This is a genomic window from Scandinavium sp. (assembly GCF_032012665.1).
In the GTDB taxonomy this organism is placed as follows: domain Bacteria; phylum Pseudomonadota; class Gammaproteobacteria; order Enterobacterales; family Enterobacteriaceae; genus Scandinavium.
The window spans coordinates 1-82,670 of the sequence record NZ_DALZVG010000024.1; the positions used below are offsets into that span (position 1 = coordinate 1).

General features: G+C 53.2%; 82 protein-coding genes and 1 tRNA gene. 39 read left to right on the forward strand and 44 right to left on the reverse strand.

Annotation, left to right across the window (positions count from 1 at the left end):
• Positions 1–256: 256 nt before the first annotated feature.
• On the reverse strand, positions 257–802 hold the full coding sequence (orn, locus tag RTU33_RS17085) for an oligoribonuclease (RefSeq protein ID WP_312628963.1): 546 nt from the start codon (positions 800–802) through the stop codon (positions 257–259).
• A 106-nt stretch (positions 803–908) separates the two neighbouring features.
• Here orn and rsgA point away from each other — a divergent pair, with 106 nt between their 5' ends.
• The 3 genes from rsgA to mscM all read left to right on the forward strand — a co-directional run bounded on the left by rsgA (position 909) and on the right by mscM (position 6,401).
• Positions 909–1,967 carry a small ribosomal subunit biogenesis GTPase RsgA gene (gene rsgA, locus RTU33_RS17090; protein WP_312628964.1) on the forward strand — a complete coding sequence of 353 codons (1,059 nt, stop codon included), beginning with the start codon at positions 909–911 and terminating at the stop codon, positions 1,965–1,967.
• Positions 1,968–2,056: 89 nt separating this feature from the next.
• On the forward strand, positions 2,057–3,061 hold the full coding sequence (gene asd, locus RTU33_RS17095) for an archaetidylserine decarboxylase (protein ID WP_312628965.1): 1,005 nt from the start codon (positions 2,057–2,059) through the stop codon (positions 3,059–3,061).
• Between the two features lie 31 nt (positions 3,062–3,092).
• Complete coding sequence (gene mscM / locus RTU33_RS17100; RefSeq protein WP_312628966.1) at positions 3,093–6,401, forward strand: miniconductance mechanosensitive channel MscM; 3,309 nt, start codon at positions 3,093–3,095, stop codon at positions 6,399–6,401.
• 129 nt (positions 6,402–6,530) lie between these two features.
• Here the strand turns inward: mscM and epmA are convergent, their stop codons facing one another.
• Entirely contained in the window at positions 6,531–7,508 is a 978-nt protein-coding gene (gene epmA / locus RTU33_RS17105; protein ID WP_312628967.1) for an elongation factor P--(R)-beta-lysine ligase, read from the reverse strand.
• A gap of 314 nt (positions 7,509–7,822) precedes the next feature.
• Here epmA and frdA point away from each other — a divergent pair, with 314 nt between their 5' ends.
• The 5 genes from frdA to blc all read left to right on the forward strand — a co-directional run bounded on the left by frdA (position 7,823) and on the right by blc (position 11,748).
• The gene (frdA, locus tag RTU33_RS17110; RefSeq protein ID WP_312628968.1) at positions 7,823–9,613 is read left to right on the forward strand and encodes a fumarate reductase (quinol) flavoprotein subunit; all 1,791 of its coding nucleotides are present in this window, start codon (positions 7,823–7,825) and stop codon (positions 9,611–9,613) included.
• The gene (locus RTU33_RS17115) at positions 9,606–10,340 is read left to right on the forward strand and encodes a succinate dehydrogenase/fumarate reductase iron-sulfur subunit (RefSeq protein ID WP_312628969.1); all 735 of its coding nucleotides are present in this window, start codon (positions 9,606–9,608) and stop codon (positions 10,338–10,340) included. The genes frdA and RTU33_RS17115 overlap by 8 nt, the downstream gene beginning before the upstream one ends.
• Before the next feature lie 10 nt (positions 10,341–10,350).
• Positions 10,351–10,746 carry a fumarate reductase subunit FrdC gene (gene frdC / locus RTU33_RS17120; RefSeq protein ID WP_312628970.1) on the forward strand — a complete coding sequence of 132 codons (396 nt, stop codon included), beginning with the start codon at positions 10,351–10,353 and terminating at the stop codon, positions 10,744–10,746.
• 10 nt (positions 10,747–10,756) lie between these two features.
• Positions 10,757–11,116 carry a fumarate reductase subunit FrdD gene (gene frdD, locus RTU33_RS17125; protein ID WP_312628971.1) on the forward strand — a complete coding sequence of 120 codons (360 nt, stop codon included), beginning with the start codon at positions 10,757–10,759 and terminating at the stop codon, positions 11,114–11,116.
• A 101-nt stretch (positions 11,117–11,217) separates the two neighbouring features.
• Positions 11,218–11,748 carry an outer membrane lipoprotein Blc gene (gene blc, locus RTU33_RS17130; protein WP_312628972.1) on the forward strand — a complete coding sequence of 177 codons (531 nt, stop codon included), beginning with the start codon at positions 11,218–11,220 and terminating at the stop codon, positions 11,746–11,748.
• Here blc and sugE read toward each other — a convergent pair.
• Entirely contained in the window at positions 11,745–12,062 is a 318-nt protein-coding gene (gene sugE, locus RTU33_RS17135; RefSeq protein ID WP_312628973.1) for a quaternary ammonium compound efflux SMR transporter SugE, read from the reverse strand. The genes blc and sugE overlap by 4 nt on opposite strands.
• Before the next feature lie 254 nt (positions 12,063–12,316).
• On the opposite strand from sugE, the gene RTU33_RS17140 reads away from it, so the two are divergent.
• Entirely contained in the window at positions 12,317–12,898 is a 582-nt protein-coding gene (locus RTU33_RS17140) for a LuxR C-terminal-related transcriptional regulator (protein WP_312628974.1), read from the forward strand.
• A gap of 30 nt (positions 12,899–12,928) precedes the next feature.
• On the opposite strand, the gene ecnB is transcribed toward RTU33_RS17140, so the two are convergent.
• The 3 genes from ecnB to efp all read right to left on the reverse strand — a co-directional run bounded on the left by ecnB (position 12,929) and on the right by efp (position 13,946).
• Positions 12,929–13,075, reverse strand: coding sequence for a lipoprotein toxin entericidin B (gene ecnB / locus RTU33_RS17145; protein ID WP_312628976.1), 147 nt, complete (start codon positions 13,073–13,075; stop codon positions 12,929–12,931).
• A gap of 107 nt (positions 13,076–13,182) precedes the next feature.
• The gene (locus tag RTU33_RS17150; RefSeq protein WP_312628977.1) at positions 13,183–13,320 is read right to left on the reverse strand and encodes an entericidin A/B family lipoprotein; all 138 of its coding nucleotides are present in this window, start codon (positions 13,318–13,320) and stop codon (positions 13,183–13,185) included.
• A gap of 59 nt (positions 13,321–13,379) precedes the next feature.
• Positions 13,380–13,946: an elongation factor P gene (efp, locus tag RTU33_RS17155; protein ID WP_312628978.1), complete on the reverse strand. Its 567-nt coding sequence runs from the start codon at positions 13,944–13,946 to the stop codon at positions 13,380–13,382.
• Between the two features lie 40 nt (positions 13,947–13,986).
• On the opposite strand from efp, the gene epmB reads away from it, so the two are divergent.
• On the forward strand, positions 13,987–15,015 hold the full coding sequence (epmB, locus tag RTU33_RS17160) for an EF-P beta-lysylation protein EpmB (RefSeq protein WP_312628980.1): 1,029 nt from the start codon (positions 13,987–13,989) through the stop codon (positions 15,013–15,015).
• A gap of 65 nt (positions 15,016–15,080) precedes the next feature.
• On the opposite strand, the gene RTU33_RS17165 is transcribed toward epmB, so the two are convergent.
• The 4 genes from RTU33_RS17165 to RTU33_RS17180 all read right to left on the reverse strand — a co-directional run bounded on the left by RTU33_RS17165 (position 15,081) and on the right by RTU33_RS17180 (position 18,340).
• The gene (locus tag RTU33_RS17165) at positions 15,081–15,434 is read right to left on the reverse strand and encodes a DUF4156 domain-containing protein (RefSeq protein WP_312628981.1); all 354 of its coding nucleotides are present in this window, start codon (positions 15,432–15,434) and stop codon (positions 15,081–15,083) included.
• Between the two features lie 255 nt (positions 15,435–15,689).
• A complete protein-coding gene (groL, locus tag RTU33_RS17170) occupies positions 15,690–17,333 on the reverse strand; it encodes a chaperonin GroEL (RefSeq protein ID WP_312628982.1) in 1,644 nt (547 codons plus the stop codon).
• A gap of 40 nt (positions 17,334–17,373) precedes the next feature.
• A complete protein-coding gene (locus tag RTU33_RS17175; protein WP_005120976.1) occupies positions 17,374–17,667 on the reverse strand; it encodes a co-chaperone GroES in 294 nt (97 codons plus the stop codon).
• Positions 17,668–17,869: 202 nt separating this feature from the next.
• Positions 17,870–18,340, reverse strand: a complete 471-nt coding sequence (locus RTU33_RS17180; RefSeq protein ID WP_312628984.1) for an FxsA family protein — start codon at positions 18,338–18,340, stop codon at positions 17,870–17,872.
• 334 nt (positions 18,341–18,674) lie between these two features.
• Between RTU33_RS17180 and aspA the strand changes: the two genes are divergently transcribed.
• The 7 genes from aspA (at position 18,675) to RTU33_RS17215 (ending at position 25,860) form a co-directional block, all read left to right on the forward strand.
• A complete protein-coding gene (gene aspA / locus RTU33_RS17185) occupies positions 18,675–20,111 on the forward strand; it encodes an aspartate ammonia-lyase (protein ID WP_312628986.1) in 1,437 nt (478 codons plus the stop codon).
• Positions 20,112–20,225: 114 nt separating this feature from the next.
• The gene (locus RTU33_RS17190; protein WP_312628988.1) at positions 20,226–21,527 is read left to right on the forward strand and encodes an anaerobic C4-dicarboxylate transporter; all 1,302 of its coding nucleotides are present in this window, start codon (positions 20,226–20,228) and stop codon (positions 21,525–21,527) included.
• 113 nt (positions 21,528–21,640) lie between these two features.
• Positions 21,641–21,964: a divalent cation tolerance protein CutA gene (gene cutA / locus RTU33_RS17195; protein ID WP_312628989.1), complete on the forward strand. Its 324-nt coding sequence runs from the start codon at positions 21,641–21,643 to the stop codon at positions 21,962–21,964.
• Entirely contained in the window at positions 21,940–23,697 is a 1,758-nt protein-coding gene (locus RTU33_RS17200) for a protein-disulfide reductase DsbD (RefSeq protein WP_312628990.1), read from the forward strand. Before cutA ends, RTU33_RS17200 begins: the two co-directional genes overlap by 25 nt.
• Positions 23,698–23,733: 36 nt before the next feature.
• Complete coding sequence (locus RTU33_RS17205; protein WP_312628991.1) at positions 23,734–24,309, forward strand: transcriptional regulator; 576 nt, start codon at positions 23,734–23,736, stop codon at positions 24,307–24,309.
• Between the two features lie 124 nt (positions 24,310–24,433).
• Positions 24,434–24,509 (forward strand) — tRNA-Phe (locus RTU33_RS17210).
• Between the two features lie 175 nt (positions 24,510–24,684).
• Positions 24,685–25,860 carry a phage integrase central domain-containing protein gene (locus tag RTU33_RS17215; RefSeq protein ID WP_312628992.1) on the forward strand — a complete coding sequence of 392 codons (1,176 nt, stop codon included), beginning with the start codon at positions 24,685–24,687 and terminating at the stop codon, positions 25,858–25,860.
• Positions 25,861–25,978: 118 nt separating this feature from the next.
• Here the strand turns inward: RTU33_RS17215 and RTU33_RS17220 are convergent, their stop codons facing one another.
• From RTU33_RS17220 to tssB, 32 genes are all read right to left on the reverse strand, one after another.
• Positions 25,979–26,896 (reverse strand): Kiwa anti-phage protein KwaB-like domain-containing protein, encoded by a 918-nt coding sequence (locus RTU33_RS17220; protein WP_312628993.1) that lies wholly within the window; start codon positions 26,894–26,896, stop codon positions 25,979–25,981.
• Positions 26,883–27,485, reverse strand: a complete 603-nt coding sequence (locus tag RTU33_RS17225; protein ID WP_212563037.1) for a hypothetical protein — start codon at positions 27,483–27,485, stop codon at positions 26,883–26,885. The genes RTU33_RS17220 and RTU33_RS17225 overlap by 14 nt, the downstream gene beginning before the upstream one ends.
• Positions 27,482–27,712 (reverse strand): hypothetical protein, encoded by a 231-nt coding sequence (locus RTU33_RS17230; RefSeq protein WP_312628995.1) that lies wholly within the window; start codon positions 27,710–27,712, stop codon positions 27,482–27,484. Before RTU33_RS17230 ends, RTU33_RS17225 begins: the two co-directional genes overlap by 4 nt.
• A gap of 424 nt (positions 27,713–28,136) precedes the next feature.
• Positions 28,137–29,522 carry a VasL domain-containing protein gene (locus RTU33_RS17235; RefSeq protein WP_312628996.1) on the reverse strand — a complete coding sequence of 462 codons (1,386 nt, stop codon included), beginning with the start codon at positions 29,520–29,522 and terminating at the stop codon, positions 28,137–28,139.
• Between the two features lie 46 nt (positions 29,523–29,568).
• Positions 29,569–30,813 carry a GIY-YIG nuclease family protein gene (locus RTU33_RS17240; RefSeq protein WP_312628997.1) on the reverse strand — a complete coding sequence of 415 codons (1,245 nt, stop codon included), beginning with the start codon at positions 30,811–30,813 and terminating at the stop codon, positions 29,569–29,571.
• Positions 30,814–30,891: 78 nt separating this feature from the next.
• On the reverse strand, positions 30,892–31,290 hold the full coding sequence (locus tag RTU33_RS21900; protein ID WP_409438258.1) for a hypothetical protein: 399 nt from the start codon (positions 31,288–31,290) through the stop codon (positions 30,892–30,894).
• A 521-nt stretch (positions 31,291–31,811) separates the two neighbouring features.
• Positions 31,812–32,219 (reverse strand): hypothetical protein, encoded by a 408-nt coding sequence (locus tag RTU33_RS17245; RefSeq protein ID WP_312628998.1) that lies wholly within the window; start codon positions 32,217–32,219, stop codon positions 31,812–31,814.
• Between the two features lie 66 nt (positions 32,220–32,285).
• Positions 32,286–32,756: a hypothetical protein gene (locus tag RTU33_RS17250; RefSeq protein WP_312628999.1), complete on the reverse strand. Its 471-nt coding sequence runs from the start codon at positions 32,754–32,756 to the stop codon at positions 32,286–32,288.
• A 36-nt stretch (positions 32,757–32,792) separates the two neighbouring features.
• Positions 32,793–33,245, reverse strand: a complete 453-nt coding sequence (tssE, locus tag RTU33_RS17255; RefSeq protein WP_312629000.1) for a type VI secretion system baseplate subunit TssE — start codon at positions 33,243–33,245, stop codon at positions 32,793–32,795.
• Positions 33,245–34,309, reverse strand: a complete 1,065-nt coding sequence (locus tag RTU33_RS17260) for a type VI secretion protein ImpA (RefSeq protein WP_312629001.1) — start codon at positions 34,307–34,309, stop codon at positions 33,245–33,247. Before RTU33_RS17260 ends, tssE begins: the two co-directional genes overlap by 1 nt.
• Positions 34,309–35,766, reverse strand: a complete 1,458-nt coding sequence (locus tag RTU33_RS17265; protein ID WP_312629002.1) for a hypothetical protein — start codon at positions 35,764–35,766, stop codon at positions 34,309–34,311. The genes RTU33_RS17260 and RTU33_RS17265 overlap by 1 nt, the downstream gene beginning before the upstream one ends.
• Position 35,767: 1 nt before the next feature.
• Positions 35,768–38,281 carry a type VI secretion system tip protein VgrG gene (locus tag RTU33_RS17270; protein ID WP_312629003.1) on the reverse strand — a complete coding sequence of 838 codons (2,514 nt, stop codon included), beginning with the start codon at positions 38,279–38,281 and terminating at the stop codon, positions 35,768–35,770.
• Between the two features lie 4 nt (positions 38,282–38,285).
• Complete coding sequence (gene tssJ / locus RTU33_RS17275) at positions 38,286–38,813, reverse strand: type VI secretion system lipoprotein TssJ (protein WP_312629004.1); 528 nt, start codon at positions 38,811–38,813, stop codon at positions 38,286–38,288.
• A 76-nt stretch (positions 38,814–38,889) separates the two neighbouring features.
• Positions 38,890–39,969, reverse strand: a complete 1,080-nt coding sequence (gene tssG / locus RTU33_RS17280) for a type VI secretion system baseplate subunit TssG (protein WP_312629005.1) — start codon at positions 39,967–39,969, stop codon at positions 38,890–38,892.
• On the reverse strand, positions 39,933–41,702 hold the full coding sequence (tssF, locus tag RTU33_RS17285) for a type VI secretion system baseplate subunit TssF (protein WP_312629006.1): 1,770 nt from the start codon (positions 41,700–41,702) through the stop codon (positions 39,933–39,935). The genes tssG and tssF overlap by 37 nt, the downstream gene beginning before the upstream one ends.
• A gap of 84 nt (positions 41,703–41,786) precedes the next feature.
• Positions 41,787–43,406: a type VI secretion system protein TssA gene (gene tssA, locus RTU33_RS17290; RefSeq protein WP_312629007.1), complete on the reverse strand. Its 1,620-nt coding sequence runs from the start codon at positions 43,404–43,406 to the stop codon at positions 41,787–41,789.
• A complete protein-coding gene (locus tag RTU33_RS17295; protein ID WP_312629008.1) occupies positions 43,407–46,778 on the reverse strand; it encodes an ImcF-related family protein in 3,372 nt (1,123 codons plus the stop codon).
• A 26-nt stretch (positions 46,779–46,804) separates the two neighbouring features.
• The gene (locus RTU33_RS17300; RefSeq protein ID WP_312629009.1) at positions 46,805–47,965 is read right to left on the reverse strand and encodes a hypothetical protein; all 1,161 of its coding nucleotides are present in this window, start codon (positions 47,963–47,965) and stop codon (positions 46,805–46,807) included.
• Between the two features lie 2 nt (positions 47,966–47,967).
• On the reverse strand, positions 47,968–48,225 hold the full coding sequence (locus tag RTU33_RS17305) for a PAAR domain-containing protein (protein WP_312629010.1): 258 nt from the start codon (positions 48,223–48,225) through the stop codon (positions 47,968–47,970).
• A gap of 25 nt (positions 48,226–48,250) precedes the next feature.
• The gene (locus RTU33_RS17310; protein WP_312629011.1) at positions 48,251–49,072 is read right to left on the reverse strand and encodes an XAC2610-related protein; all 822 of its coding nucleotides are present in this window, start codon (positions 49,070–49,072) and stop codon (positions 48,251–48,253) included.
• Positions 49,073–49,077: 5 nt separating this feature from the next.
• Positions 49,078–51,306, reverse strand: coding sequence for a hypothetical protein (locus tag RTU33_RS17315; protein WP_312629012.1), 2,229 nt, complete (start codon positions 51,304–51,306; stop codon positions 49,078–49,080).
• A gap of 71 nt (positions 51,307–51,377) precedes the next feature.
• A complete protein-coding gene (locus RTU33_RS17320) occupies positions 51,378–51,635 on the reverse strand; it encodes a PAAR domain-containing protein (RefSeq protein WP_312629014.1) in 258 nt (85 codons plus the stop codon).
• 184 nt (positions 51,636–51,819) lie between these two features.
• Positions 51,820–52,572: a hypothetical protein gene (locus RTU33_RS17325; RefSeq protein ID WP_312629016.1), complete on the reverse strand. Its 753-nt coding sequence runs from the start codon at positions 52,570–52,572 to the stop codon at positions 51,820–51,822.
• Between the two features lie 21 nt (positions 52,573–52,593).
• Positions 52,594–54,921, reverse strand: coding sequence for a hypothetical protein (locus tag RTU33_RS17330; RefSeq protein ID WP_312629017.1), 2,328 nt, complete (start codon positions 54,919–54,921; stop codon positions 52,594–52,596).
• 11 nt (positions 54,922–54,932) lie between these two features.
• Complete coding sequence (locus RTU33_RS17335) at positions 54,933–57,284, reverse strand: type VI secretion system tip protein VgrG (RefSeq protein WP_312629018.1); 2,352 nt, start codon at positions 57,282–57,284, stop codon at positions 54,933–54,935.
• Positions 57,277–59,946, reverse strand: a complete 2,670-nt coding sequence (gene tssH, locus RTU33_RS17340; protein WP_312629020.1) for a type VI secretion system ATPase TssH — start codon at positions 59,944–59,946, stop codon at positions 57,277–57,279. Before tssH ends, RTU33_RS17335 begins: the two co-directional genes overlap by 8 nt.
• A gap of 171 nt (positions 59,947–60,117) precedes the next feature.
• On the reverse strand, positions 60,118–60,609 hold the full coding sequence (gene hcp, locus RTU33_RS17345) for a type VI secretion system effector Hcp (RefSeq protein WP_312629021.1): 492 nt from the start codon (positions 60,607–60,609) through the stop codon (positions 60,118–60,120).
• Between the two features lie 4 nt (positions 60,610–60,613).
• The gene (locus RTU33_RS17350; protein ID WP_312629023.1) at positions 60,614–62,296 is read right to left on the reverse strand and encodes an OmpA family protein; all 1,683 of its coding nucleotides are present in this window, start codon (positions 62,294–62,296) and stop codon (positions 60,614–60,616) included.
• Complete coding sequence (tssL, locus tag RTU33_RS17355) at positions 62,296–63,024, reverse strand: type VI secretion system protein TssL, short form (protein ID WP_312629024.1); 729 nt, start codon at positions 63,022–63,024, stop codon at positions 62,296–62,298. The genes RTU33_RS17350 and tssL overlap by 1 nt, the downstream gene beginning before the upstream one ends.
• The gene (gene tssK / locus RTU33_RS17360) at positions 63,021–64,370 is read right to left on the reverse strand and encodes a type VI secretion system baseplate subunit TssK (RefSeq protein ID WP_312629025.1); all 1,350 of its coding nucleotides are present in this window, start codon (positions 64,368–64,370) and stop codon (positions 63,021–63,023) included. Before tssK ends, tssL begins: the two co-directional genes overlap by 4 nt.
• A gap of 18 nt (positions 64,371–64,388) precedes the next feature.
• Positions 64,389–65,939 carry a type VI secretion system contractile sheath large subunit gene (gene tssC / locus RTU33_RS17365; RefSeq protein WP_409438257.1) on the reverse strand — a complete coding sequence of 517 codons (1,551 nt, stop codon included), beginning with the start codon at positions 65,937–65,939 and terminating at the stop codon, positions 64,389–64,391.
• Between the two features lie 39 nt (positions 65,940–65,978).
• Entirely contained in the window at positions 65,979–66,476 is a 498-nt protein-coding gene (tssB, locus tag RTU33_RS17370; RefSeq protein WP_312629027.1) for a type VI secretion system contractile sheath small subunit, read from the reverse strand.
• A gap of 514 nt (positions 66,477–66,990) precedes the next feature.
• Between tssB and RTU33_RS17375 the strand changes: the two genes are divergently transcribed.
• On the forward strand, positions 66,991–67,806 hold the full coding sequence (locus tag RTU33_RS17375) for a hypothetical protein (RefSeq protein ID WP_312629028.1): 816 nt from the start codon (positions 66,991–66,993) through the stop codon (positions 67,804–67,806).
• Positions 67,807–67,888: 82 nt separating this feature from the next.
• Here the strand turns inward: RTU33_RS17375 and RTU33_RS17380 are convergent, their stop codons facing one another.
• Together RTU33_RS17380 and RTU33_RS17385 are read right to left on the reverse strand one after the other, a co-directional pair.
• A complete protein-coding gene (locus tag RTU33_RS17380; protein ID WP_312629029.1) occupies positions 67,889–68,491 on the reverse strand; it encodes a DUF2913 family protein in 603 nt (200 codons plus the stop codon).
• 198 nt (positions 68,492–68,689) lie between these two features.
• A complete protein-coding gene (locus tag RTU33_RS17385) occupies positions 68,690–69,922 on the reverse strand; it encodes a TIGR02391 family protein (RefSeq protein ID WP_312629031.1) in 1,233 nt (410 codons plus the stop codon).
• 227 nt (positions 69,923–70,149) lie between these two features.
• Between RTU33_RS17385 and RTU33_RS17390 the strand changes: the two genes are divergently transcribed.
• From RTU33_RS17390 to RTU33_RS17490, 21 genes are all read left to right on the forward strand, one after another.
• Positions 70,150–70,314 (forward strand): helix-turn-helix transcriptional regulator, encoded by a 165-nt coding sequence (locus RTU33_RS17390; RefSeq protein ID WP_409438259.1) that lies wholly within the window; start codon positions 70,150–70,152, stop codon positions 70,312–70,314.
• Positions 70,298–71,455, forward strand: a complete 1,158-nt coding sequence (locus RTU33_RS17395) for a hypothetical protein (RefSeq protein ID WP_312629033.1) — start codon at positions 70,298–70,300, stop codon at positions 71,453–71,455. Before RTU33_RS17390 ends, RTU33_RS17395 begins: the two co-directional genes overlap by 17 nt.
• A 593-nt stretch (positions 71,456–72,048) precedes the next feature.
• Positions 72,049–72,609, forward strand: coding sequence for a hypothetical protein (locus RTU33_RS17400; protein WP_312629035.1), 561 nt, complete (start codon positions 72,049–72,051; stop codon positions 72,607–72,609).
• Between the two features lie 8 nt (positions 72,610–72,617).
• Positions 72,618–74,129: a YfjI family protein gene (locus tag RTU33_RS17405; RefSeq protein ID WP_312629036.1), complete on the forward strand. Its 1,512-nt coding sequence runs from the start codon at positions 72,618–72,620 to the stop codon at positions 74,127–74,129.
• Between the two features lie 354 nt (positions 74,130–74,483).
• Positions 74,484–74,636 (forward strand): hypothetical protein, encoded by a 153-nt coding sequence (locus RTU33_RS17410; RefSeq protein ID WP_312629037.1) that lies wholly within the window; start codon positions 74,484–74,486, stop codon positions 74,634–74,636.
• Complete coding sequence (locus RTU33_RS17415) at positions 74,608–74,871, forward strand: hypothetical protein (RefSeq protein WP_312629038.1); 264 nt, start codon at positions 74,608–74,610, stop codon at positions 74,869–74,871. The genes RTU33_RS17410 and RTU33_RS17415 overlap by 29 nt, the downstream gene beginning before the upstream one ends.
• Positions 74,872–74,954: 83 nt before the next feature.
• Positions 74,955–75,509, forward strand: a complete 555-nt coding sequence (locus tag RTU33_RS17420) for a hypothetical protein (RefSeq protein WP_312629039.1) — start codon at positions 74,955–74,957, stop codon at positions 75,507–75,509.
• A gap of 12 nt (positions 75,510–75,521) precedes the next feature.
• Positions 75,522–75,722, forward strand: coding sequence for a hypothetical protein (locus tag RTU33_RS17425; RefSeq protein WP_312629040.1), 201 nt, complete (start codon positions 75,522–75,524; stop codon positions 75,720–75,722).
• Positions 75,706–76,392 carry a hypothetical protein gene (locus RTU33_RS17430; RefSeq protein WP_312629041.1) on the forward strand — a complete coding sequence of 229 codons (687 nt, stop codon included), beginning with the start codon at positions 75,706–75,708 and terminating at the stop codon, positions 76,390–76,392. Before RTU33_RS17425 ends, RTU33_RS17430 begins: the two co-directional genes overlap by 17 nt.
• The gene (locus RTU33_RS17435; protein ID WP_312629042.1) at positions 76,376–76,969 is read left to right on the forward strand and encodes a hypothetical protein; all 594 of its coding nucleotides are present in this window, start codon (positions 76,376–76,378) and stop codon (positions 76,967–76,969) included. Before RTU33_RS17430 ends, RTU33_RS17435 begins: the two co-directional genes overlap by 17 nt.
• A gap of 85 nt (positions 76,970–77,054) precedes the next feature.
• Entirely contained in the window at positions 77,055–77,873 is an 819-nt protein-coding gene (locus RTU33_RS17440) for a DUF932 domain-containing protein (protein ID WP_312629043.1), read from the forward strand.
• Between the two features lie 18 nt (positions 77,874–77,891).
• On the forward strand, positions 77,892–78,032 hold the full coding sequence (locus RTU33_RS17445; protein WP_312629044.1) for a hypothetical protein: 141 nt from the start codon (positions 77,892–77,894) through the stop codon (positions 78,030–78,032).
• A gap of 197 nt (positions 78,033–78,229) precedes the next feature.
• Entirely contained in the window at positions 78,230–78,694 is a 465-nt protein-coding gene (locus RTU33_RS17450) for an antirestriction protein (RefSeq protein WP_004856826.1), read from the forward strand.
• 10 nt (positions 78,695–78,704) lie between these two features.
• Complete coding sequence (radC, locus tag RTU33_RS17455; protein ID WP_021314683.1) at positions 78,705–79,184, forward strand: RadC family protein; 480 nt, start codon at positions 78,705–78,707, stop codon at positions 79,182–79,184.
• A gap of 11 nt (positions 79,185–79,195) precedes the next feature.
• Positions 79,196–79,417 carry a DUF987 domain-containing protein gene (locus RTU33_RS17460; RefSeq protein ID WP_070801389.1) on the forward strand — a complete coding sequence of 74 codons (222 nt, stop codon included), beginning with the start codon at positions 79,196–79,198 and terminating at the stop codon, positions 79,415–79,417.
• 13 nt (positions 79,418–79,430) lie between these two features.
• Positions 79,431–80,075 carry an antitoxin of toxin-antitoxin stability system gene (locus RTU33_RS17465; RefSeq protein ID WP_312629047.1) on the forward strand — a complete coding sequence of 215 codons (645 nt, stop codon included), beginning with the start codon at positions 79,431–79,433 and terminating at the stop codon, positions 80,073–80,075.
• Between the two features lie 49 nt (positions 80,076–80,124).
• Entirely contained in the window at positions 80,125–80,484 is a 360-nt protein-coding gene (locus RTU33_RS17470; RefSeq protein ID WP_312629048.1) for a type IV toxin-antitoxin system YeeU family antitoxin, read from the forward strand.
• 68 nt (positions 80,485–80,552) lie between these two features.
• Positions 80,553–80,930, forward strand: coding sequence for a TA system toxin CbtA family protein (locus tag RTU33_RS17475; RefSeq protein ID WP_312629049.1), 378 nt, complete (start codon positions 80,553–80,555; stop codon positions 80,928–80,930).
• Positions 80,927–81,418: a DUF5983 family protein gene (locus RTU33_RS17480; RefSeq protein WP_312629050.1), complete on the forward strand. Its 492-nt coding sequence runs from the start codon at positions 80,927–80,929 to the stop codon at positions 81,416–81,418. The genes RTU33_RS17475 and RTU33_RS17480 overlap by 4 nt, the downstream gene beginning before the upstream one ends.
• Before the next feature lie 128 nt (positions 81,419–81,546).
• Positions 81,547–82,392: a DUF4942 domain-containing protein gene (locus RTU33_RS17485; RefSeq protein ID WP_312629051.1), complete on the forward strand. Its 846-nt coding sequence runs from the start codon at positions 81,547–81,549 to the stop codon at positions 82,390–82,392.
• Between the two features lie 11 nt (positions 82,393–82,403).
• Positions 82,404–82,640 carry a hypothetical protein gene (locus RTU33_RS17490; protein WP_312629052.1) on the forward strand — a complete coding sequence of 79 codons (237 nt, stop codon included), beginning with the start codon at positions 82,404–82,406 and terminating at the stop codon, positions 82,638–82,640.
• The last annotated feature ends 30 nt before the right edge of the window (positions 82,641–82,670 follow it).

Consider the following 82,670-nt stretch of genomic DNA (forward strand, 5'->3'; position numbering starts at 1 on the left):
ACTCGCGACCCCGACCTTGGCAAGGTCGTGCTCTACCAACTGAGCTATTCCCGCAAATTTGTTGCTGACGTAACGCGTAATTCTCTGTCGTTACGGGAGGCGCATTATACGAGAAATCCTTGTTGCTGCAACCCCCCTTCACGCGATTTTTTTTGATTTTTGCTCAAGTGCTGCATTAATCGCCAGATAGATTGTTTTTACGGCGAATGCCCGGCGGCTCTGCGTTTGCCGGGCCTGTGCAAGCCATCCTTCACCGTTACAGCTTAATAAAGTTCTCGCGATAGTACGCCAGCTCCGCCACGGACTCACGAATGTCGTCCATCGCCTGATGCGTGCCCTGCTTCTTAAAACCGTCGAGAATTTCTGGCTTCCAACGACGCGCCAGCTCCTTCAGCGTGCTGACGTCGAGATAGCGGTAGTGGAAGTACGCCTCCAGCTCCGGCATGTATTTAAACAGGAAGCGACGGTCCTGGCCGATGCTGTTACCGCAGATGGGCGATTTGCCCGCTGGAACCCACTCTTTAAGAAACTCAATAGTTGCCAGTTCTGCTGCGCGATCGTCCTGGGTGCTCGCCTTCACGCGATCCACCAGACCGCTGCCGGTGTGCGTACGCACGTTCCAGTCATCCATCAGCGCCAGCTGAGCATCGGACTGATGTACCGCAATGGTCGGCCCTTCCGCCAGAATGTTGAGGTTTGCATCGGTCACGAGCGTGGCGATTTCGATAATGCGATCGCGCTCAGGATCGAGCCCTGTCATTTCCAGATCGATCCAAATGAGGTTGTTTTCATTTGCACTCATGCTATTTTCCACCCTTCTCGCGTCACAACGACAGTGACTATATTCATCTAAAATAGCGTGTATCATAGAGGTTTTGCCCCCCTGGGGCGACCAGGAGTCAGCACGATTGAGTAAAAATAAACTCTCCAAAGGGCAGCAGCGCCGGGTAAAAGCCAACCATCAGCGCCGTCTCAAAACCACTGCGGAGAAGCCCGATTTCGATGACAACCTGTTTGGCGAAACGGCTGAAGGCATTGTTATCAGCCGCTTTGGCATGCATGCCGATGTGGAATCCGCCGAAGGCAGCATCCACCGCTGCAATATTCGTCGCACCATTCGTTCTCTGGTAACGGGCGACCGCGTGGTCTGGCGTCCGGGTAAAACCGCGGCGGAAGGCGTCAACGTTAAAGGCATCGTTGAGGCAGTTCATGAACGCACCTCCGTGCTGACGCGCCCGGACTTCTACGACGGCGTCAAACCAATCGCCGCAAATATCGATCAGATAGTGATCGTCTCCGCCATTCTGCCCGAGCTGTCGCTGAATATTATCGACAGATATCTGGTCGCCTGCGAAACGCTGAGCGTTGAACCCATCATCGTGCTGAACAAAATCGATCTGCTGGACGACGACGGACTGGCTTTCGTCAACGAGCAGATGGATATCTACCGCAAGATTGGCTATCGCGTACTGATGGTCTCCAGCCGCACTCAGGACGGGCTCAAGCCGCTGGAAGAAGCGCTCACCGGGCGCATCAGCATCTTTGCGGGCCAGTCCGGCGTGGGCAAATCCAGCCTGCTGAACGCCCTGCTCGGCCTGCAGGAAGAAATTCTCACTAATGACGTGTCCGATAACTCGGGCCTCGGCCAGCACACGACGACCGCTGCGCGTCTGTATCACTTCCCGCACGGCGGCGATGTGATTGACTCTCCTGGCGTGCGTGAATTCGGCCTTTGGCACCTTGAACCGGAACAAATCTTCAACGGCTTTGTCGAATTCCACGACTATCTGGGCGCCTGCAAATACCGCGACTGCAAGCACGATAACGATCCGGGATGCGCCATCCGTGAGGCGGTGGAAAAAGGTGAGATTGCCGAAACGCGCTTTGAAAACTATCACCATATTCTCGAAAGCATGAAACAGGTACAGGTAAAAACGCGTAAAAGCTTTTCTGAAACCGACGACTGACATTTAAGCTGAACGTCGCTAGAATCAGCCCCTTTTTTGAAAAGGCTCCGCCGAGAGCCTGAAACAATGAATATGGCCTGGAGGCTATCTTGTTAAATTCATTCAAACTTTCGCTTCAATACATTCTGCCGAAACTGTGGCTTACGCGCCTCGCAGGCTGGGGCGCAAGCAAACGAGCGGGCTGGCTGACGAAGCTGGTGATCGACCTGTTCGTGAAGTACTACAAGGTTGATATGAAAGAGGCGCAGAAGCCGGACACCGCCAGCTACCGCACCTTCAACGAATTCTTTGTACGTCCGCTGCGCGATGACGTGCGCCCGCTGGACACCGATCCGAACGTGCTGGTAATGCCAGCCGACGGTGTGATCAGCCAGCTGGGCAAAATTGAAGACGACAAAATTTTGCAGGCCAAAGGCCATAACTACAGTCTGGAAGCACTGCTGGCGGGCAACTATCTGATGGCGGATCTGTTCCGCAACGGTTCTTTTGCTACCACTTACCTTTCGCCGCGCGACTACCATCGCGTACACATGCCGTGTAACGGCGTTCTGCGTGAAATGATTTACGTGCCGGGCGATCTGTTCTCCGTCAACCATCTGACCGCGCAGAACGTACCGAACCTGTTTGCCCGCAACGAACGCGTCATCAGCCTGTTTGATACCGAATTTGGCCCAATGGCGCAAATTCTGGTCGGTGCGACCATAGTTGGCAGCATTGAAACCGTCTGGGCTGGTCCCCTCACGCCACTTCGTGAAGGCATCGTTGGCAACATTGAAACCGTCTGGTCTGGCACCATCACGCCACCTCGTGAAGGCGTTATTAAGCGCTGGACGTGGCCAGCAGGCGAAAGCGAAGGCTCCGTTGCGCTGCTGAAAGGTCAGGAGATGGGCCGCTTCAAGCTGGGCTCCACCGTGATCAATTTGTTTGCGCCGGGCAAAGTTCAGTTGGTCGAAAAACTGGCCAGCCTGTCAGTCGCCAAACTGGGCCAGCCGCTGGCCGTTTCAACTGAGACCTCCGCCACTCCGGCAACGCCGCTGGCAGAAGAAGAGATCAACGCTGAGCACGACGCCAGCCCGCGGGTTGACGATAAATAAGACGAAGGCTAATTGCAGAAGGATCGCTGACGTGCACCTGATTATCACTTTTCTGATGGCCTGGTGCCTCAGCATGGGGGCATACGCAGCAAGCGCCCCCGACGCCAAACAGATCGCCCAGGAGCTGGAACAGGCAAAAGCGGCGAAGCCCGCCCAGCCGGAAGCCGTTGAGGCGCTTCAGTCTGCGCTGAACGCGCTTGAGGAACGAAAAGGTTCTCTTGAGCGCGCCGCACAATATCAACAATCCATTGATAACTTCTCTAAGCTCTCGCAAACCCTGCGCGCGCAGCTTTCCCGCCTGAGCGATGAACCACGCCAGGTGCCGACGGCACTGACCACGGATGCCCTGAATCAGGAGATCCTTCAGGTCAGCAGCCAGCTGCTGGAAAAAAGCCGTCAGGCGCAGCAGGAACAGGAGCGCGCACGCGAGATCGCCGACTCCCTCAATCAGCTGCCGCAACAGCAAACCGATGCTCGCCGTCAGCTCAATGAGGTCGAACGCCGCGTCGGCACGGCGACGGGCAATACGGCCCAGGCGCAAAATCTGAGTTTGCAGGCAGAATCGGCCAAATTAAAGGCGCTGGTGAACGAACTTGAGCTGGCCCAGCTTTCGGCAAACAATCGCCAGGAGCTGGCGCGTATACGCTCTGAGCTTGCGCAAAAGCAGAGCGAGCAGTTGGATACTTATCTGCAAGGCCTGCGCAATCAGCTTAACAGCCAGCGCCAGCGCGAAGCTGAAAAAGCGCTGGAAAGCACCGAATTATTAGCCGAAAACAGCGCAAACCTGCCGCCGCACATCGTAAAGCAGTTCGCCGTCAACCGTGAGCTCTCCCAGGCGTTAAACCAGCAGGCTCAGCGGATGGATTTGGTGGCCTCCCAGCAGCGTCAGGCTACCAATCAGACGTTGCAGGTGCGTCAGGCGCTCAATACTTTGCGTGAACAGTCGCAGTGGCTCGGCTCCTCCAATCTGTTAGGCGAAGCCCTGCGCGCGCAGGTGGCCCGACTGCCGGAAATGCCCAAGCCGCAGCAGCTTGATACCGAAATGGCGCAGCTGCGCGTACATCGCCTGCGCTATGAAGATTTACTCAGCAAACAGCCGCAGCTGCGACAGGCCAACGGGCAGCCGCTTTCGGCAGAAGAAACCCGTATTCTGGATGCCCAGCTTCGCACCCAGCGAGAATTACTCAATTCCCTGCTGCAGGGCGGCGATACGCTGATCCTCGAACTGACCAAGCTGAAAGTCGCCAACGGGCAGCTGGAAGATGCGCTGAAAGAAATTAACGAAGCAACCCACCGCTATCTGTTCTGGACCTCAGACGTCAGCCCCATCACCTTCGCCTGGCCGCTGGAAATTGTGCAGGATCTGCGCCGCCTGATTTCGCTGGATACCTTCAGCCAACTCGGCAAAGCCTCAGTGATGATGCTGACCAGCAAAGAGACGCTGGTCCCGCTGTTTGCGGCGCTGATCCTGGTCGGTTTCAGCATCAGCTCCCGCAAGCACTTTACCCGCTTCCTGGAACGTTCCAGCAACCGGGTGGGCAAAGTCACCCAGGATCACTTCTGGCTGACGCTGCGCACGCTCTTCTGGTCGATTCTGGTGGCCTCACCGCTGCCGGTGCTCTGGATGACACTGGGCTATGGGTTGCAGGAGGCCTGGCCCTGGCCGCTGGCGGTGGCCATCGGGGACGGCGTCACCGCCACGGTGCCGCTGCTGTGGGTGGTCATGATCTGCGCCGCCTTTGCTCGCCCTAACGGTCTGTTCGTGGCGCACTTCGGCTGGCCACGGAACCGCGTTGCCCGCGCGATGCGCTACTACCTGATGAGCGTTGGCCTCATCGTGCCGCTGATTATGGCGCTGATCATGTTCGATAATCTCAGCGATCGCGAATTCTCAGCATCGCTTGGCAGGCTCTGCTTTATGCTGATCTGCGGCGCGCTGGGCGTGGTCACGCTCAGCCTCAAACGCGCAGGGATCCCGCTGTATCTCGATAAAGAAGGCTCCGGCGATAACGCAATCAACCGCATGTTGTGGAATTTGCTGATGGGCGCGCCCCTGGCGGCAATCCTTGCGGCCGCCGTCGGTTATCTGGCTACGGCCCAGGCGCTGCTTGCCCGTCTTGAGACCTCCGTCGCCATCTGGTTCCTGCTGCTGGTGGTCTATCACGTCATCCGCCGCTGGATGCTGATTCAGCGCCGCCGTATCGCTTTCGATCGCGCTAAGCACCGTCGTGCCGAGATGCTCGCTCAGCGTGCGCGCGGTGAGGACGATCCCTACCACACCACCAGCCTGGAAGGAGCGACGGAAGTGGACATCGCCGAAGTGGATCTCGACACGTTAAGCGCCCAGTCGCTACGGCTGGTACGATCGATTCTGATGCTGATCGCGCTGGTGTCGGTGATCGTGCTGTGGTCGGAAATCCACTCGGCGTTTGGCTTCCTTGAAAACATCTCGCTGTGGGATGTGACTTCAACGGTGCAGGGCGTCGAGAGTCTCGAGCCAATCACCCTCGGCGCCGTGCTGATTGCGATTCTGGTATTTATCATTACGACGCAGCTGGTACGCAACCTCCCGGCGCTGCTGGAGCTGGCGGTGTTGCAACACCTGAGCCTGACGCCCGGCACCGGCTACGCCATCACCACCATCACCAAATACCTGCTGATGCTGATCGGCGGCCTGGTCGGCTTCTCGATGATTGGTATCGAATGGGCAAAACTGCAGTGGCTGGTGGCGGCACTCGGCGTCGGGCTCGGCTTTGGCCTGCAGGAGATCTTCGCTAACTTTATCTCCGGCCTGATCATCCTGTTTGAAAAACCGATCCGCATCGGCGACACAGTGACGATCCGCGATTTGACCGGCAGCGTCACGAAGATCAACACCCGAGCGACGACGATCAGCGACTGGGATCGCAAAGAGATCATCGTGCCGAACAAGGCGTTTATCACGGAACAGTTTATCAACTGGTCGCTGTCGGATTCCGTCACGCGCGTGGTGCTGACCGTTCCGGCCCCGTCCGACGCCAACAGCGAAGAGGTGACGCAGCTCCTGATGACCGCCGCCGAACGCTGCTCGCTGGTCATCGATAACCCGGCGCCGGAAGTGTTCCTCGTCGATTTGCAGCAGGGTATTCAGATTTTTGAACTGCGTATCTATGCCGCCGAGATGGGCCATCGTATGCCGCTTCGCCATGAGATCCACCAGCTGATCCTCGCCGGTTTCCGCGAGCACGGAATCGACATGCCGTTCCCGCCTTTCCAGATGCGACTGGAAACGCTGGACGGGCGTAAGACGGGCAGAATGATGACGTCGGCAGGGCGCAGACGTACGGCGGGAAGTTTGTAATTTTCAGGGGAGTGCGGCCTGATGCCCTCTCCCCCGGCCCCTCTCCCACAGGGCGAGGGGTGCAAACACTAAAAAACCCTCTTGATGAGGGTTTTTGCTTTTTACCTTGCTGCCGGGCAATGCCTGAAATCAGGCACGATCTACCGTAAAAGCGATAACATCACTGATTTGTTCTGCGCCAAGCGCCAGCATCACCAGACGATCCACGCCCAGCGCCACGCCGGAGCAATCCGGCAGGCCTGCCTTCAATGCTTCCAGAAGGTTCACATCTATCGGCTGCTGCGGTAAATCACGCGCAGCACGCTTTCGGTTATCCTGCTCAAAGCGCTGCTGCTGCTCACGGGCATCGGTCAGCTCATGGAAACCATTCGCCAGCTCCATGCCTTTGTAATAGACCTCAAAGCGCTCCGCCACGCGGTGATCTTCGGTGCTGATTTGCGCCAGAGAAGCCTGACTGGCCGGGAAGTGGTAGATAAAGGTCGGGCGATCTTTGCCAATATGCGGCTCAACGCCGAAGGTAAAGAGCATCTGCAACAGCGTGTCGCGGTCTTCTTCCGTATCGGCAATATTGCTGAGATCGAGCTTCGCCGCTGCTTCGCGCAGCAGCGCTTTATCCGCCGACAGCGGATCGATTTCCAGATGACGCTGGAACGCCTGCTGATAGGAGAGGCTTTCCGCCGGCTGGCACTCCAGCACCTGCTGCATTAGATCGTCCACTTCGTTAATCAGACGATACATGTCGTAATGCGGACGATACCACTCCAGCATGGTGAATTCCGGGTTGTGGTGGCGCCCCATCTCTTCATTGCGGAAGCTTCTGCACAGCTGGAATACCGGGCCACAGCCCGCAGCGAGCAGCCGCTTCATGTGGTATTCGGGGCTGGTCATCATGTAGAGATTGATACCCTGAGAGTGGCCCGGGCCGACAAAACGCGTCTCAAACGGCACCAGATGAATATCGGTCACCGTCGCCTGACTCATGCACGGCGTTTCCACCTCCAGCACGCCGCGGTCGGTAAAGAAGCGGCGGATCTCCGCCATAATAGCCGCGCGTTTTAACAGATTGGGGATGGAGGCGCTCGGCTGCCAGGTGGCCGTTTCGCTCATGGTAACTCTCTCCGAATGCAAACAAAGGCCCGAAGTCTACCCGCAAGCGGGACACGAGACAAATTTTGCCCGGTGAAATTCGGGGTTTCCGCCGCAAAGCGCATTTCGTGATGCAGTCCATCAATTTCGATGATAAATGCGCAGGCGGATCAGCAAAAAAATCGAACGCGTCAAATTTCCCTCCAGATCATAAGGCTATACTACGATACCCATAAAGGAGCAGTGGAAACGCTTTCGTCATCTCCCGGGTTCGACCCGGTGAACTACCTTTAGTCAGGCGGGTGACGAAATAACAACAATTCTGGAGGAATGTCGTGCAAACCTTTCATGCCGATCTGGCCGTTATAGGCGCTGGCGGGGCGGGATTACGCGCTGCAATTGCCGCAGCGCAGGCCAATCCCAACGCTAAAATCGCACTGATTTCAAAAGTCTATCCAATGCGTAGCCATACCGTTGCCGCAGAAGGCGGTTCGGCAGCTGTCGCACAGGATCATGACAGCTTCGAATACCATTTTCACGATACCGTCGCCGGTGGCGACTGGCTTTGCGAGCAGGACGTGGTGGATTACTTCGTCCACCACTGCCCGACCGAGATGACCCAGCTTGAGCAGTGGGGTTGTCCGTGGAGCCGCCGCGAAGATGGATCCGTTAACGTGCGCCGCTTCGGCGGGATGAAAATCGAGCGTACCTGGTTTGCCGCGGATAAAACCGGCTTCCATATGCTCCACACCCTCTTCCAGACTTCCCTGCAGTTCCCGCAAATCCAGCGCTTTGACGAGCATTTCGTCCTCGATATTCTGGTCGACGACGGCCAGGCTCGCGGCCTGGTAGCGATGAACATGATGGAGGGCGAACTAATCCAGATCCGCGCCAACGCGGTGGTGATGGCGACCGGCGGCGCGGGCCGCGTGTATCGCTACAACACCAACGGCGGTATCGTCACCGGCGACGGCATGGGTATGGCGCTGAGTCACGGCGTACCGCTGCGCGATATGGAATTCGTCCAGTATCACCCGACTGGCCTGCCGGGCTCCGGCATTCTGATGACCGAAGGCTGCCGCGGTGAAGGCGGTATTCTGGTCAACAAAGACGGCTACCGCTATTTGCAGGACTACGGCATGGGCCCGGAAACGCCGCTTGGCGAGCCGAAAAACAAATATATGGAGCTTGGCCCGCGCGACAAAGTTTCGCAGGCGTTCTGGCACGAATGGCGCAAAGGCAACACCATCTCCACCCCGCGCGGTGACGTGGTGTACCTCGACCTGCGTCATCTGGGCGAGAAAAAACTGCTCGAACGTTTGCCGTTCATCTGCGAACTGGCGAAGGCCTACGTCGGCGTGGACCCGGTTAAAGAACCGATTCCGGTTCGTCCGACCGCGCACTACACCATGGGCGGGATTGAAACCGATCAGCAGTGTGAGAGCCGCATTAAAGGCCTGTTCGCCGTCGGCGAATGTTCTTCTGTCGGCCTGCACGGCGCTAACCGTCTGGGCTCCAACTCGCTGGCTGAGCTGGTGGTCTTCGGCCGAATGGCGGGTGAACGCGCCATGGAACGCGCCTCAACGGCGGGTGAAGCCAACGGCGCGGCGCTGGATGCACAGGTCGCCGATGTCGAAAAACGCCTGAAAGCGCTGGTCAATCAGGAAGGCAACGAGAGCTGGGCGAAAATCCGCGACGAAATGGGTCTGTCGATGGAAGAAGGCTGCGGCATTTACCGTACGCCGGAGCTGATGCAAAAAACCATTGATAAGCTTGCAGAGCTGCAGGAACGCTTCAAACGCGTGCGCATTACCGATACCTCCAGCGTCTTCAACACCGACTTGCTGTACACCATCGAACTGGGCCATGGACTGAACGTTGCCGAATGTATGGCGCACTCTGCCCTGGCGCGTAAAGAGTCTCGCGGCGCCCACCAGCGCCTTGACGAAGGTTGCACCGAACGCGACGACGTTAACTTCCTCAAACACACGCTGGCGTTCCGCGATGCAGACGGCACCACGCGTCTGGACTACAGCGACGTGAAAATCACTACGCTGCCGCCGGCAAAACGCGTGTACGGTGCGGAAGCGGAAGCCGCTGAGAAGAAGGAGACGACCAATGGCTGAGATGAAAAACCTGAAAGTCGAGATCGTGCGCTACAACCCGGAAGTGGACACGGCCCCGCACAGCGCGTTTTACGAAGTGCCTTACGATGAACAAACGTCGCTGCTGGACGCGCTCGGCTACATCAAAGATAACCTGGCGCCCGACCTGAGCTACCGCTGGTCATGCCGAATGGCGATTTGTGGCTCCTGCGGCATGATGGTCAACAAAGTGCCGAAGCTCGCCTGTAAAACCTTCCTGCGTGATTACGAGAAAGGCCTGAAGGTCGAGGCGCTGGCTAACTTCCCGATTGAGCGCGATCTGGTGGTCGACATGACTCACTTTATCGAAAGTCTGGAAGCCATTAAGCCGTACATCATCGGCAATCCGCGCACGCCGGAACAGGGACCGAACAAGCAAACCCCTGCGCAGATGGCGAAATACCATCAGTTCTCCGGCTGCATCAACTGCGGCCTGTGCTATGCCGCCTGTCCGCAGTTCGGGCTCAATAAAGAATTTATTGGCCCTGCGGCCATTACGCTTGCACATCGTTATAACGAAGACAGCCGCGACCACGGCAAAAAGGAGCGCATGGCGCAACTGAACGGCAAAAATGGCGTCTGGAGCTGTACATTTGTCGGCTACTGCTCGGAAGTGTGTCCGAAGCACGTCGACCCGGCCGCCGCCATTCAGCAGGGTAAAGTGGAAAGCTCGAAAGACTTTCTTATTGCGACCCTGAAACCACGCTAAGGAGTGCATCATGACGACAAAACGCAAACCCTACGTGCAGCCAATGACCTCCACGTGGTGGAAAAAACTGCCCTTCTACCGGTTCTATATGATTCGTGAAGGCACCGCAGTGCCGACGGTCTGGTTCAGTATCGTATTAATTTACGGCCTGTTCGCGCTGAAGCACGGTGCGGAATCCTGGGCAGGGTACGTGGGCTTTCTGCAAAATCCAATTGTGGTGATCCTTAACCTGATTACCCTCGCCGCCGCCCTTTTGCATACCAAAACCTGGTTCGAATTGGCGCCAAAAGCTGCAAACGTGATTGTAAAAGGCGAAAAAATGGGGCCAGAGCCGGTGATTAAGGCGCTGTGGGGGGTGACGATCGTGGTCACCGTGGTTGTCCTGTTTGTCGCACTGTTCTGGTAAGGAGACCAAGATGATCAATCCAAACCCAAAACGTTCTGACGAGCCCGTGTTCTGGGGCCTGTTTGGTGCGGGTGGCATGTGGGGCGCGATAGTCGCGCCGGTGATGGTGCTGCTGGTCGGTATACTGCTGCCGCTCGGCCTGGCACCGCATGACGCCTTCAGCTACGAGCGCGTGCTGGCCTTCGCTCAGAGCTTCATCGGCCGCGTGTTCCTGTTCCTGATGATCGTTCTGCCGCTGTGGTGTGGTCTGCACCGCATTCATCACGCCATGCATGACCTGAAGATTCATGTGCCTAACGGCAAATGGGTATTCTACGGTCTGGCGGCGATCCTGACGGTGATCACGCTTGTTGGTGTTATTTTCATCTAAAGCTGAGATGCCCGGCACGCGCCGGGCATATTTCTGTTCGCCTGCCGCACGTTTTCCCCGCACGGTTCTACACTTACAAAAAAGCCTGTAAGGACATTGCCATGCGTCTGCTGCCCATCATTGCGACTGTTGCTGCTGCGTTTTTGGTTGTTGCCTGTAGTAACCCTGTGCCACCGCCCGGCGTCACCGTTGTTTCCCCTTTCGATACTAACCGCTACCTCGGTACCTGGTACGAAATCGCCCGTCTGGACCACAATTTTGAAAGCGGTCTGGAGAAAGTCACCGTCACCTACACTTTGCGCAGCGATAGCAGCATTAACGTGGTGAACAAAGGCTGGAACCCGGATCGCGGCATGTGGCAATCCACTGACGGTGTAGCCTATTTCACCGGGTCACCAGACAGGGCCGCGCTGAAAGTCTCCTTCTTTGGCCCGTTCTACGGCGGATACAACGTGATCGCGCTGGATAAAGAGTACCGGCACGCGCTGGTCTGCGGACCGGATCGCGATTATCTGTGGATCCTCGCCCGCACGCCGACCATCACTCCCGAAATGAAGCAGCAGATGCTGGACATTGCGACCCGGCAGGGCTTCCCCGTGCAGAAGCTGATTTGGGTAAAACAGACCTATTAGTGCGTGCTGAGCTTCAGGCCGATAATGCCGCAGACGATCAGCACGAGGCTGAAAATACGCGCCAGGCTTGCCGATTCACCGAGCAACAGAATACCGGTAATGGCGGCACCGACCGCGCCGATACCAGTCCAGATGGCATAAGCCGTACCGACCGGCAGGGTTTTCATCGCCCATGAAAGCAGCGCGATGCTGGCAATCATTGCCGTGGCTGTGATCACGCTAGGCACCAGACGGGTAAAACCGTGGGTATATTTCAGGCCAACGGCCCAGACAACTTCGAGTAAACCGGCAACAACCAGAATTAACCAGGACATATTTGACTCCATGATGGGGTCGTCCCCGGCTTTTGAGATACGCTTACGGGTCGTCCCGCAAGGTCGTGAAGAGTCTTTATTCTAGCCGCACTTTTTGGGGATGCAAGGGATTTAGGTTAAGTCGCCTTTCCACGATGATGAGGTGAATTGGGCGCATTTCAATGCGGAAATCGCCTTTTTATCTGCACGTAACCTTCTTTATGATGGCTTCATGGTGTATTGCCCCACAACTATGAAGTGCTCATCAACCCAGCATGTATAAAATCCTGATTATTGATCGCTGCAGTTTCACCCGCCTCGGACTTGAGGCATGGTTACAGCAGATCAATGGCGGTTCCACGTCATTTTTAGTCACTCCACTAAATAGCCTGCTTCTGGCGAAAGCGCATATTGAAAGCTGGCAGCCGCATCTGGTGATAGCCGATTTCGCCGCCTTCCAGCACGATCTTAAGCAATCACATTTTCTTCCCGCGCTCCTCGCCGTCTGCGAACAGCGCTCGCGCTTGATACGCCTCCAGAGCGAGCCGCTGACTTTTAAAAACGTCGGTGAAGAAGTCGCCAAAAACGCGCCAATCGAAAAATTGAGGCATCAAGTCCTGACCGCTTTGTACAGTTGGCCTAAAACTCACCCAGCACCTATCGCCACACCGCTGTTAACACGTCAGGAAGAAAAAGTATTGTCGCTGTGGATGGAAGGCGTCAGCAATCAGGCGATTGCCAGCGAAATGCAGATTACCGGAAAAACTGTCTATACCTATAAATGTAATATTCGCATGAAGCTGAAAGTCGAAAATCGCTTTTCGCCATTTATCCCGTCAGCCAAGAGTGTTGAATAGCGGTACGGCCGCAAAGCCGTACCGAACAGCTTAGTTCTGAGCTTTAGTCGCAGCACCTGAAATAGCCTGGCCGCCACTGGAAATGTCTTCTCCAACGCCCTTCGTCGTATTACAACCGGAAAGCACGGACGAAAGTACCAGGAGAGTAAAAAACGCAGCAATTGTCTTCTTAATCATGATCTCATCCTTTTATTGCCAGTGAGTATTTGTGCTGTAGCAACATAAGCATAGACAAGATCCCCACAGATGGACGGAAAAGGCACATTTTTTAAGACGATGGGAGATTATTTACTGGCCGCGTGGGAAATAGAGTTCCCCAGATGTTCGACATCCTGACCAAAACCACGAAAGGTGTTGCAGCCGGAAAGCAGCGTTCCGCCTAACAGCAGTACAAAGAAAAGTTTGACTAAACGGTTCATCATCCCTGCCCCTGAAAAAAAATCGACACAGCGAACGCCGTGCCGATTTTTTATAGCATGAATTACTTCACGCGAGAAACGTATTCACCAGAGCGGGTGTCAACTTTGATCACTTCGCCAATCTGAACGAACAGAGGAACTTTAACCACGGCGCCGGTGCTCAGGGTCGCTGGCTTGCCGCCGGTACCTGCGGTATCACCTTTCAGGCCTGGATCGGTTTCAACGATTTCCAGCTCAACGAAGTTTGGCGGCGTCACGGCGATTGGGCGACCGTCCCACAGGGTCACGATGCACTCAGCCTGGTCCAGCAGCCATTTAGCGTTATCGCCAACCGCTTTCTCATCGGCAGCCAGCTGCTCGAAGGTTTCGTTGTTCATGAAGTGCCAGAACTCACCGTCGTTGTAGAGGTAAGTCAGGTTCATGTCCACAACGTCTGCGCCTTCGGCGGAGTCGGTGGATTTGAAGGTTTTCTCAACGCGGGTGCCGGTCAGCAGACGGCGCAGCTTAACGCGTGCGAACGCCTGGCCTTTGCCCGGTTTTACGAATTCGCTGGATTCGACCGCGTACGGTTCGCCATCCATCATGATTTTAAGACCGGCACGGAAATCGTTGCTAGAATAAGTCGCCATAAGGCCCTCTAAATTTGTTAACTGGTAGCTAAGCCACAAAATGGCGCATATTGTAACCCTAAACACCCCATCCAGAGAAGATTGGTTATCGCAACTTGCCGATGTAATCACCGATCCCGATGAGCTGTTACGTCTCTTAAATGTAGACGCTGATGAAAATTTGTTCGCCGGACGCGACGCTAAGCGTTTATTCCCGCTGCGTGTCCCGCGGGCGTTTGCCGCGCGTATGCAAAAAGGCAATCCGAATGACCCGCTGCTATTGCAGGTGGTGACCGCTCAGCAGGAGTTTGTTGCAGCCCCTGGATTCAGCACCGACCCGCTGGAAGAGCAGAACAGCGTGGTGCCAGGCCTGCTGCATAAATACCGTAACCGGGCGCTGCTGCTGGTGAAGGGCGGCTGTGCGGTCAACTGCCGCTACTGCTTCCGCCGCCATTTCCCGTATGCTGAGAATCAGGGCAACAAACGCAACTGGCAGGCGGCGCTGGACTATATCAGCGCTCACCCGGAACTGGATGAGATTATCTTCTCCGGCGGCGATCCGTTGATGGCCAAAGACCATGAGCTGGACTGGCTGCTCAACGCGCTTGAGGCCATCCCGCACATCAAACGCCTGCGTATTCACAGCCGTTTGCCGATCGTTATCCCGGCGCGCATTACGGATACGCTGGCGGAACGCTTTTCGCGCTCCTCTCTGCAAATCCTGCTGGTAAACCACATCAACCACGCCCAGGAAATTGACGATAACTTCCGCCAGGCAATGCACAAACTGAAAATAGCGGGCGTAACGCTGCTGAATCAGAGCGTGCTGCTGCGCGGCGTGAACGACAATGCGCTAACGCTGGCTAACCTTAGCAATGCTTTATTTGATGCCGGCGTTATGCCCTACTACCTGCACGTGCTGGATAAGGTGCAGGGTGCGGCGCATTTCATGGTGAGCGATGACGAAGCGCGAACGATTATGCGCGAACTGCTGACGCTGGTTTCGGGCTACATGGTGCCAAAACTGGCCCGTGAAATTGGCGGTGAACCAAGCAAAACGCCGCTGGATTTGCAGCTGCGACAGAGCTGAACCCAATAGATCGCAGATAATAAAACGCCCTCACGATGGAGGGCGCATTCATCACATAAAGTGACTCAGTTCGGGCACTTATAGACCTGGCCGATCATTTCGCTGTCGGTCGGGACGAAGCTGGAAAGCATTCCCTGAGTCGGGCTGCTGACGCCGTAAATCACGTTGCCGCCCATTTCCGCCGCCTGGTTGCGCAGCGCATTCGCCGCACCACGCATTGAACCGCCCTCTTCACCGCGCTGGCCAGAAAGCCAGTTGCTCTGCTTGCCCGTTGCGGAGCCAATCAGATGGCATTCGGTGCCCGGCTTATCTTCAACAAAGCGAACGTTTTGCCCGCCTGCGGTCAGTTCATTGCTGGAACTGCAGCCTGCCAGCATTAAAGCGGCACCGACGATCCCTGCACAGACTTTTACGCGCATGTTATTCCTCGTTATTAGTGGGCTGGACACAACTTGTCCGAGTGAACGTTATACTAAAAAGATGACCAAAAGAAAAACCCCCGGGGCATGTTCTGCCACAGGGGTTTTCTATTTTTTGCGAAATGTTTATTTAATCGAATAATTCAAGTTGCAGAAAGGCGACAAGTGGGTGAATCCCCGAAAGCTTACTTAAGTAAGTGACCGGGGTGAACTCACGCAGTCAACGCATCTGCGGCTTGAAGAATGAAGATTAAATTACATCATGCCGCCCATACCGCCCATGCCACCCATGCCGGCTGCGCCTAAGTCAGGTGCGTCGCCTTTTGGCAGGTCGGTAACCATGCACTCGGTGGTGATCATCAGACCCGCCACGGATGCCGCGTACTGCAGAGCAGAACGAGTCACTTTGGTTGGATCCAGAATACCCATGTCGATCATGTTGCCGTACTCTTCGGTCGCTGCGTTGTAACCGTAGTTACCGTCGCCGCCTTTAACGGTGTTCGCCACAACGGATGGCTCTTCACCGCAGTTCAGCACGATCTGACGCAGCGGAGCTTCCATCGCGCGCAGCGCAACTTTGATACCCACGTTCTGATCTTCGTTGATACCACGCAGTTCGCCGAGCTTAGAAGCCACGCGAATCAGCGCTACGCCACCACCGGCAACCACGCCTTCTTCTACCGCAGCACGGGTTGCGTGCAGGGCATCTTCAACGCGCGCTTTCTTCTCTTTCATTTCAACTTCAGTTGCCGCGCCCACTTTGATAACGGCTACGCCGCCAGCCAGTTTCGCTACGCGTTCCTGCAGTTTTTCACGATCGTAGTCAGAAGTCGCTTCTTCGATCTGCTGGCGAATCTGAGTCACACGACCCTGAATGGAAGCTTCTTCACCCACGCCATCGATGATGGTGGTGGTGTCTTTGTTGATCACAACGCGCTTAGCCTGACCCAGATCTTCCAGGGTCGCTTTTTCCAGCTCCATACCGATCTCTTCAGAGATAACGGTACCACCAGTCAGGGTTGCGATGTCCTGCAGCATAGCTTTACGACGGTCGCCAAAGCCTGGTGCTTTAACCGCAGCGACTTTCACGATGCCACGCATGGTGTTAACCACCAGGGTCGCCAGCGCTTCGCCTTCAACGTCTTCAGCGATGATAACCAGCGGCTTGCCTGCTTTCGCAACGGCTTCCAGCACGGGCAGCATTTCGCGGATGTTGGAGACTTTTTTGTCTGCCAGCAGGATGAACGGGCTTTCCAGCTCAACTGCGCCAGTTTCAGGCTTGTTGATGAAGTACGGAGAGAGATAACCGCGGTCGAACTGCATACCTTCAACCACGTCCAGCTCGTCCTGCAGGCCGGTGCCGTCTTCAACGGTGATCACGCCTTCTTTACCGACTTTGTCCATTGCTTCAGCAATGAGTTTACCTACGGTTTCGTCGGAGTTAGCGGAGATGGTACCTACCTGAGCGATAGCTTTGGAGTCAGAGCAAGGTACGGACAGGGTTTTCAGTTCTTCAACCGCAGCAGCGACAGCTTTGTCGATACCACGTTTCAGGTCCATTGGGTTCATGCCCGCAGCAACGGCTTTCAGGCCTTCAGTGATGATGGCCTGCGCCAGTACGGTTGCGGTGGTGGTGCCGTCGCCCGCAGCGTCGTTCGCTTTAGAGGCCACTTCTTTCACCATCTGTGCGCCCATGTTTTCGAACTTGTCTTCCAGCTCGATTTCACGCGCTACGGATACGCCATCTTTGGTGATGGTCGGTGCACCGAAAGATTTATCCAGAACCACGTTACGGCCTTTCGGGCCCAGGGTCACTTTCACTGCATCTGCCAGTACGTTTACGCCGCGCAGCATTTTCACACGAGCGTCGTTACCGAATTTTACGTCTTTAGCTGCCATTGTTCTTTCCCTTAAATTCGTTTGTCAGTGTGCGAATGAATTACGCTTCAACAATTGCCAGGATGTCGCTTTCGGACATGATCAGCACTTCTTCGTTGTCGATTTTCTCGGACTTCACGCCGTAGCCGTCGTTGAAAATCACGATGTCGCCCACTTTTACGTCCAGCGGCTGCACAGAGCCGTTATCCAGAATGCGACCTTTACCGACAGCGATGATTTCGCCACGAGTTGATTTACCCGCAGCGGAACCGGTCAGAACGATGCCGCCTGCAGATTTGGATTCAACTTCTTTACGTTTGACGATCACACGATCATGTAACGGACGAATACTCATTGATAGCTCTCCTTTGAGAAAGTCATTATCAGTTATGGATGACGCCGGGCCGCTGTGGTTTACCGGCTAGTGACGAGAGAGATGGGGATGGGAATTTTTCCTTCAAGGGGGGCACATCAAAAAAATCTTCAGAATTGGCCTTAATTCACGAAACGAAGCTTTCAGAAGCAAAAGGCCCGGAAGTTCCGGGCCTTTCATCTGCTTAGCGATCGTCTTTATGATCGAGGCGCTCGTGCTGCTCATCCTTGCGCTGATACTCCCCTTCAAACGTGTCGCCTCCTTTCTCAGGCGAGGTGAAACCCCCACCCGGCGTGCGCGCAAAGCGCAGGTGCGGCATCAGCTTCAGCGTCAGGTGTTTTTGCACCGGCGGTAAAAGCAGAAGCAGGCCAAGGAAGTCGGTAAAGAAGCCCGGGATCACCAGCAACAGGCCAGAGATAATCAGCGATACGCTTTTAATCATCTCCGCCGCCGGGCTTTCACCCGCCTGCATTTTCTGCTGCATCAGCAGGAAGTTTTTGAAGCCCTGATGACGAATCAAAGACATCCCGATGACCGAGGTGAAAATCACCAGAATCAGCGTCAGGAAAACGCCCAGCACATGCGCGACCTGGATAAAAATCGAGATCTCGATGTAGACGTATAAAAAGATGGCAAGCAGCGGTATCCAGCGCACTGGTTTCTCCTGTGAAAACCGCCGCTCGTAGCGACGGTTTGAATGGGTTTGCGATTCGCGTATTCAGGAGATGGAGGCAAAAAAACCTTTTTCAATCCGCTGCATCACGCTTTTTTCCCGTACGGTTTTTGCGGTGATTCATTTCACAGATTAATAAATCGGATGCGGGTCGGCGCAGTTTAAGTGATCCAGGTTACGGCAATTCGCTATTATCAGCATATGATCGTGGGCATCGGGCCGATTAAGGAAATAATCGTCGGCCAAAAAACAGACAAGACTCCACTCGTCCTGTGTATAAGATGAATTCATTAGCAGCTTAATCAAGAAGGTTCACATGTTAAACAACATTCGTATCGAAGAAGATTTGTTGGGTACCAGGGAAGTTCCAGCGGACGCGTACTACGGCGTCCACACTCTGAGAGCGATTGAAAACTTCTACATCAGCAACAGTAAAATCAGCGATATCCCCGAATTCGTTCGCGGTATGGTGATGGTGAAGAAGGCCGCCGCGCTGGCGAACAAAGAGCTGCACACCATTCCAAAAGGTGTCGCTGACGCCATTATTGCCGCATGTGATGAAGTCCTGAATAACGGCAAATGCATGGATCAGTTCCCGGTTGACGTCTATCAGGGCGGCGCAGGCACCTCCGTGAACATGAACACCAACGAAGTGCTGGCCAATATCGGCCTCGAACTGATGGGCCATCAGAAAGGTGAATACCAGTATCTGAACCCGAACGACCACGTTAACAAATGCCAGTCCACCAACGACGCCTACCCGACCGGCTTCCGCATCGCGGTGTACGCGTCCGTGGTGAAACTGATTGACGCCATCAATCAGTTAGGTGACGGCTTCCAGCGCAAGTCGGTCGAATTCCAGGATATCCTGAAGATGGGCCGCACTCAGTTGCAGGACGCAGTGCCGATGACCCTCGGCCAGGAATTCCACGCGTTCAACGTTCTGCTGAACGAAGAGACGAAGAACCTGTTGCGCACCTCTGAACTGCTGCTGGAAGTGAACCTCGGCGCAACCGCCATCGGTACGCGCCTGAACACTCCGGACGGCTACCAGCAGCTGGCGGTACAGAAGCTGGCAGAAGTCGCTAACATGCCGGTGGTGCCTGCCGAAGACCTGATTGAAGCAACCTCTGACTGCGGCGCTTATGTAATGGTTCACAGCTCGCTGAAACGTCTGGCGGTGAAGCTGTCGAAAATCTGTAATGACCTGCGCCTGCTCTCTTCTGGCCCGCGCGCTGGCCTGAACGAAATCAACCTGCCGGAGCTGCAGGCGGGTTCTTCTATCATGCCAGCCAAAGTGAACCCGGTTGTGCCGGAAGTCGTTAACCAGGTGTGCTTCAAGGTTATCGGCAACGACACCACCGTCACCATGGCCTCCGAAGCGGGTCAGCTGCAGCTGAACGTGATGGAGCCAGTGATTGGCCAGGCCATGTTCGAATCCATCCACATTCTCACCAACGCCTGCTACAACCTGCTGGAAAAATGCATCAACGGTATTACCGCGAACAAAGAAGTGTGTGAGGGCTACGTCTATAACTCCATCGGCATCGTGACCTACCTGAACCCGTTCATTGGCCACCACAACGGCGATATCGTCGGTAAAATCTGTGCCGAAACCGGCAAGAGCGTGCGTGAAGTGGTGCTGGAGCGTGGCCTGCTGACCGAGGCCGAACTGGACGATATCTTCTCCCCGCAGAACCTGATGCACCCGGCCTATAAAGCTAAGCGTTTTACCGATGAAAGCGAACAGTAATAATTCAGGTTAAAATCAGGCAAGGCACGTCGGCTGACGTGCCTTTTTTCTTTTCTGGAACATCAAAAAAATAACATTTAAGTATCCAACATCTAACAATCAAGGGAAGCGATCATGATAGTCATCGAACTTATCATTGTATTAGCGGCGATCTTTCTCGGCGCCAGATTAGGGGGAATTGGCATTGGCTACGCGGGTGGCCTTGGCGTTCTGGTGCTTGCCGCCATTGGCGTTGAGCCCGGCAAAATTCCGTTCGACGTTATCTCCATCATCATGGCGGTGATTGCAGCGATTTCCGCGATGCAAATCGCCGGTGGTCTGGATTACCTCGTGAATCAGACGGAAAAACTGCTGCGCCGTAACCCGAAATACATCACCATTCTGGCTCCCATCGTTACCTACTTCCTGACTATATTTGCCGGTACCGGCAACATCTCGCTGGCCACGCTGCCGGTGATTGCCGAAGTGGCAAAAGAGCAAGGCGTTAAGCCATGCCGCCCGCTCTCAACCGCCGTGGTCTCTGCGCAGATTGCGATTACCGCTTCGCCGATTTCCGCCGCCGTGGTGTACATGTCTTCGGTGATGGAAGGTCACGGCGTCAGCTACATCCACCTGCTCTCCGTGGTCATTCCGTCCACGCTGCTGGCAGTGCTGCTGATGTCGTTCCTCGTCACCATGCTGTTTAACTCTAAGCTTTCCGACGATCCGGTGTACCTCAAGCGCCTGGAAGAAGGGTTAATTGAGCTGCGCGGTGAACGCCAGATGGAGATCAAACCGAAGGCGAAACTGTCGGTGCTCCTGTTCCTGCTTGGCGTGGTCTGCGTGGTGGCTTATGCCATCGTTAACAGCCCAAGCCTTGGTCTGGTTGCCAAACCGTTGATGAACACCACTAACGCGATTCTGATCATCATGCTGAGCGTCGCCACTCTGACGACGATTATCTGTAAGGTCGAAACCGACAGCATTCTGAGCTCCAGCACCTTCAAGGCGGGCATGAGCGCCTGTATCTGTATTCTCGGCGTGGCCTGGCTAGGCGACACCTTCGTCTCCCACAACATTGACTGGATCAAAGAGACGGCCGGCAGCGTGATTCAGGGCCATCCGTGGCTTCTGGCGGTGATCTTCTTCTTCGCCTCCGCCCTGCTCTATTCTCAGGCGGCGACGGCGAAAGCCCTGATGCCGATGGCGCTGGCGCTGAACGTCTCCCCACTGACTGCCGTAGCCTCTTTCGCTGCGGTATCCGGCCTGTTCATTCTGCCGACCTACCCGACGCTTGTCGCCGCGGTACAGATGGATGACACAGGCACCACGCGCATTGGCCGCTTCGTGTTTAACCATCCGTTCTTCATTCCCGGCACCATGGGCGTCATTTTCTCAGTGTGCTTCGGCTTCCTGATTGGCAGCTTCGCTCTTTAACGCCTTTCGGGATGTAAAATTACTTAAAGTCGGGCCGCTCAGCGGCCCGGGTCGTTCATGTCTCCTCCCCACATCGTGCTATAGTGCCTTTTTTCGCCGATACGAGGTTGCCGATGACCCAGCCAGACGCCGTTGTTGTTCTCTGTACCGCCCCGGACGAAGCCACTGCCCAGGATCTAGCCGCCAAAGTGCTGGCGGAAAAACTCGCCGCCTGCGTGACGCTGCTGCCCGGCGCCACATCGCTTTATTACTGGGAAGGCAAGCTGGAGCAGGAGTATGAAGTGCAAATGCTGCTGAAGTCCGATACCGCTCATCAGCAGGCGCTGCTGGATTGTCTGAAGTCACATCACCCGTATCAAACCCCGGAACTGCTGGTTTTACCCGTTTCCCACAGAGACAACGATTACTTCTCATGGCTCAACGCATCCTTACGCTGATCCTGCTGCTGTGCAGCACATCGGCCTTCGCCGGGTTATTTGACGCACCCGGCCGCTCAAACTTCATCTCAGCCGATCAGGCCTTTGCTTTTGATTTTCAACAGAATGAGCACGACCTCAATCTGAGCTGGCAGATAAAAGATGGCTACTACCTGTATCGTAAGCAGGTCAGCATCACGCCAGCCCAGGCATCCGTGTCGCCGCTGGCGATGCCGGAGGGTGAGTGGCATGAAGATGAATTCTTTGGCAAAAGCGAAATTTATCGCCATCGGCTGATGCTGCCCGTTACGGTTAAGCAGGCTGATAAAGGCGCCACGCTGACGGTCACGTATCAGGGCTGTGCCGAAGCGGGTTTCTGCTATCCGCCTGAAACGAAAGTGGTGCCGCTGAGCGCTGTAGTGGCTTTGGCTGCCGAACGCCCTCTCCCTGACCCTCTCCCCCAGGAGAGGGAAAAAGAAGGCAATTCAGATGCCAGTCACTCCCTCTCCCCAGGGGAAAGTAGAAATGCTGAATCTGACTCAGAGCTCCCCTTCTCTGCCCTGTGGGCGCTGCTAATCGGTATCGGCATCGCCTTCACCCCCTGCGTGCTGCCGATGTATCCGCTGATCTCCGGCATTGTCCTTGGCGGGCAGAAACGTCTCTCCATGGGCCGGGCACTGTTGTTGGCCTTCGTTTACGTTCAGGGGATGGCGCTCACCTACACGGCGCTGGGCCTCGTGGTCGCCGCGGCCGGCATGAAGTTCCAGGCCGCGCTTCAGCATCCCTATGTTCTCATTGGCCTGTCAGCCGTCTTTATTCTGCTGGCGCTCTCCATGTTTGGCCTGTTCAGCCTGCAGCTGCCCTCGTCGCTGCAAACGCGCCTGACGCTGATGAGCAACCGCCAACAAGGTGGCTCCGCAGGTGGCGTGTTCGCGATGGGCGCCATCGCCGGGCTGATTTGCTCGCCCTGCACCACCGCGCCGCTGAGCGCCATTTTGCTGTACATCGCCCAGAGCGGAAACCTGTGGCTCGGCGGCGGTACGCTTTATCTGTACGCGCTGGGTATGGGTCTGCCGCTGATTCTGGTGACCGTCTTCGGCAACCGCCTGCTGCCGAAAAGCGGTCCGTGGATGGCGCAGGTCAAAATTGCTTTCGGGTTTGTGATTCTTGCGCTGCCGGTGTTCCTGCTGGAGCGCATTATCGGTGACGTCTGGGGCTTACGTTTGTGGTCGATGCTGGGTATCGCCTTCTTTGGCTGGGCATTTATCACCAGCCTTTCGGCAAATAAGCCGTGGCTGCGCGTGGTGCAGATTATCCTGCTGGCCGCCGCGCTGGTCAGCGCCCGCCCGCTGCAGGACTGGGCATTTGGCGCTGCGCAAACGCAGCAGCAGGCACATCTGGACTTCAAGCGCATCAGCAACGTGGACGAACTCAGCCAGGCGCTTGCCGAGGCGAAAGGCAAACCGGTGATGCTCGATCTTTACGCAGACTGGTGCGTGGCATGTAAAGAGTTTGAGAAATACACCTTTAGCGATCCACAGGTGCAACAAGCGTTAAAAAGCAGCGTTTTATTGCAGGCCGACGTGACGCGCAACACAGCGCAGGACGTCGCCTTGCTGAAAGAGTTGCAAGTTCCGGGTCTGCCGACCATTCTGTTTTTCGATACCGCAGGCAAAGAGATCCCATCCATGCGGGTTGCCGGGTTTATGGATGCCGCCACCTTTCAGGCGCATTTGCAGAAACGGGCCCGGTAAACGACACTTTTAAAGGGATAGACGGAGGACAAAGCCGTGCAACGCGAAGACGTACTGGGGAAAGCCCTGCAATTACTTGAGATTAAAGGTATTGCTGACACGACGCTGGAAATGGTGGCCGAAGAGGTTGCCACGCCGCTTGATGAACTGACGCGCTTCTGGCCCGATAAAGAAGCGCTGCTGTATGACGTGCTGCGCCATCTCAGCCAGCAGGTTGATATCTGGCGTCGCCAGCTGATGCTGAACGATGAGCTGAGCAATGAGCAAAAAGTGCTGGCCCGCTACAGTGCGCTCACCGAATGCGTCAGCAACAATCGCTATCCTGGCTGCCTGTTTATCGCAGCCTGTACGTTTTATCCGGACCCTGAGCACCCTATTCACCAGCTTGCGGACCTGCAAAAACGTGCTGCCCATGAGTTTACGCACGAGCTGCTGACGAAGCTTGAAGTGGACGATCCGACGATGGTCGCCAAACAAATGGAGCTGGTGCTGGAGGGCTGCCTGAGCCGCCTGCTGGTAAAACGCAGCCAGCAGGATGTCGATACCGCTCAGCGTCTGGCTGAGGATATTTTACGCTTTGCTCAATGCCGTTCAGGTGGCGCACTGACCTGAGCGCAAATTTGTCAGTGAAAATCGCAGCGAAATTATGCAAATTGCCGCAAAGTTAAGCAACCACACCCGTTTTCCTTGATTAGGGTTGACGGGCATCGCCGATTAGGGTTTAATTCGCCCCGTTGCCCGGATAGCTCAGTCGGTAGAGCAGGGGATTGAAAATCCCCGTGTCCTTGGTTCGATTCCGAGTCCGGGCACCACTTTCACTTCTATGTATGTCTCCCAAACTCCACAAAACTCAAGTATAATCACTGCCATACGTCACTTTCTGACATTTCGAACTCCACTGACCTCAACCCAACTCTCTCTAAATCAAGTTGTATCTGGGGGCTTTTCAGGGGGCTCTTTGTGTTCAATGAAAATTGAGGCCCCCATATGGCACTGACAGCCCGGCAGGTCGAGACCGCCAAGCCTAAAGAGAAGGACTATAAACTCTCTGACGAGCGTGGCCTTTTTCTTCTGGTGACCACCACAGGAAAACGATACTGGCGTATGAAATACCGTATAGCCGGTAAAGAGAAAAAGTTATCTATCGGCGTTTATCCTGAAGTCTCTCTGGCTGATGCACGTGTAAAACGCGATGAGGCCAGAAAGGTAATTGCTGATGGTGGCGACCCAAGCGAGAAAAAGCAGCTCGAAAAACTCGCCAAAAAGATATCCGTCGTTAATACCTTCAGAGTGCTCGCTATGGAGTGGCACAAGCACAAGTGTATCTCATGGTCGGAAAGCTACGCAGAAAGCGTTATGGAAGCGCTGGAGAAGGATATCTTCCCTTATGTGGGTAAACGCCCTGTCGCAGAGATCCTTCCTCTGGAGATGCTGGAGGTTTTACGTCTGATTGAAAAACGTGGTTCGCTGGAAAAATTACGTAAGGTCAGGCAGTACTGCAATCAGATCTTCCGCTACGCCATCGCAACAGGACGTGCGACGATTAATCCAGCAGCAGAACTGACCGGTACGCTGACCGCACCAAAAACCGAGCACTTCCCTCACCTACAGGCATCCGAGTTACCCGCATTTCTTGCCAGTCTGGCTGATTACCATGGCAGTTGCATTACGCGTATGGCAACCAGTCTGCTGCTGCTGACAGGAGTACGTACTATTGAACTACGCGCTGCGGAATGGCAAGAGTTTGATCTGGAGAATGCGTTATGGACAATCCCTGAAAGCCGCATGAAGAAACGCCGTAAGCATCTGGTGCCTTTGTCAGACCAGGTTCTGGCGATCCTGCAGGAACTCCGCACTTATACCGGTCAGTATCAACTCGTGTTTCCAGGGCGTTGTAATATTAACAAGCCGATGAGTGAAGCCAGTATTAACATGGTGATCAAACGTATCGGCTATGATGGTAAAGCTACAGGCCATGGCTTTCGGCACACTATGAGTACTATTTTGCATGAGCAGGGCTTTAATACTGCATGGATCGAGATGCAGCTGGCTCATGTGGATAAGAATAGTATTCGCGGAACCTATAACCACGCACAGTATCTGGAAAACCGCCGCGAGATGATGCAATGGTATGCAGATCACATCAGCAGAATGACTGATTAAAGGTCTTATCCTCTTTAAGGGCCTCATCACGCTTCGTGATCAGTGGCCCTTTTTTTCCTTATCCCGGAGGGATACATCATCGTTTCCCGTAATCTAGTATTTACCTCCGGCATTATATTCATGGAACCATTGATGCATTAGGCACATCATAAATATGAGCCGCAAAGTGGGATTGTAACCGATGGTCGAGTAGGGCCTGAAAAATGTCCGCACAGCAATCATCATTAGCAATAATTTTTCCCTGTGCATCAAACTGGAGATTCAGTCTGAATCGCACCGCATTTACCCTCAAACTCTCCATGAATTCTGGCACCTTGTAATACCCCTTTTCTTTAATAGCAGATGCTCTTCTCAGTTGCATCGCATTATTACCAACGTACCGTTTCAACGGCTCTGCATCGGTAAGCAACTGACTGAATTCCGGTTCATCCATTAATACGTTAAAATTATCAATATGCGCTGTCTTGTAACTCAAAACTGATTCAAATACTTTTTTATTCTTAATGTAAACATTATCCTCAAGAATGAAAAAGTCAAAATCCTTTGCAATGTTAAATCGTGGAGACCTATCAATTTTCAACTTATTATTTTTGAAAACAACTGACTTCAACCCGGCCTGCTTTTTGGTCGCCCAGGATGCATCAGTTTTCTTCACACAGTGTAGTACTGTATCACCGGAGACTAATTTTACAGAGTAGAAATCACAATTAGATAACTCTTTAATCTCTTTTACCTTTTTTGCTGGTATTTGATTCGCAGATACCGTTGTAACATCTACAGCCGAAGTTTCCCCGGTTCCAATAAGCATAAGACTGCCTTCGTTGTTCTGCGCCAGCAACGAATAATCCATGATTTCTGTATAGTTACTTCTTTCTGTTTGAATAAATCCTAATAATTCTGTTTTAAGCTCAGGATCTACTGGGATCCATTTCCCTGTAAATGACGTCTGCCCTTTCAGGGATTTTTTCCTGAATACCCAGACCGATAACTCGGCCGTTTGAAGATCAAAGCCCTGTAAATTCTCAAGCATCATCATTCTCTCCACAAATGACTATAACAGATTGTATTGTTTCGTACTCATAATCTGAATTTGGATTAACATCTGTGTTGGCTAATACAACTCCAGAAAAGATATCATTGCTCCCAGGGAAACGATAAGATATCTCATACATCTTCCAGTTAAAGACTATAAGCATGGGATTTAATATTATTTGACCTGACTTATATGAGAGCCAGAAGAGCCACAACAAGAATATAACAAACCCTAAAAACTTATTTGTCTCCATATAACTTATGCTCATAAATGAAACGATATAAGGAAGCACATAATTCATTAAATCTGATGGAGTATATTTTGATTCAATTATTTTTATTTTTTGTCCATCGGGTTTAGCAAGGTTCAAAGCAAACCATGAGAAAACAAAGCAGGCTAAACAAACAAGAAACAAACTCACTGACAGGAATGGTTTTTGAAGCGGAAGATGGCATGTTCCTGAAGTCAAGAAATTAAAACAAATATTTCCCTTAAGTTTTTTATTGTCCAGATCCTGCATTAGCAGGATCATACTTAATGGCAAATATGATCCTAAGAAGATTGCAAGAGCAAAGAATAGTCTTGGTGTCACGCTCCCCCCTTGTTTTTTCTTATGTTCTTAATCAAACGACCTCGCGTTTTTTTCACTGTTTTTTTGGTCCTGTCCGGAAACAGTATTGCCTGCTGCTCAGCCACACTCAGATGCATATTCTTTTCCAGAAGAGTCCATTCTTCATCGCTCCAGGGACGAAAACCAGCTTCACTACTACGGGACTTCTTCAGCCCCAGCCTTTTCGCCATTATTAACTGACATTGCATTTCTTCCTGGCAGACGAGCAGACCAACATTCCCATCCGGGGATAGTCCGCTTTAAGTATATCGAGTTCTACCTCCCGCCAGAAACGACCACTTTGCACTCCCAGTGTCTCCGCCATTGAAAAGATCGCACTAATACTTCTTCCAGGACGTAGTTGTTTCAGGGATCTGACATCCATACCTCGGGTGTAGTGGTCACGGATAACATCCTTTTTCAGCCTCACTCCACGGCGCACTTTTCTTTTTTCGGCATCCAAGCTTGTTAGCCATTAGCCTTACTGCGCCAGGCGTTCGTCCTAACCGTACAGCAATCTTCGCGACAGGTGCCGAGGAATAGTTATTTTCCAGAAAGGTTAAATCCCTGACTGTCCATCTAGCTCGGTTATTACGGTAACAAACTGAATACCTCATATTCTTAGCACCATTTTTACTCTGATGCATTCTGTTTTATTTCAGCATAGCGGGCAGCCAGTTGTTTCAGATGCACCTCCAGTTGAGACCTCGCAGCGGCAGGCAAAGGTACTCCAGCAGGATTTTCTGACAATACTCGCAGTTGCTCTTCAGCCGGCATGGACTGGTTAAAAGACTGCCGAATGGAAAATACAACAGACTTCAGTTCGCTGACCGTCATGTATTTCCCTTTCTGCTCATCCAATCCGTTCAACCTTTCACTCAGTTTCTGTAGCGTCATCATTCCCTGATGCCAGCCATTCAGCTGTTCCGTCGGCAATGAGGCAGCACTAAGTTGTTGCCGCCACTGTTGTATCAGGGGTCTGGCCTGTTCAGGCCACAGTGACTGAGCCTGTTCCACAAGCTGTCGACTGTAGTCAATATTCCAGTCAGGCGGTAATTTATCCAGTCGGTCAAGCTGCTGTTGTGTCTGAGCGATAAGGTCCTTCGGCAACGAAGTTTGCTGACGCAACATGTCCAGTTGTTCAGTTGTGAGAAGTGCAGGTAATGGTGTCAGTGAGACTACTAGCTGGGCCTGTAGCGGGTCAAGCTGGTGAAGCAACTGCCAACCCCACTCTGCGACAGCGCTTATCACCAACATGGTACACATCCCGGCAGTGAAAGATTTCCATTTTTTTACCGGAGTAGGCACCGCTGCCAGCACTTCCACATTCGGCTGCGGTTCCGGCTGCGCAACGTAAACCCACTTCACAGCACTCTCTGGCGTATCTTCAGCAGGGCTACCAGTAAGGTCCCTCGCGGATGCTGTAGCCTCATTCATCACGGAGGCAGGCAACACAATACCAGGCTGAATGTTTGACCTGGTGCTGGTTATTCCATCACTGTTTTCCAGCCTGACAGCACTGTTGTGCATCAGAGTACGCAACGTATCAAGCTGGCTCAGGTGCTTAAGCTCCAGACGCTGCAATACTTCCCCCAGGCTGGTGAGCAATTGCTCTGCCCGATACAACTGGCTGAGGTCGCTGTAATTCAGCGGGAGCGAGCGCATTCGTTGCTGCAGACGCTGGCTCAGACTACTGAGGATTTCCATACGGGCATGGACCGACTGCGGCCAGAGTGCGCCCCACTGATGGCTTATCAGTGCTTCGAGTATCGCCAGCCCTTCATTTAGGCCGAATAAACCGGCCAGTTGCGTACGCGCAAGCGTATACCAGGCTGCCATTTGCAGTTCTACACCGTTCTGCTCAAACAGTGAGAGACACCGTTTTTCGACATACTGCCAGTTAACATCCGGACGTGCCGGATGGGTCAGCTTACTCAGTTCATCACGCAGGGCGGCATAGTCCGGCAGCGCCCTGGGGTCGCCACCAGTTTTGATTCTTCGTGGGTTGATGTCATTCATGGCCAGTTGTCCATTTGACGTATAAGGAGCGATTGAAAGTTATTGCTTATGCGGCTTCGCTTTCTGCATATTCGAGACTCTGCAGATACTGTAGCGCCACCGGGTCAGCAATATATTCAACCTGCCCATGGTGACGCTCCACCTCATCAATAATTCTGCTGAGCTCGACCCGGAAAAACTCCTTACGCAGGTTAACCCGGTTAATCCGGTAGCTTTCAAGATGGTCGTGAAGTGTCTTTTCAAGCGCAGGAGCGTCATCGCAGGAAATCATGGCGTGGACGTCAAAATCAAACGGCACGGCTGCCCCGCTTAATTCCTTCACGCGATCCATCGGTTCCAGTCGTCTGGTCATGCCGATTTTAAAGACGTTTTCACCGAAAGAGCCAATATTCGAAATCACATACACATGTCCCTGTTTCGTGAGCTGGGCCATGGATTTGGCGCGCTCATACTGCTGATGCACGTCCTGGATTTTCTGCTCCAGCTCCAGACGCTGTCTTTCCAGTTCTTCCCGGTGAGCACCTTCAGCGGCGAGCAGGGCTTCTTCCAGTAAACGCTGCTGCTCAGCAAGGCGTTGCTCTTCCTCTTCCGCCTCGCGCTGCTGCTGGTCCAGTTCATCCTGCCGCTGTTTTTCTTCCCGCATCTGACGCTTGAGCTCAGCCTGGTATTCTTTTTCTTCCTGCGCTTTTTCCAGCAGGGCGACCTTATCCAGAAACTGCTGTTTTACGCCTTCCCAGTCGGCATTATCTTCCAGTTCCAGAAAGGTGATTTTCTCGCTGATGGCCGCGTAAGCCCCTCTCTCCTTCCTGAGCTGGTCGTACTTGCTTTGCCAGTTATTTACCGTGGTACCGGAAAGCAGGGTTTTCACCTTAAATTTATACGCGGAATCTACAATACGCTGCAGTGCCCGGGAGGCTTTATTTCTGGCATTGTGAAAGTCATCCCACTGGCCGGAAAGCTGTTTCTTTTCCGGATACAGACCGCGAGCCACTTCAGCACTGACCGTTTCGTCAAAGGCTTTCTCTTTCTGCGCCTGGTCCAACATGGCCTGTTCGAGTTCTGCTGTTTTCTTCCGGAAACCCCGGTAAATGAAAACCCGCATTATCAGCGCAACGGCTATCAGTAAACCGAAGAACAGACCGATAACACCAGCCGGATTAGAAACATATTCAATAAATCGCTCATTAAGATTGATTAATGCTCTTACCGCGACATAAATGCCCCAGGCAATGACGCCAATAATAACCAGAATAATACCCGCAACATTGTCATATTTTTTTCTTCGTGCCATGTTTTATCTCTTCCCTTTCTTCTTTTAATCCTGACTCTCTAATCTGTACAACGGGCAAGGATACTTCGCCATATCGTATTAATACTGATTTCCTGAACAAATCGGTAAATGGGTGTACCCGGGCTTACTGGCCATATAGAGGGGAGCGCATGTGGGCTGTCGGGGTTGGGTACTGACCGGCTCGTCATTTTCTGCAACGGGTTGCTGTTTCTGCTTTTTCGCCACTGTCACCTTTTTCGTCTGCGTTTTGCGGGTGGAAGTGGGCGGTTTTACCCGATTGCTGGCGTCTGAGGAACCATACCCGGAACAGAATCGTTTCGACTGGCTCAGACTCCCGTCATTACAGACAAAATAACCATCAGAAGTACAATGTGATATTCCGCCTTTTGAGCCCGAGCATGGCTGTCTTCCACGGGCTGCTTCAACCGGCAGGCTAAAAATCACACTAAGCACCAGAAGGAACCCTATTATTTTCATTTGTTTATCCATGATTTATTTTTGAGATCTGCCCCCCACCTGCTATAGAACATTTCGCCAGATAAATATGCAGTGGCCGATGACAGAGAAATGAGCGTTCAAATTGCGGTACTCATTACAGTAGAAGTACCGGATTCAGATCGAAAACAACACCTGCACCCATATCTCAGTTCTGACCTGGCAACGTCCCAGGCCGGTCACTCACATTACTCGACCGGATGCACAGGCCCCGGGGGCCACACCCTGCTGTTAAGGAATACCAGCATAATCTTTCAATCCGGCTGTTATACCGCAAAGCGGTACCGGGAGTAACAGATTTGCTGAACTTCCAGAGCAGGGCGACAAAATGAAGCATTTTCAGGGGATCCTGTACAGATTTGTCACGGGTGATTACAAGGCAGGGTATCGTCCCTGATAATTAAAGCAGCATTCTTGCGACTGCCATGATTGATGGGTTGATACGAAATCAACTCATTGCGTTAATCCGCTTCAGAGTTACAGAACCCGGAGGAATTCGCCTGCTAATGACTCACAACATCCTTACTACTCTGTGGCTGTTTCGCCGTTAGCTCATCACCCTCTGTATTAAATGATAAACAGGTCCCACCTTCACAGTGGATATTAACCGGCATCCCGAGTTGGTCATGCCAACAAATGAATAACGCGTCGTTATTAAAAACCACCGTTGTTTTAGACAGTTCCCCATCAATTACTTTCGTAATCCCCTTAACTTCATTGAGGTTGTGCACCCCCACATATTTCAGCACATCCCAGTTTATAGTAAATTCAACATTGTTACCCATCATTTCTATTTCATGTCCGGCATCCATTATCGTTTTCACACGGCCATCTGGATAAATAAAAGATTTACTACCGGTGTAATATAAAATCTGAGTACCATCTTCTTGTGTTTCTAGCTTGTATTTCATAATTGTTCCCTGTATTAACAACAAATGAATTAAAGAGACTATCTGTGTTGTTTTGAGGTCAATAACTCAGGCTAACAGGCAGCCAATCATCGAAAAAAAGGTTTCTTCGTCAAAAGGACGCCGGTGCCCTGCCTGGCCTTCATGAATACTGTATGTCCAGAACGGTCCGTCACTGGAGCGCATGAACAGACGGTAAATCAACTGTGGTTTCACCCCGTGGTATAGCGTGACATCCACACATCCGGTCACGCTCTGTCCGTACAAAAACGCCGGCGTAAATTTAATGATTCTGTTGCCATAACATAAAGCCACCCCGGTGAGAGTAAATGCGCCCTCTGAGATCAGCAGCTCATTCAGGGAAACCGTAAAGCTCCGGATTTCAATGCCGGTGCCTTCCAGCCACTCACCAATATTGTCCTGTAACTGCACCATCGACTGGCGAAACTCAGCGATATCAGCCTGCGCCTGGTTTTTAAAACATCCTGCGGGTGCCTGCATCGACTGAAGTTTTTTCAGAAATTGTTCTTTTGCTGACATAGATTCTTTGCGTGTATGTGAAGGGATACTGGTTCTTTACAGTCGGTGGTTGCTATCCAGGAAATTCTGCTGACGAAGGTGACGGATGAGCACCCGTCCTTCTGGCATAAATTCCGTACCGTAGCGAACCAGACCCACCCCACTGAGCTCCGCATCGATGGCATAGCGCAGTTCTCCCGGGACCGCCTGCTCAAGCAGTACCACCTCAATGGAGCTCAGGCGCGGTTCATATTTCAGCAACACGCCGGAGAGTGTGGACATCAGCTTGTGTGCCGTGCCGGGCAGGCCCTGCAGAATGGTGGTCATATCCGGTAGCCCGTAATCGGGTATATGTGCCAGCGTGCCGGCACGACAATTAAGAATGCGCTGCATGTTATCCAGCACAGACAGGATGACCTGACTTTCTTCACTGACCTGATGAAGATCGAGATCACCGGCAAAGTTACCGCAAAGCATCTCGTACAAAGAAGGCGTATTTCTTGACGTCATCAGTTTGCCCCATCCGGCTTGATTATAAAGACGTTGCCGTTGTCATCCCTCTCCAGAAGTGACCAACGGGCACGATGCATTTTGCCGTCCTTATCTTCAAACTCCGGCATGACCTGTCCGGTGTGGGTACGGGTATACTGTGTTGTGCCATTAACAATAGCCGCCCAGCGACCATCGAATGGTGAAACATCGCCACTCCAGCACGTGATGCGTACTCCTGTTTCCTTCAGTAGATCTTTTTCTCTCTGCGGCCAGTTGTATAATTCTTCAGGCTTGCCTTCAGGGAAAAAACCTTCTGGTGGAACATCAATAAATTCACCTTCGATACGACGAATCAGCGTCCAGCCTGTTTTAGCCCATTCAGAGTCATCCCAGCTATAGATCCTCTCGCCGTCCTTAGTAATATAATCGCTTCGCTGCACTCCTTGTCGTGCCGATGCAGGCTGCCCATAATCAGCAGGTATAAACCGGGCTGGGGCAAAATCAATGTCGGGCAAATAAATTCCTGTTTGCACAGGGTTTTCGCCTAATTCGATACGAACAGATGTATCAAGTTCGTATTGGGGAATCTGTAAAGGGAGATCATTCGAGGTATAAGCGTTTTCACCATCGTAGGTTAAACGCCCTTCATTCCAGGAACCTCTAATTGTGGCAGACAACTGCCTGTCCAGAATTGTTGCGATGCCTTGAAGTTCAGATATTGTTTCGATTTCATCCCGCGTCATCCACCCATCCCAGCATTCAGTAATGCCTTTGTTGATATCACTCATGGTATGACCGATGTTAAATGCCTTGATATCATTATGGGTGCGAAGAATAAAAGCTTCGGTATAACGCTCTCTGGCGGAACGAATATTGGGTAAAACACGATTCCCCCACACCACATCAGCCTGCTGCCACAAAGGCAGTTTACGGCTGTTCAACGGCATCTCTCGCAAATAGCGCGCAAAAGCCGCCTCATGAGCATCGATATAAGCAATAATTGCATCACGCGTGGCAGCATAATGTTCAGGAGAAATAAAATTCTCAAGTAAATAACATTCCTGAGGATGTAAGATGGCCATTAGTTTTTGTCCTTTGGTTCGTACCAGTTATGGGTGTTTTCCAGTTTTGGCAATCCCTGATACGGATAAACAGGATCGTTAGCCGCATCGCCATATCCCCAGCCTGTTTTCTGCCGCGGTCCGGTGTACTCTTTTTTCAGTTGTGATGGGTCGAGAACAATTTGTACAGCTCCGCCTTCCAGGGAATATTCTGGAGCCTCACGGTTAATCTGGGTACCCGCACGTCCCTCCCAGACCTTCAGTGGTTGTCCTGGAGGAACGGTATAAGTCACATACTCCCCGTTCTCATTCCATTTTTTCCATACCGCAAACCTGCGTCGCCATTCACTTTTGCTGGTCAGCTTGTCAAATTCAGATTTACGCATCCAGCAGATATTGTTATCCCCTGAAGAAGGGTCTACTACACGATAGAGAACAGTACCTGGCGGGATTTCAACCGCTCGCATGGAGTTGTCGAAAGTATCAAATTTATTCTTCAGTATCGGGTTTTTGCTGGTTTCACTGATATCCGGCCAGCCAGCTACAACTTTATCTTTAAAATTGAACTTATCCAGCGCTTCGTATTTAGGCTCTTTTGCCTCCAGATCCACCCAGTCTGGCTTTTCTCGTTTGAAAAATGCCAGTTCTTCACTGGCGCGGGTTGCACCATAAAGGTGAACGTTATCACCAACATGAGCACGAAACGCATTGTCCCCTTCAACTCTGAGGCGATTTGCCAGCCGCTCCAGAATGCCGTTCAGTGGTTTCAGGGCTTTCGCCAGCATAGCATTTGCCTTGCTGCGCACAGAGACCAGCGTTTCCCACAGTGCAGCGACAGGACGTTGCAGGCTGGAGGGTCCCCAACGGGTTACGGTATCGAACAGACTGCGCGTCACCTTCATCAGTTTGTCCATCACCTCAAGCAACGCAGATGTACTGAGCATCTTTTTCAGTTCATCAATTTTGCCTGCCAGATAATGATAGGGATTGTAAATCCGGAGCGTTCGCAGCGTGCCACGCACCGTAGGGGTATCCAGAAAACGGTTAAGTTGCGTGATACTCCCGTCAAGCAGACGGTTGTAATTACCGGCCTTGCTCAGTTCATTGAAGTGGGCTTTACGGATTGACAAAAACATCACCTTCGCACTGCCTTTCACCAGAGACCCCAGCGTCGGAAAGCAGCCAACCAGCGTCAGACCAAGACACACCCACGGCCATATCTCAGTGTCATTTTCTTTTATTTTTTTGCAGTTGGCGATAAGGTCGCGTACATCGCAGACCTGATCCACCAGAGGGATCATCGAGATAATCGTTCCGGTCACAATCTGCCCGGTCGTCTGCTGTTCGTTAAAGTCGCCCTGAAGCGTTTCCCACAACCATTGCCCGGACGCTTTCGCCTTATCGGCCAGTTCGTCATACCAGCTTTGTGGCGGGGGCTGGTAGAAAGCCAGTGCGTGCTGAAGTTCCTGATCTATCATTTTATCCCTCCCTGATACTGGTTTTTTCCAGCAGTAAATCCCACGGTGTCCACGGTTTTTCCGGCTCAGGTGGCGGGAGCTGGTAAGTCACGGTCGCAGACTCAAACGGCATATTTTTGTGCAGGGCATATCCCTGTTCATCCAGTACGCCCGCGAGTTCGCTTCCCCCTTCGAAACGAAGGGTATAAGGTGCTTTCGGGATAGCCTCCTGCCCGTCAAAGAAGTTCAGAGCGAGGTCGTTCTCTCCCTTCCCCGGTAGATAGGGCACTTTTACCGTCTGCGAAGCCCCACCTTCTGTGTCAAGCCGGCTGGCCTTGCGGGTATAGGTCCCCGCCGTCTCATATTTAATCTGCCCCTGCTCAATGATGAGGGAACTCCCACCGCCGACCAGACGTATTCGCTTTTTACCGGCCAGCAACATCTCTTTGGCGGAGATAAGGGTCAGTTTCTGCTCTGCGCTCAGATGCATCACCCCGTTCTGCGCCTGAAACTGTACGGGCCCCTGAGCCGAAATCAGGCTCAGCTTGCCATGTTGGGCAAATATTCCCACGCTGTCGCCTGCCAGTCCGGTGATATGCCCTTCAGCTCCCATACTGATGTCACCGCCCGCATTCAGGGCGATATTGTCCGCTGCGGTCAGCTGCAGATGTTCACCACTGGTAAACGCCAGCCCTTCCGGGGCGGAGAAGTGAAGCATTTCATTGAGGGTTTTCAGGCGGGTGCTGAACATCGACTGTTGACTGGCGATGTCCGCTTCCAGGGCTTTCGCCTGGCGGGTGGCTCTGGCCAGCTCCGCGATTTGCTGGTTCACCGCCTCAATTTCTTTCAGCGCCGCGTCCATATCCAGCACCTCACCTTCCCCGCGCGTTTTCCCGTCGGCGGTGACCAGCAGCCCTTTTGCCACACGGATAACCCCGAACTCATCGGTGCGCAGCTCAAATCCGGTGCCGCGAACGTCGTTCTGCATATCCACGATATGCCCCTGGTTCAGGGCGGTGCCACCAAACGGCGTACTCAGCGCAATATGCTCTGCCTGACGCTGGTCTTCCATCCGCAGTTCATTATCCCCGGCGGTGCGCAGGATGTTCTGGCTGCGGTTGTCCCGGGTAACCACATCGGCATGCTCTGAGTCATGAAAGGCATGGGCGATATACGGGCGGTCCGGGTCACCACCGTCAAAGGCGATACCGACTTCCGTACCAGTGATAAGCGGGGTATGCCAGCCGTATGTTTCCCCGGCACAGGGTTTGGCCTGGCGTACCCAGAGGTAGTTATAACCGGGCTCTGCGTCTTCGCGGCTGAAGTCCAGTTTCACCCGGTAACGGCCCTGGCTGTCCAGGTGTGCATACGGGTCATTCTTCTCTTCACTCTCCACACGGGCCGTCAGCGTCCCGGCAATCACCGGGCGTGGCACCGTTTTCGGGCGGAAGCAGAACTGCTCACTGTAAGGTATTCCCCACAGGGAGACATGAAGACGGGTATCGCGGGCCGCGCGGAAGGTGGTGAGTGTAATCACCATCCCCTCTTTGAGCTCCGGTACATCACTGTCACCGGTCTCCAGCACCATGCCCGGCGTCAGATGGCTGGCATTACTGAACAGGTGCAGGCGGATGGCCCTGTTCAGTTCACGTTCGTGATGAATACGGGCACAGAACGCCCCGCTTTCGGTTTCCGGTTCAGAGGAGGTGTCATCCCCGGCTTCGCGGTACGGGGCCGCGTAGCGGTAGTGCTCACCGGTGGTGGCGACCTCGTTTCTTACGCTGACGACGGCATCCATTGGCGTGCTGGCGGTGCGGTAGTTGTAATCCCGGGTGGCCACGCGGCCGGTCACCGTGTGGTGCCACACTCTGGCATCCCATACGGCTTCAACTGCGCCGTCATGGAGAGCAGAAGGCTCACGGTACGGCAGGCGTACATCAAACTGATACTGCAGCTGGCTGTCGCCAAAGGTCACCGTGTCCAGCCCGGTGATGGTGTTCACCCCGGTGCGGAACCAGATGCCATCTTCGGCCAGTATTCGCTGAATAAACTGCAGGTCAGTCTCCCGCCATTGGGTTATCAGCTCACGGACCGGGTAGGTCCGTTCCAGCCGGAATTCAAAATCAGTCCCATCGAACCCATGGCTGCGCAGTATCTGCTCAACCAGTTCCGGCACGGAGACATTCTGCCAGACCGCACAGCGGCGGGTGTGGCTGAGCAGCGCCAGGCGTGAGGAGAGCGTTACGGCAAAATGCATCTGGTCTGCAGTTTCTTTCAGGCACTTAAAACCGGTAATGATACCCTGCACCACACGGCCAGAGCGCATGCTGAGCGTGGCATACTTCAGCATTGCATCCTGACGGCTGATGCCTTTTTGTGGTGTAGTGAACTCAATGGTCCATTTGAACGGCTTGTTCAGCGCCTCACGACCGTGGAAGTTCAGCACATCGGGCTTAAGGGGACTGTCATTTATCTCAAGCGTATAGCGGGTCTGCCCGTCAAACAGGGCCAGCCAGTTGTCCAGCATAGTGTCCATGAACTTACTCCTCCACCGGTACCGGGGTCAGCCCGGTGCTGTTCAGCTGGATAGTACGCGGTTTGTCCGGATCGAGATCATCCCGGGTCAGCACCAGACGCCAGCTGTTGTTGCGCATATCCGGGCGATTGAACAGCCCCACCACTGCGACATATTTCGCGTCCTCGTCCATCGGCATATTGAGGGTCACGCTGCCTTTGGGCATCACCAGCAGCGATTTGCTGGCGACGATGTCCTCTTTGAGGGTGTTATCTGCATCACGCAGCAGTTTCTGGTAGTCGGCGGCGTCCACCTTCTGGCGATCTTTCAACTGGTACACCTGCACCATGGTGGCAAGCGGGATCTGGCTTTCATCGGCATTGGAAGCGGCACGTGGCTCGAAATCCAGGTGCAGCACCTTTATTTTTTTGTAGAAGATGGCTCTGGTTGCGCTGACCGTGCCATCCGACACGGCCTGAGTCAGGCCACATGCGGTCAACAGGGAACAGAGCAGCATCAGTGCGGCGCTGCGCGACAGGGAAGCGAAAATCATTCGGGGAGTCCTTTTCAGCGTTCAGAAACAGGGGCGTGTTGAATGTGTCTGGTGTTGGGTATTACTTTCAGGAATATCAGTCGAAACGGTAGCCACCGGGCTCTGCCGGTCGCAGGGTCTCACAGGTCAGCCCTTCATAGGTGCCCAGGCTCACGGTCAGGTGCGTGCGGGTTGCGGGTTTGTCCCGCTTCAGGCCCAGCACGCCGGTACGTCCCAGTTGCACCCGGTGCGCCTTACCCAGACGGGGTTCGGGCAGGCAACTCACCGGCACCGTGAGGCGAAGACGCACATCGGAGCGGTACCCCATGTACACCCGCAGCAGCACCATCAGGTCAGTGTGCAGCTGACCGCCGGGCAACCAGCCCTGTGCCTCCTGCAGGTTGTCAGTCGCCAGCATCAGCAGAATACGGCTGCAGGCCTCTTTCCCGGTCCTGCCGAGCGTGGCACGCTGTGACAGGGACACCCGGTTTTCTTTACCGAGACCGCTGCGGTTTTCTACGGGAACTTTCACCGGGTCCGGGCTGATAACCGTGGTCCGGGTCTCCGGGGCCAGCAGACTCACCAACTGACGTATGCCTTCGGCGTTTCGGGTGGGCAGCCGCATGGTCCCCAGTAGCGCCAGGAAGCGGGAGACCGGCGTGGCAATCTGCTCCGCCGTACCCGGGATGCCTAGGCCAACCAGCCCCAGCAGGCACTGAGAGGTCTCATCCACGCCGCCGGCTTCGAAGGTCGCCGGGTAAGCGTATTTACGCCAGATACGGTAGTACTGGGTGTGGATGCGGTGGCTGAAGATATCGAGGAATGCGGAGGTGGCTTCATGCCCTTCCCGGCGCTGCGCAATATCATCGAGGTACGCCGTCGGCAGCGGGGAGTCAACCCCGTACAGCCCGAGGAAGGTGGTGCGCACCGTCGGCGACAGGTCCGGGTGGTCCTCGTCGGTTTCAACCGCCTTCAGCTCACTGACCGGGAACCCCATCCCCGGCCACGGGCGAAAACGCACCGGGTCGGCGGACAGTTTCTCGGTGCTGCCGAGCTTCGGCGCCTGCGGGTTTTCCTGCTCCAGCAGCTGGCAGAAGCGGTAGAAATTAACCCGCCAGATGTCGTCGCGAAGCCGCTCCGTCAGCCCGGAATGTGCTGGCTGTGATTTTCTTTCCATCGCAGTCGTTTCCCTGTCGGTTGCAGGACCAGCGTGAGCTGATTGAAGAGGTGGACATCGGCATAAAGGGCAAAGAAGCGATGCAGCATCTCACCAAACAGGGTGACATCACCCTCCCCGGCAAAATTGTCCGCGTTGAGGGTGATTTCAATGTCCACCCCGCGCAGCATAAAGCCCTTCTCAAAACGGCGGATTAGGGTGTGCTTTACCGCCACAATCGCCTCCAGACGGCGGCGGTTCATCTCATCGTCGGTCCAGTCATACAGCGCCAGCGTGCCGCGTAACACTTCCGGGTTATCCATCATGCTGAGAAAATTAGAGCCCAGATGACTCATCACCCGCCAGTGGAAGCGGTCATTTGCCGGTGGGTAAAGCGGCAAAGTTGGCACCTTCAGATTCATGACCCGAACCGGTACCTTGCCTGCTTTCACCACCCGGTCCAGCAGGGTGCTTTCGAGCGAGCGGCGCGGCAGCTGGCCGTTGGTGCCGGTGATGCGGATGGAAAGCGACTCCGGGGTTTGGGACAACTGCTCCAGCTCGAAGGACTTGCCGCCGAGAATGAGCCAGGTGTCATACAGTCCCGAAGGGCCGCGCTTCACACGGGTATGAAAGTATCGCTCCGGCGCATCAAAGCGCATCATGCCCCCACGGTGGCGGAAACTGGTGAACGGCACGTACGGATGTTTGCCGTTTTTCACCGCACCGTGAATGGCATCCACACTGTAGATTTCCGTATGACCGTCCTGCACGCGCATCGGGCGCAGCAGGTATTCGTTCTGCAGCGGATCAGGCGTCAGCGGGTCCGCTTCCAGTGAGAACAGGTTAATGACCGGCGCACAGTGCAGACGGAAGTTGTCGGTCTCAAACGGCATGTCAGAAGGCCAGCCGCCGTCGAGTACGATATCGGTCTCAAACCAGGTGGTTTTCGCACTCAGGCCGGCCAGCTCCAGCCCTTTAAGCTCCACAAACATAAACTTCTCGCGAAAGCTGAAATACTCAAGCAGCAGCTGGTAGCCACTGAACGCGGAATCCCCTTTCGGCCACAGCCGGTCGGTATCGTCAAAGCCCATCGGCTTGCACCAGCCGTCAAAGCGTACCCGTTCGGTGCGGGTTTCAGCATGGCGAACATACATCGCCTGCACCCGACGGGTCAGCGCCAGATGCAGCGCCGAGGCCACCGGGCTGTCAGCATCGAGGTAGATGGCTACCTTATCGATACCGGCTTTTGACCAGTCCACTTTGTCCGGGCAGTCGAAACGCAGACGAATGGCAGCACGGCCATCCGGTTCGGTCTGCAGACGGGCGTCTGCCAGGTTCAGGGGCTGCAGCGGCACCGCGCGGGTAGTGCGGTACTGACAGACCGTCTTCTCCGGCCCGACCGGGCGCGACAGCACGGAGAAACCTTCTTCCAGCATTTCCATTTTGCGCAGCTGCTGCCACTCCGGACTAAAGGCCACCACGGAGAGCGAAGGGATGGTACGCATGTAATGCGGCCACAGCAGGCTGACCAGCCCCTCAGTCAGCTCTGGCAGGTCATCATCGAGCTTTTCGCGCAGGCGGCCCATCAGGAAGGCAAAGCCCTCAAACAGGCGCTCCACATACGGGTCGCGCGCCCCGGTTTTATCCAGGTTGAGCATCGCCGCGCGGTCGGGGTGGGCACGGGCAAACTCTTTACCGGCTTCGCGCAGATAGCGCATCTCGGCTTCGTAGTAGCGAAGGGTTAAATCATCCATGTAAGGAGATCCTGAGTATAGAAAATATCAAAAAGAAAACAGAAGGTGTCATCAAGGGGGATGACCCGTAATATCAGGGGGCAATTAACCGCACAGCACCATCGCGCGGGCCGGATCGAGAGCAATCAGCCCGGCCAGCAGGCTGTCCATTTCCGGGGCAAAACGGGCCTTGTCACTTTCACTGCGCCCCGCTTTCATGCGCAGCAACCGCAGACGGCGGGCCTGCACGTCGAACAGCAGCCCCGGCTCCCACTCACTGAGGGTCAGTTGCGGGGCGCTGTCGGTAAGTTCACCCAGCAAATGGAGGGCGAGTTCATTACGTCCGTACTGCTCTGCCACCTTTGCCATCAGCAGACGCAGCAGCCAGCGGCTGCGGGGTAAGGCCATGTCCGGGCGATTCTGCAGCCAGCTAAGTGCCGCCTCCGGCCCCTCACTGTCGCCCTTCTCCATCGCCTCCGCTTCCAGTGCCAGAATGTCATCTGCCTGAGCGGCGGTGGCCACTGCCGGCTCGTCACTGAAGCCCGGCATGTCATCGTTGACCTTTTCGGCTATCCAGTTCAGCGTCACCTCATCGGCAAGCGGCGAGCCGTCGTTCCAGGCAAGTGCCTCCAGGCCGGGAAGACGTTTGAGCATCAGCTTCAGGTCGCTCAGAATATAGTCGGCCCATTGCTCCCAGGGGTTCCCTGCGCGGCTCAGCCCCTGCCACAGATACCACTGCAAATCGAGCCAGAAGCGGTTGCCGCCTTCGGTGAACATCACATCCACCTGTTCAATCAGCTCTGTCCAGCTCTGCTGCAGGTACAGGCGTTTAAGCTGGGCGCGATAGTCCGCCTTTGGCGGCAGCAGGCGGGTGCGCCCGCTTGCGTCGAGCGCCGGCAGCTGCGTCACCAGGTCCCAGCGGGCGGCCTTCATCATCCGGTGAGCCGCCAGCCAGCCCTGCGGCTGCTCCACCACCCAGCCGGACAGGACGCGCAGCTGACGGACCAGCTCCACTTCCGATTTGACGGCTGCGGTTTCCGGTACAGCTGCGCCTGACGTCGGTGTGCAGTGGGGACTTTCACCTGCATGATCCTGGCCGGATGTTGCCACCGGTGTATCCAGCCCGCCGCTACCGGCCAGGCGGGTTTCCAGCATGCGAAGCAGCCCGGCAAAGGTGGGGCGTTCCGCCTCTGGCAACTGCTCAACCGCATTCTCCAGCAGGCACAGGGCCGCCGCCGTTCTGGCCGTCTCTTCCCGCGTCACGTCCGGCCAGCGTGCTAATGCATCCAGAACGCGCTCACTGTTCAGCCACTCGAGTGCCGCTAAACGGGCGGTGCTGCGCTGCGGGTGGCAGTGCTGCCCCGCCTGCTCCAGCATGGCCGTCAGCAGCAGAACGCCGTCCGTCAACCCGGTATCGCCGTCACGCTGCAGGCGGGCAAAGGCATACCAGGTCGCCACCCGGATATCGCGGGCATGTCGGGTCAGAATGCTTTCCGCCAGGCGGCAGAGTACGTCGATATCAGTACCGGAAAGCTTGTTGATCTCCTCGCGCATCAGCTGGAAATCATCCTCATAGGTCGGGTCATCCCCGGCTCCATTACCGGTCGGGAGTGGTGTCAGCCACGGCGACCACAGAGAGAGGTTTTCCCGGCTCTTAGCGAGCAGTGCGGCATGCTGGTCCACATCCGGAAGACACAGGGTCAGTAACGTTTCTGCCATCGCCATTTATTCGTCTCCCGCCAGTGTCAGTGTGCTGTCGGCAGCACCAACGGCAAAAATGTTCTGCGGCAGGCTGAAGCCCTGCAGTTTGAGCAGCGCCAGCGGCCCGTCACCGAGCTCGCTGCGCAAGATAAATTTCAGCGGATTACCGTCCGGGGTGATCCACACCAGCTGGGTGCGGCTGCTGTCGAGCGGAGTGATCAGCGCCTTATCCAGCAGGCGGATGAAGCCCCAGTTCCCCTGGTGGCTTTCATACAGGCGCATTTCGGTGTTCACTGAACGCCAGCTCAGATCCACACCGGGGTAATACGTATTACCCGGCCAGGTGAAACTCTGCCAGCTTTCCATCTGGTTGAAGTAATCCAGTTTCTGGCCATCGAGCGTCAGCCAGGTGCGGGCCACATCGCGCGACGGTCGGGCCATCAGTTCAAAATGCACGCCGGCATCGCCCTGGGCAAAAACAATATCGGAGATATCAGCAAGCTTATTGATGGCAGTAAGGAACGCCGGGTTGATGCTCATTCCCTGGCTGGCAGCCGGATCCACCACCCAGTGGCTGCCTTCCTGATGCAGCATGCCGCCGAGGTTGGTTTTGATAAATGCCGCGATACGCCCGGAGTCGCTGCGCAGGAACTGGGCCAGCAGTGGCAGTGAAGCATCACTGCCGGTGGCCTTAAACGGATAGCGTCCGGCAAAAGCGGTGTTCCACTGCGAAACAATGGTGCTCTGCCAGCGGGCATTGAGACTGCCTGCAGCAGGAGCCAGCACCTGACGCCAGGCAAGGTCAAGTGGCTGCACAAACAGCGCCTGCCCGAAGCCGTTCCACTCCTGGCCGAGGCTTGCGGCCACCAGAGAGCCGTAGTCACGGGTATCGGTCAGGTCAATGGCTTTGCCCTGGAACACAGTCTGGGCCAGCATCTGCGCCATCGCCTGCGGATCCGGTGCACTCGTCACCTGCTGCAGCTTAAGACGCACCTGGGTCACACGGGCAAGCCAGGACTGGAAGCTGAGGTTACCGTTTGAGCCGGTACCGTCCTTGCCGGCCATCAGACCCGTGAGCGGACCAAACACGCCGTCCAGCGGACCTTTGGGGCCCTGTGCCTGCTCAATAAACTGTTTTGCGTTTTTCTTACGCCCCACCAGTTTTTTCGCCGAGTCCACCAGGGTGTCAGCCAGAGCTTCTCCTTTGGCACCCGTCTGCCCCTGCCAGGCAAGGGTATTCATCAGCGCCACCAGAGGTGACTGGCGCACATCCGCCAGCAGGTTCAGCTGGGCAATCGCTTCGGAGAGCGAGGCGGCTTCCTGCCACTGGATACTGTTGGCCATATTGAGCCAGGCGTTGCCAAAATCGGTGAAGTAACGCTCGGTCAGGCGCTGTTTGAGCGCTTCCGGCGATACATCACTGCCCGGCTGATGGGTTTTATCAGTAAGCACCCAGTCGATTTCATCACGGCGGGTCTTCACCACCTCATCAATGGCGTCCTGTACCTGCTCTTCCCACGCCTGGCGTGTGAACATCCCCGGCACCACTTCTTCCGAGGAGAACAGAGATGAGGCGTCCGTATCGCCGGTCATGTCCGCGAGGGTTAAATCCGGCCAGTTACGGGCAATGCGTCCGAGCATCTCCTGATACAGACCGGATTCAGCGTTGCGCTGACCAATCTGTTTGAGCAAAATCTGGCGCACCGTGCCCACCAGTTCGCGGTCGGGGGTAATTTTCCACTCAGGGTGTGCCGGTAAGTTCTGCGCCCAGAAGCCGAGCAGTTTCGGGGCCTGTGTCTGCCACACGCTGTCCGGCACACCGCTGCGGTGCGGCCAGGCTTTCAGCATATTGCCGGCAAGCCAGTTCGCATCTGCTTTGTCCGGGCGCGCCAGCATCAGATAACCTTTCAGCAGGTTATAGGTTTTTTGGGTCGCAGACGTACGTGCATCGCTTGCCGGCGGCAGTTGCACAAAGGCATTCAGCTGGCTGTGAAGCTCTTCGGCCAGCGCATCACGCATCAGCGCCTGGTTGTTACGGGCGTACAGTGGCCAGAGCATCTTCAGCGTGTCGCTGTCCTGGTTCAGGCCAAAGCGGGTGTACCACGGCGCACCGTGCACTTCGCGGTTCTGCAGGCGGGCAATAGTCTGTTGCAGTGCCAGCTGGTTACGAAGGCGCTCCGGCAGAGGCTGTTTTGTGTCAGCGGCAACCCGAGCCGTATCCTGGGCCAGCCAGATTTGTGTGCGGTTGACGGACAGGGACAGCAGCGTACCTGCGCCCCAGAGCAGAACCAGCCCAAGCAGCACCAGGCGCAGTACCTTCTGCCAGTGGAAGCCGATTTTACGGGCATGCACCTGCAGGCTGTCATTCTCAAGTTCCTGCCAGACTGCCGGTGACAGGCGCGCATGCGGTACTGTTTCGGTTCCCGGCAATGCCGGACTGAACATCACACCACGCAGACGGTAAGGGGCCGGCCCCGACATCAGCGTGGTCAGCAGCGGGACCAGGGAGCGCCGCAGCGAGCCACGCAGGGCTTTTGACAGACTCAACAGCCAGTGATGCTGTGAACTCTCCAGCAATGCTGCCACGCCGGGCGTCTGCAATTCGGAGGACAGAGTGGTGAGTGTCTCACGGGTCTCTTCCGTTGTTGCGCCCGGACCAAATAACGCGCCGGCTGGAGGCACACCTTCCCCGTCATGGGCCCAGGTACCTTCCCGGATAAGCCACAGCCAGACCGGCAACTGCCAGCCCAACAACGTATCGGTTTTCTGGCGTACACGCACCAGCGTGTCCTGCTTCGCCGTATCGGGCAGTACAGCCGTATTCATCACCTGCACCACGCCATCCAGCGGACGCTGTGGGCGAACGGCTTTCAGTACCGACAGGAACTCATCATCCGGCACGCTTTCCGCCAGACCGCCGTGAATAAGCACCACCCCGTCACTCTCCTGCCAGTGATCGCGCTTAAGACCCGGTACCACCTTTTCGATATCGCTGTCGGTACCCTGTACCAGAAGCAGGCGAACTTTGGCTTTCCAATGACGGCGGTAGCGCAGGCGCAGGTGCTCGACCAGCGCTTCAGCCACAAACCGGGAGGTATCCGCGTCAGTATGCTTTGCTTCAGGCTGGGATGCAGCAGCCTGCTGTCCGGAGGCTACCACATCCAGCTTTCCCAGCTTCTCACCGTTCTTCGTGAATACAGTTTCAAGTACCCAACCGATGATCAGCACAGCCAGCATCTGCAGCAGGCTGATAATCACTATGCCGGTCGTACTGAATGGCCCGATATTGAAGGTGTCCTTAACCCACTCCGGCCATAACAAGAGTGCGCCGCCAGTGAGGCAGACAGATAGTGCGCCCAGAATCAGCGCAAGCAGAAAAGTGGATGCGATTTTCATAACGGAGGAGAGCAATCCCTTGAGAGTTATTCTGGTGTGACAATACAGAGTTGTCGGTTGTCTTCTGAAAGTTCGGTGACAATAAGCTGGGCTTCGCTGTCGCTCAAACACTGACGGGTCGCCAGCTGTAACGCCTGCCAGGGGGCGGCAACACCCGCAAACCCGACAACCGTATCAATATGAATGATTTTGTCAGCCTTAAGGCCAGGAGCATACGTCTCACGGGCCTTGCTGAAGATATCGCCGGAGGCCATCTGGCCGCCGCTGGTCCAGGCCCGCTTCAGACTGGTTTTATCAAGCCCTGACCACATCATGACGCGTTCAAACGCCAGATTCAGATTGCCATCGCGACATATCTGCGGCCGGTGAACTTTGACTGACACGTCCGGGATATCCTTCAGACGGCAGTTGGTCAGCAGTAACACGGAAATGGCTTCGCCACTGTCCTCTGGCGGGTGTTCGTAAAGCTGAGCGCTGACCACCAGTAACGCAGCAGCACGGTCATAATGACAGTCCAGCCAGTAGTCGAGGATTTCCAGCCCCGTCAGGTCGCGGATGCGCACCAGCGGATGGGAAACACTTTTTTGCAGGAGCGACGGCAGTGTCGAAAACTGTTCACCGGTATCCACCGCCAGATAGCAGGTCAGCGTCGGAGGGAGCAACGCCACCAGATTCTGGACGTGGGCGATAACCTCCTGAAAAAAATGCGCTTCCCGGTCAGCCATCTCTCCGGTAGCGGCCAGCGCCCGGTGACGAACCGGGTTGCCACCATTAACGGGTTCGCAGGGCATCATCAGGGGCTTTCTGGCTAACACTGCCTCATGCGTCATCAGACTGGCAGACCCCAACCCGTTAATCAGGCCTTCACCGATAAGCCAGGCAAAGCGCTGTCCGCGCGCAACGTCTGCCCGGTATCGGGCGGCGGTTGTGGCATTTTTTCTTTCACAACGGTCACGAAGAAGCACGTAGCCAAAATAGCGCCCGACAACCAGTAAGCCCCACAATACGACAGGCAATCCTGTTGCCAGCCCCCAGAAAGCTGCACCTGAACGCTCACCTTGCCAGAACAGGAATGTTACTGCAGCCCCTGCCAGCAGCATCACAAGTCCCAGGAACAGCCAGCGTTTAAAACGCGGACGGAACGGCAGTTTCTCCTGCGCGGGAATGCGCTCAAGTTCAACCGACACGTTTACCCCACCAGAGCATTGGGCAGTGAGCTGATAAGCGTGCAACCGCAACCACACTTGTGACCGTGGAAAGCCACAGGAACACCGCGATCGCGATAATTTGGGTTACCTTCGATAATAGTGGTATCGCCATGCTCCGGGCAGGAAACACGATCACCTTTACGGGCCACGCCGATATCGCCAAAGAACATGGTTGTTGAACAGGACAGCACTGCACCACCATGAGTGGTTTTGTCACCGAGACGGATTATTCCTTGCATATACTTCCCTTGATATTATTTATAGTCAATAAGACTCAAACATGGATTTTGAAACTTCACTACCATTTTCAGAATGACCTTTATCGCTTGAATAATCAAAAGACACATCATTAATTTTAACAAGCTTGCCATTGTCGAATGAGTAAATAGTTTTGCTATACTTCTCGCAGCAATCATCCTTTGAATCAAACACTATATTTTTAGTGAATGGTCTGTATGTCAACGTACCATTTACGCCGCTTAATACTTCCTGTTCCACAAAGCCCTTACTGGTTGAAATATACACACTCTGACTTCCATTATTTGGCCTGTGATCAGTTCTGGCAATTACGTCATAAAAACCATCATCATTAACATCCATAAAATCGATGGTAGGAGTGTCAATAGATTCCGGCAAGGATATATTTTCAACTTTACCATTGAATTCCAACTTCAGTTCGGAACCACCATTCTCAGAATCAGATATTTTTACACCACTCAATAGACCGTCTTTAAATGAATCATGAGCTAAAAGGGTTACAGGAAGGCATTTCTTCCCACACCACTGACCTTTGTATCCATCTACTGTAGGTTTGAGCGTTATCACTGCTGTACTTTCACCTACTTTCTCATTCAATACAACCGAGTCGGCAGAGGACGTTCCGTTTAGCAAGATGTTTTTCTCGAATTTATTATAAATATAAACACCAGAATACGTCCCGCTGGATGCAGTAAGGCTCATTGTGATGTTACTTTTCCCTATTGTGCCGTTATATAAGGAAGTTATCGTATATTCAGCATTAACTTCTTCGGACGCATTACAAAAAAAAGAAAACACACAAACAGACAATAATAGTATTTTTTTCATTTCGATCACTCCAGACCAAATGCATTCTTAGCTATCGATAGTTTTGCCACTCGATCATCCATGTGGTTCGGTTCTTTAGCTTTGTCAGGATAATAAGGTTTCTTTTGTACAGCCCAGCCATTAACATAAACTGACACCCAGTATATGTCATCTTTATCAGCCGAACTGTTTAACTTAGGTTTTATGTATCTCCAAAAGTAACCAGATGCTAGTGCCGCATACCTTGGGTTGTTTGAAAGGTGGCTAGCCTTAGCTGTTGTTGATGTTATATCGAATGAGTTGTCGTTAAGTTTGGTTCTTAGATACTGCTGACATTTTGTATAATTATCACGGCCTGTAATTTGTAATAACCCCCTCCCTTTAAACAAGGGACCATCTCCAGCTTGGTTATTACCTAAATCACTACGACCTTCGTAGGCTTTTCCTGATGCAGTTTCTTCAGTATATTTAAAGAAGCCCGTTTCATGAAGGATCTGTGCCATAAAATGCGCTTTTCTCAGAGGGGTATTTATTTCAAACAGCTTCATTGTTTCATTTAGAGGTTCAAGATAAATCTGTACATATTTTTCTTTGTCGGCAGGAAGCATTGCCTTTAATTGCTCGTAGGTGATCATTTCCTCGCCATCAGAAAGCGCATTCAAAAAAATCACCGGATGCATATGCCAGACAGGCGCACCACCACTTAATCCGTCCACCTTGCTCATCCATTCCATGTCGTCAAACCACTTTTTGACATAGCTGACACAGAGGGGACCCAACTGTTTTAAAAACGTTCTCCATCGATGATGGCTGCTGCCACCAAACCATTCACTGTCGTGTTTCACCACCATTCGTGCCGCGATATCCCTGACATCCAGTTCCGCGTAATTCACCGCGAGACGCAGTTCTTCGCCTGACAGGTCACCACTGTTATCGCTGTCCATTTTCCTCAGCAGGGCTTTGTAGTAGTCAGAGACCTGTTTTTCCCGGATACCGCGCTCAGGGCGTACCCACTCTGCAATTCTGGTGAACCCGTCTTTGATCCACCCTTCATGCAGGGATTTCGTCATATCGGATGTGGACGGCTCTTCAAATGCTTTAAAGCCCAGTTTATCCAGGTCGTACTGGCCGATATCCGCGTCCACATCGGCTTCGCTGAGCCAGGCTCCGTCCCCGATATCAAACCAGCGCTTGCCGTTGCTGTCTTTGAACGGATGGCATTTTTCCTGCGGCATAATTTTGTGAATATCTTTCTTCACCTGTCCTTTGGTCCGGGTGAAGGTATCGCCGGAACGGCTATATATGAAGCTTTCCGGGTGGATATAAACGTATTTCGGGCCGCCCTTCACCTGTGCCTTATTGCTCAGAAAATCGATCATCCGGCTGTCGGTGCTGAGTACTTCAATATGCACAAAGGCACTTTTTTCCACACCGTGTAAGTCGCAGGGGGCAATGTCTTCCGCCAGGTACCCCACGGCATCACCTGCTGCAACCTCCATTTTGGTTGCCGGTTTAACGACGGCATCAAATGTGCCCTGCGTAACCGCCTGCTGCATCCAGGCTGGCAGGTGTGCCCTCTGCTCACCCACGGGGGTCACAAATTGCGAATCGAGCGACATCCAGAACGCCCCGCCGGTCATTTCGGATTTGCTGTTCAGCATCCGGGCAAGCCCGAACGTCTGCGTCTGCCCCTTCAGATCGAAAGAGATCTCACGCAGTACAATGACGCAGTTACCCGCTTTCAGTTTATCCTTCGCAACCGGTGCCTTATCTCCGTCTTTTTCCTGGCCGGTATATTCACGCTGACTCAGCCCGTCCCCCTTGTCAGTAACCTGATACAGCTTGTGCTCCGGAAAAGCAGACAGCGGAGCAAGCCCGATATAGAGCGAGTAAAAATCGAGGCTGTTATCCTTCTTTTCGGGCTCGGGGATACAGGTCGATTTGACCAGTACAAAGGTACTGGAATACTGCAGCGGGTTATTGATGTATTTACCGGTCAGGTAGCCCTGATTAATACGCCAGGCCACCACTTCGCCGCCCGCCATAAACTGAAGCGGTACCGCCGTGTCTGCCGTCTCGTTTGTCAGCACGGAACCCGGGGCACTCTTACTGGTGATGTGGATCCCGCCGTGCCACATGTTGTTTGTACCGGCCAGCCAGGAGCCGTGTGGCTCCTGACAGAGCGGCTGCATCATCTCATCCACAGTGGCGTATTGTTCGCCATTCGCTTTTCGGGCAGGAAAACAGATTTTCATTCCGGTTATCCTTAACGTGAAGAAGGGATCACCCTACCGGGCAGAGATGCACTCAGGTTCAACCGGCACGTTTACCCCACCAGAGCACTGGACAGTGAGCTGATAAGCGTGCAGCCGCAACCACACTTGTGCCCATGGAACGCCACAGGCACACCGCGATCGCGATAATTTGGGTGACCTTCGACGATAGTGGTATCACCATGCTCAGGGCAGGAAACACGATCACCTTTACGGGCCACGCCAATATCACCAAAAAGCATGGTCGTTGAGCAGGACAATACGGCTCCACCGCGTGTGGTTTTGTCACCGAGACGGATTATCCCTTGCATATTTATCATTTAAGTTAGTAATTTCCGTTTGTAGGTACATATTCTGATGGTCATCCCAATCAATCGACTGTCAGAACGTCAATTCTTTGTAAAATCATTTTGGTTTGACATTCACAAATTGATTTTTTCATTGAGAGAAATTTCACTTTTCTTGAAACCTTCAACCTTGCCGAAGATTTTATTTTTATCGTTCAGTAACAACATCGTAACGCGAGGTCTGCGTATTGAACTTATAATTAACGCTCACATCAGGCCCAGTGCTGTAACAATTCAATCGAATTTTAGAGCCATCACTTTCTATATTTTGAAAAATAGACGTCATATACATTCCAAATTCGCAGTCATTCATCTGCGGGTTGATGACCTGTATTAACTTACCACTTTTCTTATCAATAACATTTACTTTATTAATTACAATACCATCAGCACTCGCTTCATAAAGACCAATGAAACCATGTTGTTTAGTCTGCCCCCAAAATGGAATATCCAATGTCTTAGCACTTCCATTTATAACACCATCACTAACTTCAACAGTCTCCTTTAAATTTACTTTTAAAGTTGACCGTTCATTGTGCCACTCACCAAGAAAACCAGTAGAATTCCGTGTTAGATTGAAAGGACATTTTGAGACGTCAAACCTCTCTCCTTGAACAATATACTTTTCGAAACTTTCATCGCTGACAGCCTCACATAATACAATTGAACTTGATTCGTTTACGCCATATAGAGGAATGGGTGACCTGTGGTTATCGTAATAGTAGCTCCCCTCTACATTTACCTTTCCCCCAAAGTCATAAAACTGAAGAGACAAATGCACGGGATATTTCCCGATATAACCTTCATAATTCCTTACGACATATGGCATGTATGCAGCTTGAATTGAAGCACTCAGAAATAGTGTACAAAAACAAAAAACAACTTTAATTTTAGTCATCATTCCACCTCGATTTTGAATCAATTAAAACGCATCAGCAAAGACGTTAGTTGATTTGATTTTTTCAAAATGTCCGCGTCGTTTTTCATAGCTAGTTGTATGCAGATTCACTTTTGCCGTGATTTTATCTACTACTGCTCCCGTATCACCCTGATCAGCAAGATCATAAAGTTTTTCACGGAGCCAGAAGTAAACAGCAGAGCGTACGCAATAGGTCCCTTTCTCAAGCATTGATGGATTGTTTATAAAATCAACATCGGTGCCCCAGTTCTTTTTATAGTAATCGGAAAACCCCTGGTAATTTACTTTTCCTGTCAGATGAATACCACCTCTACCTCGGTATGTACTTCCATCACCTGACGAAACATTCCCATTCCCTAATCTGTTAGCATAAACCCTATCAGCAATAGCAATCTCATTTGCATGTTTCGTGATTTTTCCATTAACTTTAGTATATGAGTATTCCTTTGCTTCTGCAGGATGAGTTCTAAAATAGCTAAAATTAGCCTTTAACCCCTCTTCGCTGTAATTAAGGCCCTCGACAGGACTTGCAGCACTGCCCATCTCCTCTCTTAATTGAGCAAAGAAGTGGTTGACTCTCAAAATGGTATCCAATTTATATTCACTTGCATGAGTATTAATCTCATCCGCAATTTCCTGAAGGAATGAGGACTTCGTAGGTGATTTTAAGCCATTGAACACTTTATAAAGCATATCCACTGTTATATGAATAGTACGTTTATCTGCAATGGCGTTCAAAAAAATCACCGGATGCATATGCCAGACAGACTTACCACTGCTAAATCCATCCACCTTGCTCATCCATTCCATGTCGTCAAACCACTGTCTGACATAGCTGACACAGAGGGGACCCAACTGTTTTAAAAACGTTCTCCATCGATGATGGCTGCTGCCACCAAACCATTCACTGTCGTGTTTCACCACCATTCGTGCCGCGATATCCCTGACATCCAGTTCCGCGTAATTCACCGCGAGACGCAGTTCTTCGCCTGACAGGTCACCACTGTTATCGCTGTCCATTTTCCTCAGCAGGGCTTTGTAGTAGTCAGAGACCTGTTTTTCCCGGATACCGCGCTCAGGGCGTACCCACTCTGCAATTCTGGTGAACCCGTCTTTGATCCACCCTTCATGCAGGGATTTCGTCATATCGGATGTGGACGGCTCTTCAAATGCTTTAAAGCCCAGTTTATCCAGGTCGTACTGGCCGATATCCGCGTCCACATCGGCTTCGCTGAGCCAGGCTCCGTCCCCGATATCAAACCAGCGCTTGCCGTTGCTGTCTTTGAACGGATGGCATTTTTCCTGCGGCATAATTTTGTGAATATCTTTCTTCACCTGTCCTTTGGTCCGGGTGAAGGTATCGCCGGAACGGCTATATATGAAGCTTTCCGGGTGGATATAAACGTATTTCGGGCCGCCCTTCACCTGTGCCTTATTGCTCAGAAAATCGATCATCCGGCTGTCGGTGCTGAGTACTTCAATATGCACAAAGGCACTTTTTTCCACACCGTGTAAGTCGCAGGGGGCAATGTCTTCCGCCAGGTACCCCACGGCATCACCTGCTGCAACCTCCATTTTGGTTGCCGGTTTAACGACGGCATCAAATGTGCCCTGCGTAACCGCCTGCTGCATCCAGGCTGGCAGGTGTGCCCTCTGCTCACCCACGGGGGTCACAAATTGCGAATCGAGCGACATCCAGAACGCCCCGCCGGTCATTTCGGATTTGCTGTTCAGCATCCGGGCAAGCCCGAACGTCTGCGTCTGCCCCTTCAGATCGAAAGAGATCTCACGCAGTACAATGACGCAGTTACCCGCTTTCAGTTTATCCTTCGCAACCGGTGCCTTATCTCCGTCTTTTTCCTGGCCGGTATATTCACGCTGACTCAGCCCGTCCCCCTTGTCAGTAACCTGATACAGCTTGTGCTCCGGAAAAGCAGACAGCGGAGCAAGCCCGATATAGAGCGAGTAAAAATCGAGGCTGTTATCCTTCTTTTCGGGCTCGGGGATACAGGTCGATTTGACCAGTACAAAGGTACTGGAATACTGCAGCGGGTTATTGATGTATTTACCGGTCAGGTAGCCCTGATTAATACGCCAGGCCACCACTTCGCCGCCCGCCATAAACTGAAGCGGTACCGCCGTGTCTGCCGTCTCGTTTGTCAGCACGGAACCCGGGGCACTCTTACTGGTGATGTGGATCCCGCCGTGCCACATGTTGTTTGTACCGGCCAGCCAGGAGCCGTGTGGCTCCTGACAGAGCGGCTGCATCATCTCATCCACAGTGGCGTACTGCTCGCCATTCGCTTTTCGGGCAGGAAAACAGATTTTCATTCCGGTCATCCTTAACGTGAAGGGATATTACGTGTTTTGGGAGGCGTCACGCTGGCGTTTGCCTGGCTGAACTGAGGCGGCGTAATGTCCATGCTGCCCCCGGCCATCGGCGAGCGGTAATGCGCAGATTTCACCAGGTAATCCCCTAGGGTTTCTTCCACAATGCCGCCGTTGTCCAGCGTGATACTGGAGCCGCCGCCGTTGAGTCGCAGTTTAGGCGCACTGATGAGCAGCTCATCCTTGCTGCTGCTGATGGTAAACAGCAGCTCTGAGGTCATCTCCATTGAGCTCGCCTCTGCGCGAACCTCAACATCCCCCTGGTTGGCAATCAGCTTTGCCCCGGACTGATGGGCAAAAAGCCCGACAGACTCGCTGGCGGCCAGCGTAATGTTCTTCATCGCCCCCATATCGAGATGCTGACCCGCACTCAGGATGGTGTTCTGTTTACTGGTCATCTGAAGGTGCTCACCCGATGTGAAAGCAACGCCCTGCGGCGCACTCCCCAACAGTGCAGCTGACTGAAGGTCTTTCAGACGGTTTTCCAGCAGTCTGTTCTGGCTTTCCAGGTCGCAGGTGAGCGCCTGAGCCTGTTGCGCGAGAAGATTAAGGCGGTTCATTTCTGCTGCAGACTGGTTAAGGCGTTCAATAGCGGGGGACATTTCCAGCACTTTGCCCTGTGCAGCAGTCTGCGCATCCGCAGTCAGGAACATGCCTCTTCCGGCACGCAGCGCACCGTATTCATCGGTGCGCAGTTCAAAACCGGTCCCGCGGGGCTCACGCTCACTATCTACAACATGACCGCCGTTGAGTTGCGTCTTGCCAAACGGCGTCGCCAGCTTGAAATGCTCTTCCTGACGCTTATCTTCCAGGCGAAGTTTGTTGTCCCCCGCCGTGCGCCAGACGTTTCGCGTGTGATTGTCGCGGGTGACGTGATCCGGGTGTTCGGAATCATGCTGGGCGTGGGCGATGTAGGGCCTGTCCGGATCACCACCGTCAAACATCACCGAAACTTCGGTACCGTCAAGCAGCGGGGAGTGGAAGCCGTAGGTATCCCCGGCGTACGGTTTCGCCATGCGCAGCCAGAGGTAGGCATACCCCTGTTCGGTATTGTTGCGATCAAAATCAAGCCGGACGCGGTAGCGTCCCTGATTATCGAGGTATGCATAGGTGTCATGCTTCTCATCGCTTTCCACCCGGGCAGGGAGAGAACCTGCGATCACCGGGCGGTTGATTAATGCCGGACGATAGCAGACAGTTTCACTGTAGGGGATCCCCGTGAAACGCAGCTGAAAGCCTTTGTCACGCGCCCCCGACGTCTGAACACCGGTGATGACAATGCCGTCTTTCAGCGACTCAGGAACATTGCCCTGGGCTTCAAGCACTTCACCGGGGACCAGTACCGGGCTGCTTGAACGCCCGGTGACAATCTGTTGCGCATTGAGTGCGCGCTCATGACGGAGACGGGCAAACCAGGCACCGCCTTCCAGGGTGTCAGCATCGCCCTCACTCAAAAACGGCTCCGCGTAGTGGTAGGTCTCGCCGGTAGTGGCCCCGCCTTCCTGACGGACGGTCGCCGAACTGTCCTGTGGCGTCAGTGCTTCACGGTAGTTATAGTCGCGGTTAGCGACGCTTCCGGTGACCACATGATCTTCCGGGCTGATATCCCAGACACTCTCCTGACCGTTATCACTGGTGCGTGAGGGCGGGATCACCGGGAGTTTTACGCCAAACTGATACTGCATCTGGCTGTCCTGGAAAATCACAACATCCTGTTCAATGCGGCTGTCCATCTCAAAACGCCAGAAGATCCCCACTTCTGCCAGTAAGCGCTGGATAAATTCAAGATCCGTTTCGCGCCACTGGGTAATCAGTTCACGGGCCGGGTAATTCTGCGACAGGCGGAACTCAAAATCGGCCCCTTCCAGCCCGTGGGAGCGCAGGATCTGCTCCACCACTTCCGGTACCGACTGATTCAGATACACCTCGCTGCGCTGAGTGTGCTGCATCAGGGCTATACGCGGCACGATGCGCAGGGCATAGGTGATTTCATCCCTCGACATCGAGATCTGACGGAATGTATCCACCACGCCGTATACTGTGCGTACCGGCACCGCTGGCGTACCATCAAACAAAGGTGTCTGGAAGGTAAAAGAAGCCGGTTTCAACATGACTTCATTGCTGGCAATACTTGTGGCACAGGTGACAGTGACCTCGTAACGCCACGGCTGGCTCAGCGATTCGCTGGCACGAAACCGCAGCACGTCCAGGAAATGATCGCACTCATGCACATCCACCCGGTAGCGTGACAGCCCCAGGGCTTCATCAATCGCCTTCTGCGCCAGGCTACTTAAGCGTTCAGTCATCGTTCACCTCCTGTTGGGTATTCTGCGCGGCATCAAACGCCAGCACGATGCCCTCTTCCTCATCCCATCCAAGTGTCAGACTGTGCGGTTTCTGCCTCGCGGCCATGTGAGTGAGCAGTTGTTGACTCAGTACCGGGAGGATTTGCTGATTGAGCAGGCTGTCAACGTTACGCGCCCCGGTATCCGGCAGCAGGCAGGCGGCCGTCAGTGCGTCGTAGAGACTCTCTTCAATATTCGTGGGCAAGCCATAATGACGATGCAGGCGCCTGCTCACCTGAGCGAGCTTCATTTCCACGATGGTGCGCATGGCAGGCTCGCTCAGCGGACGGTAAATCACGGTCTGGAAGCGGGCCAGTAACGCAGGCTGGAAGTGGTCACGCAAAGTCGGGCGCAGCAGTTCGTGCAGGTCGCCTTCCGTCGCTTCTGGTTGTTCGTCCAGCAACTGCATGATGTGGTCGCTGCCAAGGTTCGAGGTCATCAGAATAACGGTGTTGCGGAAGTCAATTTCACGCCCTTCACCGTCGCGCATAAAGCCGCGGTCGAACACCTGATAGAACAGGTTCATCACGTCGCGGTGCGCCTTCTCCACCTCATCAAGCAGCACCACGCTGTACGGGCGCTTGCGCACGGCTTCGGTCAGAATACCGCCCTGCCCGTAGCCGACGTAGCCCGGAGGGGAGCCTTTCAGCTGCGACACCGTGTGCGGTTCCTGGTATTCGGACAGGTTGATGGTAATCAGCGATTTCTCACCGCCGTACAGCACATCGGCCAGCGCCAGTGCGGTTTCGGTTTTCCCCACGCCGCTCGGCCCAACCAGCAGGAATACCCCCTGCGGGCCGTTCTCTGACGTCAGGCCGGTTTTGGCGGCGCGCAGTCGCTGAGCGATGGCATTGAGGGACACATCCTGCCCGACCACGCGTTTGCCGATTTCGTCTTCCAGGCTCAGCAGTTCGGTTTGTTCGTCCTTCATCAGAGAAGACAGTGGCACGCCCGTCCAGTCGGCAATGACGGTGGCGACGGTGCGCACGTCCACATCAACGGAGAGCAATGAATTACTGTCCTGCATGCTGTTCAGCTCCTGTTGCAACGCGTGAGTCTCACCCTGACGGGAGATATCCTGCCGGCTTTCCAGCAGCTGTTCAGTGAGTTTCAGCTCCTGAGCGTACCGGGACTCCAGTTCGTCGAGCGCAACGATAAGGTCATTCTCTTCCTGTTCGATTGCCGTCAGGCGTTCGCCGTGCTGGTTGTTGCCAAGCGCGATATCTTCCAGCAGTGCCTGTTTCTCCATTTCAAGAGAGGTCATCTGCGAGCGGATGCGGGTCAGTTGTTCGGGTACAGTATCGAGGCTCATACGCACGCGGGCGCTTGCGGTATCAAGCAGGTCAACGGCTTTATCCGGCAGCTGGCGGCCGGTCAGGTAACGACGCGAAAGCGTGACGGCGGCGCGTACCGCATCGTCGGTGATATGCACGCCGTGGTGTTCCGCATAACGGGATTTCAGGCCGCGCAGCATCAGGCAGGCGGTGTCGTCGTCTGGCTCGTCCACTTTCACCATCTGGAAGCGGCGCTCCAGTGCCGCATCGCGTTCAAAATACTGTTTGTACTCGCTCCATGTGGTGGCAGCGATGGTGCGCAGTTCACCACGCGCCAGCGCCGGTTTCAGCAGGTTGGCCGCATCCGCGCCACCGGCTGAATTCCCTGCACCGATAATGGTGTGGGCTTCATCGATAAACAGCAGAATGGGCACGGGCGACTGCTGCACCGCATCAATCACATTTTTCAGACGTTGTTCAAATTCACCTTTCACACCCGCCCCCGCCTGCAGCAGGCCGAGGTCAAGGGTACGCAGTACCACGGTTTTCAGGCTTTCCGGCACGTTGCCTTCAGCGATTCGTAGCGCCAGGCCTTCGACCAGTGCCGTTTTGCCGACACCCGGCTCGCCGACCAGAATCGGGTTGTTCTTACGACGACGGGAGAGAATGTCCACCATCTGGCGGATTTCAGTATCGCGACCAAACACCGGGTCGATTTTGCCCTCTCTGGCTTTGGCAGTGACGTCGAGAGTGAATTTATCCAGCGCGTTCTGCAGGGCCGGGGTCAGCTCTCCCTCTTTTACCTCTGCGCCGACAGGACGCCCGACGAACTCCACTTCTCCGCCATGGTTCTGTGCCAGTTCCGCTTCCAGTTGTACTTCCGGACGTTCATCGGACTGCGCGTCGAGCAGCGGGCGCAGACTATCCAGCCGGCTCTGACTCAGCGTCAACAGTGGCCACAGGCCGTCACAGCGCAACAATTTAGGCTTGTTCACCAATGCCATCAGCAGATAGATGCTGCGGATGTGGGCCTCACCATCGAGTGAGGCCAGCAGCCAGGCTTCCTGCATCAGCTTTTGAATATCAGCGGATAACTGCGGGCGGCTGCGTACCAAACGTGGCAGGGTATCCAGCCAGGCCAGCATTTCCTGCCAGAGTGCATCCATATCCCATTCATAACGGCGCGCCAGCACCGTCAGGTCTCCTTCTCCCTGCTCCAGCAGTTTCAGCAGCCAGTGCTCAGGCAGAATTTCCGCATGGGCGCGGGTCTGACAGAGCGAGGCCGCCCCTTCCATCGCGCGGGCACAGTACGGATTCAGACGACGTAACAGGATGGCTGGATTTTCCATTTTTCTCTCTCTTGATGGCTTCCGGGCACGCTACCGCCCTTCGCTGTTTCCCGTTCAGGGGACCAAAGCGCATGCGGTCGGGCTGGCAGTTTGTGGTTTTTTTTGCTCAACGCCCGCACGGGCAGACGCTCAGCAAAAAAGCGGACAGAGAAGCCCTGTCCGCTTCGTGACTTACGCGGTGGCGCGTTCGTTCCAGGAATCGGAATGAATGATGTTGCCGTCTTTGTAGGTCCAGGTGATTTTTTCGTAACGCAGCTCGATCTGCTCAAGGTGGTTGTGCTTCTCGAAAGCAGGATCCTTGATGTCATGCATGACCGGAGCCACTTTCACCACTTTCACGTTTTCTAACTTCGTGTTGAAGTACTCCACTTCCTGACCCGCGTCGTTGATTTTGTACCACTTAAATTCCGCAGACTTGAGGGTCTGACCGGTGGTCACCGCCTTGTACAGGTACGGGCTGGAGGAGTCGATTTCTTTGGTGAATTTGAATGGCGTGTGGATACGCGTACCAGTCAGCTTGCCGGTGTTGTTATCGGTCGGGATGTACAGGTTATGCTCCTGCGCCACCACTTCGATGCTGCCGTCACGCTCCTGAACGTCAACAGACCCTTTAATGTCCGCACCGCCGTCGTCTTTCAGCCAAAGATAAACAGGAATTGCCATGGAATTACTCTCCATTGTGTTGTGATGCGCCATCATCCTGCGATGACGCTGAGGGTTGGCCCGGTATCTGGCAGGCATTCGCCTGCGGTACCAGGCTGATTTCGACACGACGGTTCTGCGCGCGGCCTTCCGGCGTGTCATTGGTTGCGATCGGACGGCTTGCGCCATAGCCCTGCACCGCAAAACAGCTCTCCGGCACGTCACCGGTATCACGCATCCAGTCGCGTACCGCTGCGGCACGCTCAAGCGACAGCGTCTGGTTCAGCTGTGCATTTCCGGTGTTATCCGTATGACCCGCGACCACAATCAGCCAGCCCGGCTTCGCCTTAATACCGACCAGCGAATTGACCAGCATTTTGGTGGAGCCGGTTTTCAGTACCGCTTTACCGGAGTCAAACAGCGACATACTGTCGAGACGGACAATTTTCGGTACCGGCTTTGGCTTCGGTTTTGGCGGTGGCGGCGGAGGCACATACGTATCAATGGCCTGCTGCACCGCCAGCCACAGGCGGTTGCCCGGATACAGCCCGAGCCCATAGCGATGGGGCTCTCCCTGACGCTGCCAGCGCTCCAGCAGCAATGCATCCTGCTGCAGGGCATGCAGGGCCTGCGCTTTCGGGGCATAGTGGTTCATCGGGATAGCCTGCCAGCGCTGGAGATCGGCGCTGACCTTGTGGATAAGAGACTGGTTATGCCGCACGGACAGGGCAATGGCACCCAGGGCGCATAACAGCAAAACCATCACCACCCGACGCCCGGTTTTGCCACCCTGCAACGGGGTGGTATACGGGGCCAGCAGGGGGAGCACTGCATCGGCAAAATGCCAGCGGGGTTCACAGACAGTGACTCGGCCGGCAGGCGCAATGCGGGTCTGGCGGAACAATAACTGTGGCCACAGCGCACCTGTCGAGGTGGATACCGACCCGAGACGCAGGGTGACAGCAAACGGTCGTATGGCCGGACACAGCCTGTCCGCTTTACCCAATTCATCCAGCATCACGGAATGAAGCAGCGATGTTGCCTGGGTCAGGTATGGCTGAATAAAGGCCGTCTGTGGGGACTGCTGCCACTCGCCGAGGGTGACGGCAGATTCGTCTTCCGGACACACCAGAGCCGTATTGCCCCGTACCACTATCCAGGGCGTTTCCGGACCACTGAATTCGGTACTCAGGACCACCGGCACGCTATAGCCGGTCAGGTCCCGCAACTGCTTCATCTGCAGACGCAGCGCTTTCAGGGAGGCGCGCAACAACGCCTCATCTTCATGCTGGTCCGGCAAACAGCGGTACATCACGGCGAGCTGGCCTGCCATCGTCGGGGTACGGGCCAGCAGACATTCTGCAAAAGGAGTGAGTCCGGTCAGTTCCGTTATCCGCAGATACCAGCCCTGCGCCGTGCCCCGGCACGGGCCTGCCGCAAACATGGCGTCATCCACATCACCGCAGACCAGCACCACAGGTCCGGTATGGCTCTCTGGTGGGAAGTGACCGGCGTCATCGATCTGCTGTGCAGGTCGTTTTTGACGATAACGCCGACGGATAAAGATAGCGGAAAGCAGCAGTGCGAGTAGCGTCAGGATCGATTTGCTTGCGACAGGCCATGCGAGAAATCCCCATACCAGCCACATTACGGCGGCCAGGCAGACCAGCACCGGGAACGCAGCCCGGGCAAGTGTTCGTCCATACATCAGGGGTGCTCCGGCAGTTGCTGGTGCAGCAGATCCTGCAGCCACAGGTGACCACCCAGCCACACCGCACCGGTCAGGATCACCGCCAGCACAATCCAGAACCAGACGGATCGCAACAGGTTGTAACGACGTCGTCCGGTCTTCTGCACCACCAGTGAGGTACCCGCTTCAAGCGACGGCACACGCTCATTCAGGGCAGCGATCACCTCATCACGCTGAGACTGCCCGACACCAGAGAGACTGTATTGCCCCTGGAATCCCAGCGCCAGCACCCGCTGGTAGCAGGTCAGCACCGCAGGCTCCGGTGCAGGCTGACGCAGCACCTCTGCAATACGATCGTACAAGGCCCCGCCTGCTCTCAGGGAGCCGAAGTAAACCGCCTGCAGTGGCGCAGAGCGCCAGGCGCGTTGCCCGGCGTCAAGCGTCACATTCAGCGCATCGGGTGCACTGTCGCCGGACACAACTGCTTGCGCATTTGTCGCCTGCTGAACCTCCGGCTTACGGTTCATGACGGTTTCATCCAGCAGGGCGCACTGGGCATAAGTGATGTGATCAATACTTTCAGCACCCAGCCCCGCGCGCTCCAGCGCCTCGCGTACGCTTTCCACCTGCGCTTTACAGGCCGCATACAGCGCAGGGCCATCCGTCACCAGCCCACCATGGCGCAGCTGCGCCACGGTAAGCCAGGTCTGTGCCATCAGGGCATCAATGTCGATAACCTTATTCATGAGCGCAGCACCGCAAACAGTTCAAGCTCCAGCTCACCGAGCAGGGATGGAACGTAGAATACGCACACACCCTGATCCAGCATTTCGCGGGCCGCCGGACTTTCCATATCCAGCACGAAGTACTGATTTTCCAGACGCACCGGTAGTGCAGCTGGCACGCGACTGAGCGCAATCAGGCCAATCCCCTCGACGGCCACACCAGACACTTCGCCGACATTTGCCGGCGCACCGGCAATACACATCTCAGCGAACCGTTCGGCAATCTGCCATGCCGGCTGACTGGCTCGTACGGAAAGGTAAAAATCCACTTCATCGCGCAGACGGATATCATGCAGTACCGCTTTCCAGGTTTCCGGATCCAGACGATCCATCCGGACCGCTACCACACGTGACGGCAGGCTGGCTTCCAGCAGCTCACTGATGAGATCAAACAGCGGCGGGAAAGTCTTTTCCGGTGCCTGGTGGTCATACCCCGGAATAGCTTCCAGATCATGCTCCAGCGAGAAGGTCAGCATACTGCCGGCCAGACGGGCGAGCTCTGCCCAGACCTGTTCAGGGTGCCGGTTCGGAAAACGCTCATACTCAGAGAGCACCCGGGCATGGGAGTTCAGGGCATTGAGCATCCAGAACAGTGACACGTCAGCGACCGCAAAATCGGCCATCCGATCATTGCTCTCGCGGCGCATGGACATCAGCCGCTGACGGCGTGATCGCAGCTGGCGGTTTAACAGTGCCAGCCGTTCACACAGTCCACGGCTGGCCGAGAAAAGCGCCATCGGCGGGATAAAGTCCGGATCCTGACGCCAGCCCCCCTGCCCGTCCCGCAACAGACGGGCAACAGCGCAGGTATCCCATGCACCATTGTCTTCATGTCCGAAACGGAAGGCCAGGTTAAAGCGGGCCACGGCCATCGACTCTTCATCCTGCCCGAAACGATCGGTGATGGTTTCCCAGGCCTCAACATAGCGCAGCGGACGTTCCGCTGGCACCGTGTCAGTCAGCACATTAACGATCCCTGCCTGCATCACCGGCAGTGCGACATAGACCGTCACCGGGGTATTGCCTGCAGATGCCGGGATGTCAATTTCGCGGGGTACCGGTGGCAGGTCGCTGTGCCGGGTATCGACCAGCGTGTCATCCGGGAGCCACAGGCGCAGCGACTGCGCCTGAACGCGGCCAGAGGCCAGCATAGCCTCATCCAGCTCGACATGCCCGACGCCCCAGGGGAACGCACTGCCGCGATCGGCCACGCCGGCACGGGAAAGTGCTTCCCATTCAGACTGCTGCTGGAACTGCTGTGGGGCCAGCAGGGCCCCTTCGTTCCATAACGGACGATGAATTTTCATCCCTGGTTTCCCCTCGCCTTACGATTTCGCCTTCGGCATCTGGGAAACCAGTGACAGGTTGACGTCCATCCCTTCCACCTGGAAGTGTGGCACCGCATACAGGCGAACACGGAAGAAGCCCGGGTTATCTTCGATATCCTCAACCATCACTTTCGCGTCACGCAGCGGGTGGGACGCCTGCAGCTCGTCGCCCGGATCGGTCATTTCAGTGACCAGACCTTTCACCCAGGTGTTGAGCTCCAGCTCCAGCAAACGACGGTCTTTGGTAGTACCGATATTTTCACGCTGGATAAGCTTCAGGTAGTGCGCAATACGCGACAGCAGGAAGATGTACGGCAGACGTGCGTTGATACGGCTGTTGGCCGTCGCATCAGCAGTGTCGTACATCGCAGGTTTCTGGGTGGAGTTGGCGGAGAAGAAGCAGGAGTAATCACGGTTCTTGTAGTAGGAGAGCGGAATGAAGCCGAGATTGGCGAACTCAAATTCGCGGGTTTCAGGGATCATTACTTCTGACGGGATCTTCACCTGATTGCCGGTGCCGAGATCGTACAAGTGGATAGGCAGATCCTGCACCGCGCCGCCCGCCTGCGGGCCACGAATTTGTACGCACCAGCCGTTGTTGATGAAGCTTTTCACCATATTGGCCGCAAACGCAAACGACGCGTTGGTCCACAGATATTTGTCGTGATCCGGCCCCTTCACTTCTTCGATGTAGTTGAAGCTGCGAACCGGTACGGTGTCCGGGCCGTAAGGCAGACGGCCGAGCACGCGAGGCATCACCAGCCCGATATAACGAGAATCGTCGGTCTGGCGGAAGCTCTGCCATTTAATGTACTCAGCACGGTCAAAGTAGTTGCCGATGTCTTTAATGGCAGCGACTTCTTCCATCGAATTTTTCAAAAAGAACGCCGGACCTGCAGAGCCGATAAACGGCATATGGGCAGCAGCCGACACTTTTGATATATTACGCATCAGCGCGACGTCCTGGGCTGACGCATCAAACTCATATGCCGAAATAACCGCAGCTATAGGCTCCCCACCCGGGGTGTCGTATTCTGCGATGTACGTTTGTTTGTACAGCCCGCTCTGGATAATCTCCGGAGAATCCTCGAAGTCCTGCCGCAGTTCTTCCTTCGATAAATCAAGCATTTCCAGCTTGACGTTCTGGCGAAAATCTGTTTTATCCACCAGGGATTTAAGCCCACGCCATACGGATTCCAGCTTCTGGAATGCGTCGTTATGCATGATTTCGTCAAGCTGTCGGCTTATCTGGAAGTCCAGTTCTGCAATGTGATGATCCAGCAATGTCTTATCGAGCTTCTCTACTTTCTGGCCGGACTTCTGCAGGCACTGCATAAAGACCTGGACGGCCGCCGTCACACGAGCATTCGCCGACGTTTCCGCCATGACGGTATTATCTTCAAAACCATTCAGGTCGCCTATTTCGGCGATCGGTTTGAGATTAATTTTATCAAACAGTGAGGCATATACCCCGCCCTGCGGCAGCGTTTTTTCAATCGTTGCACCTGCACTCTGTACCTGGCTTTCATTATTGGCTGACATAAGCATGTTTTCCAGTTATTCCGTTAAAAGTTCCGGTAATTGCTGTTAATTCCGGGACGGGGAAAGCGCATTAAGCTCATTACGTAATTCATCGCTCAAAGCGGGATCTTTGAGAATTTTCTCGAGCTCTTTCTTGAAGGTGGCATTGTCCAGAAGGTTCGATTTCAAATCGCGCAGTAAATTACGCATGGCGAGCATCGCTTTTAACTGGGGTACCTGGCGGGCAACGGCTTCAGGCTCAAAGTCTTTCATTTTCTGGAAACACAGACGAATATTTTCTTCTGAACCATCATCTGCAAGCGTATTTTTTACGGTGAGATTTAATTCCGGATCCAGTTCAGCGAGGACAGAATCAAAATTATTTTTATTAACATTAATTTTACTTCTTTCTGCCAGCGTGCCGGTTGCCTTGCCGTTACTGAAGTCCCCGGTAGTCAGCAACTTAAGCGGGAGCTCAACTTTCTTTTGTGCGCCGCCAGTATGCAGGTCTAAAGAAATGTTAACACGTGCCTTGGGGATCTCCCCCTGAAAGCTTTGAGACATCCGGTTATTCTCCTTATGGTGTGATTGGGCTTCCTGCCGGATAACCGCAAGCATCACAATATAACGGCAGGCCATTTATTATTGCGCTGTATATTCAGGTTGTAAACAGATCGGTCCCGATTCTGAAAATAAGCAGCAAGACTCTGAATGAGCTTTCTCACGCCAGACCACAACTGGCGCGGCATTAACGCAGATTCAGAAATGATTTTCTGTGAAAATTTAACCACAGTTTGAGGAAACCGATAATCAGAGACTTGACATAAAAATAGACTATATTCGGGAAAAATCCTAAATTACCCTATATCCACTAAGAACATGAACATTCAAAAAGCATATTTAAGTGTTAGTTAAATGTTATTTAAATTACTCAATCAATCAGTCCGGAGATTAATTTGATTGATTTCATTCGCCACATGAATGATACAAATTGATATCAGGACAATTCTGGCAAGGTTGTCTCTGATTCCTCGTTTAAGATGAAGTCAGTCGCGGAACAATGTAACCGGAAGAAAGCGTGAAAACACGAAACCACAGAGAGCGCTGGACCGTAGCTGAAACAGAGTATGTGGAAACTCACTACCAGAGTATGTCCCTGGCTGACATCGCTACACACCTTGGCAGAACGACCCAGGCCGTCAAAAGGATGGCAAATTTGCTCGGCTGCGCAGATAAAAAGGCCCTCCCCTGGAGTGAAAACGAAAAAGCGATTCTGCTGCACCACTACGAAAGCCGAACGCCCGTCGGGGACATTATTGCTATGCTGCCTGGCCGGAAGCGGTCTGCGATAATGGCCATGGCGACCAGAATGGGCCTGTCACGCCGTGAAAATCCCTGGTCACAGGCGGAGATAACTTGCCTGACACGATACTATCCCACTGAGGGTCAGAAGGTATTACACCGGTTACCCGATAAATCCGATGAGGCCATTCGTAATAAAGCCCGTGAACTGGGCCTTGCGTCACCGGGCCATACCGTGGCGCGGGCGTGGGATGGACAGGAGTGGGCGCGGCTTGACCAAAACAGGCATCTCTCTCCACGGGAACTTATGGCGCATTTTCCGGGGCGAAGTTTGTCATCCATTAAAAATGCGCTGATCCGCCTGAAGAAAGTCAGGACACCAGGAGCCATTCCCCCGCCGCCGGTCAGCAGTAAACCCGTCATTACGACCTGGAGTAATTCTGAGAAAGCCATTCTGACCCGCTGGTATACTACAGATAAATCCATGGAAGAGATTCTGGCGATGTTACCGGGCCGGTCCCGTTCATCAGTGTTCAGCCAGGCCCGTAAGATGGGCCTTTCCCGGCCGCTCAGGCGACCGGTCCGATTCTGATGACAAATCACTATCCGAGCGGAGGAAGCGCTGTTGCACGACGTTTGCCCGACCGGAAGGGATAGCGAACCCGGTTCAACCATCAGGGCTGTAAGGTAATACGATTAGGCTTCGGCATGGCTACAAAGAGTGCATGGGCCAGGAAAACGTCCATACAGGCTGAACAATCATCAGTGACGATAAATTCAACCGATTCGATCAACTTACCCTTACCTGAAAATCCACGGGTCAGCGCGGTCTTTTTTACCAGCAGTGCATCAGTACCCCAGTATTCTTCAGCCAGAAGACCATAGTCCCATTCATCATCACTCACCACGGCATTGGCCCAGCCCTGTGATTTCAGCTGTTCAATGGCGTAGGTCAGCCGATATAAATCCGACTGAGCGGGCACCGGCCCTGCGCAGGATGTCCACAGGTATTCAAGACGATTAAGCAATCCGGCAGCAAGCCCTTTGTTACGCCCCAGTGCCAGTAACCCTTCAATATCGGAGGCAATGACGCGCGGAAATCGCTTTTGCTTTTGGGTCGTCGCAAGCCAGCGCAGCAAAAAGGCATGGATACTGAGTGGGGAGAGTGCCTGACCCCCCCGTTGTGCGATACGCAAAGCAACAAGGGCACACCAGGCAAAATGCGCAAGTAGTGTGACGGTTTGTTCCGGGGGTAGACTATCGTGAGTTTTTTTCATAAGGGAAGTATATCGGCGCTGAATACATCGGGGAAGCCCTGGAGGAACCCGCCTCAACTTCGAATATTCCGCACATAGAGTGAAAATGAATGCATGAACTCGCAGTAAGGGGGGAAGAGGAAGAATCCCCTGTGCCCCCTGTGAGGCTTATATATAAACCATCTAAATACTTAACAAATACTTCTGTATCTTGGAGCTTCAGAATTTAATTACCTGGGCAGTTTTAAGTTTTCGAATCAGCATCGAAAGCAAGGTAAAGTAATCCGCTACATCTTCTTCCTTCCATACACTGCCAGACTCATCGTCAGCGATGTTGCTTATGGCTAATAATGCACCTTTAAACAGTAACATTACCCCCTCCTGTTCATCACATTCAGCTTCAGTATAAAGTTCATTTACTGTTACCACTGGATCTGTCTCACTAAAACATTCATTGATCAGTGCCATACCATCGAGAGATAACCCTGTCATATTACGCAGGCGTTCACAAATATATTCTGCAGCTCCGGAAACAGCATCCTGGTAGTGATTTCTTAAAAAATCTGCATGACAAAACTTCAAAATTTCAGGATGAATGTTGCGTACCTTAAGCTGATTAAACAGTCCTTCAGCCCTGGCCTGGCTTGCCTCATCCAGCTGTTCTGCACTTTGATGCTTTTTTTTGTTCTTCAGCACTCTTGTAAAGGCAGCGTTAACGTTTTCATCTTCCGTTGACCAGCGCCCTAATATTTTCTCATAATTACTGCTTTTCGGTTTACCATTGTTGCGGGTTGAAGTAAATTCTAAAAATTGATCTTTTATCGCTGAATATACTTTTATTTTGGACTTGAATACCTCTGCCGGATACTGACTTAATATTCTGATAAGTTCGTTTTTTGCTATTTCGTACGGCTCTCTGGATTTAACTGCGGCTTTAACTTTCAATTCAATTTCTTTTTCTTCATAATTTTCATAGAAATCATTAATCTCATCCAGCAGTTGCCCGGCATTATTTAATGCAACTCCAGCATTTTCGTTATTTTTTTGTAAGTAGTTGGCTTTGAACTGAATAAGGTAAAACAGGCATAACTCCACGCTTTTATAAAATGATGAATCAGACATTCTTTCGATAAAAAGATCAATGCGGTAGTCTTTCAGAGTCTCTACGTTATAGCAATCTTCATCCCAGAGATTGTAGTTCAGCTCCTCTTCCACACCGGACTTCAGCCTCTCCTCCTCCATATTTCCATAAATTTCTGTGATTTTATCTAACACACCGAGATAGAAAGTTCCAACAGTAATGCGCTTTTTGAACTGATGAGCGTCCAGTACACGAGGAAAGATATCATCCAGCGCTTGCAGGATGCTATTGAACCCAGCGGTGTACTCATCAACAACCTCAGGAAAGGCTGCCTGCTGAGTCATTGCGTCCAGTTTAAGTATAGCCAACATTATCTTTCCTTTTAAATCAATTGGTTAAGGTAAACAGAATAATACGGATGCTGAAGGAATTTTTTTTGCGCTTCGTCATGTGTAAGCTTATTCCTGTTCCAGACAACAAATAACCATTTGATTTTAAAGACATTATGAAGATTAAAAATAATTCTGTTCCGAAAGATATGACGGGTTCATTAACACACCTGGATAAGGCGACTTTCAGCGGCGAAACCCTTGTGGATATGAAATATATCACCCAGTTAATAAAGATGACTGACAAGTGGATCTATGCCCAAATTCAGAAAGGACAATTCCCCAAGCCATTAAAGCTTGGAAGGAGTAGTCGCTGGAAGTACAGCGAGATCTGTGACTGGCTGGAGAGGGTTGAACATGCAAGGAAGTTATAAGCCCAGAGCATCCTGCAAAAGAGCAGGATGCCGGGAGCCGGTATACCCGCATCCTGTTGCAGAGAAGGATTATCTTTGTGAAATGCATTTTTATAAACGCTCAGAAAACACAGCCAGGCGGATTGCACGGAAGAATAAAGTGTGTCAGCGGGCGGGATGTAAACAATCGCTGGGCGACTCCCGTAATCGCAAGTATTGTTCTGACAGCTGCCGTTTTCAGGGAGCAAGACTGCGCAACGATGATCATACTCTCCGGACTACGCAGCATTCATACTGGAAGAATGCTGAGCGACTTATTAAAGAAAATCCTCATGGTATAGGTTCACTTCGCGCCCAGGAGGATATTGCTGGCTTAATCAACCTTTATCAGTGTAAAGCCCGGCATCAGCGTAGCTATAGCTATTATCAACTTCCCCTTCCCTCGGGAAAGAGGAGGCTGAAGCTTGTTCCATTATTGAAGCTGGATTTGTGTCATCTGTATCCAAATTCACTTGGAGGGGAAAATAGTGCCCGGAATATCATTATTGCGCCGTCTTTTATAAATAAACTGGTGGGCAATAAAGTCCCTGTCAGTGAACGTTATCTGGTTCTGAACGGTGTCAGAACGTATAAGAAGCAGCCTCTTACACAGAGCCTTTATCGTTATGTAGTAGAGAACAACAATGAAAATAATATACAGGCATTTTTCCGCTCCCTGGGAAAATTAAAAACCTTCACGTTTAATCAGGTTCGGGCTCCTGACATATCAAACATTCCCGCGTGCTTACCTTTTTTCACGTTGTTACAGGGGGAATTGTTACGACTGGGAATGAATAATGTTGTTAATCGACTAAAAAAAATGAATGAAGTCTTTGCCCTTGAAGCTCTGGATCTTGAAATAATTGCACTATGCCTGTTCTATTGTCTGCTTACAGGTGATAAACCCGGCCTCATAAGAGAAGTGGAAATGTTCTCTTTAATAAAAGATTACACTATTGGTAAAAAAATACTGCGCAGTGAAAAACATCCCGACCTGATTCGAAAACGGTGGGAAAAGAAAACAATCCGGTTTGTAAGTCGATATTTTCACTATGACATCACAACGAAAACAAAAATGACAGCATTTTATAATTCATTTTTTACCCTCCCACCATTAAAGTAACGGAGCATAAGGATATTTTGTTAAATACGGCTTACTGTTTTTAATTAGCCTGACCGTAGTGTGATTTACGGAAAGATAGCGGTACAGACATCCCTTTTCGTTAAGGGGCAACAGACAGAGGCAACGGAACTACCATGGCCGAATTATTCAACTTTTCTAAAGTATCATCAGGAGGGCCTGTATTCACCTCAAAGCATGGTGACTTGCCCGTACTGGCTGCCCGATGCAGAAAAGTAAGCTTTTCCATTTTGTTGTTTATTATTTGTTCGCTCATTCCATTTTTATGTTTGCAATAAGACTGGGCTGTACAATAAGCGAGCTAGGTTACGTGTCAATCATAATGGAAATAGATAACAAGAATAATAACAGGTTATAGAGGGGTACAGGTAAAGAGAGATAGCAAATACAGACACCACACCAAATACATTAATACCACTAATGGTTAATACTTTATGGCAAGGGTTAATTCTCCTTCTGTCATGCATTTTCCGTGTTCGGTATGAAGCTGAATTGGGTTCTATTTTTTAAACAGAAATAAGGCATATCAACCGAAAGGCATATGTTACATGCTTATTGCTGCAAAAGGAGAGGATATGAGTGGAATATACACAAGTGAAGAGCAAGAGGTTCTGAAGGGAATTATTCCTGCCCAGCATGGTTCTGTTTGTATTTTTTCCATCAATCAGATCGAACGCATTCTGGGATCACTTATCGTTACTGATAATGCGTTAACAGGAAGTGACCCCATAACCACTCACGGTCTGTTTGCAACGATTAACAATATCATCACTGATGCCGGAGAAAGGCAATCACAGGATAATGGCGATGCTCTGACTCCTGACGCCGGAATATTTCCTGTAGCGCGGTTAAAATTCCCTAACGGTATTAACCCTGAGGGGGAACGTTGTTTTTTGCATCCATCTATCTTATTCACAGCACATATCTCTGACATATTCCCTGCTTTGCTGAAAGGCCGTACTTCTGTGCCAGGACATTTATATCTAGTTTTTCCCGTAGCGTTACCGTCACTGAATACATTCCCTGCCTGTTTAAATATAAATATTTGCGGTATCCCGTCGATGCCCCCACGTGCTCCTCCCTGCCATTCTCTTGATACCAACGCCAATCTATTCCATATAACTCTTTTGATTTAATGAGATAAATGATGAACTTCCCTGAAAAATACAATTTTCATACCCCTGCAACTTCACCAGTGGCTGTCCCTCCTTCATTTTCAAGACAGGGGGCTTTTCTTGGCAGGCAAAACTACGATCCTGATAGCTTTCCGGTGTATGCACTACCGGAAATTATTCGAAATACTGTTTCTGCAGTACAACAGCAAACGCAGGCACCTCTGGCGCTGGTCGCTGCATCAGCGCTGGGCGCTATATCCCTGACCTGTCAGGGGGTTATTAACGTGGCAAGAACGGAAACACTCGTCTCTCCGGTAGCGCTGTTCATGATTACACTGGCGGAGTCAGGAGAACGTAAAAGCACTGTTGATAAACTCTTCATGACTCCGTTGTATCAGGCTGATGCGCAACTTTATGAACGCTATGAAGAGGAGATGGTGCAGTGGCGTCGAAGGGTGGAAACCCACAAGGAGAAAATGAAAGCACTGAAGGCAATGCTCAGAAAGCAAATCACAAAAGGCGAAGATACTGCAGATACAGAAGAAAGGATTGCACGACAGCAGGCTGAAGAACCGCCTGCCCCCGTTCGCTACAAGCTGATTTTCTCTGACGTTACTCCGGCAGCACTGAAGAAGCACCTGGCTGAGAATTCCCCCGGCACTGGCATCATGTCGGATGAAGCCGGGATGGTGTTCAAAACCCGCACATTAAGTGAACTTCCTTTCTTTAATAAGCTCTGGGATGGGGCAACGGTAACCATTGACCGTAAATCAGCACCAGACCAGGTCATTAAAGATGGCAGGTTAACAATGTCATTATTGGTACAACCTGGCATATTTGCAAATTACCTGGCACGTCATGGGGACGAGGCTAAAAGCGTTGGCCTCCTGGCCCGCACACTTATCTGCCACCCGACATCCACTCAGGGAAGCCGGATGCTGACTCAGACAAACCAGCCGAATGATTCGCTCAGGGCATTTCATCAGCGCCAGCGTGAAATTCTGTCTACCTGGACCTCAGGAAACAATCCTCATATCCGCATGATGTTTTCCCCTGAAGCCCGCCAGGCATGGGAGATGTTCTTCAATAACATTGAAGTGCAGCTTGCTCCCCACCAGTTACTGAGCCATATAAAGGACTACGCGTCCAAAGTCGCTGACAATACAGCTCGTATAGCTGCACTGTTTCAGTATTTCGCTGCTGATAACGATGTGATTTCAGCGGCATCAATGAACGGTGCGATCCAGGTCAGTATCTGGTACCTGAATCAGTTTCTTAAGGCATTCGCACCAGTGGATCCTCTGATGGAGGCCAACCAGGATGCGTGTTTACTTATGTCCAGCATCCTGGCTTTCTGTTCCCAACCCGACGCTCTTGGCGTTCGTAAAAGTACGTTGATCAATTATGGCCCCGAGAAACTAAGGAAAAAGACCAGGAAAATCGACACGTTGCTCCAGCGGCTTGAACAGGAGGGATTTATTACGACTGAAAACATAAATAGCGAATGCTACATAACACTTTGCTGGAAGACGATGCCGTAATTTTTTGTAATCCATAAATTTTCACCCCTGTATTATCAGACTGATACAGGGGTTTTCTTTATCTCATTGATCTGTATGAGCGATCAATGCACCACAATCGATTGATTTTAACTATGCATACAGATGTATCGATCGTTTTAATCTATAAATAAAACAGATCGATTCCTCATTATCGATCGGAAAAATCAATTTTACCCCCTCATTTACCCTGCTTACTCTTACCCCTGCATTCTCTATGGAATGGTGGGACAGGCTGCTTTATCTCCGATTTACGACGGATTATTCCCTCATCCGCATCTTTCCCTGGTATCTGCTGTGTGTCACTCATCCGACTCACTCACACAGGAGCTTTAAATGAAACGACAATTACTGGCCGTATCAGACCTGGCTGCGCTGTTGCTTAGCCCCCTGGCACAGGCTGACAACATTCCTGAATCCATCCGGACAAAAGAAGGTACGAAACCTTTTGACGGCTGTGATGAGTGGTTCAGCTGTTCTGGCAAATGAAGGGCGTTACAGCGTTATTCAGACGCAGTACGGGCGCGACTGTATGACCGGTGGCATATGGGTGACAAACCTCAAAACGGGCAGGGCCGTGGAAATGCCCGGTATCACCAACTGCGACTTCGACAGTGAGAAAAATGCGGTCGTGATTTATCCACAAAACGGCTTAGCCACTATCTACAAAGGAGGGAACAACACCACACCCGAGCTGGCAACCGCTGAACTACCCGATGAGTAATTTCGCTGATTTCCTTTATATACCTGACGCGGCACATTCCGCTGATGCAGGTACGCTATATCAATAACTAAAGAGACGATGTAATGAATTACCCCTTTGATAAAAATGACGCTAACGCATGGCTGCTGGCCCTTCTCCCTCTGGTGCTGTTTCTGCTGGGGCTGTTTATGCCGGATACACTGCTGACGACGGCCAGCATCGGTGTCACGTTCGGTGCCGTGTATGGCGACAGGAAGACATTACTGAAGCAGGAAAAGCCCGCGCCTTCGCTGTGGTGGTTTCTTATCTCCCCGGTGTATCTGTGGAAGCGTGATGCCTGGCAGCAAAAGCCGAAGCGCCTGTTCCAGGTATGGATTGTCGCCACTGTACTGATGCTGGCCGGGACCTGGTTCCAGATGTCCCATGACACCTCTTCAGCACTGGCAGAATCAGCCTGCCCGACCGTAACGGAAATCATGCAGGAAAATCATCAACGCGCCACCTGCATAAAGATAGACGACATGCAGGAAGAGGTTTCCGGTCGCTTTTACAGAGCCCGTGCATTGATGAATACCGGCAGGAAAATGCCGGTAACCATTGAGGTCCGGGATGACGGAACGTTCTACGTCACGATCCCAGATATGAATGACGCGTATTGAGCCGGAGGTTATATGGGCGTAAAAACGACACATCCACCGGTTCGGGGAATGACTCCGGTAACGGTACTCCTGGTCTTTGCTCTGGTACTGATGCGCAGCACGACCATTGTCATTAAAGCCACCGGGGCTGCGATTGTGACCTGGTGCCTGCTCTCTATTTTCCGTTTGAGTGTCTTCAGCCACGAAGGAATAAATAATGAAAACATTAGTTAATACTATTATTGCCTCAATCATACTTTGTCTGGGTTTTTCTGTATCGGCCAGTCAATGTAATATGGATAACAAAGAGGTAAGCGCTGCGGTAATTAAAGCCATTCATGATGATCTTGGGGGTTCCGGATATCCGCACAGACAACTGGTTAAAACCAGAGATGCCTGTATTTATAATTATTCTATAGGAGGGTCTGTTGATACCTATTACTATCGTATAAATCTCCGCGATGGGATACACCTGACCCGGATAACAGAGCGTGAAATGCGGGAGGCAATATCAGAAGAGAATCAGGTATGGAAAGAAAAACGTAATAAAGAATATGAGCAGTATCAAAAAGAGCATGGAGAAGCTGAGCGTAAGGCCCGTGCAGAGCAGCAACGAATGACCCGTGAAGGAGATATTGCTGGCCTTCTGGGAATTAATGACCCAAAAAGGAAAGCAGCATTAAATAAAGATCCTTTTGGGCAGGACGTCCGTAACAGGGTTAAAGAGATCTGTAGCGATATAACCCGTAAGCAAATGGCTCAGGGCAATACAGAAAATATCTGCACTATGGCATTCCCTGTAAGGGTCCTGGGCAACAACAACTATCTTGCCCAAATGCAAATAGGTAGAAACTCCGTCAGTATTCGCTTTGATATGTCAGGTAATTATGAAGAAGTCAACTGAAGGCCAGGATAATAAAGCGGTCACATCAGGAATACGTGATCGGTTTAAATCTCCGTTTAGGCGTAAGCATGAAAAGGAGGAGCAGACGGATATACCTGCCTCTCCTGATGCCGGAGATGCTCTGGAGAATATTACCGGGGGTTCTCGTTCTGGTGGTGTGGTTAATAAGTTAAAACAGCTGACGAACCGACAGCATGCAGTGAAAACATTGTCACTGACAGATGATGGGGCGGATACTGTAACTGCGCCAGACGCTGTAGCAACGGAAGAAGAGGTGTCTGCATCACGATTTAGCGCAACAATTACACGTTACCGTCCTGTGATTGAACGCGTGGTACTGGAGGGGCTGGTCGGTATCGCTGAAGACAAACTGCAGGACGATGAACTGATTGCCGATCTTTTCAACAAAGCGTATGAGTTTTTACCTACACCGATCAGGCTGGTCCTGCCCCGGGAAAAGTGCCTGAGCTGGCTGATGCAGAACAGAGGACCACTGCTACTGAAGCTGGGCGATTACCGCCCGACATCACCAGAAGCAAATCCGCAACCTGCTTTGCCACCACACGAAGAAAAATAACCCATCAATGCTACTGGCAACAGGCCACGTCTCCTTCGGGAAACGTGGCCTGTTTGCTTTTATGTCATTTATGAAGGAATTAACCATGAAACTAGCCAGTCGCTTTGGCCGAACCAATCAGATACGCCGTGACCGTCCGCTGACCCATGAGGAGCTGATGAGTCATGTTCCCAGCGTCTTCGGTGAAGACAAACACACTTCCAGGAGTGAAAAGTACACCTATATCCCCACGATTGCCCTGCTCGAAAACCTGCAGCGTGAAGGGTTTGAGCCGTTCTTCGCCTGTCAGTCGCGCGTTCGCGACCCTGACCGCCGGGAGCATACAAAGCATATGCTGCGCCTGCGCCGCGCCGGGCAGATAAACGGCCAGCAGGTACCAGAAATCATCATCCTCAACAGTCACGATGGTGCGTCCAGCTTTCAGCTGCTGCCGGGAATTTTCCGCAGCGTCTGTACTAATTCTCTGGTTTGCGGACAGTCATTTGGCGAAATACGCGTACCCCACCGGGGAAACGTGGTGGAGAAAGTCATTGAAGGGGCTTACGAAGTACTCGGCGTGTTTGACCGGGTCGAGGAGAAGCGTGAGGCAATGCAGTCGCTGCTGCTCCCGCCACCGGCACAGCAGGCGCTGGCAAAAGCTGCGCTGACATATCGCTTTGGCGAGGAACATCAGCCGGTAACCGAATCCCAGGTACTGAGTGCCCGCCGCTGGCAGGACGATAAAAGTGACCTGTGGACGGTCTTTAACCGCCTGCAGGAGAACCTGAGCAAGGGCGGACTGGTCGGGCGCTCCGCACAAGGGAAACGCAGCCGCACCCGTGCCGTTAACGGTATCGACGGTGACCTCAAACTGAATCGCGCGTTATGGGTCATGGCGGAAGAGCTGCAGCAGGCACTGAGCTGATGCAGCACGTTCCAGCGAATGCTCACCAGACAGCAGTCTGGCCTGTTTCCCTGCAAAACCAGCCCGGCTGCCGCTCTGTATCCGACGATGACCTCTGCGCCTGGTGCAGGCATCTCTGCTACCGGCCTGGTGAACTCAGCCTGTGCCGACTGTCAGTGACTGACGGCATCTGGCCCTCACGGTGCGATGCTGACGGCTATGCACAGTCCTGCCCACAGCTGCTTCTGACCACACCGACTGCTGAACTTACCCGCCGGTAACACATTCCTTCGCCATCACGCCTCAAATCACCTTTTCCACACATCAGGCTCCCGTTTACCGGAGTCGCACTTATGGCCTTTCAAAAGGAATAACCAATGAATAACGCTACAAATCTGCAAACCCTTTCAGACCTCGAAAATACCAACACTCTCATCGTCACGTTGTTGCCCGATGAACAGCGTATCGGCTTCTGGCCACAGCACTTTGGTTCCATCCCGCAGTGGATGACCCTTGAGCCGCATATCTTCGCCTGGATGGACCTCTTCTGTGCAGACTACTGCGGGGGTATCTGGCAGTTTTACACGCTGAGCAACGGCGGTGCTTTTATAGCCCCGGAGCCAGATGGTGATGACGTTGAAAAATGGACGCTGTTCAACCCGATGAATGGCAACGATGTGGAAATGAGCGCAGAGGCCGCGGGCATAGCAGCCTGCCTGATGGCTTACAGCCACCACGCCATGCGCACCGAATGCGACGCCATGACGGAGCACTATTACCGTCTGCGGGACTACGCGCTCAACCACGCGGAATGCAGCGCCATCATGCACATCATTGACTGAGGATCCCGCTATGGAAACACAGTTACCACTGTTTGCCGCCGAATTACCGGCATCCGCACAACACACCATCCGTGAGGCACTAACCCTGCTGGAGCGTCAGTTACGCGAACCCGGTGCGTCATTTACCTCCAGTAGCTCAGTACGTGACTGGCTGCGCCTGCAGCTTGCCACACTGGAGCGCGAAGAGTTTACCGCGCTCTTCCTCGATAACCAGCACCGGCTGATTGCGCACGAAACTCTCTTCACCGGCACCATCAACCATACGCAGGTCTATCCACGGGAGGTGGTAAAGGCTGCACTGAAATATAACGCTGCTGCCATGCTCGTGGCGCACTGCCATCCTTCAGGGCACGCAGAGCCCAGCGATTCAGACAGACGGATCACAGAACGTCTTAAGCAGACGCTGGAGCTGGTCGATATTCGCCTGCTGGACCACCTGGTGGTTGGCGGGATGGATATAGTGTCTTTTGCCGAACGAGGCTGGCTTTAAGGAGACCGGTGATGAAGATTATCAGCAAACGCCAGGCGATGGCGATATACCGCCAGCATCCGCAGTCCCGGCTGTTCCGCTTCTGTACCGGGCGGTATCAGTGGTCCGGCAGCGTCTGCCACTATGCAGGCCGGGAGGTACAGGACATCAGCGGTGTGCTGGCCGTCTTCGCGGAACGCCGTCAGGACCGCAACGGCCCTTATGTGGTACTGCGTAGCGTCACGCTGAACTGAGTAAGGAGAACAAATGAGCCAAATTATCTCTACCACCGTTTATACGCTGGATGAACTGTCCGGCGCGGCCCGCGAGAACGCCCGTAGCTGGTATCGTGAACATGCACTGAATGATGACTGGTATCAGAACGTGTTTGATGAGTTTATCGGCATCTGCAACATCCTGGGCGTGGACATTAAGATGCACAAGGTACCTGTCCCGTCGGGCGGCAGCCGTCAGCACCTCTGTATCTGGTTCAGCGGTTTCTGCCATCAGGGAAGCGGCGCTGCTTTTGAGGGGGAGTATGCTTACCAGCCGCAGGCCGTATACCGGATAAGGGAGCACTTCCCTGAAGATGCAGAGCTGCACCGGCTTACCGATTCACTGCAGGCCATCCAGTTGCATAACAGCGGCGAGCTTTGCGCCACGATCCGTCATCACGGCCAGCATATCCATGAATCCTGTATGGCAATCACGGTCGAACGCCACAGCCCCTCCGGACAGGACATGACCGCAGACAGTGAAGCGGCGATAACCGAAGCCATACGGGAGTTGGCCCGCTGGTTATACAACTGGCTGGAAACGGAATACGGCTGGCAGACATCCCCCGCTATCGTTGATGAAGACATCACCGACGGTAAATACACCTTCACCGAAACCGGTCAGCGATTCGGCTGACTGCCTCCGGTTAACCATTACTTAATTTATTTTTTAGCGAGACTTAATCATGCCGGAATCTGACACCGCCGCAAGTGACAATATGGACGCGCCGCGCTGGGGTCTGCAGCGAAGCATCACACCGTGTTTTGGCGCACGGCTGGTGCAGGAAGGCAACCAGTTGCACTATCTCGCTGACCGCGCCAGCATCACCGGTACGTTCAGCGAAGCGGATTTACGCCATCTTGATCAGGCGTTTCCACTGCTTTTGAAACAGCTTGAGCTGATGCTGGTTTCCGGTGAACTCAATCCCCGCCATCAGCACTGCGTCACGCTGTATCACAATGGTCTCATCTGCGAAGCGGACACACTGGGCAGTTGTGGTTATATCTACCTCGCGATTTATCCGGGGGAACCGCCAGCAGCGTAATCACCAGACCTGCAACAGCATCCGGCAACACTACCACCTTCCTCGTTTCACCTCAGAAAGAGAACATCATGCAAACCCAATCCATACACCCTTTACGGGCGGCAGAGTCCTGCCCGTCGCCTGTCGCCGTCTGGCAGATATTACTGACGCACTTGCTGGACCGCCACTACGGTCTGACGCTCACAGATACGCCGTTTGGCAACGATGGCGTGATCCAGGAGCATATTGAGGCTGGTATCTCGCTGTGCGATGCCGTCAATTTTATCGTTGAAAAGTACGATCTGGTCCGTATCGATCGTCGCAGTTTTAGTACAGAAACACAGTCTCCGCTTATCGGTCACATTGACATTCTCCGCGCCCGTAAAGCCTGTGGACTCATGACCCGGAACAGCTATAAAGCGGTTACCGACATCACTACCGGCAAATACAGCGAAATAACACGATGAAGCTCTCCCTGACCGTAGAAGCCGATACCCTCAACGTCCTGGCCCTCAACATGGGCCGGATCGCTGTAGATATAGATGGTATTGAACTGGCCGACCTGATTAATGTGGTCAGTGATAACGGTTATTCGCTTCGTGTTGCTGATACCCCCGGGAAGTTGGTTGTTGAAGATCCGCTACCACGTACCGCCCGTCTGAATGGGATCCAGTGCAGTACCGCCCATATCACGTGTGAGGATAACGCTATTCTCGACCAGGCCACTCTTCAACGCCACGACGGCGGCAACAGTGACTGGATACTGTACACCGGCTACGGTTACCTGCTCAGACTTAACGCTCGCTTATACCCGGTGCTGGAACTAAAGAGAATGGGATTATCAAAGGGCTGTCGCCGGTTAGTGACCACGCTGATACGACGTTACGGAATCGATATGCTACATCTGGATGCAGCGGGTGACCTGTTGCCGGGTTTTAGCACCTTCGACTGGTAGTCTCTCCTTCCGACATGCTCAGTCTCTGCAACACATCCACTCAGAATAATCACAGCCCTGTATTCACCACACGCATAAACGCCAGCCCTCACCGACTGGCGTTTTGCTTTATATAAAGGACATAAACTATGTCAGAACTTACTCTCACCGAATCCGAAGTGTTAACCGACAATACTAACGTGATTTGTTCTACCAGTATTGAACGCATCGTCAGCGGGCGTGACGCCGCACTGGCGCAGATTGAAGCGCTCATTCAGCAACTTGGCGATATATCAGCCCTGACAGGCACCATCGGCGGAGGCAAATCGAATGAATGGGGAGTACGGCAATACCGTTACGACTGCTGGTTGATGGAGAAACCAGAAACAGCGATGAAAGCCATCACCCAAAATATCGATCGCAACATCTGGAAAGACCTGATGAATAAGTCGGGAATGCTGGCGCTCATGGATGCACAGGCCCGCGACGAGTGGTACAACAGCCTGGAGAAAGACGATATTCCTGCTATCAATGAAGAAAATATTCTTGGCACTTTTAAACAATTACATCTGAATAAAGGTGAGGTATTTGAACGTGGTGTGATTAACGTGTTTAAGGGTCTGAGCTGGGATTACAAATCGAACTCGCCGTATCGGTTTGGGAGAAAGATCATCGTCAATGGTCTCGTGAAACATAACCGCTGGGGATTTGGTCTGAACTGGGGCTGGCAGCGTGATCGCCTGGCCGATCTTGAGCGCATGCTGATGCTTCTCGATGGAAAACCTGTTCCCGACAACCGTGCTGACGTTACCCGTCGCCTGGGAGACCATATCAATGAGAACAGGTACAGCAATCGTTACGAGGATGAGATGTTTGTGATGAAGTATTTTCAGAAGGGAACGGCGCATATCACCTTCAAGCGATCAGAGCTGGTCGATAAGCTAAATGACATCATCGCCCGGCACTATCCGGGGGCGTTGCCCACTAAACAGTAAGGAACCAAATTATGGTATCATTTTCAAACACGGATGGTGCTCACTGCGATTCTGTAAATGGTCAGAGCACCATGCCATCAAAAACAGTTCAAATGGACGTAAAAATTCCCGTTCAACCGTCAAATTTTGATGCGCTGCAGATGGGGGCCTTACTGGGGGCCTCTAGTTTTATGAAGCACGATAAAAACCATATCTATCAAATAAATAACACAACCAAATCAATTCCGAGTCCGGGCACCACTATTTAAAGAACCCGCCCAAAAGGCGGGTTTTTGCTT

Bases quoted from the DNA above. Each gene is read 5' to 3' on its own strand.
- orn (WP_312628963.1), bottom strand. From the start codon at position 802: ATGAGTGCAAATGAAAACAACCTCATTTGGATCGATCTGGAAATGACA.
- epmA (WP_312628967.1), bottom strand. From the start codon at position 7,508: ATGAGCGAAACGGCCACCTGGCAGCCGAGCGCCTCCATCCCCAATCTG.
- RTU33_RS17115 (WP_312628969.1), top strand. From the start codon at position 9,606: ATGGCTGAGATGAAAAACCTGAAAGTCGAGATCGTGCGCTACAACCCG.
- frdC (WP_312628970.1), top strand. From the start codon at position 10,351: ATGACGACAAAACGCAAACCCTACGTGCAGCCAATGACCTCCACGTGG.
- frdD (WP_312628971.1), top strand. From the start codon at position 10,757: ATGATCAATCCAAACCCAAAACGTTCTGACGAGCCCGTGTTCTGGGGC.
- blc (WP_312628972.1), top strand. From the start codon at position 11,218: ATGCGTCTGCTGCCCATCATTGCGACTGTTGCTGCTGCGTTTTTGGTT.
- sugE (WP_312628973.1), bottom strand. From the start codon at position 12,062: ATGTCCTGGTTAATTCTGGTTGTTGCCGGTTTACTCGAAGTTGTCTGG.
- RTU33_RS17140 (WP_312628974.1), top strand. From the start codon at position 12,317: ATGTATAAAATCCTGATTATTGATCGCTGCAGTTTCACCCGCCTCGGA.
- ecnB (WP_312628976.1), bottom strand. From the start codon at position 13,075: ATGATTAAGAAGACAATTGCTGCGTTTTTTACTCTCCTGGTACTTTCG.
- RTU33_RS17150 (WP_312628977.1), bottom strand. From the start codon at position 13,320: ATGATGAACCGTTTAGTCAAACTTTTCTTTGTACTGCTGTTAGGCGGA.
- efp (WP_312628978.1), bottom strand. From the start codon at position 13,946: ATGGCGACTTATTCTAGCAACGATTTCCGTGCCGGTCTTAAAATCATG.
- epmB (WP_312628980.1), top strand. From the start codon at position 13,987: ATGGCGCATATTGTAACCCTAAACACCCCATCCAGAGAAGATTGGTTA.
- RTU33_RS17165 (WP_312628981.1), bottom strand. From the start codon at position 15,434: ATGCGCGTAAAAGTCTGTGCAGGGATCGTCGGTGCCGCTTTAATGCTG.
- groL (WP_312628982.1), bottom strand. From the start codon at position 17,333: ATGGCAGCTAAAGACGTAAAATTCGGTAACGACGCTCGTGTGAAAATG.
- RTU33_RS17175 (WP_005120976.1), bottom strand. From the start codon at position 17,667: ATGAGTATTCGTCCGTTACATGATCGTGTGATCGTCAAACGTAAAGAA.
- aspA (WP_312628986.1), top strand. From the start codon at position 18,675: ATGTTAAACAACATTCGTATCGAAGAAGATTTGTTGGGTACCAGGGAA.
- RTU33_RS17190 (WP_312628988.1), top strand. From the start codon at position 20,226: ATGATAGTCATCGAACTTATCATTGTATTAGCGGCGATCTTTCTCGGC.
- cutA (WP_312628989.1), top strand. From the start codon at position 21,641: ATGACCCAGCCAGACGCCGTTGTTGTTCTCTGTACCGCCCCGGACGAA.
- RTU33_RS17200 (WP_312628990.1), top strand. From the start codon at position 21,940: ATGGCTCAACGCATCCTTACGCTGATCCTGCTGCTGTGCAGCACATCG.
- RTU33_RS17215 (WP_312628992.1), top strand. From the start codon at position 24,685: ATGGCACTGACAGCCCGGCAGGTCGAGACCGCCAAGCCTAAAGAGAAG.
- RTU33_RS17220 (WP_312628993.1), bottom strand. From the start codon at position 26,896: ATGATGATGCTTGAGAATTTACAGGGCTTTGATCTTCAAACGGCCGAG.
- RTU33_RS17230 (WP_312628995.1), bottom strand. From the start codon at position 27,712: ATGCAATGTCAGTTAATAATGGCGAAAAGGCTGGGGCTGAAGAAGTCC.
- RTU33_RS17235 (WP_312628996.1), bottom strand. From the start codon at position 29,522: ATGAATGACATCAACCCACGAAGAATCAAAACTGGTGGCGACCCCAGG.
- RTU33_RS17240 (WP_312628997.1), bottom strand. From the start codon at position 30,813: ATGGCACGAAGAAAAAAATATGACAATGTTGCGGGTATTATTCTGGTT.
- RTU33_RS21900 (WP_409438258.1), bottom strand. From the start codon at position 31,290: ATGAAAATAATAGGGTTCCTTCTGGTGCTTAGTGTGATTTTTAGCCTG.
- RTU33_RS17245 (WP_312628998.1), bottom strand. From the start codon at position 32,219: ATGAAATACAAGCTAGAAACACAAGAAGATGGTACTCAGATTTTATAT.
- RTU33_RS17250 (WP_312628999.1), bottom strand. From the start codon at position 32,756: ATGTCAGCAAAAGAACAATTTCTGAAAAAACTTCAGTCGATGCAGGCA.
- tssE (WP_312629000.1), bottom strand. From the start codon at position 33,245: ATGACGTCAAGAAATACGCCTTCTTTGTACGAGATGCTTTGCGGTAAC.
- RTU33_RS17260 (WP_312629001.1), bottom strand. From the start codon at position 34,309: ATGGCCATCTTACATCCTCAGGAATGTTATTTACTTGAGAATTTTATT.
- RTU33_RS17265 (WP_312629002.1), bottom strand. From the start codon at position 35,766: ATGATAGATCAGGAACTTCAGCACGCACTGGCTTTCTACCAGCCCCCG.
- RTU33_RS17270 (WP_312629003.1), bottom strand. From the start codon at position 38,281: ATGGACACTATGCTGGACAACTGGCTGGCCCTGTTTGACGGGCAGACC.
- tssJ (WP_312629004.1), bottom strand. From the start codon at position 38,813: ATGATTTTCGCTTCCCTGTCGCGCAGCGCCGCACTGATGCTGCTCTGT.
- tssG (WP_312629005.1), bottom strand. From the start codon at position 39,969: ATGGAAAGAAAATCACAGCCAGCACATTCCGGGCTGACGGAGCGGCTT.
- tssF (WP_312629006.1), bottom strand. From the start codon at position 41,702: ATGGATGATTTAACCCTTCGCTACTACGAAGCCGAGATGCGCTATCTG.
- tssA (WP_312629007.1), bottom strand. From the start codon at position 43,406: ATGGCGATGGCAGAAACGTTACTGACCCTGTGTCTTCCGGATGTGGAC.
- RTU33_RS17295 (WP_312629008.1), bottom strand. From the start codon at position 46,778: ATGAAAATCGCATCCACTTTTCTGCTTGCGCTGATTCTGGGCGCACTA.
- RTU33_RS17305 (WP_312629010.1), bottom strand. From the start codon at position 48,225: ATGCAAGGAATAATCCGTCTCGGTGACAAAACCACTCATGGTGGTGCA.
- RTU33_RS17310 (WP_312629011.1), bottom strand. From the start codon at position 49,072: ATGAAAAAAATACTATTATTGTCTGTTTGTGTGTTTTCTTTTTTTTGT.
- RTU33_RS17315 (WP_312629012.1), bottom strand. From the start codon at position 51,306: ATGAAAATCTGTTTTCCTGCCCGAAAAGCGAATGGCGAACAATACGCC.
- RTU33_RS17320 (WP_312629014.1), bottom strand. From the start codon at position 51,635: ATGCAAGGGATAATCCGTCTCGGTGACAAAACCACACGCGGTGGAGCC.
- RTU33_RS17325 (WP_312629016.1), bottom strand. From the start codon at position 52,572: ATGATGACTAAAATTAAAGTTGTTTTTTGTTTTTGTACACTATTTCTG.
- RTU33_RS17330 (WP_312629017.1), bottom strand. From the start codon at position 54,921: ATGAAAATCTGTTTTCCTGCCCGAAAAGCGAATGGCGAGCAGTACGCC.
- RTU33_RS17335 (WP_312629018.1), bottom strand. From the start codon at position 57,284: ATGACTGAACGCTTAAGTAGCCTGGCGCAGAAGGCGATTGATGAAGCC.
- tssH (WP_312629020.1), bottom strand. From the start codon at position 59,946: ATGGAAAATCCAGCCATCCTGTTACGTCGTCTGAATCCGTACTGTGCC.
- hcp (WP_312629021.1), bottom strand. From the start codon at position 60,609: ATGGCAATTCCTGTTTATCTTTGGCTGAAAGACGACGGCGGTGCGGAC.
- RTU33_RS17350 (WP_312629023.1), bottom strand. From the start codon at position 62,296: ATGTATGGACGAACACTTGCCCGGGCTGCGTTCCCGGTGCTGGTCTGC.
- tssL (WP_312629024.1), bottom strand. From the start codon at position 63,024: ATGAATAAGGTTATCGACATTGATGCCCTGATGGCACAGACCTGGCTT.
- tssK (WP_312629025.1), bottom strand. From the start codon at position 64,370: ATGAAAATTCATCGTCCGTTATGGAACGAAGGGGCCCTGCTGGCCCCA.
- tssC (WP_409438257.1), bottom strand. From the start codon at position 65,939: ATGCTTATGTCAGCCAATAATGAAAGCCAGGTACAGAGTGCAGGTGCA.
- tssB (WP_312629027.1), bottom strand. From the start codon at position 66,476: ATGTCTCAAAGCTTTCAGGGGGAGATCCCCAAGGCACGTGTTAACATT.
- RTU33_RS17380 (WP_312629029.1), bottom strand. From the start codon at position 68,491: ATGAAAAAAACTCACGATAGTCTACCCCCGGAACAAACCGTCACACTA.
- RTU33_RS17385 (WP_312629031.1), bottom strand. From the start codon at position 69,922: ATGTTGGCTATACTTAAACTGGACGCAATGACTCAGCAGGCAGCCTTT.
- RTU33_RS17390 (WP_409438259.1), top strand. From the start codon at position 70,150: ATGAAATATATCACCCAGTTAATAAAGATGACTGACAAGTGGATCTAT.
- RTU33_RS17395 (WP_312629033.1), top strand. From the start codon at position 70,298: ATGCAAGGAAGTTATAAGCCCAGAGCATCCTGCAAAAGAGCAGGATGC.
- RTU33_RS17400 (WP_312629035.1), top strand. From the start codon at position 72,049: ATGAGTGGAATATACACAAGTGAAGAGCAAGAGGTTCTGAAGGGAATT.
- RTU33_RS17405 (WP_312629036.1), top strand. From the start codon at position 72,618: ATGATGAACTTCCCTGAAAAATACAATTTTCATACCCCTGCAACTTCA.
- RTU33_RS17410 (WP_312629037.1), top strand. From the start codon at position 74,484: ATGAAACGACAATTACTGGCCGTATCAGACCTGGCTGCGCTGTTGCTT.
- RTU33_RS17415 (WP_312629038.1), top strand. From the start codon at position 74,608: ATGAGTGGTTCAGCTGTTCTGGCAAATGAAGGGCGTTACAGCGTTATT.
- RTU33_RS17420 (WP_312629039.1), top strand. From the start codon at position 74,955: ATGAATTACCCCTTTGATAAAAATGACGCTAACGCATGGCTGCTGGCC.
- RTU33_RS17425 (WP_312629040.1), top strand. From the start codon at position 75,522: ATGGGCGTAAAAACGACACATCCACCGGTTCGGGGAATGACTCCGGTA.
- RTU33_RS17430 (WP_312629041.1), top strand. From the start codon at position 75,706: ATGAAAACATTAGTTAATACTATTATTGCCTCAATCATACTTTGTCTG.
- RTU33_RS17435 (WP_312629042.1), top strand. From the start codon at position 76,376: ATGAAGAAGTCAACTGAAGGCCAGGATAATAAAGCGGTCACATCAGGA.
- RTU33_RS17440 (WP_312629043.1), top strand. From the start codon at position 77,055: ATGAAACTAGCCAGTCGCTTTGGCCGAACCAATCAGATACGCCGTGAC.
- RTU33_RS17445 (WP_312629044.1), top strand. From the start codon at position 77,892: ATGCTCACCAGACAGCAGTCTGGCCTGTTTCCCTGCAAAACCAGCCCG.
- RTU33_RS17450 (WP_004856826.1), top strand. From the start codon at position 78,230: ATGAATAACGCTACAAATCTGCAAACCCTTTCAGACCTCGAAAATACC.
- radC (WP_021314683.1), top strand. From the start codon at position 78,705: ATGGAAACACAGTTACCACTGTTTGCCGCCGAATTACCGGCATCCGCA.
- RTU33_RS17460 (WP_070801389.1), top strand. From the start codon at position 79,196: ATGAAGATTATCAGCAAACGCCAGGCGATGGCGATATACCGCCAGCAT.
- RTU33_RS17465 (WP_312629047.1), top strand. From the start codon at position 79,431: ATGAGCCAAATTATCTCTACCACCGTTTATACGCTGGATGAACTGTCC.
- RTU33_RS17470 (WP_312629048.1), top strand. From the start codon at position 80,125: ATGCCGGAATCTGACACCGCCGCAAGTGACAATATGGACGCGCCGCGC.
- RTU33_RS17475 (WP_312629049.1), top strand. From the start codon at position 80,553: ATGCAAACCCAATCCATACACCCTTTACGGGCGGCAGAGTCCTGCCCG.
- RTU33_RS17480 (WP_312629050.1), top strand. From the start codon at position 80,927: ATGAAGCTCTCCCTGACCGTAGAAGCCGATACCCTCAACGTCCTGGCC.
- RTU33_RS17485 (WP_312629051.1), top strand. From the start codon at position 81,547: ATGTCAGAACTTACTCTCACCGAATCCGAAGTGTTAACCGACAATACT.
- RTU33_RS17490 (WP_312629052.1), top strand. From the start codon at position 82,404: ATGGTATCATTTTCAAACACGGATGGTGCTCACTGCGATTCTGTAAAT.